Genomic DNA, 112,914 nt, shown 5'->3' on the forward strand with positions numbered 1-112,914 from the left:
GGGGCGCGAAGCCATCCGCAGCTGGTAACCGACCACGGCACGCACGGCCTTGCGCAGCGCGGCCGGGCCGGGGCGCGGGCCGGTACGCAGGTGGTCGAGCCGTTGCCTCAGCGAGGGGCTGGACAGGGTGATCGCTTCCAGGAGGAGCTCGTCCCGGGCGGCCGCGGTGAGGTAGTCGGCCAACTGGTCGCTCTCGTCCGGGGATCCGGGTTCCACGGGCACTCCGTACTGCCGGACCAGGTCGCGTGGGCGTACGGGCAACCGGACCGTCACCGTCTGCGCGCAGGAGAAGATCGGCGGTTCGGCGGCGGGCATGGCTTCTCCTCGGCAAGCGGACGCGTGAATGGGGGAAGGGGGCGCGTCACAGGGCGGGGTGTGTGACGGAAGGGGGTGTGCCACGGCAGGCGGTGGGTGGCGGCAAGGTTGCGTCACATGCAGGGCGCGGGTGCGTCATACGGCCCGCAATGCGCCCCGTGCACGGGGCCACAGCAGAGGTCCCATGGCGACACAGCAGCCCGCCACGCCCACGGCCAGCAGGGTGTCGTCGAGGCCGAGGACGGCCGTCGCGGGTCCGGCCAGGGCCATGCCCAACGGCAGGGAGGCGAAGGAACCCAGGAAGTCCCACGCGCTCACCCGGCCCAGGGTCTGGGCAGGCACCTCGCGCTGCAAGGCGGTGGACCACAGGGTGGCGAACACCGCTTCCGCCGCGCCGAGCAGACCGTAGGCCGCCATCACCAGCCACGACGGGCCGTGTGCGGCCATGCCGAGGAGCGGGAGGCAGAAGGCCGCCGTCGCGGCCGAGCACAGCAGGACCGGGTACCTGGGTGCCCAGCGCAGCATGAGCATGCCGCCCAGGACCGCGCCGATCCCCGCGCTGGTGAGGAACGCGGCGTATCCGCGCGCTCCCGAGTAGTCCGCCTCGGCGGCGAGGGGGGCCAGCACCTGCATGGGCCCGAGGGCCAGCAGATTCAGCACGGCGGCCTGGCCGATGACCAGGAGGAGCCAGCGCCGGCCCACGACTTCGGCGAGGCCTTCGCGCAGTTCGCGCCGGAATCCGCGGACCGGTGTGCCGGGTGGCGCCGCGGCGACCGGCACCGGGAGCCGGTACAGGAGAGCCGCCGCCAGGAGGCAGGACGCGGCGTCGGCGGCGATCGCCTGTGCGGTGCCGAAGACGGCCGCGCACCAGCCCGCCAGTGCCGGGCCGACGATCAGGCTCAGCGACAGCCCGGTGCGCAGTACGGCGTTGGCGCGCCGCAGGCCGTGCGCGGGGACCACGCGCGGCAGCGTCGCCCGCGCCGCGGGACCCATGACCCCGCTCGTCAGACCCCGGGCGAACGACAGCGCGCCGAGCGCCCAGAGCGTGCCGGTGCCCGGCCCCGTCGCCAGCAGCAGGAAGGTGACGGTCTGCACCGCACCGCACGTCAGTTCCGCGGCGACCATCAGCGACCGGGGGTTCCAGCGGTCGGCGAGTCCGCCCCCGGCAAGCACGCTCGTGAGCGTGCCGGCCACGGTGGGGGCCGTGACGGCGGCGACCGCGCCGGCCCCCGCACCGGGCAGACCGGCCACCGCGAGGGCGAGTGCCACCGTGGTGAAGCTGTCGCCCACCGTCGAGATCCAGGTCGCGAGCGCGAGGCGGGCCAGCGGCCCGCGTGCCTCCTCGGGTAGGTCGTCGCGGTCCGCGGACCGGGCCGACGGGTCGAGCGAAACGTCGCTCACGTGGAGCTCAGTTTGCCGCTGAGATACATCAAGTCCAGGAGCGCGGCGTCCACTTCATCGCCGATCCGTGTCTCGGCGAGAGCCGCTTCCGGGGTGAGCCGTACGTCGTAGTCGCAGGCGACCCAGCGCGGAGCTATGACCTCGTCGGCCAGATAGCCGGAGCGGGCGTCGCCGACCTCCCAGCCTTCCTTGCCCGCCGACTCCCAGCAGCTGTAGAGGGTTCCGTCGGCGTTGACGACGGCACCGGTCGCGCCGCCGCGCAGCGCGCAGTAGGGGCAGCGGCTGATGGACTGGGGCAGCGGGACGGAGAACCCGTGCGACAACGCCCTGGCGTTCCATGCCTTGCGCCGCTGGGCCAGCGCGGCGGTGGCCGCGGGGGCGTACGCGTAGCCGACTCCCACGTCGTCCACCGTGGCGAAGCTGATCGCGCACCGCTGGGTGGGCGTGTGGGCCGCGAGGTCGTCGATGAGTGCGTCGATGCCGTCGATCGAGGGAGTGGCCACGTTGATGCGGAAGTGCCAGGCGATGTCGGTCGCCTCGGCGCTGCGCGAGACGTTCCGCACGATCTTGTCGTACGTGCCACGGCCCATCCGGTTCACCCGGCTCCGGTCGTGGTGCTCCTGGGCCCCGTCGAAGGTGATCTGCACCCGGCCGAGCCCGAGCCCTTCGAGGGCGCGCGCGGTGTCGGCGGTCAGCAGGGTGCCGTTGGTGATCATCTCGGCAGAGGCGAGCCCATGGGCTGCGGCCCGTTCCAGGAGCGTGTAGCAGCCCTGGCGGTTGAGCAGCGGTTCACCGCCGAAGAGCAGCAGATGCAGTTTGTCGAGGTCGGCCGCCGCCATCCGTTCCCGGGCGAAGCCCAGGATCTCGTCGATGACCGGAGCGCCGATGTTGATCTGCGGAATGCGCGGCGGACGGTACGTACCCTCCGGAGCGGCCCCGGTGTTCTGGAAACAGTAGGCACAGCCCAGGTTGCAGGCGCTGCTGGTGAGCACGGTGAGATGGAAGCGGTCCACCGGCGGCGCGGCGAAGAAGCCCGTGCCGTCGAGTTCGGCCCGTGCTCCGGCGGTGAGTGTGCCGTCCTCGGTCACGGCCGACGACGGCAGCTTGGCCACCTTCCGGCCGGACAGGCACCACCAGTTCGCCTCTCCTCTGATCAGTCGCATGGTTCCTCGTCTCGGCACGGCTGGGTGGGGAATGCCCGGGAAACGACTGAGCCCGGGCAGGGCCCACCGCAGTGGCGGGCCCTGCCCGGGCCGGTATCAGCGAGCCTTGGTGCCGGTCCGGACGCCACAGCTGTCAGCGGCTTCCTCGGTGTCGAAAACGACGATGGTCTCCTCGGTGTGCTCCATGATCAGTACTTCCTTTCCATGAAGGGAAATGGTGATTGGTGCACCGGCCGTCCGAAGACGACCGGAACTCGTGGGTCAGCCGGTGACCGGCCGACGGGCGATGACGATCGCCTTGTGGTGCCGCTCCTCGTCGAGCGTCTCGTCGACGGCGGCCGTCCCGGGGCGCATGCCGTAGACGGCGAGGACGTCGAGCCCGGCCGAGCGCAGCGTCGAGCGCAGGAGGGGCTCGGGATGGTGGCGCTGCACGTGCGGAGAATCGAAGCGCCGCCACAACGGGCCGGCGCCGTCCCGGGCGAAGACCGTGAGGTCGGCGCGGGCGAGACCGCCCGCCGGATGGTCGCGCGGGCAGTGGCCCTGCCAGACGAAGACCGTGTCCGTTTCCTGTGTCACCTCGTCGCAGGCGTACCAACTCCGGTACGTACGAAGGGTGTTAACGTCGAACACCAGGAGTCCGCCGGGCCGCAGGGCGCGCGCCGTGCCGGCCAGGGCGTCGGCGAGCTCCGCGTCGTCGATGAGGTTGTTCACGGCGTCGTCCATGCACAGCACGACGTCGTGATCCGAACCCGGCCCCGGCAGGCCGCGCATGTCGCCCTGCCGGAAGGAGATGCCCCGGTTCGCCTCCTTGGCGCGCGCCTTGGCGATCATCGCCGCGCTCAGGTCGACGCCGGACACCTCGTAGCCCAGATCGCGGAACGCCGTCGTGCTCTTGCCGGTGCCGCAGGCCACGTCCAAGAGGCGTTTGCCCGGTACCCCATGCCGGTGCAGCAGATCGTCGAGGAGGGCACACCACCGCGGATAGTCGTCGTGCCGGGTGAACAAGTCGTAGAAGCGGGCGAGTGGTTCATAGGTCGCCAGGGCATGCGCGGCGCCGCCCGTCTCCTCAACTGTCATTCGTTCTCCCCGGGTTGGGCTTCAAGGGTCGGAGGTCCTCCGGTGACCGGGTCTGCTTCCCGGGGCCGGCGTGCTGTCCGTGGTCATCACTCTGCTGGGCGCCGGCGGGCCATCGGTATCTGTCATTCGACCGGTCCCCGGACGGCCGGGTGACGGTAAACGGATCGTCAAGTCGGCGCGGAGGCTGACGGGACCGGCACTAACAACCCGCTGGCGTCGACCGCTAGAGCTTCGTTAGCGGACGATGAAAGCCTTTTCTGCGCCGCAGTCCGTAGCGCGTCCCGTGGCCTTTCGGGGCGCGCCACGGATCGGGCGACCGTCAAGTCCGCACGAACGCACAACGGTGTGTCGGGGGACACGCCGACGTCCAGCACGAAGCGACCCGTAGAAGGTGAGCATCGCCATGTTGGCAGGGCGAGACCGAGAGATCCGAGAACTTCTGCGGCTCATCGACGCCGGACCCGGACGGAGTCTACGAAGCAGTGCCGTACTCCTGCGCGGCGGGGCCGGCATCGGCAAGACCGCGCTGTTGAGGAGCGTGGCGCGGCAGGTGGAACCACCCGCCCGGGTCCTGTGGGCGGACGGAACGAAGAGCGAGGTCGAGCTGCCCTACGCGGGATTGCACCAGTTGCTGCATCCCTTGCTCCCGGCGCTGGGGTCGGTGCCCGACCGGCAGGCCGACGCGCTGCTCGGAGCCTTCGGCATGAACGCTTCCCCCGCCGAGCCGCTCCTGGTCGGCCTCGCCGCCCTTGCCCTGCTCACCGAAGCCGCCCGGCAGGCCCCCGTGCTGCTGCTCGTGGACGACGGGCAGTGGCTGGACGCGGCATCAACGGCCGCGCTCACCTTCGCCGCACGCAGACTCGGGTCGGCGCGGGTGGCCATGGTGCTCACGGTCCCCGACGACGAGCAGCCGCGCGTCGGCATCGCGGGAGCGCGCGAGCTGCGGCTGGGGCCGCTGCCCACGGCGACCGCACGGCGCCTCCTCGACGAGTACGCGCCGGGGGCGGCTCCCTCGGTGCACAGGCGTCTCCTCGACGAGGCCCAGGGCAATCCGCTGGCCCTGGCAGAACTCCCGTCCGCGCTCAGCGACGACCAACTGACCGGCGTCCAGGCGCTGCCCGACCAACTGCCGCTCAACGAGCGAGTACGGCAGATCTTCTGCGGCCGTGCCGCCGCATACGGTTTTCCCCTGCTGCTCGCGGCGGCAGAGCGCGACGGGGACCTGCCCACCCTGCTCAGCGCCGCCGACGACGAGGACGCGGCCATGGACGCACTGACCGGTGCCGCCCAGGCGGGACTCATCACCCTGCACGGACAACAGGTCCGGTTCCGCCACCCGTTGATGCGCTCCGCCACCTACCAGGGAGCCCCGCCCAGCCGACGCCGGGCCGCCCATCGCGCCCTGGCCGACGCTCTCGACCGGGGCGACGACCGTCGCGTCTGGCATCTGGCGGCCTACGCCACCCAACCCGACGACTCCGTCGCCCGGCTCCTGGCGAACCTCGCCGACCGTACCCGGCGCACCGGCGGCGTGACGACCGCGGTCCGTGCGCTGCGCCGGGCCGCGACGCTCTCCTCCACTCCGGCCGGCACGGCACGGTGGCTGGTGGAAGCCGCGGAATGCGCCTGGGCGGCGGCCGAACCGACGCAGGCCCGGGCGCTCCTGCGGGACGCCGAATCCCTGGCCAGGGCACCCGAGTTACGGGCCCGGGTAGCCCGCGTGCGCGGGGCCATGCTGCACGCCGGCAGCGCGCTCACCCCCGCGTGCGACATCCTGATGCAGAGTGCCCGGCTCGCCCGGTCCCCGGCGCCCGAACTGGCGGCGGAATCACTGCTGTTGGCGGCCCGGGCCGCTTGGGGAGCCAATGAACCCGCGAAGCTGACGGAGATAGCCGATCTGCTGGCCGGGCTCGCCCTGGAGAAGACAGCGGCCAGAGCCCAACTTCTCTACCAGTTACGTCGGGTGGGAAGTATGCCCACGGACCCGGCACCGGCCGACGGTTCGGCGGTACGGAGTTCTCCTCCCGGCGAGGAATGGCCGACGACCTCCTGTCTCGGGCCACTGGTCTGGCCTCCCCTGTTCGTGCCGTACCTCCTGGGAGACGGCGAGGCCGGCCTTGCGGCGCAGCGGCGCACCCTGGAGTCCCTGCGCGCGGCGGGCGCCGTCGGGGCCATGCCGGTGGCGCTCACCTCGCTCGTGGCCGCGCAGCTGGTGACCGGCCAATGGGCCGACGCCGTGGCGCTCGGCCAACAAGGACTCACCCTCGCCACCGATACCGGCCAGGTCACCGCCCGCTGCCACCTCCAGGCCCTGCTGGCGTGCCTGGCCGCCGCCCAGGGCGACTCCGCCCGCTGCCACGAGCTCACCGAAGCGTCCCTGGCGGAGTCGATCCCGCGCCGAGCCGCCTCCGCCGCCGCCATAGCGCGCTGGGCACAGGGCCTGGACGCCCTCGGCGCCCGCCGGCCGCGGCAGGCCGTCGGTCCGCTCAGCGAAGTCACCACCCCGGGCGGCACCGCCGAACACTTCATGCTGAGCGGACTTGTCCTGCCCGACCTGGTCGAAGCGCTGGTCCGGGTGGGACAGAGCGAACGGGCGGCGGCGGCACTCCGGCAGTTCGAGGAACGGACCGACCCCGACAACGCGCCCTCGCTCCGCTGCGTATGGCACCGATGTCGGGCTCTGCTCGCCCCGGGGGAGGACGCCGATCGCCACTTCTGTGACGCACTGGCCGCTCCCCACGCATCCGGATTCGAGACCGGCCGAACCCATCTGCTGTACGGACAATGGCTGCGCCGCCACCGCCACATCACGCCCGCCCGCCGCCATCTCCACCAGGCCGTAGAGCACTTCCACGCGCTGGGGGCGGCCCCGTGGGCGGAGCAGGCCAACACGGAACTGCGCGCGGCAGGCGTACTCGACACCGAACCGTCCGCCAACGGCCGGGGACTCACCCCGAGAGAACTCCAGATCGCCCGTTACGCGGCCCAGGGCCTGACCAACAAGGACATCGGCTCCCGTCTGTTCCTCAGCCCTCGTACGGTGGGGTACCACCTGTACAAGATCTACCCGAAGCTCAACATCACCTCGCGCCGCCAGCTCCCCCATCTTCAACTGGACTGAGATGGGCGGGAGTTGAGTGACAACGGAGACAATGACAGAAAGCCGTCGGCTTGCCACCATGGCCTCATGGAGACCACGCCCGAGTCCAAGCAGCACCGCTTGCTGATCACTGTCGACGACGATGCCGACGCACTGATGTCGCTGCACGACTGGCTACGGCACGAGGACGAGCTGCGCGGCCGGGTCAGCTGGGAGGCCTCCCGCGAGGGAACCGACGGTGAGATGGGCGGAGTGCTCGACGTGCTCGGCATAGCGCTGGGCTCGGGCGGGGCCGGCGCGGTGCTGGCCCGCTCGCTGTCCACCTGGCTCACCCACCGTCACATCGACGTCAAGATGACCGTCACGGCATCCGACGGCCGCAGCGTCGAGTTGGACGCGCACCTCCTCCAAGGCGATGTGCAGGCGCTGGTCCGTGAGGTGGGGCGGCTCGCCGACGGGCCCGGGGGGCCGGGATGAGCCGGTTCCCCGACCCGGCCCGGTCACGCGCCGTCCTGATCGGGGTCAGCCACTTCCCGGAGTCCTCGCAACTGGCGGACCTTCCGGCCGTGCGGGAGAACGTGGCGACCCTGTGGCGCCGGCTCACCCACGGCGCCACCGGTGTACTGCGGCCAGAACACTGCGAGGTGGTGGACCCGGCCGGGACCACCGCGGACATCGGCCGCGTCATCAGCACCGCTGCCGAACAGGCGACGGACATGCTGTTGGTCTACTACGCCGGCCATGGCCTGGTCGACGAACGGGGCCGGCTGTATCTGGCGACGCACAGCACCCGCTCGCAGGCGCCGAAGTACAGCGCCCTCAGTGTCGACCTCTTGCGTGAGGACCTCGGGGGCAGCGGTGCGGCCGCCCGCGTCCTCATTCTCGACTGCTGTTTCTCCGGCCGGGCCATCGAGGTCATGACGGGTGAGCAGGACCTGGTCGACGGGCAGCTCTCCATCGCGGGCACGTACACGATGAGCTCCACCACGGCCAACGCTCCCTCCTTCGCCCCGGCGGGCGAGCGGTACACGGCGTTCACGGGCGCGTTCCTGACGGCGCTCGACAGCGAGCGGCCGCTGTCCCTCGACGAGGTGTACCGGAGCGTCGCCGCGGAGCTCCAGTCCCGGGGCCTGCCCCGGCCACGGCAGCGGGCCACCGACACCGCTGCGGATCTGGCCCTCACACGTGGTCCGGCCGAGCCGGATCCGGCTTCCGCCGCACCGGTCGCCGGTATTCGTTTCCAGCGCGAGCGCGCGGCAGCGAAGCCTCTAACCGCGGGCCTGGGAAAGGCCGTTGGGGTCATGTCCCTGTTCTCGACCGCTGTTGCCGTGCCCCTAGCGGTGGCGAACCACGATCTGAACTGGCTGATGGCGATTCCCGTGTGGGCCGGGTTCCAGACCTTGTTCGTGGCACTCATCGGAGCTCGGGTTCTCCACTCGACTCCTCGGGACGCGGAGCTGTTGATCGATCCCTCCGGCATCACCGTGACCGTGCGCCTCAGGAAGTCGGCCACCGTCCGCAGCGCGCACACCCCCTGGAGGGACATTTCTCATGTAGGAGTCCTGCCGCCCAGGCGAGGGTCGGTCAACCCGAAGGCGACGAAGGTGTACGAGGGTGCCCATCTCCTGGTGGTCCGTCCGCGGCCGGGCGTCCCCTACGGCACGACCAAGGGGGGCTTCTTCTCCGACCAGTTGCACGGGCTCGGTTACCGCGTGATCGGGACGGTCGGATCCTTCAGCGCTACCGGTGATCAAGTCCTGGCCGCACTGGACCGGTTCGCCGGTGACCGGGTCCTGCGCGGCACGACGGATCTGCTCGCCCGAGACCCCCGCGTCACACCCTCGATGCTCTGACCGTCCCGAACCCTGCGCGCGTCGTCGGCGTGCCGACTGCGACGCCGTGCCGTGCTGCGGCCGACCGGTGGTGCCAGGTGGTGCGGGGAGCTTGCCGGACCCGTGTCCGGAGATGGGTAGCGTTGTGCCGGTCGCGCTGGACGGCCAGTGCCGACGCGAGACGGGCCCCGGACCTCGTGGCCCGATGGAAATGGGAGTGTGGGCGATGAGCAGCAATCTGGAACGGCCTGTTGTTGAGGTTCCCCGTGGCCAGGCGCCGCAGTTCCTGGAGATCAAGGATCTGTGGGTGGGGGAGGGCGACGAGGCCGTGAAGGGGAGCCGCGTCTCCGTGCAGTACGTCGGGGTCGCACACTCGACGGGCCAGGAGTTCGACGCGAGTTGGAACCGGGGCGAGCCCTTCGAGTTCGACCTGCTGGCCGGGCAGGTCATCAAGGGCTGGGACATGGGGGTGAAGGGCATGAAGGTCGGCGGACGGCGCCGGCTGGTCATCCCCGCGCACCTGGGCTACGGCGACCGCGGCGCAGGACCGGCGATCCGCCCCGGCGAGACCCTGGTCTTCGTCGTGGACCTGCTCGCGGTGAAGTAGCCGAGGCAGCGTTCGGCGTGCGGCGGGCCCCTGCCCAGGCAGGGGCCCGCCGGGTTTTTCGGGCGGAACTCCGCGAGGGCCGTCGGCCGGGTGCGGTCAGGAGCGGAGCCGTACCGGAACCGTGCCTGGTGAGGAGCCACAGAGCACCTGTCCGCGTGCTCCGCTTGCGAGGAGAACAAAGGCCCACCTGTACCCGGGAATCCTCCCGTCATGTGAGGCATCAGTCTCCGGATTCGTCTCCCTTCGGCACCGTGTGAAGGTGATGTGGGCGGGCAGTCGGCGTGAGAACCCGGTCCGCGCAGGGACAGCCAATGGTCCGAAACCGCTGATGGTGTCGGAAATGGAAGAATTCCCTGCGCTGCCCGTCCCTGGGTCGTGACAAGGCTCCAGGTATTCAGCTGATGGGCCGCGGCGCATATGAGCTCGACGATTTCCATGCGTTGAAGCGGAATTGCGTCTGGTGGCCGGCGGGGGCATCCGGGTTCTCGGGGTCGGAGTCGGCGTTGGAAGTCGAAACGTCGATATCGGCATTCGTCCGAACAGAACTGAGGTGCATCGCATGAATGACAACGCCAAGATAGGGGTGGCCGTTGCGGGTGGATACCTGCTCGGCCGCACCAAGAAGGCTCGCCTGGCTCTGGGCCTGGGCATGTATCTGGCCGGGAAGAAGCTGAGCCTCGACCCCAAGCAGCTGCGCCAGATGGTCATGGACAATCCGGTGCTGAGCGGTCTCGGCGACCAGGTGCGCACGGAGCTGGTGGGCGCGACCAAGAGCGCCGCGACCGCCGCGCTGACCAAGCGCGCCGGGTCGCTGGCCGACAGTCTGCGCGACCGGACCCAGCTCCTTCAGGGGCAGACCGGCTCCGCCAAGGGCGAAGAGGACGAGCCGGAGACCGAGCGGCCCGAGCCGGAGGACGAGTCCGAGGAGCAGGGCGAGGACGACGAGGCGGAGCAGCACGACCGCGACGACGACTTCGAGGACGCCGACGAGGAGCAGTCCGCGAAGGCGCCCCGCCGCAAGACCGCCGCCCGCGCGGGCGGGAAGTCCACCGGGAAGTCCACCGGTACGTCGCGGACGCAGGCGAAGGCGTCGGGCAAGGCGTCCGATGACGAGGACGCCGAGCGGCCGCGTCGCAAGGCCGCGAACGGCTCGCGCAGCAGCTCCGGAAGCGCCCGCGGTACTGCCCGCAAGGCCTCGGAATCGTCGGGTCGCAAGGCCCCGGCGCGCAAGACGGCCGCCCGTAGGACCTCCACCCGTGGGGGCGACGATGCCTGAGCGGACTCCGGACTCGATCAAGGACCGGATCGCGGGCCACCCCGCGGCCGGCCGCCTCAAGGAAGAGCTGGGGAACTACCTCCAGACGCGCGCGGAGCACGCGGTCAGCGGGCTCGGAGAGAAGCTGGGCAACAGCCTCGCCAAAATGGGTGAGGGCCGCAGCGGTGACGGCGACGGCTCGTCCGGCGGGCTCATGAACGCTCTGGCCAAGGGAGGAAAGGTCCTCGCGGACGGCGGCTCGCCGGCCAAGGCGGCACTCTCCGCGGGCGGCGGCGTGCTCAAGGACAAGGTGACGGGGCTCTTCGGCAAGGGCAGGGGCAAGGGCGGCGGCGGCTCCAAGAGCGTCAACATCGTCGAGGACATCGACGTCGGTGTGCCCGTGCGGGAGGCCTACAACCAGTGGACGCAGTTCCAGGAGTTCAGCACGTTCGCCAAGGGCGTCGTGAGTGTCGAGAAGAGCGACGACACCAGCAGCAACTGGCGGGTCAAGGTCGCCAAGTCGACTCGGAGCTGGAAGGCGAACGTCACTGAGCAGATACCCGACGAGCGCATCGCCTGGACCACCGACGGGGCCAAGGGGACGGTCAAGGGTGTCGTCACCTTCCACCCGATCACGGACAACCTCACCCGGGTACTGCTCAACCTTGAGTACTTCCCGCAGGGGCTGTTCGAGAAGACGGGCAACATCTGGCGTGCTCAGGGCAGGCGGGCGCGGCTCGACCTGAAGCTGTACCGCAAGTTCATCATGATGCGCGGCGAGGCCACGGACGGCTGGCGCGGAGAGATCCGTGACGGCGAGGTCGTGGTCGACCACGACGACGCGGTGGCGCGGGAGGAGAACGGCGACCAGGTCGGCCCGGACGACGACGAGAACGACGGCCACGCCGCCGACTCGAACGAGTACGTCGATGAATACGCCGATGAAGACGCTCCGGACGACGGAACCGAAGGCGATGCAGCGGCCGAGTACGAAGACGAGGACGACGTCGACTACGTCTACGAGGACGCGGACGACGACGAGGACGAGGGCCGCGACGACGATCGGGCGGCGCGTGCCCGGGCCGACGACGACGAGTACGAGCAGGACGAACTCCCCGAGGGCCACGGCGACGGCCGGGCGGACGGCGCCGACACCGAGGAAGACGACGGCGAGGACGACGGCGAGTTCGACGACCTCGATGACGAGGACCTTGAAGACCTTGAGGACGACGACCACCCGGAGGACGACGTCCACGAGGCAGAGCGGCCCGACGAGGACGAGGACCAGCCGCGGAGGCGGCGTACTGCTTCCCGACGCTGACCGCTGACCTTTGACCCCTGACCGCTACACCGGTCATCGGTCGCCGCTGGGTGCGTCCGCGCAGCAGGGGGTCGAGGCGGCAGTACCGCATGACCGCCCCAGTCAGCAGCAGTCCTGGGGACCAGCTCCGGTCCGGCCCCGCGGGGCCCTCGCGCGCTACCCGCGCATCCGTCATGCATGCGTTGACCCAGCCCACATATTCGGCGCCGGGGAAGAGGCATATGACGTCCGAAGGCGGGCAAGCGGCCACGACACGCACATCGGGAAAGCCGTTCCCGTACTGCACCAGCGAAGCCGAAACCACCAGCGAAAGGAGCACCACATGGCCTCCGAAACAGCCTCGGACACGACGGCCGAAAAGACTTCGGAAAGAAGCAGGGCGAGGCCGGCGTCGACGAGCGGGAAGTCGGAGTCGCGCGAGGGCGAAAAGCCCCGGCCGCGGACCAAGCGGGCTCCCGCGAAGCCGTCCATGCGCGTGGTGATGAGCAACGCGGTCGAAGAGCTCTGCGAGCTTCTGCGCTGCCCCTCCGGTTCGGTGTCGGCCATCAAGCCGTCCGATTCCGGATGGACGGCGGACATCGAAGTGATGGAGCTCGAAAGGATTCCAGACACCAGCAGTGTCATGGCTTCCTATCGTGTGCAGCTCGACGAGCGTGGGGAACTCACCGGGTACGAGCGCACCCGGCGCTATCAGCGCGGCGCGGTGGACCGCTGAGTGCATCGGACGCTCGACTGCGCATTCTCCGCGTCCCGCTCCCATGAACCCCGTACCGAATCGTGTGGCGAAACAGCAGCAGCCACCAACAACAGGAAGGCCTCGTCATGACCGTGGTACCGCAGGCAAACGCGCCGACCGGAGGATCCGGCGGCGGATCCTCCGGCCTCTACGACGTCCTCGAACTGGTCCTGGACCGCGGCCTGGTGATCGACGCCTTCGTCCGTGTCTCCCTGGTCGGCATCGAGATCCTCAAGATCGACATCCGGGTCGTGGTGGCCAGCGTGGACACCTATCTGCGCTTCGCCGAGGCGTGTAACCGTCTGGACCTGGAGTCCGGCCAGAAGGCTCCCTCCAAGATCACCGACTTGATCGGCGATGCCACGGAGAGCGGGGCCCACGGCAAGACCAAAGGGGCACTGAGCGGTGCGGTCGAGGCGATATCCGACTCCCTGAAGGGCGGGGGCGACGACGATGACCGTGAGCCCGCTCAGCGCAAGTCGTCCTCCGGTACCCGCCGCACCACCAGCCGTCGTCGAGAGGCCTGATCCGTGTCCACATACATCTACGCCATCCTCCCTGCCGACCGACCCCTCAACCTGGACGGTCTCCAGGGTGTCGGCAAGGAACCGACCGCGCTCCGGACGCTCAGCAGCGACAAGCTGACCGCTGTCGTCAGTGAGGCCCCGGAGGACCTGCGGGCCAAGCGCCGTGACGTCCTGGCCCACCAAGCGGTCCAGGAGCGCCTGCTCGCCGACGGCTCCGTCCTGCCCATGCGCTTCGGGCTCGTCGGACCGAACGACGAGGCCGTGCTCGCCGAGCTCGACGCGCAGGCCGACGCGTACCTCCACCGGCTGGAGGCGATCGGCGACTGCATCGAGTACAACCTCAAAGCCTCGCGGGACGAGAGCGACCTGCTGCGTGAGGTGGTCGCCGAGTCGGACCAGGTGCGCGACCTCAACGAGCGCACCAGGCAGAACCCCCAGGCGCAGGGCGACAAGGTCGCCCTCGGCCAGGCGATCTCCCAAGAGGTCGAGCGACTTGAGAAGCGTGACGCGAGCACGGTCATCAACGGACTCGCGCCCTTGGCGCAGCAGTACGCGACGGCGGACGTGCCGCAGTCGCACTTCCTGAACGTGTCGTTCCTGGTGCCCCGTGCGTCCGCCGCGGCGTTCTGCGACCGCGTCGACGAGATGGCGAAGCACCTGGAACCGGTGTTCCAGCTGAGCCTGCGCGGTCCGCTGCCGCCCTACAGCTTCGTCTGAGGTTCGCCCCCGGAAAGGAGGCCGGACCCAACGCATGGGATTTGTCTCGCAGTTGCTCACCCTGCCCATGGCTCCTCTGCGCGGAACCTTCTGGGTCCTGGAGCAGGTGACCGAGACGGCGGAGCGTGAGTACTACGACCCCGAGAAGGTGCGCCAGGAGCTGGCGGTGTTGGAGGGCGAGCTCCTGGCAGGCCGTATCGACGAGGACGAACACGACCGCCGTGAGGACGAACTCCTGGACCGCATGGAGGAGTTCAAACGAAGACAGCAACAACTCGGCTGAGCGCCAACCGCCTTGAGCGGAACGAAGAGAGGCCACCATATGTCTGAATCCATCTCCGGGCGGCTCGGCGGCTCGACCGGGGTCTCCCCCTACGGACAGCCGCAGGGATCGTCGGCCAACCTGGCGGACATCCTGGAGCGCGTGCTGGACAAGGGCATCGTCATCGCCGGTGACATCAAGATCAACTTGTTGGACATCGAGCTGCTGACCATCAAGCTCCGGCTGCTCGTCGCCTCCGTCGACAAGGCCAAGGAGATGGGCATCGACTGGTGGGAGCACGACCCCTCGCTGTCCTCGCGCGCGCACGCACAGCCCGCCGCTGCCGGGGCGGCCCCCGCACGGGATGGACTCGAAGCCGAAAACGCCCGCCTGCGGGCCGAGTTGGACGAACTGCGTGCCGCCGCCGGGCTCCCGGCCGGCGAGCGGGGCGAGAGGGCGGAGGAGGACCGCAATGCCTGACCACGGGACAGCGTCGCCGGTTTCCCTTCCGGCGAGCGGAATCGACCGGCTCTGGTACGTGTACGCCGTGGGCCGTGCCGAGGAGGAGCTGAGGGCCGTGGCGCGTGAGACGTCCGGCCTCTACGGCGAGCCGTTGCATGCCATCGAGTACGAGGGGCTCGCGGTCCTGGCCTCGCCCGTGCCGGCTGCGGACTTCCACGAGCAGGCGCTCAAGGCCCAGTTGGAACAGCTGGACCGGCTGGAGACACTGGCCCGGATCCATGACGGTGTCGTCGCCCAGGCCGGAACCCGGACCACGGTGCTGCCCATGCGGCTGGCCACCGTGTACGTGGACACCGAGCGGGTCGCGGAGATGCTCAGGCAAGGCTCCGACCAATTCATCTCCCTGCTCGATCATTTGACGGGCCATCAGGAGTGGGGGGTCAAGGTGTATGCGCTGGCTGCCCCGGCAGCCCGGCCTCCCTCGCCGGTGTCGCGGCCGTCGGCCGGGTCCGAAAACCCCGTCAGTCCTGGCCGGGCGTTCCTTCAGGAGCGGCGAGCGCAGCGTCGTAGCCGCCAGGACGCGTTCCGCGCCGCCGGTGCCGTCGCCGCCCGGGTGACAGAGGCAGCGACGGCCTTCGCCCGCGACCGCGTCGCCCACCGGCCGCAGCAGGGCGGCCCGCTGGCGACGAAGACAGGCGAGAACATCAGCAACGAGGCCTATCTCGTACCGGCCGAGCACGCGGCGGCCTTCCGCGACGAGCTGACGGCGCTGGGTGACGCGGCGGCAGGGGTGCACGTGGAGGTGACCGGGCCCTGGGCTCCCTACTCCTTCGCCACTCCGGGGAACGCGGCGGACGCATCGGACGCATCGGACGCATCGGACGCGTCGGATGCCGGCCGGGGCGCAGAGCGCGGCCGAAACGAGGGCGAGGGCCGAGACCGTGTCGAGTGAGCCCGCATGGGCCCGGAACGAGGGGGATGAGGATCTGCTCGGCGGCCGGCAGGTGGCCCTGATCGACCTCCTCGACCGGCTGCTCAACGGCGGCGCCGTCCTGACCGGCGACCTCGTCCTGTCGGTGGCGGACGTCGATCTCGTACGCATCAACCTGCGGGCCGTCATTCACTCGATCACTCCGGACAGCCCCTCTCCCTGGTGAGACGGGCGCCACGCCCAGGGGCCGTCGGCCCACAGGAGGCAGACCCATGACAGACCCGCGCCAGACCGATGACGCGGCGGCGGCCGAGGACGACGACTTCCGGCGTGCGTTCGAGCTCCTGCCGTCCGTGTCCGAGGGCCTCAGGGCCGACCCCGCACCGCCGGGATCCGGTTCCCCCTCCGCGCGTCTGCACACCGATCCCGACACGGTCGAACGCGACCTGATCCGGCTCGTGCTCACCATCGTCGAGCTCCTGCGTCAACTGATGGAGCGCACCGCGCTGCACCGGGTGGACCAGGAGGACCTGACCGAGGATCAGGAGGAGCGCATCGGGCTGACCCTGATGATCCTTCAGGACCGCATGGCAGAACTCTGCGACCGCTACGACTTGACCCCGGAGGACCTCAACCTGGACCTCGGCCCCCTGGGCAGCCTGTTGCCCCGGAACTGAGCGGCCCGGCAGTCCGCGCCAAGAGGCCAAGAGGTCAAGAGGTCAAGAGGTCAAGAGGTCAAGAGGTCAAGGGGGCACTGGACCGGACCCGGAGGGCGTCCCCGCCGGACCCGTCCCGCAGGACTCCGACCGGGTGGCAGCGAGGCGCCGTGGCTGTGGCCGACCGTGCTCGGCCCGCCCCGGCCGTCACACTGTCCCGTGTCCACCGCAATCCCGGATCTCGGAGCCGTGTGATGACCCAGCCCTGCCCCGGACCGGCCGGAGCGACCACGTTCCTGGCCGAATGCGGCACCACGCACCTCTTTCCAGGGGCCCGCTGCCGCGTCCACGGACTACAGGACCCCGCTGCCTTCGCGGCCGACCCGTGGCCGGTCGAACTGGAACTGCGTCTGTCCGACGACGTGGTGACGGAGGCGGAACTGCGCACCACGGATGCGGTGGGCCCTGTACTCACCGTCCCGCCCTACACCACCGGTGCCGGAACCGCCATCGAAGCCCGCACGTGGCTGATCAGGGAGTTCACCCGAAGGGGAGACGACGTCGAGCTGACCGTCGGGAGCCGCGCCTCGACCTGAGGAGTGCCGAGTCGGCGGGGGCCCTCATGGTGTTACGACACCCCGGCCGAGGTCGTGGAGCGCCTCCAGCAGGGCTGGTGAGGGCCGGTTGGGGCAAGAAAGGGGCGTCGACGTGTTCTGGAAACCGCTCAGGGCGCTTGGGTGTTCTGGGGGATCCGCGACGGTTCCCAGACCGAGCAGTCGTGGGCGAAGAGGACGCGTCGCGGGTCGAAGTCGGCGAGCCGTTCCAACCAGGGCTGGTAGGGGGGAAGAGGCTGCTCCACGCCGTGAAGCGCCGCTTGGCGGGCCAGCTGCTCGGACGCGAAATGCGAGGCGAAGTCGTACGCCTGACCGGCGAGGACCACGGTGCCGTCCGGTTGCCGGAGAACCAGCGACTGGTGTCCCGCGGTATGTCCTGGTGTCGGAATGATCCGGACTCCCGGCCAGACCTCGGCCTCACCGGAGAGTTCCTCGTAGCGCGCGGAGGGGAAATCCAGGAGTTCGTCGAAGGTGTAGTCGCCCTTGCGGGCGGTGGCCAGCTCGACATCCTGGACCAGAATGGGCTTGCCGCCCATGAGGGGGTTCCCGCCGCAGTGATCGAAATGAAGGTGGCAGTTCACGACGAGGGAGATGTCCGCAAGGGCAACTCCGGCCGAGGACAGGGCATCCCGCAGGTCCCGGCGTCGGGGACGGTAGTGGGCTTCGGTCTCGGGGTCTGCCGTGCTGATGCCGGTGTCGAAGAGGATCAGGCCCTGCTCGTGCCGCACCAGGTAGGCCAGCACGGGTTCGACCCGCGGTTGCGGGGTCCCCGTCTCCTCCGCGGGCCGTATGAAGTATCCCAAGTCGAGCCGTCGTACGGCCGTGTTCCTACCCATTCGGCCAGCCTGGCACATCCCGGTGTTCTGATCCATCCCTCCGCAGAAGCCGCACACGAGCACCGTCAGTGGCCGCGCCGCTTGCCCGTCACTCGGCGAGGTTCAGCTGCCAGGAGACGCCGAAGCGGTCGTTCACCCAGCCGAACTTCGCGCTGAAACCGTAGGAGCCCAAGGGCATGAGCTCCGTGCCCTGATCAGCGAGCGCGCCGTACAGGCGGTCAAGCTCGGCCTCGGTGTCGCATTCGACGAACAGTGACATCGCCGGCGTGAATCCGAAGCCGTGCTTGACATGGCTGTCGATGCACATGAGCCGCTGCCCGGCGAGCGTGAACGTGGCACGCTCGACCGTGCCTGGCTCACCAGGACCGTCGGCCCCGTAGCGGGAGATCGCGACGACCTCTCCGTCGTCGAACAGCGACGTGTAGAAGGTCAGCGCCTCCTCCGCCCGTCCTTCGAACATGAGGAATGTGGTGATCTTCTGCGGCATCGATGCCATGGCCCTGCCCTCCGGATGCTGAAGTCGGCCCCCGAAGACGAGGCTAGGGCCTGCCTCTGACAACGCCGCGTCCCAACACCGCGAGGTCGCCGTCCGATGGGGGAAACACCGAGGGCTTCGGAGGGATCCGGCTTCGGGCTGCGTGCCCATCCCGCGAGCTCGTGGCAACCCGTTTCCCGCCGCCCCGCGGGGGTGAGCCGGCGCGTCGGCTTCAGGGCCCCCCGAACGCCGTGTGTGTCCCGAAGCGAGCGGTGCGTCGTCAGGGGCCAGACTTGAGGAATCGGGTCCGGCTCAGCCCGGAGCGCCTGCGACGTAAAGGAACGACATGACCTGGGCATCTTGGACCACGGTGGGCATCCACGTCCTCCCCGGCGTAGTACAGGCCGAGGGATTCGGGCAGATGCAGGGCGACCTCACCATCCACACCACCTGGTCGGAGCACGAGGCACACCTGGCCGTGCAGTATTCCGGCGCCTCCGACTGGTACACCCTCGTCGGGAGCCCCGTGCCCTGCCATTCGGAGGAGGACAGCCGCGTCTACCACCAGGCCGTCGTCGACGGTGTGCGTGAGGGAGAGCGGGCGCAGGACGTGCTGAAGAAACTCTCCCGTACGGCCTGACGGAACGGCTCGACGGAACGGCCTGGGGAATCGGCCTGACGGCTGCCCCGTGTGCCCGCAGCTTCTCGATGTCCATCAGCGGCGTGCTGTGCCGGGCAGCGCGCGAGCGCAGGAAGCGAGCGCAGGAAGTGCCCAGTGCGGGCGAGGAAGGCGTCGGCGTCCTGGGTGAGGTGCCAGTCATCCGGAGGCATCGTTCATGCTCCCGGATGACCCGGACTCGGGGCCGGTCCTGCAACACCTCCGGCCACGTCCCGTTGCCTCGAATCTTCCGAACGTCGTTCTCCTGGGCGTGGGTCAGCCGCGCTGCCACAGGGCCGGGACGTTGGGTGGCTCCCACCCGGTGATGGCGGTATGGGCCTGGAGGCAACGGTAGGTGGAACCGCCGTAGGTGACGACGTCGCCGGCGTGATAAGGCGTGCCTGCGGCCCAGGTCCCGGACGGAGGAGGTGTGGTGGGTGGTGTGGTCGGGTCCTGGGGAGCGTCCAGTACGAAGTCGAACGTGGCCGCGCGCGCCGGGCCGACCTGGCGGACGTTCATGAGCAGGCGCGCGTCGAAGATGGAGTCGGTACTGTTGCGCGGCTCTCCGGGGAAGTACAGCTGCGTGGTGACGATCGGCTGTCCGGGGGACTGGAGCTTCACATGGAGGTGCCGCGTGCGGCCCGGGTACAGCCCCGGCACGATCGTGGTCAGGCTGAACGCGCCCTGATTCGTGCTGAATTGGTGGCCGCGGAAGGTGTAGCCGGCGTTGTCGTAGTCGCCGTTGTCGTCGGCCTGCCAGAAGTCGAGGAGCGCGCCGGTGATCGGCCGGCAGGTGCGGCTGAAGACGTACCCGGTGACGGTCAGCCGTGTTCCCGGTGTGCTGTCGGTGACCAGGGAGGTGCGCAGCGGCGAATTGGGTTTGAAGTACGGGCCTTCGATCTGCTCGACGGTCGGCTCGTCCCCGTCGTGGCATTGGGGAGTCGCGTCCAGCGGCCTTGTCGTCGCTTTCCGGTCGCGGGCCAGTGCCACGCCGCCGCGGGCGACCAGGGGAGCCGCGCCGAGCGCGGCCGCGGCGCGCAGGACCGCTTTGCGACTCACCCGGGGGGACGTGGCGCTTGCGGTGGGCACTTCGAGCGGTTCTTCGGGAACGGGCATCGCGGACCTCCTGTGGCGGGGCGGGGGTCGGGTGTGGGGTGTGCTTGCCGGCCGGGCCCGTTGCTGCGGGTCGGCCGCCCCGGCCGGGACCGGTCGGCAAGCTGTGGGGGTGCTGACAGCGGTGTCTGGCGGCTACGGTCAAGCTATGCGCTGTCCGGACAGGCGGCGATGGACTGCACCCGGGGATCGTGGTGATTTCCTGCGGCGTCCGCCCGGAACTCGCCGGGTGACATGCCGGTCTCCCGCCGGAAGAACCGGCAGAAGTAGGCGGGATCCTCCACCCCGACCATGGCTGCGACCTGACGTACCGTCAATTCGGTTCCCACGAGCAGGCGTTTGGCCTCAAGGGTGCGCTGCCGACGGATCAGACCACCTGGTGTCAGGCCGGTGGCCTGCCGGACCAAGGTCTGGAGGTGGCCCGGTGAAATGCCGAGCTCGTGCGCGTACGACTCCACCGACCGGCGGGTGCCGCCCGGCAGGGCGACGAGCCGGGTGAAGTCCGCCGTCGCTTCGGTCGCCCGGTTGCGGGTCGCGAGTCTTTCGGCGGGTGAACAAGTACGCAGCGCTCGGAGAATGAGGAGGTGCAGACTGGCGCGGAGCAGTTGGTGGTAGCCGGGCTGGAGCGCCCGGTACTCGCCCTCCATGTCGGCCAGGAGTGCTTCGATCGGCCCGGACTGGTTCCCTGGGTCGTGGCCCGGTCCGGCGGACAGTGTGCGTAGCGCGGCCGCGTCCTGCGAACGGGAGAGCAGGAAGTCCTCATTGAACAGAACCACGTGTCCGGTGAGCTCCACAGCGCTCTCCCAGTGGTGAACCTGACCTGGCGCGATGACGCACAACTGCGGTGGTTCGAGCGGCCGTTGGGCCGAGTCCAGCACATGGGCGCCATGGCCGCCGGTGACGTAGACGATCTCGTAAAAGGTGTGCCGATGGGGGAAGTTGGCGCGCGAGAGCGCCCCGATCGTGTCGAAGGTGCCGATGGCGAAGGGCAAGAGGTGCGGCAGGGGGACGTCCAAGCGATGCAGTGGGATGTCGAAGCGCCGGGTGTTCCGTGGCTCGTCCATCGTCGCAGTCTGGGACAGTGGGCATTTGCAGGTCCAGACCAATCGCCGCAATCGGGCCATGCTCGCCGTCCCGAGCGTCCCCGGGCCGAGCACACGGACCGGGCTACCCCTGGCGGCCTGCTGTTCTTCGCTGTTCTTCGCGCACGAGCTTGAGCTCCCTGCCTGGTGGCAGCCCCACTCAGAGGAAGACGCGGGCGATCTTCAGCCAGGTCTCCGCGTCCTGGCCGGTCGCCGTTAGTTCGGTCCGGGACAGTGGCCGGCGGTGAGTGACGCGTAGGCAGAAGTCCAACGCGCTGCCGCGCACCTGCTGGGCCGCGTCCCGCGCGCCCCACGTCCAGGTCTGGCCGTCCGGGCCGGTCAGCTCGACGCGGAACTGCTCTGTGGGCGGCGCCAGTTGGGCGGCGGCGAACGACAGGCCCACCCCTTTGACGCCCAGGAGGGCCACTGTCCTCAGCCGCGTCGTCGCGGGATGCGCGACGCCCACGGTGTCGAAGACGTCCTGCCCGTGGGCCCAGGTCTCCATCAGCCGCAGAGGCGCCATCAGCGCGGGGGTCACCGCCGACCCGAACCACGGGAACCCGGCGTCACGCGGTACCGCACGCAGCGCCGCGACCACCTCGGACCGGCCGGAGCGCCACTGTTCAAGCAGCGCGGCACGCGGTTGGGCCGCGGCGTCGGCGGCGACGTCGTCCGCGTACCGGCTGCCTCCGGCCTCGGCCTGCTTGCTCACCGGGCCGAATTGGTCGGGGGTACGCACGGCGATCAGTAGGTTCGCGTCCGCGGCGGCGAGGTGGGCGACCTGGTGCGCGATCGTCCAGCCCGCCGCGGGTGTGGGCCGCGTCCAGTCGTCCTCCGCGGACACCAGGTCGTCGAGGAGATCCCCCTCGGCGGCCAGCTCCGACAGTACGAGGTCGTCGTCCACGTCGGAGACATCGATGTCGTAGTTCAGCACACGTCATTGTATCGCCGATGGTGTGCCAAATCGGCGTCGGCTCAAAGGAGTTGTGCTCTCTGGTGGGAGGGAGCGGGAGTCGCGTGAAGTCGTCGACTTCGCCTTCCGGTACGGCGCTTGGCTTGGGCGGATCGGGCAGTCAGTGGAATGGGGTGGCTGCCCGCCTCTGCTCGTTGCCCCGCTCATCGCCCCCGCTCATCATCCCCGTGCTCATGGCACCTCTCTCTCGGACCATCTCGTCAGCAGCTCCCGCAGAGCCGTACGGGCCTGTGTCTCCTTCCCCTCGTTGCGTGCGGACGGGGAGAGCTCGGCGTGGACGAAGGTCCCCGATCGCCTCTTCGCGTCCTCACCCTGGACATTGGTGGTGCCCTCCAGCGGGCATCGGTCGGACCAGCTCCTGCAGACCCGGAGATCCTGGTTCACCATGAGGCCCGCCAGCTTCGTGGCGCTGTCGGTGCCGCTGCGAGCGGCGCCGCTGGAGAGGATGGCGTCGTAGGGGCGGTCCGGTCCCTTGGCGAACCCGTGCAGCTGGACGCCGGGGATGTCACGCTTGTGCATCTCGGTGACGATGGCGTGGAACACGCTGTCCGTGCGGTGCGCCACGTCCGCCGCATCCCCCCGGCCCGCCGTGCGGTGGGCGCCCGCGAGGACGAGCGCCCCCCGGGGCGTCTCCTCCAGGAGCCGTGCGCCGAGGTGTTCGGTGCCGCTGTCGGAGACCGGGTGGGGCACCTGGACGCTCCAGCGGACGCCGGCGTCGGCGCTGACGTACAGCCGGCCCCAGCGTTCGCGCGGTCCCGGCTTACGCGCGGCGACCTCGTCGTAACGGCGGCCGGTGGCCGCGTCCGTGAGACGGTTCAGGCGGAATCCGACCGCGTCGAAGAGCTCCTCGGCACCGGCGGCGTCGCCGTCCAGCAGATGGCCGACTCCCTGTGCGATCTGCTCCCTCTCCTCGGCGGCGGGCGGCGTGTACGGCTTGCGCTCGGCGGCCTTGCGGGCGTAGCCCACGATCCGGCTGTCCAGGTCGACCAACGCACGCGAAGCGGAACTTCCCTTTTCGTTTTCTTCACGCTTCTCTGCTCTGCATGCGATGAGAATCACACTTGATCCGACGAGGCAAAGAACACAAAGGAAAAGTAATGCCCTCGTAATCCTTCTTGGGGTCCCGGCCGGTTTCGTCATGCGAAGATCAGGTCGTGACATTCTGTGAATCTCTCCCTACAAGTCGTGCGCTGGCTGTCGTCGCCGCACTCGCCGTCCTTGGTACGGCTTGCGCAGCGAACCCGTCGGAGTCGCAGGTCAAGCCCGGCGGACGCTCGTTCACGGTGGCCGCTGCCGGAGATGTTCTCATTCATCCCGAGCTGGTGGAGCAGGCGGCCAAGGACGCGAAGAAGACCGGCAAGGGGATCGCAGGACTTGACTTCGGGCCGCAGCTGGCGGGCATCCGGCCCGTCATCAGCAAGGCGGACTTGGCCATCTGTCACATGGAAACGCCCGTGGGCAACCCCAAAGGACCCTTCGAGGGATATCCCGAATTCCTGGTACCGCCGCAGATCCTCACCTCCCTCAAGGATGTGGGGTACGACACCTGTTCCACCGCCTCGAACCACACCTTCGACCACGGCCTGCCGGCCGTCCGTCGCACCCTGGACGCCATGGACAAGGCGGGGCTCGGGCACACCGGATCGTCACGCACGCCCGCCGAGTCGCAGAAGACCAACATCCGTGAGGTCAACGGGGTCAAGGTGGCCCACCTCGCCTACTCCTGGGAGTCGTTCCTCAACCCGACGCCCGAGAAGGAGAAGTGGGCCTTCAACCGGAGCAACACGGAGGAGATCAAGAAGGCCGAGGCCCGCGCCCGCGAGGCGGGGGCCGAAGTGGTGATCCTCTCGGTCCACTGGGGCCTGGAGCACTACAACGAGCCCAGCGTCCCCCAGCTCGAACTCGCCCAGCGCATCACCAAGGAGACCGGCATCAACCTGATCATCGGTCACCACGCGCACGTAGTGCAGCCGATCGAGAAGGTGAACGGCACCTGGGTCGCGTACAGCCTCGGCAACCAACTGGCCCGCCACTCCACGCCGTCCGGCCTCACGGAGGAAGGAGCGATCGGCTGGTTCGAGTTCCGGGAGACCAAGAAGGGCTGGGATGTGGTTCCCCGGTACCGCACGACGCTGGTCGACATCCCGCCCGAGCCCCAGGACGACGACGAGGAGCTGCCCCGCGACGCCGTGCGGGACGTCCGGCTCGTCGATGTCCGTGCCGCCCTGGAGCACCCGGAGGAGCTCCCGGCGGACCGCCGGGCCCGCTACCGCCTCGCCGCGACCCGGGTCGAGGGATTCCTCTTCAACCGAGGAGCCCCGGGCCGTGACGGCCTGGCCGAGCTCTCCCTCAAGGATTGAGCGGGCCCGGGCCACTCGACAACCAACGCCCCGGCGGTGACGCGCCATTCGCGCGCCGGCCGCCCTTCCGTGTGCCGTGCCACGGGAGCCCGAGCCGCAGGAAACAGGAAAGAACAGACGTGACATCGAAGAAGGTGCCGTACTCCGTGCGAGGGGGACGCCGGCGAAGCCGACGGCGCGCGGACATGCCGCTGCTGGGCGGCATCCGGCCGCCGATCGCGGTCCTGTGCATCCTCATCCTCGCCCTGTCCGGGCTGACCGCCAAGGTGCTCGGGCCCACCAAGGACACCGTCGTACCCAAGGCCGTGCTCTCCTCGCAGCGGTACTTCGCGGAGGACGGCGCGATCGCGCTCCGCTCGTCCATCGACGAACGCGTCGCCGACCTGGAGCGCACGGCAACCGCGGTCAACGGCGGGAACTCCGTCAAACCCGAACGCGTCCTGTCCGACCTGAGCCGCGCTTACCAGAAGTGGACCGGCACCACCGTCCTCGATCTGGAGAGCGGCGAGGTACTCGCTGCCCGGGGGGAGACCATCCCCCTGGCCTGGCTGGACGAGGACACGCTGACCGGTGGCAAAGCCCTCAAGCCGCGCATTGTGCGCCTGGAGACCGGTGACGTTCGCCTGATGACCATGGTCGTCCTGGAACAGGCCGGACAACCTCAGCAACTCCTGGTCGCGGCCAGCAGCCTGACCGTGCCGGCCATCAACCTCGGCCCCTTCCGCAGCATGTCGGTCGTGGCCGAGGACGGCGAAGTGCTCGCCACCGCGGGCTTCGAGCGGGCCGAGTCGCTCAACTCCGACGAGGAGCGCGCGGAACTGTCGTTCCGTCACCAGCAGATGGCCCGGCTGGCCGACCAGGCCGCGACACGGACCGAGCAACACCCCGTCCGCGCCAAGGAGCCGGGCGCCCGCGGCTACCCCGGTGTCAGCGGCACCCTGCTCGGCAGTGAGCACAACGGCCGTGTGGCCACGGCCGGTTACGCCTCCCTCGCCTCCTCCGACCCCGACGACAAGCAGAGCGTGGCGGCCGGACTCGGGCTCAGCGTCGTGTCCCTGCTGCCCGTCGTCCGGCAGGAGGCCGCTCAGTCCGACCGCGCACTGCTCGGTCTGGCCGCGGCCGGAGCCCTGGTACTCCTCGGACTCGTCGCGGTCGCCGTGCTGTGGCGGAACGTACAACGGCCCCTGCTCCACCTGTTCCTGGAGTCCCGCAGGCTCGCGCGGGGCGATCTGCACCGGCCGGTATCCGTGCCCAAACGCGGCGAGGCCGCGCGCATCGGTGTTGCCCTGGAACGTCTGCGCCGACGGCTCACCGGGGACGACTCGGCCGAGGACCTGGCGGCCCCGCGGCGCCGGCTCCGGATGGGTACACGCGGACCGCTCGTCATCACCGGCGTCCTGCTGATCCTGTGGTGCGTTCCGGTCGGGCTGCTGCTCAACCGCACCGACGCGACGGTCAGCGTGCCCACCACCATCGTCAACGACCAGCGCGAACGCACGGACATGATGGCCGACCGACTGCGCCGGGCGCTCAACGAAGCCCAGGCCGACCTCGTGTCCGTCTCCCACCTCATCGAGGAGGAGAACGGACGCCCGGCGGACAGCCTCCTCAAGGAGGCCCTGGCCAAGCACAGCCGCTACCAGTCCCTCTACGTGGTCGACTCCTCCGGCGCCGTCTCCGCCCGCGCGGGCGGCGAGCCGCACGCCTGGAGCAGCGGCGAGGACCAGCCGGAGGTCCAGGTCAGCGGCAAGGGCGGCAAGCTGCCCGTCCTCCAGGCATCCGCCCCGGTCGCCGAGGGCAAGGGCGGCACCCTGGTGGGGGAGATCCGGGTCCAGTTCCTGAACTCGCTGCTCGTGCGGCCGGGCCTCGGCGAGGTCCGGGTGGTGGACGCCGACGGTCTGACCATCGCCTCCAGCGGCGGGTTCACGGCCTTCGAGAAGCTGCCCGGCGAAGCACTCGACAACCTGGTCCGGGCGGCCAACGTCCGCGTCGGCGCGGGCCCGGTCGAGAACGGGCTCCTCATCCGCGGCGGTGGCAAGGTCACCGTGGCCGCGGCGGCCCCCTTCTCCGGCGGCGGAGTCACCGCCGACATCGGCTGGACCCTCGTCAGCCGACAGGACGCGGGACACCTCCAGATCGCCCCGTACGAGCGCGAGGACCGCAGCGTTCTCGCCGGAATGCTCGGACTCGCGGCCGTCATCGTCTGCCTCGGCTGGATCCACCTCGTGGTCGTCCGGCCGCTGCGCGCCCTGGCCACCAGCGCCGAGAAGCTCGCGGACGGAGACCTGAAGACCGTGTTGTACCCCCGCTACCAGGACGAGGTGGGCGCCGTCGTCCGCAGCCTCGAACTCCTGCGTCAGCAGGCGCAGGCCCACCGGCAGAACCCAACGCACCGGACCGCGGACCCCCGCGTCGGGGGAAAGTGACAAGGCCGTGCTCTACCTCTACTTCGTCCTCCTGATCAGCGGGGCGGGACTGCTGATCGCCGGCATCGTCGAACAGCGCCGGCACTACGCCGCCCTGCACGCCATACCCACCCGGGTCCTCGTCAACGGCATCCGCGGCAAGTCGTCCATCACCCGCCTGTGCGCGGGTGCCCTGCGCGGCGGTGACCTCGTCACGGTCGCCAAGACGACCGGAACGGCCGCGCGCTTCATCCACCCCGACGCCACCGAGGAGCCGGTCTACCGCAAGTTCGGCATCGCCAACGTGGTGGAGCAGATCGGGATCGTGCGACGGGCCGCTTCCTACCGGCCGCACGCGCTCGTCATCGAGTGCATGGCCGTCATGCCCGCCCTCCAGGAGGTCAACCAGAGCAAGCTGATCCGCTCGACCATCGGCATCCTGTGCAACGTCCGCGAGGACCACCTGGCCGAGATGGGCCCCACCCTCGACGACGTGGCCCGCTCGCTGTGCCGCTCGATGCCGGAGGACGGCATCTGCGTCACCGCCGAGAAGGACCGCTTCGCGATCCTCCAGGAAGAGGCCGACGCACGGAACTGCCGGCTCATCTACGCCGACCCCGAGACCGTGTCCGACGAGGAACTGCGGGGCTTCAGCTGGTTCACCTTCAAGGAGAACGTCGCGATCGCGCTGACGGTGGCCGAACTCCTGGGCGTGGAGCGGTCCGTGGCCCTCCAGGGCATGTACGACGCACCGCCCGACCCGGGGGTGCTCTCCGTGGAGCGCTATGTGACGCCCGCGGGCAACCGCCTGGCGTTCGCCAACGTCTTCGCCGCCAACGACCCCGAGTCCACCTTGATGAACGTCAACCAGTTGCTCGACCTCGGCGCGATCAACCGTCCCCTGAACGTCGTCATCAACTGCCGTCCCGACCGGGTCGAACGCAACGGCCAGATGGGCGAGATCATCCCCGACCTGAAGCCCGACCACGTGTTCGTCATCGGGCACCCCGCCAAGAGCGCCATCGACGCCGTTCCCGCCGCGTGGCGGGACCGGGCCGTGGACCTGGGGGGCGAGAAGCGCGCCGCCCAGGAGTTCATGCCGGTGATGCTGGACGCGATGCCCGACGGGTCGTCCCTCGTCGCCATCGGCAACATCCACGGCCAGGGCGAGGAACTCCTGGAGTTCCTCGCCGAACTCCCGGCGGACGACACCCCCGCCACGGCCGGACCGCACACCCCGCCCCCGGCAGTCGCCCAGCCGGCCCGCCTGGATCCGTACGCCGCCTACCCCGCGGCCTACGAGGAGCGCTATCAGGCGGCCCAGACGATGGAGTTCCCGGACACGGCGCAGCCCCCCTTCGGCCACGGCGGTAATCCGCCGACGTACGAGGTCGGTCCCGGGGAGCCCGAGTTCGAACACACCGAATGGCCCGGCCGGTTCGGCTCCGTCCCCGCGGCCGACCCGGACGCGCGCCGGCCCCGCCGGCCGTGACCCGCCGCGCCCGCACCACGCGACCGCCCCGCCTCACTCGCCGTTTCCCTGCCCGGAGTTCCCGTTGACCACCGCAGCCCTGACCCCCGAGATGGCCGCCCTCGGCATCGCCATCGGCCTGCTGTTCTCGCTGATGTGCTACCTCACCACCAACCTCTCGCCCGGCGGAATGATCACGCCGGGGTGGCTGGCGCTGACCCTCATCGAGGACCTCCAGCGCGCCGCCATGGTCGTCGGCGTGACCGCTTTGACGTACGCCGGCACCAAGCTCATGCAACGGCTGGTCATCCTCTACGGCAAGCGCTTGTTCGCCGCGGTGGTGCTCCTGGGAGTGACGCTCCAGGCCACCGTGATCATCGTCCTGTCGATCGAGTTCCCGCTCATGTACGGCAACCAGACCCTGGGCTTCATCGTCCCCGGGCTCATCGCCTACCAGCTGGTGCGCCAGCCGAAGGGGCCGACCCTGCTGGCCACGGCCACGGTCTCGCTGCTCGCCTACATCGTCGTCGCCGCCGGGCTGCTGCTCGGCATCATGCCCGGTGCCTGAGAACCGCCCGGCGCCCGAGAATCGAGGAAGAACCATGGCCCGGAAGAAGAAGACCCGTCCCGTGCTCACGGGCGTCACCATTCTCGGACTCGTCGGAGCCTCGGGATACCTCACGCTCGAACTCCGCAAGAAGGACGAGCCGGGAGTCACCCAGGTGCGCAACGTGGGCGTGCTCAACGGGAACCACGACAAGGCAGCCGGCCCGCAGGCCGCAGGCGACCGCTGGTCCCGCCTCGACGGCCCCGCGCGCAGCGTCCTGCGAGGCGCCGACGGCCAGATCAAGGCCGTCCTGAGCGACGGCGCGCGCACCGCCACGCTCAAGGGCCCCGAGCGAACCTTCGCCGAGCCGGCCTCGACCTCGTCCAAGGTCTCCACGACCGACTGGGTGCGGCTCATGCCCAAGCCCTGGACGAAGGGCGCCGAGAGCGAGGAATGGTTCAAGACCTGGTACAAGCAGTACGCCGGCAGCCGTGAGGACGACGTCTTCGCCATCGCGTTCCAGTACGTGGCGGGTGCCCCGGAGCGCAAGGAGAAGGACGGCCGTGTGATCGCGGGCGACGCCAACTTCGGCCCCCTGAACACCACCGGGGCCGAGGGCGGAGACCTGCGCCTCGAACAGTCCGACTTCTACGACTACATGGGCGCGCCCTACCCCTTCCGGGACGGCGTCGTCGGCAAGCCGGAAGCCATCCGGGCCCGGTCCCTGGACTGCTCGGGCTTCATCCGCATGGTGCTCGGCTACCGGTCCCGCTACCCGCTGATGTCCTCGGACAAGTCCGGCAACGGCCTGCCGCGCACGGCGAACGGGATGGCCCGCTCCAAGGAAGGAACGGACGTCCTGCCCCTCAAGGGCATCGCGCCCAAGGACCGGCCCTCCGCCATCGACCAGCTCCAGCCCGGCGACCTCGTCTTCTTCAAGCTCGACACCCGCACCGGCCAGCGGCTCGACCACGTGGGCATGGTCGTGGGCCACGACAAGGAGGGGCACTTGATCTTCGTGTCGAGCCGCGAGGAGGTCAACGGCCCGACGATCGGCGACATCGGCGGCGTCTCGCGCCTGGACGGCAACGGGTACTACGCCAAGACCCTCCGCAGCGCCAAGCGCCTCTGAGGGCCGTCTTCGGGGAAGCCGGCCGCCCGTCTCCGCACGGCCGGCCTGTGGTCAGTGGCTGAGCGACTTGAGTGCCGACGCGTCGTACGCCGTCAGCTCGTCGAAGCGGTTGCCGAGGACCTTCGCCGCCCACTGCGGGTCCTGGAGCAGAGCCCGGCCGATGGCGACCATGTCGAACTCGTCGCGCTCCATGCGGTCGAGAAGGTTGTCGATGGCACCGAGCTCCGCACCCTCACCGGCGAAGGCGCGGATGAAGTCGCCGTCGAGGCCGACCGAGCCGACCGTGATGGTCGGCCGACCGGTGAGCTTCTTGGTCCAGCCCGCCAGGTTCAGGTCCGAGCCCTCGAACTCCGGGAGCCAGTAGCGCCGCGTCGAGGCGTGGAACGCGTCCACGCCCGCGGCCGCCAGCGGGGTCAGGATCGCCTCCAGCTCTTCCGGAGTCTGTGCGAGCCGGGCGTCGTAGGCCTCCTGCTTCCACTGCGAGTAGCGGAAGATCACCGGGAAGTCGGCCGGGACGCGCTCGCGGACCGCGGCCACGATCTCCGCGGCGAACTTCGTACGGGCCACCGCGTCACCCCCGTAGGCGTCGGTGCGGCGGTTGGTGCGCTCCCACAGGAACTGGTCGAGCAAGTAGCCGTGGGCGCCGTGCAGTTCGACACCGTGGAAGCCGATCCGGTGCGCCTCTTGGGCGGCGTCCGCGAACGCGCCGACGACGTCGTCGATGTCGGCGAGGGTCATCGCCTTGCCGGTCCCTTCCGTACCGTCGACGCGGATCCCCGAGGGGCCGACGGCGGGAGCCTCGGGGTAGGGGGCCTCGCCCTGCTTGCGCACCATGCCGATGTGCCAGAGCTGCGGGACGATCGTGCCGCCCGCCTCGTGGACGGCCGCGGCGACCTTCGCCCACCCCGCCAGCTGGTCCTCGCCGTGGAACCGCGGCACCCGGTCGCTCTGCCCGGCGGACTCGTGCCCGACGTAGGTGCCCTCGGTCACGATCAGACCCACGCCCGCGGCGGCACGGCTGGCGTAGTACGCCCGCACGTCCTCGCCGGGAACTCCGTCGGGGGAGAACATCCGCGTCATCGGAGCCATCGCCACGCGGTTGGGGACGGTGAGGCCGTTCAGGGTGACGGGCCGCGACAGGATCTCGGCCGCGCGTGCTGCGGTGGACGGGGTGACGGTCATGCGGGTCCTCCGGGGTGAGGCTGTGGCTCGCTGGGTGACAACGAGAAGTGCATAGTACACACAGTATGTATCATGCATATTGCGGGGACTCGGGTCCGGCCCCGCGCCGTCCACCGCACGCGTGTGGCCCCGATCCGCGGGCCCGAGCGTCCGCGGGCCCGAGCGTCCGCGGGCCCGAGCGTCCGTGGGCCCGAGCGTCCGTGGGTCGGCCATAATGAAGTGCCCTAGGGAGTGGGAGGCGACGTGCTGGAAAAGCTGGAGCGGGAGCTGATGCTGCTCTCACGACACCAGGTGCTCGCCCGGCGCGAACGCGACCCCGAACGTCTGGAGCGGTCGGCCTATCTGCTGCTCAGCCGGATCGACACCCAAGGCCCCATGTCCATCGGTCAGTTGGCGGATGCCTTCGGGCTCGACACCTCGACCGTGAACCGCCAGACGGCCGCACTGCTGCGCTGCGGACTCGCCGAACGCGTCCCCTGCCCGGACGGCGGCATGGCGCGCAAGCTGCGCATCACCACGGAAGGGGCGCGCCGGCTCGAAGCGGACCGCGAGGTCAACCGGGCCTGCCTGGCCCGCGTGGTCGCCGACTGGTCCCCGGAGGAGATAAGGGAGCTGGCGGACGTCCTGGTCCGGCTCAATCGCAGCGCGGAGGCCCTGGAAGGACGGGACTGGCCGCGCGCGGAGGAGGCGCACGGGGGCACGTGCTCCGCGTGACCCACGAGGTGGACCGTCAGGGTCCGGTGCGGGGGCTCGCGGGCGCCCACAGGCGGTTGCCGCCGCGGTCGCGCAGCCGGCGCAGGAAGGTGAGCACGCCGGTGCCGCCGGTCGCCCATGCCAGGTCGGAGCCGATCAGTGAGTTGTCCGGAAACAGGGGCAGGCAGGCGCCGCCGCTACGGGCCAGGATCAGTGCGGCGACGTCCTCGGCCGCGTGCCACATCTCCTCGTCCCCCGTGGCGACCGCAGCATCGACGAGAAGGTCGCCGACGCCGGACAGTCCGCAGCACTGCGACACCAGGCTCATCCGCGGGGCGATCCGGTGGCAGGCGCGGGCGCAGCCCAGGCCGAGTGCGAGCCACTCGCGGTGCTGTTCGCCGCTGCCCGCTTCGACCAGGAGGGCCGCCACGCCCGTGAGCCCCCGGCACCAGGAGCCGTAGCGACGGCTGGCTTCGGGGCGTCCGGCCGTGGCCAGCAGACCCGGCACACGGGCAGCGAGACCGTCGAGGCCGGTGAGGGCGGCCGCGCGGATCACCGGGTCGGCGGTGACGCGCTGATACGCGTACAGGAAATGGATGATGCCCGCCGCGCCGTGGGCGAAGCCGAGTTCGTACGCCGCGTCCGACGAGGCCGCGGGACGCGCGGGTTCCGCGGCCGTGCCGGGCACCTCGGACTGCCGGGCCAGGAGTGCGTAGGCGCAGTCGCCCGCCATCGCGAGATGGTGGGCCGCGTCGATGGGGCGTCCGTCGGCTTCGGCACGGCCCGCCAGGATCAAATGGCCCGTGCCGGTCCCCGCAGTCCCTCCGATCTGGTCGCCGGTGTCGTCGGACGGGGCCGGATCGGAGGGCGGTACCCCGACGGGTCGTGCGGCCGCCGCCAGGAACAGATCGACGCCGGTGCGGCCGATGTACAGGGCCGCGCCCAGCCGGGGCAGTTCGGGATGCCGGGCGGTCCGGTCGGCCAGTTCGGCAACGGCCCGCGGCACGCCGGGCCGGTCCAGGTGATGCAGCAGTTCCAGACCGACGCCTGCCGCGCCCGCGTACAGGGTGAGCGATGAGCCGGGGTGATGGGCGCCGGGCCCGGCACACAGGCGCGGTGCCGCGTCCACGCTCCTTGCGACCGTGTGGCCGATCACCTCGTCCAGGAGCCCGGGGGAGGGACGCGGTACGGACGGCGTGCCACGCCTGCCGGGCAGAGCGGGCAGGCCCGCCGCGAACCGCCTTGCGGCGGTGCTCCGTTCGTCCTGATCGAAGCTCATCAGTCCGCCGACCAGGTCACGCAGCGGCCGCAGGGCGGCGCCGGGCGCGGCGGTGGCCAGGCATGCCAGCGTCCGGTCGCGGTTGATGGTGTGGTCGGGGTCGACGACCACCGGGTCCATGCCGGTGAGCGCGTAATGCAGCGTGGCGCCCAGCGCGTAGAGGTCGTCGGCGGGCTCGGGTCGGGCGCCGGGACGGTATACCGGGAGGGAGTAGCCGGGTGTCCCGCCGGCCGGGCGGTAGCCGTCGAGGGCGCTGATCCCGAAGTCGACGAGCCTCGCGACTCCGCCGGGACCGAGCACCACGTTGCGCGGTTTGAGGTCGCCGACGACCACCCCGCGGTCATGGACGCCATCGAGGATGACCATCAACTGGATTGCCAGCAAAGCGAGTTCTGCGGCCGCCCGGTCACCGCGAGCCGCGTAGGGCCCCTTGTCGAGTACATCGCGGCGCAGGTCCGCCGGCCCGCAGTCGGTCATGACGAGGTACTCGTCGTCACCGTGCCTCACGTGGTCGACGACACCCGGCACGCCGTCCGTACCGTCGAGGGCCAGCAGCACCCGGTGCTCGTGGCGCAGTCGGCCCCGGGCGTCGACCCCCTGCTCGTCCTCCGCCACGTACGGCCTGGCCTGTTTGATGACCACCCGCTCGCCGGTCGTCGTGTCCATGCCCCGGTACACATCCCCACGTGGTGAGCGCACGATGCCCGCCGTGATCCGATGGCGGCCACCGACGAGCCGGGCGACAGGAACCGCCTCGGGGGCGGGACGGCCGAACGGGTCGGTGGCCCAAGGGGGTTGGCGGTAACGGGCACCTCCCTGGGCGGTGAAGGTCCGGCCGGCCGGGCCGACCAGGACGGACGCTCGACCAGTGGGCGCATCGATCCGGAACGGCCCGTACCGGTAGTGCACCGGTGAGCCGGGCCGCACCCGCCGGTCGCTGAGCACGCGGGGGCCGGTGCGACCCTTGAGGACGTCGGCCAGTTCCTCGGCGAGCGTCGCGAAATCCCGGTCGCGCGGATAGACGGTGGCTGCCTTGCCAACGAGGTGGGGGTGCCGCTCGCCGCCGTTGAGGTCCCGCAGCACGGAGGGGCTGACCGCGAACTTCGCGTCGCAGGTGTGACGCAGCAGGACCGGAACGATCAGGGCCACCGTGTCGAGGAGTTCCTCGGCGCGAGTGGAGATGTGGAGCTTCCAGCCGTGCTCGCGCACGGGCATGTCCGGGTCCAGCAGATAGAGCCAGTACTCGTCCGATGCGAGGCGCCGGGGGGCTCCGGCCAGCAGATCTTCGAGGCGTCGCCGCAGGACGGCGGCGTCGGGGGCCAGGTCCTGTACCTCGTCACGGCGGGCCGGTCGCATGTGTGCCCCTTTCCCCTCGTCCCCGTTCCCGTTCCCGGTTCCTGTTTCCCGTTTTCACGCCTCAGCTCTGGTCCTTGTCCGGGTCCTGGTCCCTGCCCCCGCTCGCCACGGTGTCGGGCGGGGGCCCGTTTCTGCTGCTGTGCCAGGGAGTGCCGTGCCGCTGCGGCCGTAAGGGGGCCGCAGCGGGCGGGCCTCAGTCGCAGGCGACCCGGGTGGTGGCCGTGGGCCACGGGTCGGCCAGGCAGGCCTCGATGCGGCGACCGGCGTCCGCGTCGTCCTCGAACTCGATGAGCTGCTCCTCCATGTCGAGCGGTTCCGCTTCGCGAATCTGGAGCTCCAAGGGGCTCATGGCGATCCTTTCTGCTTGTCCCGGTGAGATGCACAGGTGAGCGCGTCCTGCATCCGTACAGGGCGCTGTGCACTGGTCGACGGCATATGCGCCGTCGGCTCGAACAGCACGAGCCACTACAGCCGAACTGGGGCGAGGACCCAAGCCCGTCGAAAAGAAAGCCGACAGGAAATCGGGCCGGAAACAGGCCGGAAAGCAGTCGGAGACCAGGCCGGAGACCAGGGGGACACGGGGCGCGGCCCGGCGGAGTGCGAGGTCGGTCGACGCCGCTCCGGCCGGGGCCGTGTTCCACGTGAAACCGGCTGAAACCGCAGTGAGGCGCCGCTGATAGCCGCGCGGTTCATTCTCCTCACATCCATGCGACCACCGCGTACGGCGACATCACCGCGCGCAGCCTGTGAGCGAGGGCGCGGGGGTCATGACTTGGCGAGGGCAGGGGTGGCGTCGGCCCGCGGGGAGCGGTCCGGTTCGGCGTCGGGCTCGGGGATTCCGGTGCGCAGGACCCGGTTGACGCGTTCGGTGTCCAGAACGCGTTCCCAGCGGGCGACGACGAGAGTGGCGACGCTGTTGCCGGCGAGGTTGGTCAGGGCACGGCATTCGGACATGAACTTGTCGATGCCGAAGACCAGCATGATGCCGGCGGCGGGGACGGTGCCGACGCTGGAGAGCGTGGCGGCCAGGGCGATGAACCCCGCGCCCGTAACGCCTCCGGAGCCTTTGGACGTCAGGATCATGACGGCGAGCAGGCCGAGTTGCTGACCGAGGGTGAGCGGGGTGTCGGTGGCCTGGGCGATGTAGACGGCGGCCAGGGAGAGGTAGATGGAGCTGCCGTCGAGGTTGAAGGAGTATCCGGTCGGCACGGTCAGGCCCACGATGTCGCGCCGGACGCCGAGCCCTTCGAGCTTCACCATGACGCGGGGCAGGACGCTCTCGGACGACGAGGTGCCCAGGACGATCAGGAATTCCTCGCGCAGGTGACGCAGCAGCCTGAACACGCTGATCCTCAGGAGGGCGAGGACACCGCCCAGCACGACGATGACGAAGAACAGGGAGGTGCCGTAGAAAAGGCCGATGAGGCGGCCGAGACTGGTCAGCGTCGAGACGCCGTACTTGCCGATGGTGAAGGCCATGGCGCCGAAAGCGCCGACGGGGGCGGCGAGCATGATGTAGTGCAGGATCTTGAAGACGACCGTGCTCAGCCGGTTGACGCCGTCGACGAGCGTCACTCCGACGGGCCCCACGGCTTTGAGTGCGACGCCGAACAGGACGGCGAAGAAGATGACTTGGAGGATGTTGCCCTCGGCGAACGCTCCGATGGCGCTGGAGGGCACGATGTCGGTGAGGAAGTGCCACCAGCTCTGGTGCTCTCCGCTCTTGACGTACTGAGCGGCGTCGCCGGACAGATGGAGTTCACCAGGGTGCGCGTGTACCCCGGAGCCGGGCTGGAACAGGTTCACCGCGGTCAGGCCCACGGCCAGCGCGACCAGCGTCCCCGCCTGGAAGTAGACCAGGGACTTCATTCCGACCCTGCCGACCCGGCGCAAGCTGTCGACGCCGCCGATGCCGGCGACGATCGTGAGGAAGACGATCGGCGTGATCAGCATCTTGATCGCGGAGACGAACGTGCTCCCGACCGGTTCCAGGGCGACGCCCACGGACGGCCGGAGCCAGCCGGTCAGGACGCCGGCGACGATCGCGATCAGGACCCAGAAGTACAGCTGCCGGAACCAGGGCTTGGACCGTGGTTTCTCCGCCGGTGCGGCGGGAGTGGCAGGTGGTGCGGTTGCTGCCATGGCGTTTCTCCTCGTCGGGGAACGTGGACGCAACCGGGACGCGACCCCGGCCGCGCGTGTGTCAGAGAAGCCCGAGGAGCTTGTCCGTGAATTCGGCGGTGGTGGCGTTGCCGCCCAGGTCGGGGGTGCGAACGTCGGACTTGGCGAGCACGGCGGCGATGGCATCGGTGACGTCCTTGGCCGCTTCACCGTGGCCCAGATGGTCGAGCATCAGCGCTGCCGACCAGATCGCCCCGAGGGGGTTGGCGATGCCGCGCCCGGCGATGTCGGGGGCGGAGCCGTGGACCGGCTCGAACATGGAGGGGAAGGCGCGCTCGGGGTTGAGGTTGGCGGCCGGCGCGATCCCGATGGAACCGGCCACGGCGGCCGCCAGATCACTGAGGATGTCGCCGAAGAGATTGGAGGCCACGACCACGTCGAAACGGGCCGGATCGAGGACGAACTTGGCCGCCAGCGCGTCGATGTGCTCCTGGTCCCACGTCACCTGCGGGTGATCGGTGCCGCGCTCGGCGACCAACTCGTCCCAGAACGGCATGGTGTGCACGATGCCGTTGGACTTGGTGGCCGAGGTGAGTCTTCCGCTCCGGCGGGCGGCCAGTTCAAAGGCGTAGTCGAGGACGCGGGTCACACCCGCGCGTGTGAACACGGCCTCCTGTACGGCCAGTTCTTCCGGAGAGCCCCGGTTGAGCCGACCGCCGATCTCGCTGTACTCGCCCTCGACGTTCTCGCGGACGACGACGAAGTCGACCGCTCCGGGGCCGGCGCCACGCAGCGGACTGTCGACTCCCTCGAAGACGCGGATGGGGCGGAGATTGACGTACTGGCGAAAGCCGCGCCGGATCGGGATCAGCAGTCCCCACAAGGAGACGTGGTCGGGGACTCCCGGGTATCCGACCGCACCGAGCAGGATGGCGTCCTTGTCGCGCAGGTGGTCGAGGCCGTCGTCGGGCATCATCGCGCCCTCGCGGACGTATCGCTCGCACGACCAGTCGTAGGAGGTGTAGGAGAAGCCGAAGCCGTGGCGGTCTCCGACGGCGTCGAGCACCTGCTGTGCAGGCGGCAGGACCTCGACTCCGATGCCGTCGCCGGGGATCAGGGCGATGTGGTGGTTGGTCATGGCCCGATTGCAGCAACCGGGCCACAGGCCCGTCCAAGACGCTCTGCCGATCTGCCTCATAGGGCCTGCTTATGAGCGCTCGGCCGGGGTAAGGGCGCAGGCCAGGAACGCATCGGCGGCCGGTGACCGCTCGGCGCGGCGACCGACCAGGGCGATCCGAAGTGTCGACTTCGGCTCGATGTCCAGGACGAGTGCGCCGGCCCGCTCGGCCATGGTGCGCCAGGACTCGGTGACGACGGCCAGGCCGACGCCCGCGAGGACCAGCGGCAGGATCGCCACCCGGTGTTCGGTCTCCGCCGCGATGGTGAAAACGATCCCGCGCTCGCGCAGCCCGTCGACGTACGCGCGCATCCCGGTGCCGCGTTGGCCGACGATCAGCCGCTGTCCCGCCAGCTCCTCACACTGCACTGAACTGCCCCTGGAAAAAGGGCCGTTGGGCGGAGCGATCAGCACGAAACGCTGCTCACCCGCGGCTTGCGAGATCACCTCCTTGGTGGGCAGGGGACCGGATGTGGCGAGGAGACCCAGCTCGGCGGCGCCGGTGCGCACCATGTCGATCACATCGCGTGAGGTGAAGGCGGCCCGGATGCTGACCGACACGCCGGGGTATCGAGCGCTGAAGCCGCGGATCATGGTCGTGAGTGGTTCGACCGCCTGGGACGGCATGGCGGCGATGTCCAAGCGCCCGTCGCGGAGTTCGTGCACCGCGGCAACCCTGGCGCGGGCCGTCTCCAGACTGCGCACGGCGGCCCGGGCAGGCTCGATCAACGCGGTGCCGGCTTCGGTGAGCACGGCCCGGCGCCCGATCCGGTGGAACAGGCTGCTGCCCAGGTCCCGTTCCAGGGCCCGCACGGCCTGGGACAATGAAGGCTGCGAGAGGTAGAGGGCCGAAGCGGCCCGGCCGAAACCCCCGTGGTCCACGATCGCGAGGAAGTACTCCAGCTGACGAACATCCATAAGCACATCTTGGCGCCAGGGCGCCGTCCCACCACCCGCGGCTCCTGGTGGGGGACGGCGGGCCGGATCCCGGAGTACCGTGCAGGACGACCCCGTGTGAGCATGTCCGCATGGCAGTTGGACGGATCATCTTCCTCAACGGCACGTCCAGTTCGGGGAAGTCGAGCATCGCCCGGTAGTTGCTCGACATCCTGGACGACGGAGTCTTCTTCCACCTCGCGGTCGACGGCTTCAACGCGATGCGCACGAAGCGGAACCTCGCGCAGGGAGACCTCGATGCGGCCCTGCGCCGGACGAGGATGGGATTCCACCGATCGATCGCCGCCATGGCCGGGGTGGGCAATGACGTGGTCGTCGACCACGTTCTCAGCGAACCATGGCGGCTGACCGACTGCCTGAGCGTGCTTCCCCCGCAGGACGTCCTGTTCGTCGGCATCCGCTGCTCCCTGGACGAGCTGACCCGCAGGGAGCAGGCGCGCGGCGATCGGCCCCCGGGTCTGGCGGCGTCGCAGTACGACCTGGTCCATCAGCACGGCGACTACGACATCGAATGCGACACCAGCGCGGCGAGCCCGCGGGCATGCGCGGAGCTGATCAAGGAATTCCTTCCCCGGCGTCCGGCACCCACCGCCTTCGCCCGTCTCCGGCCGCGCTACCTGGAGGCCGACTGCGAACCAACTGCCCTGGGTGACATGCGAACCCGGTAAGGAATGGACCGTGTCGTCGCAGCCGCGTTGCCGAGCGGCTCACTACGGGGCGCCCTCACGGTGACGACGGTTGCGCCGGAGTATTCGTCCGGTTGATATCTCCGATCGCCTGCCACAACTGCCGTGCCCGCTCGTGGTGTTGACGGGCCAGGTGATGATATCCGGCCGCCGCGTCCAGATCGCCGACCAGTTGCCAGCACGTGGCCTCGTCCTGGCGGTCGCCGTGCCGGTGGAAAAGCCCAGCCGCCCGCTCCAACGCCGGGCCCGCCTGGACCCGGTCGTTCCGGCCGGCGTGGACGCGGCCGACTTCGAGCAGCGTGTACCCGGCACACCGCTCATCGGCCAGCTTCTCGAAGGTGGTTAGCGCCTGCCGCAGACACCGCAGCGCCTCGTCCGGATCGCCGCGCCGATCGTGCAGCCTACTGAAGCGCCGCAGCACGACGGCCACCCGATGCTCGTCGTCCAGCGCCCTGGCCAGCCGCAGGGCACCGGTGAACCAGGACTCCGCCTCGTCGAGGTCGCCCTGCATGAGTCGCATCACGCCCATGGAACAGGACAACTGCGCCTCGATGTGCCGGTCACCCTCACCCACCGCGATGGCCAGCGCCTGTTCCACGCGTTCCAGCGCTTCGTCGTCACGGCCCTGCACCCGGCTGACCGTACTGAGCATCGCCACCGACAGCGCCTCGCCGCGCTTGTCCCCGATGTCCCGGCACAGCTCGATGGAGGATTCGAGAGCGTGCGTGGCCCGGTCGAACTCGTCCTGATAGATGTGCAGTTGGCCAAGGCCGCGCAGCAACACCGATGCGCCGGGCGCGTTGCCCGCGGCCTCCGTCGCGTCCAACGCGAGCCGGTGCCCGTGCTGCCAGTCCTGGTACACGCACCGGTGGTCGTAGTAGGTCGCCGTACCGGCCGCGAGTTCCCAGGCCAACTCGTCCAGGCCCCAGTCCACGGCCAGTTTCACCGCGCCGAGCAGGTTGTCGCGTTCCGCGTCGAACCAGCCGAACGCATCGACCATGAGGCGGTCCACCACCGCGTCGGGCAGTGACCGACCCGGGGTCGAACCGCGCGCGGCGGCCAGCAGCCCGCCCGGCAGCCGGTCGGTGCCGCGCCTGACCAGGTCGAGCCAGACGGACAGCACCCGGACGATCGCATCCCGCTTGTCCGCCGTCGCCAGCGGGGCGGCGATCTCCACGGCACAGGTCCTGATCAGGTCATGCAGCCGGTAACGCGGTTCGCCGAGGGCGTCGGTGGCGATCAGCCGCACCAGGCTGGCGTCGACGAGGGTGTCCAACACCTCGTCTCCGTCAGGGCGGTCGAGCAGCGGGCCGACCACCCAGCCGGGCAGCGTGTACGCGCCCAGCAGGCCCAGCAGACCCAGTGCGCGCACCGCGTCGGCCGGCAGCAGGCGCAGGCTCAGCTCGACACTGGCGCGCACACTGAGGTCCCCGATCCGCAGCTCGGCCAGCCGCCGGGATTCATCCTCGATCCGTTCCCGGAGCACCCGCAGGGACCAGGCCGGCCGGCCCGTGAGTTTGCCGCTGGCGATCCGGATGGCGAGTGGCAGGTTGCCGCAGCAGTCGAGGATCGCGTCGGCTTCACCAGGTTCCCGCTCGACCCGCTGCCGCCCGACGATCCCGGTGAACAACTCCCGCGCCTCGGCCGGACTGAGCACGTCCAGGTCGATGTGGCGCGCGCCGGGGAGCTGTGTCAGCAGGGTGCGGCTGGTGATCAGGACGGCGCAGCCGTCGGCCCCGGGCAGCAGCGGCAGTACCTGGTCGGCGCCGCCGGCGTCGTCCAGCACCACCAGCATGCGCCGGTCCACCAATAACGACCGGTAGAGCGCCGCCCGCTCGAAAAGGCTGTTCGGTATCGCGCTGCCGGCGATCGAGAGCGCGCGCAGGGCCTCGGCCAGCATCAGCCCCGGGTCCCGCGGTTCGTCCGACGTCGCCGCGAGGTTGAGGTAGAGCTGGCCGTCGGGGAAGCCGGCGCTCGCCAGCCGGGCGGCGTGCGTCACCAGCGAGGACTTGCCGACACCGGGACCGCCCACGACGACAGCCACCGGCGCCCGGTGCGCCGGGGACCCGTCGAGCAGCCCGGCGAGTTCGGCCAGCGCCTCGTCGCGTCCCACGAAGTCGGTTACGTCGAGCGGTAGTTGACGTACGGGCATCGCCATGGCCGTACCGGCGGTCGCTGCGACAGGGGTCCCCGATGACGTGCCCGAGGCGCGGGTCTCCGGATCCGGAGCGGGGGCGGGAGCTTGAGCCGATGCTGAAGCCGAGGCTGGAACTGGACCCGGGTCCGGGGCCATCAGGGCCGGATCCGCGGTCAGGATGCGCTGATGCAGGGCCTGGAGCGGCGGGGTGGGATCGACGCCGAGCTCGTCCGCCAGCTTCCGGCGCAACCGCTCGTACGCTTGCAGCGCCTCGCCCTGTCGCCGGCACCGGTAGAGAGCGACTATCAGGTGCTGGGCGACTTCCTCGTCGTACGGGTGCTCGCGCAGCAGATCGGTCAGTTCGTCGATGACCTCCCGATGGCGCCCGAGGCCGAGTTCGATGGCCAGACACTGCTTGTGCGTGGCCGCGCGCCTTTCGTTCAACCGCGCCGCCTCGATCTCCAGGACCCCGCCGGAGACGTCGACCAGGGCGTTTCCGCGCCAGCAGGCCAGTGCCCGCCGCAGCGCGCCGGCCCGCTCAAGCGGGGTCGCACTTCGCTGGGCCAGGTTCCGCTCGTGGTCGAACTCCAGCAGGTCGAGCTGAACGCGCGCCACATGGATCTCATAGCCGCCGCGGTGCGTGCTGATCAAAGAACGGGGAGCTCCGCAGGCGACGAGATTGCGGCGCAGCCCGGAAACGGCGTCCTGGACTTGGCGGACCGCGGTGGCGGGCGCGTCGTTGTCCCACATGACGGCGACCAGCCGCTCCATGGAGACGATGGTGTTGGCGTCGATCAGCAGGGCAGCCAGCATCTTGGCCTGCCTCGGTCCGTTCAACGGGACCGTGCGTTCGGCGATCTGGGCATGCAACGGCCCCAGCAGGCCGAATTTCATGTTCCCCCCGGCACGTGACGATGTGGTGCCCAACCCCCGGCTGACCTCGCACTAGGACGAATCTAGGACGGTCGACGGACGCGTGTCCATAGGGTCACCCGAGCACGGTTCACCGACGACGAGCGGACGGGCAGTGAGCCAGGGGAGTGCCTACGCCTGGTACCGGGGCAGCACCCGGGCCGGTATGCGGGGGGCAGAGGCATTCTCCTCGTCCCCTGGGGGCGTCGGTGGCCCCGACGCTCGTCGAAGGCGACGGCAGAAGGCCACTGCCGCCCTTCCCGCCACCGCAGCATCGCGGTGTGGTGGCCTGAGGACGCCGGCATGCACAGGTGGATTCGCGGGCGTCTCTGCCCAGGGTCCCTCTTTCCCGTCCGCGGGCGGCGCGGCCTCCGCGAGGGTGTGGGCCACCAGGGCATTGGCGTGGCCATGCCCCATGCCGTGCTCGGTCTTCAGCCAAGTGACCAGTTCCATGTGCTGGGACAGCGGTGACGTCCGGATGAGGTTCTTCCACGCGGCTGCCGGGCGGCCGTACTTCTTCTCGATCACGGAAAGTAGCTGGCCGGGCCCTTCACGGATTCAGTCATAACCGCAGCATGACACCCAGCACTGACAACGCCGCTGAGGTCCGTCCGCCACGGCATTCGGTGGGTGGCGCCCCAGGCGCTCGGGTCAGTCCTGAGCGCCGGCTCCGTCGCGTCCTGGCAGCATGCGAACCGCGTCGGCGATGGCGGGTCGCAGTTGGTCAAGTGTGTGCTCGGGGCCGAGGATCATGCGGCGGAGCTGCGGCATGGCAAGGGTCCATCCGACCAGGCCGAGAGTGAAGAACAACCGGTCGCGGGCCGCGCTGTCCAAGTCGGCGGACCCGGCCGCACGGACCTTGTCCTCGTAGTGGCGGGTGCGAGCTTCTTCTCCGGGTACGGGCTCGTCGCCGAGTTCGAGTGCCTCCCACATGAGCAGGCGCAAGGCCGCGGGGTGTGCTCGGTGGTAGTCGAAGAGCCGCTCGGCATAGGCGGCCAGGTCCTCGTCACCGGGCGGTACGGCCTCGGCGAGGTCGGCCATGAGGTGCTCCAGGACCGCGGCGAACAGCTTCTTCTTATCACCGAAGTAGTCATAGATCGCGCGCTTGTTGGCCGTGGCCTGGGTGGCGATGCGGTCGACGCGGGCGCCGGCCACGCCGTGCTGGGCGAACTCCGCAGCCGCTGCCGCCAGGATCCGCTCTTTGGTCGCCTTCGAGTCGTACGCCATGCATCGATGGTAACGAACCAGTTCGTTTGACGGCGTGTGGAGAAGTCTGCGACGCTCACCCCAGCTTTCGAACCATCTAGTTCGTTCGTTTGGAGTTGCGATGCCCTGTCCTGATGAGCCCGCAGTGCCGATGTCCACAGCACCGGCACTGCCCCGAAGGCTGCCGCTGGTCATGGCGCTGGCCTGCGGGGTGAGCGTGGCGAACGTCTACTTCCCGCAAGCCCTCACTCCGCTCATCGCCCACGGCCTCGGCGTCACGCCGGGCACGGCCGCGAGCGTGGCGACGATGACGCAACTCGGCTATGCCGTCGGGATCTTCTTCCTGGTCCCGCTCGGAGACAGGCTTCCGTGCCGCCGACTGACAGCCGTGCTGCTCGCCGTGACCGGTCTGGCCCTCCTGGCTGCCGCTCTGGCGCCAACTGCCGGTGCTCTGCTGGCGGCGAGTGCCGTGGTCGGAGTGGCGACCGTGGTGCCCCAGTTGCTGCTGCCGATGGCCGCCGGGCTGGTCTCGGCCGACCGCCGGGGTGCCGTCGTCGGCACCCTGCAAGGCGGCCTGATCGGTGGGATCCTGCTGGCCCGCACCTTCGGTGGCGCGCTCGGAGGCCAACTGGGCTGGCGAGCACCGTACTTGGTGGGAGCCATGCTCACCGTGCTGTTGGCGGTCGTGCTCCACACCGCCCTGCCCGCGGCCGCCCCGCCCACGCGGGAGCGGTACGCCGCGCTGCTCGCCGCCAGTGCGCGAATGCTGCGTACAGAACCGGAGCTGCGCCGCTCGGCGCTCTTCCAGGCGACCCTCTTCGGCGGTTTCAGCGCCGCCTGGACCGCGCTCGCCCTGCTGATCACCGGCCCCCGCTTCGGCTTGGGCACGCAGGCGGTGGGCCTGCTCGCATTGATCGGCGCAGCCAGCATGTTCTGCGCCCCGGCCGCCGGGCGGTGGGTGGACCGGCACGGCGCGGACCGGGTGAATCTGTGGTGCATCCTCGGCACCTTCGCCGCTGCGGCAGTCCTGGCCGCAGGTACGGTCGGCTCCTGGACCGGCCTGGCGGCCCTGCTGGCCGGGCTGCTGCTGCTCGATGTCGCGGTGCAGTGCAACCAGGTCGCGAACCAGGCCCGCATCTTCGCGCTCCGGCCCGAGGCCCGTAGCCGGCTCAACACCGCCTACATGACCTGTTCGTTCCTTGGCGGCAGTGCCGGATCCTGGCTCGGCATCCGTGCCTATGTCCTGCTGAGTTGGCTGGGCGTGTGCGCGCTCATGGGAGCCCTCGCGCTGCTCGCCCTCGCCGTCCATCTGGCTGGGGGGCACCGGCGCCGACCCCGTGCTTCGACAGGGCCTGGCGCGAAGCGCTCTGTGGTGGGTGCCCGGTGAGCGTCGGCCGATGACTGCCTCCGGACCCCCGGGGCGGGCTCCTCCGGCTACCGCGGACGACGGCGCTTCCGTCCGCCGACGCAACCCCAGACGCACGGGCCACACGCAAGGTTCAGACGCGAGGCCCAGGCGCGCAGCCCAGACGCGAGGCCCAGACGTAATGACCCAGAGGCCTGAATGCCCCAAGGCCCGAATTCCGTGGCGACCCAGATAGCCGAAGACGCAGAACCCACGACCATCCGAAGACTCGAAGGATCTCTCATGCTCCCTGCCATGCCCCCGGCCGTACTCCAGTTCTTCCGTGCCTCCCAAGAAGGCGACGCCGATGCTTGGGCCCAGTCGTTCGCCGTGGACGGCGTCTTCCACGACCCGGTCGGCACACCGCCCGTCCTCGGACGCACCGCCATTCGGGACTTCATTGCCTCCGTGCTGCCCAACTTCCAGCCCTTCCTCGGACTGACCCCTCTGGACGCGCACACGGTCGGCAAGTGGGTCGCCGTTTCCTGGCGCGGTGCCGCTGTCGCCCTGGACGGCAGGCCGGTGAACTGGTCCGGCATCAACGTCTACGAGCTGGACGAGGACGGCCTCATCCAGGATGCCAAGGCGTATTTCAACCACTCCGTGTTCCAGGCCCAGCTCGCGGACTAGCAGGAGGAACCGCCGCCACGGCGAAGGAGGAGTCGCGCGGCGCGCCGCTTCCGGTCGGCCGTCGCTCCGGGCCCGCAGAGCCTGCCCGGCGCCGCCGTCCGGTCGCCGGCTACGGCCGCGCCGCGGGCGAGCCGGGGCGAGCGGGGTGAGCTGGCTGAGCTGGAGATGTGCCGCGATGAGCTGGGGATTTGCCGTCGCTTGCGGAGAGGTGCGTAGGCGGCGTACACCTTGGAGTCGCTGGCACCGCGGCCGACCGGCCGTGGGCGTGTGTTGTGACGGAGGCGAATGTGCTGATCACTGTCGCGGATGTGGAAGCCGCGGCCGAGCGGATCGCCGGGCATGTCATCCGGACCCCGACGATGCCGAGCCCCGGGCTGTCCTCGCTTCTGGGTGCGCAGGTCACCGCGAAACTGGAACTGCTACAGCGCACTGGCTCGTTCAAGGTGCGCGGTGCGACGGCGAAGCTGCTCTCGCTCGACGAGGCCGAGCGCGCCGCCGGTGTCGTGGCGGTGAGCGGCGGCAATCACGGCATCGCCGTCGCGGTCATGGCCGGCGCGCTGGACATCAAGGCGACCGTCGTCATGCCCCGGTCCGCCCCGCGCCGAGCCGTGGGCATCGCCGAGGGCGCCGGGGCCAACGTCATCCTCGCCGAGGCCATGGACGGAGCGTTCGCGCTCGCGGAGGAACTCCGTACCGAGGGGCTCACTCTGGTCCACCCCTTCGACGACCCCGTCGTCATCGCGGCCCAGGGCACGGTCGGCCTGGAGTTCGCGGAGGACGCGGGGGACCTCACGGACGTACTCGTCAGCATCGGCGGCGGGGGTCTGATCTCGGGGGTCGCCACCGCACTGCGTGCGCGTCGCCCCGGGGTACGCGTCTGGGGCGTGGAGACCGAGGGCGCGCGAGCCATGTCGGAGGCTCTGGCCGCCGGAGGACCGGTACCGGTCCAACTGGGCTCGATCGTCTCGACGTTGAGCGCTCCCAGCGCCTCACAGCTCACCTATGAACACGTCTCGGCACTGGTCACCGACGTCCTCACCGTGACCGACGCGGAAGCCGTCCAAGGCACCCTCGACCTCGCCGACCACGCGAAGGTCTGGGCCGAGCCCGCCGCCGGCTGCCTGGTGCCCGCGGCACGCAAGGTCCTGGACCACGTCGGCGAGAGCGCCAGGATCGGCCTGGTCGTCTGCGGCGGTAATGCGTCGGCCGCCGATGTGACCACTTGGGCCGAGGAGTTCGGGCTGGGCTGACGCGGTCGCGGGAGGGACGGGGCTGCGGCGCTCTCGTCCTTCCCTGCCTCGGCCCGGCGAGTACGCCGACCTCAGGTCTGCGCCCCTCACGTCAGAGCAACTGGTCCGCTCAGTAAGCCCGGTGGGCCAAGAGCGCAGGCTGGATCCCACAGGAATCATCGTTCTGGGTGGGCGGTGAGCGGAGGGAGGGGTCGTCGGTGGGACGACAGTCACGGTATGCCAGAGTGACCCATATGGTTCTTCTTGGTCAGGCACCTCACTACACCGCCCACAAGGGCCCCTCCCGCAGAAACCTCCTGCTGGCTCTCGCGGTTGGTCTCGCTGTCTGCCTCGGCCTCGGAGCCGTGGCGGTATCGGCCTTCAACGAGAAGCCACTGTTCAACGAGGACGTCGCCTACGAGGGCGGTTACGTGGTCGCCCTCGCGGGAATGAAGGCGGACCCCACCGGAGGCACACAGGGCTTCCTCAAAAACGGTGGCTGCGAGCAGTGGCGCCGCGACCAGGGCGGCCCCAAGGCAGCGGCCTCCCCGGAGCGTTGGCTCCAGGGCTGTCGCGACGCGGCCGACGACGGCGACTGCCGGGACGGGCAGGCCGTGGCCAAGCCCAAGGGATCCACGGGTATCAGGGGGCTCGTCTGCGACAGCGGCAAGGGCGTCAGGAAGCCCGTCTCGGGGTCGGGCTTCTAGGAGTTCAGGCTGGCTGCCGCGCTGCCGGCCGAACATGCTGGGGCGTATGGAGCAGCCGTGCGGGCGGGTTGTGTGGTGGCCTGCCCGCCAGACATGGCGTACCGCGAACTTCGTTGCATCGCCGCCGAGTTGACCACTCCGACCGCGACTGGCTTCAGTGCTACGGGTCTGGTCTCGGGCGAGTTGCCGCGTCCGAGCCTGGCCGGCTGGACGAACGGACGCGTACTCGGCGAGCGACGGTGACTGGCTCGGACGGACGCCGGCACCGGCCGGTGTGGGTGTCGCATGCTTGCGAAAGGTGAGCGCTCGCGTGGAGCGGCGATCACGTCGTAGCTGCGTCGGGCGCCAACTGTGTGAGAATGCGGGCCAGTTCGCGGGGTCGAGAGAATATTGGCCAATGGCCGGTGTCCATCTCGATCAGCCGCCACTGCTCGTTGGTGAGTAGCCTCGTCACGTCGTCGCCCGCCTCGGGGTCACCCAGTGTGCACTTGATGTACGTCGCCGGGAGATCGCCGAGCGGCCGCTCCAGTGTGGCGGGTTCGGTCAGCGTGCGGCCCGGATGCGGCGTCGAGTTGCTGACGATGCGAAGGATCTGCTCATCGGTCAGGCCATGGCCCTGGTAGTGGGTCGCGGCCGCAACCGGCCAGAAGCCTCCGTTCGAGGCGAGCGATGTCCTCATCGCCGCCCCACCGTCCGGCCACTCGGCAACGAACGGTTCTCCCTCAGCCGGAACACTCGCGTCGACGAACACCACGCGGGCCAGCCGGTCACCGATCCGCCCGGCGGCTTGCCCGACCGGGATGCCCGAGTAGCTGTGCCCCACCAGGACGACATCGCGCAGATCCCGACGCTCGACCTCGTCGACGATGTCCTGAACGTGGGTCTGCTGCCCGGCCGGCACCCCGCGCTTCTCGGCCAGACCGGACAGCGTCAGCGGGTGGACGCCATGGCCGTCCGCAGCCAGACGCGGCACCACCTCGTCCCACGCCCACGAGCCGAGACGCGCGCCCGCAACCAGTACGAAGTCCGCCATGTCCGCACCGTAGCAGCCCAACGCGACAACCACGCTGGAAAAATTTTCGATGCACATCGTCCGGAGTGAGGGAGGCCCGCGCACCCGGTCCGCTCACCACAGCTCGGGCCGTTGAGGTGGAGGGCCTTCTGCCGCGAGGCCGAGCTGCGTTGGGCCTATCGGGCGGTAATAGGGTTACGGCATGACGACCGTTGAGGACATGCACGTTGAGGGCATGAACTACGAGTTCCGCACTGCCCGGCCCGAGGACACCGATGCCATCGAGGCACTCGACGGATCGTTCACCACGGATACGGTGTTCCACGTGACCGTCACCGGGGGAGGGTCGACGGGGTCGCCGACCGGGACCACCGGGACCACCGGGTCCACCGCGGCCACCGTGTTCGCCTTGCAGGAGGTTCCGGTGGAACCGCCGATCCGCAAGGTCTTCCCACCGGACGACACCAACGACGAGAGCGACCCCGCGGCCGAGGGAGATCCGAACCTCCGTACCGTCGTCGCCGTCGACGCCGACGGGTGTCTAGCGGGTTACATCGTCGTCTCCTTCGATTCCTGGAACCGGCGACTGACCATCGTGGACGTGGCGGTCGACCCGGCCCACCGTGGCCGGGGCGTCGGCCGGACCTTGATGGGGCACGCCGCCGAGTTCGCGCGTGAGCGCGGTGCCAGGCACATCTGGCTGGAAGTCACCAACATCAACGCTCCGGCGATCCATGCCTACCAGCGCATGGGGTTCACCTTCTGCGGACTGGACATGGCGCTATACGACGGCACCCCGTCATCGGGCGAACAAGCCCTGTACATGAGCATGTCTTGCCTCTGAGCGCTCCGCGAGAACTCTCACCATGACGACGAGGCCTGGAGCGACTTGTGGTCGTGTGAGGGTCCCATCTCCCTCGTACAGGTGGCTACTTATCCGCCGGGGGTTACGACGAGGGGCTGAGGCTACGGCTGCTCGTCGGGGTCCTGGTCGAAGGAACGCGGCGTTTGGGGTGATCCCGTGCCGGGGCCTCCAGCCATCCCGTCTCCCATCAGGAGCGCGAAGACGAGCACGACGACGGAGCCGCAAAGCGCCATGCCCGACCAACCAGCCCGCTGAACCCTCGCAGAGTTGCACGCCAGTGCTTCATTCCTGCTGGGGAAGCTGCCCAGGACGTCATCGCTTGACGGCACCAGAACCGAGCCACAGGTGACTTCTTCGGTGCCATTTGGATCGTCTGAGTCCAGGCCCCTGACCGTCTTCGACACCGGCAGGAGAGCGAGAGCGATCGCTGCCAGTGCTGCGAGCAGGGCAATGGTTGCGCCCGCCCTGACTACGCCGGGCAGCGTGCCCAGTGGCCCGCTCGCTGCCGGAGTCTCGTTCCTCGCGTTGGCCATTGCCGTCCCCCGTGATCTTTGCCGTTGAGGGCGCAACGGTAGCGGGTGCTGCCGAACAGCTGCGCAGGGGGCAAGGCTTGGCCGTCCACCAGGAGTCGTTCGTAGAGGTCTCCTCACTCGCGAACGCTGAGTGGATGATCGAGATTGAGGCCATCGGACTCGTCCGGTGACGCGGGGCACTCGTAGGCCCTTGCCCCCACCCCTCCAATCTCCTCCAATGTTGAACGCGTTCAAGATACTGTATGTGCAGTGAGGCGAGAGGCCGGCAAGCGGGCGGACTCTCGGACGTGCGGCCGAGCTGTTCGGTCGATTCGGGGGTGGGTATGACCGATCGCGGCTGGAACGACGACAGCGACTACCGCGACGCGGTGCAGCGGGCCGAGCGAGCGACACGGCTCGGCTGGGCGGCCATCGCCGGCGTCGCGGGGACGCTCGGCTGCGCGCTCATCGTCATGGCCGGCGCGTGCGCAGTCGCGGTCATCGGGTGCCTGTATGTCGTGATGACGCTGGATTGCTGAGCCGTGTCCGGAGGGGGCAGGTGCGCAGCCAAGCCGTGAGGGCTGCGGTGGTGGCGGTGCCGAGACGGACGAAGCCGTACTTGTCGTACCGGGCCGCTGCCACCGCCCGATGTTGTGTGAGCCGGTTGATTGCCCGTTCGACAGTGTTCCGCCTCTTGTGCCAGGCTGACCGCCTACCTGCGGGGCCGTCCCAGCCGAGCCCGGGGAGACGGAAAGGTGGGCGGACAGATGATGCCTCCGTCAACAGCCGTACAGGGCATGGCACTTGATGTGTGATGTGTCCTGAAGAGCGTGCACCTCTCGGCCCAGTCGCCCTGAAGGAAGTGCGGCGCCATATCGGGATACGGCGAACAAGTGGACCCCGTAGAGGTGACTCCGTAGAGGTGGGAGCATGGCTCCTTCCCGAGACACCATGACCGCCGCGTCGACCACCCATTGCGTGCTGCTTGCGTGCTGCGCGGGCGGATCATGGGTCAGGTCAATCCCCGGCGATCGCGTTGGGGATCGGGCGTGCCGGAACGGCCAATGCGTGGGGCACGGCTACGACTTGGACGTCGTCCTCGTAGATGACCCGACCCGGATCTGTGGACCGCAGGACCACGCATTTGACATCGTGCGCGGCCAGGATCTCCAGGTAACCAGGCACCCGAGCGAGGAGATGGGCTGCCGACGGCTTGAACCAGGCCGCGGCGCCCGGGTTGGTCTCGTCGTCGTAGATGGTGGGGTCAACGGTCGAGGGGTCGGTGTACGCGATGTCGTACCAGCTGTTGTTGCTGCGGCGAAAGGACTCTTGTTCGTCCGAGAGCCTTCCCTCGCGTGCCAGGTTGTTGACGAGCCCAAAGATGCCGGTGAAGTGGCCCCGGGTGTTGCGGTGAGGCGATTGGAACCTCACGTACCGGACGGTCTCGCTGCCACCAGCGTCATCGATCGTTCCCATCCGAACATCCTGCCACCGCAACTGCCGTGCCGCGCGGGCTTCCGCTCGGCGGAACAGCGCCCCGTCCCCGAGACCGTTCGGGAGGGGGACTCGTGATTGCCGAGCCTTCCTGCGGGCATTTGTGGATCATGTCAGAGATCAAGCAGTCAGCCGATGGCACGTCCGGTGAGTGGTTCTACTGCCTGGAGCACAAGACGGTCGAACAGGGCCCGCAGTGCCGCGGCGCCGACCGCATGGGCCCCTACGGAAGCCGAGAGGAGGCCGCCCACGCGATGGAGACAGCCAAGGCGCGCAACGAGGAGTGGGGGACAGACCCCCGCTGGAACGACGACAACGGGGCCGGTAGTTAGATAATTGGCTTGGCCGGGTCCGGGGGCGACGGCCGTAGGGGTCGGACGGGGTCGGACAAGTGTCTGTCGGTGTTCTGCCCCTAGTAGTTGTTCTGGCCTTGGTCGTTCAGGAAGCTGGGGCCGCACGGACATCGTCCGAACGGAAGATCAAGGCCCAGAGCATCGGGTACAGACCCTGATCCGGAGCGCGGGAGCGGAAGTCCACTCCGCGCCGCTGTCGGCCCGAGCTATGACAGCGCCGCTGCCCCCGAGCACCCGCATGTCGATCACCGGTCGAACCTGTCGGCGCCGGCCGCGGCCGACAGGGGAGATTGAGCGCGTATCGCACGGGATCTGCGTGGTGGGGCTGTATTACCTCAGAGGTAATCGTCCCGGCGTGCCCGCATAGGCACGATGGCTGGTCTCGGTGGTCTCTCCTCTACGTCGAAGGGGGAGATCGTGATGGAGAGGGCGGCCATGTCCACAGTCACAACTGTCAACACGCGCGGTGTGGTTGAAGAGCTGTTGCGCAGAATTGGTGAGGGCGACCCTGAGCGCATTGCGGAGCTGTATGCCGAGCAGGGCGATTGGAAGCTCGACTGGCCGGAGGCCGAACACGGCCGCCCTGCCACGCCATGGATCCGGCACCGGTCCACTCGGGCCGACGCGGCCGCCCACTATCGAGAGCTTGCCGAGTACCACGTGCCGGAAGACGTGGCGACCGAGGTCGAACGCATCCTCATCGACGGAGACGACGCGGTCGTGCTCGGCGAGATCCGTCAGACCGCCCGGCCCACTGGACGCGCATATCGCGCGCGGTTCGCTCTGCATCTGACTGTCGAAGACGGCCTCGTCACCCGGCACCATGTCTACGAGGACAGTCTCAGCGTTGCCCAGGCGTTCGATGCCGAGGATCGGTGAACGCCACCTGGCTCCGGCCGGCTCTGGCTGATCGAACGGTCGTTGTTCACAGGGACTGCTCGATCCGGTCGCGGTAGTCGTCTGTGCTGTCGCGGTAGTCGTCTGTGCTGCGGAGGCGGCCCCGTGCGAGCCACCAGTTGAGTACTCCGCCAGGCACGGCGATGGCGGCGAAGGTGAACAGTGAGGTGGGGAGGGCGCTGCTGTCGGAGCGGAGTTGGGTGTGGATCAGCATGCCGAGGAAGAAGATGACGATGGCGGTCAGCATTCCGACGGTCCCTGCCCGCTTCATCTGGCTGCTCCTTCGGGTTACTCGACGCACATCTGCTCCTGGCGCTGGGTGCGCGTGACGTGGGCGCACCGGCCGAAGCTCACCCCGCTTCCGGCACGGGAGCCGTCCGTCGGCGGATGACTGAGGCGCGTCCTGGACGACTTGGACGACATGGACGACTTGGGCGAGGTCGGAGGTCGTGAACGGATCGTCGGCCCTGTCGTAGGCGTATTCCGTCCTGCTTGGTCAGGCTGATCGCCAGCTTGTCGGCGATAGTTGTTGTGGGCATCCCCCCTATAGGTCAGCCGGTTTGGCGACAGCGCATCGGTACGGGTCACTTCATGATCTGGTGAATCGATCTTGAATTTCCAGGGGCCAAAGTCCTTCGACAACCCCGCACACAGCGGAAGAGATGCTCCAGATTCGTATCGTCGAGGCCCGAGGCCGAGCCGTCAGGTTCCGCGGGGAGATCTGAAGAGCAGTGGGCGGTGCTGGCGCTGCCGTTGCCGTTGGAGGGAAACACGAGGTGCCCCCACTCGTGTGGCCTCGTCGGCAGCTGAGCGGTGGCATACGGTTCCGGGCCCGGACCGGAATGCCGTGGTGAGACGTGCCTGTTCGTCCCGATCCGGTACGGGCGGAGCAAGGCGTGGGCCTCCCGCAGAAACCGCGCCTACCTGCCGCGCCGAGGTAGCGCTGACCTGCCGGATCAGGAGATGTGGCGCACCGACCGCGCGGCCGACTACGGCTCCTTCCAGGACGCCGCCCACGGCCGGGTCGACCTCGCGGGGCGTGGGTCCGGTCCTCGATGAACTCATTCTTGTGTCTGCGTGACAGCTTCCTGACCTTCGACGATGGAAGTCAGGCCGTCGAGGAGTGCCTTGAGGCCGAATTCGAAGAGAGCATCGAGACGCAGGTCATAGCCGTCTTCCTCGAAGGCTCCGACCACCTTGGTGAAGGTCGGGAAGCGGCCGGATTCCACCAGTTCCCGGAGAGCGGGGGTGCGACTGTCCATCCACTGGTCCTCCGACTGGCCCGTAGCCGCTTCGGCGTGCGCTTCCATCTCCAGGTGCACGGCCAGGCCCTGGACATGGCTGTAGAGCAGGACGTGGATATCGAACAGCTCGGCGGGATCGAGTCCGTGGCCGTCGAGGGCTCGCAGCACCCACTCGCCGTGGACCATCAGGTTGGGCACAAGCAGAGGGCGGGTGAGGGAGCCGATCTGGGCCAGCCACGGGTGCTTGCGGTAGAGAGTCCAAAGGATCCGAGCACTCAGTTCGATGCGGGAACGCCACTCTTCAGGGGCGTTGGCGGGGTAGGACTCCTCGCCGAATGCGGTGTCGGCCATGAGCAGGATGAGGTCGTCCTTGCTGGGGACGTAGCGGTAGGTCGACATGGCGGCGACGCCGAGCCGTGCCGCAACACCGCGCATGGAGAGAGCCGACAGTCCTTCGGTATCGGCGATGTCGATGGCCGTGCGGACGATCCGGTCGAGGCTCAGCTCCTGCTCGGGGTCCGGGACGGGTGACGGGCGCCTGCGGGCCGGCGCGGCGGGGGCCGTTCCGGCGACGACCGTGCCGATCCGGGGCCGGGCCTCGACAAGTCCCTCCAGACGCAGGGTGGTGAGGGCCTTGGTGGCGGTGGCGAGCGCGACGCCCCATTCCCCGGCGATCTGCCGGGTCGAGGGAACCCGATCCCCGGGGGCGAGTTCACCGTCCGCGATGCGCCGCCGGATCGCGGCGACGATGCGCAGATAGGGCGGATCACCGACTGTGTCTGTGGTCTTCGTCACGTGCTGCCGCTTTCCTGTCCTGTACTAGTGCAGAGGGTAGCAGCGGCAATGCCGAGCATGAGCCGTCTGACCTAGTACAGATACGGTGCTTGGCCAGTTGGATGGCGTGTGCGTACGTCGTACGTTCAGTGCGCGTACATCGTAAGAAGCGCTGGAGGAACTTCTCATGCAGACCGTACTCATTTCCGGCGGCGGAATCGCCGGGCCCGTCCTCGCCTACTGGCTGCGCCGCCACGGCTTCGCGCCCACCGTCGTCGAACGCGCCCCGGGCCAACGCCCCGGCGGCCAGGCGGTGGACATCCGCGGCGTCGCGCTCGAAGTCGTGGAGCGGATGGGCCTGCTGGAGGAGGCAAGCCGCGTAAGGACCCGGATGCGCGGAATGTCGATCCTCGCCCCTGACGGCCACGAGGCCGATCGCTCCACCGAGGCGACCTTCAGCAGCGGCCGGCTCGACAGCGAAGACATCGAGGTGTTGCGCGAGGACCTGGTACGGATGGTGTACGAGCACACGCGCGCAGGCGTCGAGTACCTCTTCGGCGACAGTGTCACCGCCCTCGACGAGGATGAGACCGGCGTGCGCGTCGACTTCACGCACAGACCGTCCCGCACCTTCGACCTCGTGGTCGGGGCGGACGGCCTCCACTCCACCGTACGACGCCTGGTCTTCGGCCCGGAGGAGCGTTTCACCCACCACCTGGGCAGCTATCTCTCCGTGTTCAGTTCGGACAACTTCCTCGCCCTGGACAACTGGCAGATGTGGCTGCGGGACGGCGACAGCGGATTCGGCATTATGCCCGTGCGCGACAACAGCGAACTCAGGATCGCCTTCGGCTTCGAGTCCGCCCCTCTCGCCCACGACCTCCGCGACAGCGGCGCCCTGCGGCAGCTCGTCGTGGACAAGCTCGCGTCGATACGGTGGGAAGGGACCCGCCTGGCAGAGGCCGCCCGGAAGGCACCCGACTTCTACTGCGACGCCATGGCCCAGATCCGCATGGACCAGTGGTCGCGGGGCCGGGTGACTCTGCTCGGAGACGCCGGCTACTGCCCCTCCCCCCTCTCGGGGCAGGGCACCAGCCTGGCCCTCGTTGGCGCCCACGTACTGGCCGACTGCCTTGCCCAAGCCAACGGCGACCACCGCACCGCGTATGCCCGCTACGAGCGGCGGATGCGCCCCTTCGCGACCCTCAACCAGGCACTGGCCACCGAGAATCCCGGCGGACCCGCCTCGGAGGAATCCGCCGCGCACGCCAAAAACGCCCTCTCACTGGACAGCTGATCCCCTGCGCAGAATGGACATCAAAGCAGGAAAGAACAGCACAGAACCGCTTCTGCGTTCAGCGCCTGCTGTCGCCGCGGGCCAGCGGCTGGTGAGCTCCGCGATCGCCTCCGGGGACGGCTAGAAATGGCTGCGGACGTTCTCCGGCTTCTTGTGCCGGCTTTCTGTGCCGGGACTTCGCCATGAGCATCAGCAGCGACGCACCCTGTTCACCGAGGTGAGTCAGGGAGAGTGCTGGCACTCGTACAGGTCCCAGCCCGTTCCGGGCCCGCGCACCGCGGGGTTTTCGTCCAGCAGCGGGCGGGCCTGCCCGTACGAGAGGCGGGTCAGCCCGGTATCTGGGCAGACGTCGCCCGGGCTGACGACCTTGCCAGGCCCCGGGCGGCGGTGGGTGACAAACACCGGCCCGCGGGTACGGCCCTTGCGGAGCCGGGGCAGCAGCCGGGCCAGGCCAGCACTCCCGCCCGACGGGAGTTCCACGTGTTCACCGCCGCGGTGCCCCACAGCAGTTCCAGGGCCTCGCCGATCTCGTCGTCCGCGACCAACGCCAGTGACCGGGCCTCGCCGAGCCGTTCGGCGGTCTTGCCGACCCCGATCCCATGGCTCCGGATCGTGTCCGGGTGGCCGAGCGAGTCGAGAGACACGTCCGCCGCCGCGGACGATCAGCGCCTTCCCGGCCGACAGCTGTACGACGGTGGGGACCGCTTCTCCCATGGCTATGGGCATGGGCAGGGAAACGGCGCTCCGGCCGCAGGGGCGGGCCGCCGGGTGCGGTTGGGCTGGCTCATACGTTGTTCGCGTCAACGTCCGCGCCGATGCGGACGGGTCGGGCGCGGAGCACAAGGGGCCGGGTGAAGACGGTGATGCCGACGGAGACGGCCGCCACGGCCGTGATGGCCACGCCGGGGGTGAGGTACTGGGCGGCGCCGCCGGCGATCGCGGCCCCGAGGCCCTGCCATGTCATCCGGCCGGCCGACTCGACGCCCTGGACCTGGCCGCGTACCGGGTCGGGGGTCAGTGCGAGAAGCTGCTCCTGGAGTGGCAGGGTGGCGGCGAACCCGGCGCCGGCGACGAACACCGCGACCGCCGCCATCAGTAGGGGCGGGTGGACGGTGAACAGCAGGTACGGCACGGCGAGCAGCAGGCGCAGCGCGAACGCGCAGCGGCGCCGCTGCGCGGCGGTGAGCAGTCGTCCGACGGTGAGGTCGCCGAGGAGCATGCCTGCCGATCCAGCGGCCAGCAGAGTGCCGGCGTGATGCGGGGCGTACGAGATGAACAGTGCCTCGCAGCCGACGATCAGGCCGTTCGGGACCCACAGGTTGAGCAGTAGGGCGCGTTGCCCGGAGTGGGAGAAGAGGGCGATGTTGGTGCTCCAGGTCTGACGCGGCCCGGGGCGACGGGTCAGACGGATCGAGTGTTCCCGGACGGTGGCCGCCACGATGAGCAGGGCGACTCCGGTCAGGGCCGTCGCGATGGTGAAGACCTCCTGTGGACTCAGGTACCGCAGTAGCACGGCGCCGATGGCGTAGCCGAGGACGGCCATGCCGCCCGAGGTGATGTTCAGCAGCGAACGTGCCAGTGCGTAGGCGGAGTTGGGCACCACTTCGGCGAGCAGGCCCATCCGGGTTCCGGTCCCGAGCGACTGGAAGAACCCCAGGATGAGGAGCAGGCCGAAGCGGACGGGGAGCGGAAGGCTTGGAATCGCTTGTGCGGCGAGGCCCAGGAGCGAGACGCACTGGAGCGCCACGAGGGTTCGGCGCGGCCGGTTTCCGTCCGCGACCGACATCAGTGTCAAGGCGCCGAGTACCGTCGCGAACGCGGCGCCGTACATGCTCACGGCTGTCAGGAACGGGGACCGGGTCTGGTGGCTGACCAGGGTGCCGAGGGCGAAGCCCGACAGGGTGCTCGCGGCGACCGTCAGGGTGAAGCTGGAGTACAGCCCGGCGAACTCGCGGTTGCGGAGCAGGTCGCGGTAGCCGGTGGTGGGAAGGGAGATAGGGGCAGGTGTGGCAGAAGGCATGAAAAAAGCCTCCGCACGCACCTAGTTGGGGCGCCGAAGGCGAACGAGTGCATTCTAGCAGCTGGCCCGTCCCAGCCGCAGACCTCTCGTCGGATCTTCGGTGCTGGTGATGCGCAGTGGCCTCTCCAGCACATCGCTGATGGGGCGTCACGTTGCTTGAAGGTGTGTGGAGTTGGAAACTCTCACGATCGTCCGTGTGGTGATCGTGCAGAGCGAGCGTGCCACATTCGCGGGTGGGGTCGAGCGGTCCGGGCCGGCTCGACCTTTTCCCCCGGCCGCGGGTCGAGCGCCCGGCGACCCGCCGGACGACGGTCAGGCGCGACGCCCCCCCGCATGCCCCCCTTGCGAGGCCCGTAATGCCGCGCCCCGGCAGACCTGGGGGCGGAGCGGCGGCATCAAGGGGGGCCGCTGGTGCGGCCCGCGGCCGGGGTGTTCGCCGACGTGCTACTGGCGATAGGTGGCGAGGAAACGGCCGATACGGCTGATCGCGGTCTCCAGGTCGCTGGTGCGGGGGAGTGTGACGAAGCGGAAGTGGTCCGGGTGGGGCCAGTTGAAGCCGGTGCCCTGCACGATGTGGATCTTCTCGCGCAGCAACAGGTCCAGGACGAAACGCTCATCGTCGACGATCTTGTGCACCGCGGGGTCGAGCTTGGCGAAGGCGTACAGCGCACCCTTGGGTTTGACGCAGCTCACGCCCGGGATGTCGTTCAGAGCTCGCCAGGCTATGTCGCGCTGCTCGGTGAGTCTGCCCGTGGGCAGGGTGAGGTCGTGGATCGACTGGTGGCCGCCGAGCGCGGCCTGGACCGCGTACTGCGCCGGCACGTTAGGGCACAGCCGCATTCCGGCCAGCATGGACAGGCCTTCGAGGTAGTCCCTGGCCTGCCCCTTGGGGCCGGAGACGACCAGCCAGCCACTGCGGAATCCGGCCACCCGGTACGCCTTGGACAGGCCGTTGAACGTCAGGGTCAGCACGTCGTCGGCGAGCGCGGCCAGGCAGTGGTGCTCGGCGTCGTCGTAGAGGATCTTGTCGTAGATCTCGTCCGCGAGCACCATGAGCCCGTGCCGCCGGGCGAGTTCGAGGATTCCTTCCAGGAGTTCCTTCGAATAGACCGCGCCGGTGGGGTTGTTGGGGTTGATGACGACGATGGCCCTGGTGCGCTCGGTGATCTTCGCGGCGATGTCGTCCAGGTCCGGGTACCAGTCCGCCTCCTCGTCACACATGTAGTGCACGGCACGGCCACCGGCGAGGCGGACCACCGCTGTCCACAGCGGGAAGTCGGGGGCGGGCACCAGCACTTCGTCACCGTCGTCGACCAGCGCCTGAACGGCCATCTGGATCAACTCGGAGGCGCCGTTGCCGAGGTAGACGTCATCGACCGCCACACCCGCGACACCGCGCTGCTGGTAGTACTGCACCACCGCGCGCCGGGCGGGCAGAATGCCCCGCGCGTCGCTGTAGCCGTGGGCCTGGGGCAGGTTGCGGATGATGTCCTGGAGGATCTCCTCCGGCGCCTCGAAGCCGAACGGTGCGGGGTTGCCCGTGTTCAGCCGCAGGACGCTGTGCCCGGCCTCCTCAAGGGCGTTGGCCTGGTCGACCACGGGGCCCCGGATCTCGTAGCACACGTCCTTCAGCTTGCTGGACTGCCGAAACTCCATCAGTGGCCTCCCGACCGTCACTGTCACTGGCTATGTCATCCGCACCCTCGCGATTACTTTGTTCTACCAAGTGCCGACTTGGAAAGTCCAACCCCTCGGTTATGCTGTCCGTCATGCCACACCGGAGCTACGACCAGTACTGCGCGGTCGCCCGTGCCCTGGACGCGGTGGGGGAGCGCTGGAGCCTCCTGATCATCCGTGAGCTGCTGCACGGGCCGCGGCGCTACACCGACCTGCACGCCGACCTGCCGGGCGTCTCCACCGACGTCCTGGCCGCACGCCTCAAGCAACTCCAGGGCGACGGTCTGGTCGAGCGGCGCCAACTGGAGCGTCCTGCCAGCGGGATGGTGTACGCGCTCACCCCGCGCGGGCTGGCGCTGCGCGAGGTCGTCGAAGCCCTGGCGGTCTGGGGCCGCGATTCCCTGGGCGATCCCAGACCGACGGATGCCGTACGACGGCACTGGTTCACCGAGGGGGGACGCCTGCCGGCGTCACCTGGGTCCTGACGTCCCGTCAGTTGGTTGAGGCCGGCGGCCTCCATGTCAAGTCTGAGATGGAGGCCGCCCCGAGTGGGGGCCGTCCCCGGGGGAACGGCGACCGCCCCCGCAGCCGTGCTGTCCGGCATGGCCGCACGACTGCGCACGTGGGCCAGCGTGGGAGTGCCCTCGGTGCCTGTCCGACGCCCCCGGTGCACCCGGCGCGTCGACTCCCGTACTTCATCGCGCCGTGGGGCGAACGGCAAGGTGGGCGGTCGTGAAGACCAGCCTTGTCTCGATGCGCGGAATGAAACCCGGCGGCCGTTCCACTCACCGAAATGACCCACCGGTCTGACGGTCGGGTGGCAAGCGGATGCCGCCGCCAAGAGGTCGGCGGCGGCATCCGGAATCGAGTCCAGCATCGCGAGGCGTGCTGCTCGACCGCGCACGTCCATCGGGCACGACAAGTGCCCCGCGTGCTGGTGCGGCGCTCCCCCGTGTGTCCCCCCGACGCGCCGACAAGAAGTACTTCACCCCGTGGCACGGCTGCACGGCAAGTCGGGACCGCACGGCACAGTCCATATTTCAGGGGGCGAAATCGGCTGAGGCGGCTGTTCCATTGACTGGAACTGGACAGGGGAGCCGGGCGCCCGTCCCCGGCGGGGCGGGCCGGCACGCGCAACGCGGAGTCAGTCGGCCCGGGCCCTGGCGGTGAGCGCGGCTGCCGACGAGGCTTCGGCGCAGGTGGCGCCCCGCCTCTCACGGGAGCTCCGGCTCCAACGGGTGCTCTCCCCTTACCGGACCTCCCCCTTACTGGGACGGCCGCACGCCCGTCAGTTGAGCCAGGTCCCGCGGCAGGCCACACCGAAGAACCCGGGGCCGAACGCCACCATGAGCGCCCCGTCTCCGGAGGCCGGGGGTTCGCGGTGGGTCCGCCGGAGGACATCGAGTACGGCCGCGCCTCCCAGATTTCCGTTCTCCGCAAGGCTGTTGCGTGAATGCCTGGCCGCCTCCGGCTCCAGGCCGAGGCTCGCGGACACCGTGTCGATGATTCCCGGAGCGCCCGGATGGATGACGGGAACGGTGGGGCGCCAGGGTCCGAGCCAGTCGACCAACGGGCCCATGACCTCTCCTGCGGCTTTCGGCGCTTCCTTGGAGCTGTCGAAATGCAGCCCGGTGCTGTCCAAGCGCCCGCTGTAGCGGTCGATGCTGTCGGGCAGCAGGTACTGCCAGGAATCCTCGATGCGCAGGCCCGGGCCCAGGGGAGTGTCCGACACGATGCAGGCGGCGGCGGAATCGCCGAACAGCGCCTTGTAGACCATGGATTCGACGCTGGCGTCCGCGTGGTTGTAGACGCTGCTGATGACTTCTGAGACCACGACGAGGACTTTCGCCCCGCGGGGCAGCGCTGCCGCTGTCTGAGCGGCCCCGATCAACGACTGGGTGCCGCCGGCGCAGGCCAGTGTGGTGTGGGATTGATGGCGCGTCGAAGGCTTCATGCCGAGCGATCCGATGAGGCGGATGTCCAGCTGGGGGACGGCCCACGAGGTGGAGTGGCTGGTCACCACGGCGTCGATGTCCGTGGCTTTGAGCCCGTTGTCGTCGAGTGCCTGGCGTGCCGCGCGTTCGGCCATCGACAGGGCGTCGGTGAAGGCTGCGACGACACGTGCTTCCAGGCCGGCCGTACCCGAGACGACGTCCGAGGCCAAGGGGCGGGTGAAGTGCCGGCTGCTCACGGTCGTGTTCTCGATGGTGCGCCGCAGGGCCCGCAGGCGGGGATGGTCGGGGTGGTGTGCTGCGATGTCGTGAATGATCTCGTCGGTGCTGATCCGGTGTTCGGGGAGGAAGACGGCGGGGCGTGATACGTAGCTGGGGCGCATGTAGTTCCCGAGTGTCGTAGTCCGATTCGGCCGGGCAGCTGCATGGAAATGAGCGTTGTATGCAGCGTTACATGCCAGCTTCTGGCTTGGGCCGTGGTAGCGGATTGCCCAGCCGTGACTCGGACGAGAGACGCAGGATGATCAGTCGCGCCCCTGGGCTGCCCACGGGTTCGGCAGCGCACACCGTGACCCAGGACGGGCCGTGTTCGGGGTGCAGCAGGGGTCGTTCATCGCCGTCGAGCGTCACGAAACGGTCCGGGACCGACTTGTAGAGCGGGCCGACCACGGGATCTGCCAGTACGTCCTTCTCGATCGTCCGGAGGATCTCGTCGTCCGGGCGCGACGCCAGGGCCGCCCGCAACTGGGGGATGACCAGCGGGGCCCAGGCGGTTTCCCAATTGGTGAGGATCCTGTGGGCGTCCGGATGGAGAAGCATCCACCGCATGGTGTTCTGCGGAGGCGCCTGGTCGGGGAACAGCCGCTTCCAGACGTCGTTCCCGCCGAGGACTTCCCAGCTCTCGTTGTTGATGTACGCCATGTCGCTGAAATGGGGCAGGACGTTGAGCCACACGTCGGAGACCGTCTGTCCTGAGGTCGGGTGCAGCGGGTGGGGGGCTTCGGTGCCGGTCGCGTAGCGCCACAGGGCGTCCCACTCGTGCTCGTTCATGCCCAGCAGCCGGGCCACGTCCTGGAGCAGGTCGGCGGGTGGGTTGGCATAGCGGCCGGACTCAAGGCGCTGGTAGACCCCGTCGGCCCGGTTGAGGAGACGCTCGATCTGACTCTGCGTCAGGCCGGGTGCCCGACGGCCCTGGCGGGCGGATGGGCGGGGGAGACCCATGTCCTCCGGGCGGATCTCGGCCCGCCTCTGTTCCAGCAAGTTCTTGAGTGCAGCCTTGTCCACGGGGTGCCTGCCCTCCTAGCAGATCGACGGCAAGTGATCAATACCCTTTAACCGGTGGGTATTTCAGTGGAAAAATCGTCCGACCCTCTTGGCGGCCATTATTCACGGCTCGATCCGGGGTGCGCTGCCCGAGGCGGAACGCAGCCGGGCGGAACATTGCCCAGGGCTCCTCGGCCCTGTCGTCCCTGTGGAGGGTTCCCCTCCGGTCTGGCGGCGGTCCGCTCCCGTCGGGGGCCGCCTGCGACGCGCTGGCCGTGGTCCTGGCGGACAGGCCGAGGGCCACGCTCCCGGCCCGGGCCGTTGATGGGGCAGCGGCCTCAAAGGGGCAGTCTCGGAGGAGCAGTCTCGGAGGGGCAGCGTCGGGGTGCATGGCGACCCGGGTGCGCCGAAGTGGAGCTTCATCGCGGCCACGGAGGCTGCCGTCGGCGATAAGAGCTGAACGGGACGAAAAGCGCGCGCACCAGAGGACGGAAAGTGCGCGCACGAAAGATGGAGAAGCGCGCGCACCAGAGGTGGAGAGGGCGCGCGCCCTCTCCACCTCTGGTGTCGGTACCTCTGGTATCGGTTGAGTCCGCGGCCTGCCTCGCGCCGATCGGGGCCGGATCGCGGTCCGTCAGCCGGCTCGACGGGCTCCCGAGCGGGTCAGGTGGCCGCTCAGCGCGGCAGCGGTGTCCATGGTGGCGGCGACGTACCGGGCGCGGGTGGCTTCCCTTCGCATCTGGGCCTCGACGGTGAGCAGAGCCACCGACCCGGCCACCGCCGAGCCGTACCAGAAGGGGGCTGCGATCATGACGCGGCCCGGCAGCGGAGAAGGCCCCACCGCATGCCCCTCCTGGCGGATCCGTGAAACGTCGCTCCTGGTGCCGGTCGCGGTGCCGAGGCAGGCAAGGATCGCGAGTCCCGCGGCGTCCGCTTCGAGCGGCGCCGACTCAAGGGCCCGCAGCGTCCTCTGCGGTGCCGTCAGCAATTCCTCGCCGTGCGCACCGTATACCCGCTCCACGCAGTTCCTCTGCGGAGTGCCGATCAAATGGGGACGGTAAACGAATACGATCTGACCCGTCCTCGACTGTAGGGTGACCAGTTCAGCCTTCACCGCAGGTGAGGGGGCATCAGCCGACGGATATGGGTCGGCCGCGTGAGTAAAGGGGGCACGGTGCAGGGCGTCGACCAGCGTGTACGCGGCGCGCGGCCCCCGCTGTACGACCGCACCGTCGCGAACCAGGGCCCGAAGATATCGGTGAGCAGTGGCGGCGGGAAGGTCGGCCGCCTCGGCGATCGCGGCCAACGGCTGTTCAGCGGGACCGAGCCGACTCAGCGCACGGAGCACCGCCATGGTGCGGCCCACGGCGCCGACGGTACGGTCGGGTGCTGTGACGGCAGGGTGCAGCAACGCGAACTCCCCCTCGCGGTAAGGGACCAGTGCGTCTCCCACAACGCACGTTCGGTCCAGGGGTCGAGTGTTCCCGGACAAGATCCCGTTCACCAGGCTCTGAATTTTCAGATCCGCGAATTTCAGGAAAGGGAGCTTCCGGTAATTCGCCGCGGCCGACCGCGGCGAGAGCATCGGGGAGGGGATACAGCATGAACAACAGGGGTGCTCTGCAGCAGTTGTTGCAGTGGAAGCGCGCTCAGATAGACCCGTCGGAGCTCGGCATACCCAAGCGGACCGGTCGGGGCCGTCGTTCGCCCGGGCTCTCGCAGGCGCAGGTGGCCCAGGCTCTCTTCGTGACGGAACGCACTTACGGCCTCCTGGAGCGAGGCGAGATGACGGCGCCCAGTCGGGAGTTCCTCGACGCCGTGGCCCGGGTGCTGCGCATGGCGGAGCGCGAGCGTGCCGCGCTCTACATCTATGCGCTGGGTTACGAACCGCCCATTCCCATGGACCCCGCGGCGGGCAAGAACGTGGGGCCGGCGTGGCAGAAGGCCGTCAACCAGGTGTCCGGCCAGCCCTGTTACATCAATGACGTCGCGTGGAACGTCCTGGCGGCCAACCAGGACTTCATCTCGATGTTCCCCCAGGACGAGGGCCAGCCCCCGCGCCTGCCGGAACGGAACCTGATGCGCTGGATGCTGCTCCGCGAGGACGCGCGCGAACACCATCTGGTCGACTGGGAAAAGCAATGGGCCGTGCCGGTGGCGGCGCAACTGCGCACCGCTGTGGCCTCCTATCCCGACAACGAAGACCTCCAGCGGCTCGACCACGAGGTCAACGAAGATCCGGTGGCGGGCCCGATCTATCGCCACAGCGTCGCCTACGTCCATCCCGACGGCGACACCCGCACCATGCGCCACGCGGCCTACGTGGTCCCGCCGAACAGCCCCGACACCAGGGACAGGTGCTGCGACCGGCATGCCCCCTCGCAGCGCGGCAACGTCACCATGTGCGCCGCGCAGCCGCTCCTCAGCCCGGGCGCGCGGTTCTTCTTCCTGGTTTTCGACCCCAAGCCCTGACGGCGGGGCTCCGCGAGGCGGCAACTTTCGCCGGACCCCCCACCGGGACCACAATGCATTCCCATGACACGTGTTTCTGAACTGCACCAGATTGCCCCCGGGACACATGCGTGGCGGCCCGGCCAGGACGGGGGATGGGGCCTCGCCAACTGCGGCCTGATCGCCTCTCAGGGGGAGACGTTGGTGATCGATACGCCTTACACCCCGGCCCTGACCGACGAGTTCCTCGACGCCGCTCGCGCAGCGGTCGGCCACACAGCGCTGAACCGGGTCGCCGTCACCCATGCCAACGGTGACCACACCTGGGGCCTGCAACAACTCCCCGACGCCGAGATCGTCGCCACCCAAGCCGCGCTGGAACACCAGTGCCTTGAGCCGACGCCTCGGCAACTCGCCGCACTGAGCCGTGACAGCGACCCGGAGCAGCCTCTCGGCTGGTACTTCCGGCAGCACTTCGGGCAGTTCGACTTCTCGGGCATACGAGTCATTCCTCCGACCACCACCTTCACCGGTCGGCACGACATCCAGGTCGGCGCCATACCCGTCGAGCTGATCGAGGTGGGGCCCGCCCATACGGTGGGTGACCTGATCGTGCATCTGCCCGAACAGCGCGTGGTGTTCGCGGGTGACATCGTCTTCGCCGGCGACCACCCCTGCCACTGGGCCGGCCCCATCGCGCGGGTCTCGGACGCCTGCGCACGGATCCTGGCACTCGACCCGGAGTGGATCGTTCCGGGCCATGGCCCGCTCATGAACGTCGACGCCCTGCGGACGCACCAGGCATATCTCGACGACCTCGCCGGCCAGGCGCACATGTTGCATGCCCAGGGGCGGACCGCGGTCGACGCCGTACGCATTCTGCTCAAGGAAGGGCGCTATCCGGGGCTGGGGCTTCCCGAGCGGCTCGCGATCACCTTGGGCACGGAATTCCGCCACCTGAGCCGGGACTCCTCGGCTCCCGACCTGGTCGCGCTGGTGGACAAGGCCGCTCGCGTCGCATGGGACCTCGCGTCGGCCGACGCTCCGACGCCGTGAAGCCCCATATCGCGTGCGGCTCGCATGGCGCGAGGCCCCGTAGGGCGTGTGGCGCCACGCGCCTTACGGGCCACACGCAACGGATTGACTCGTCCCGCCGTTCCAGTGAGCGGAACGGCGGAGGTGCCCTCGTTCCAATCATTGAAATATGAACTTGCTTCATCCGGGCGCGTGTTGACCTGCGGTGCGCACCGCGATGAAGTGGCGCGGACGGGCGGTGCCGTTCAGCTACGGGGACGCCGTCCGGGCACCGAGGGCACTCCCACGCCCGATGACGTGCATGGTCGAGCAGTATGCGTTGCGTGCTGGGCTCGATTCCGGATGCCGTCGCCGGCCCCCTGGCGGCGGCATCCGCTCAGCCGGGCGCAGCCCACCGCGGGATCCAGCATGTCGTGGAGACTGCGGCCCGCTTCCTTGGCGGGCTCACTTTGCGCGGGCGTGGCGATGAGTTTCGGAGGCGTCCGGGGTCTATGTGTAGGACGGTCGGGGCCTGTGTGAAGGGCGGTCGGTGAAACGCGCCTGGCTCCGGGCGCCGTCCGCCCGTGTTCATGCCTTCGTGTTCAGGCCACCGCCCAACGATCCGAGGAGTACGCCATGGCCGCCACCTACACCTTCGACGTCTTTTGCAGTCTTGACGGCTTCGGCGCGGCCAGCGCCAACTGGAGCGGATACTGGGGCAAACAGGGCCCCGAGTTGCTGGACCGCCGCGCCGAGCTGTACGGAACGGAGCGTCGGATGGTCTTCGGCGCAAACACGTACCGGGCCTTCGCGGAGATGCTGGCCGAGAGTGACGAACAGTCCGATGTACGTGATGAGTGGGTCACCCGGATGCGGAACATGCCGACGACCGTGGTGTCGACGACGCTGCGAGCCCCCCTCGACTGGCCGGACGCCACCGTCGTGAGCGGGGACGCCGTCGATGTGGTGACCCGGCTCAAGGAGCAATCCGCAGTGCCGTTGCGTTCGCACGGGAGCCTGTCCATGAACCGGGCCCTGATGGCCGCCGGCCTGGTCGACTTCGTGCAGGTGACGCTCTTTCCCGTCATCACCGGTCGGACCGGTCTGGACCCGATCTTCCAGGGCGCGGCCGACTTCGACCTGGAGCTGGTGGAGAACCGGACGCTCGACGGTCACATCCAGGAGCTGATCTACCGGCCCACGCTCCACTGATCCGCCCCATGGGGCGTGCCTGCCCGACACGCCCGGCGGGGTGCCGCAGCCGCCGTTCAGCGGCGGTCGGCGCCGAAGGTCTCGCTCTCGCGCAGCACCACCAGCGCGAAGGCGAGGCGCTTGTCCAAGCGGCTGTCCCGCACGACGAAGTACCACTTCGGGAATTGGGTGGGCCGCGGAAGGGTCAGCACCGCTTCCCCGAGCTCCCCTTCCGAGCCGTCCGTCTCCACTGCCCACACGACCGGCTTGGGGGTGGCGCCGCTGTCGGAGCCCCCGTCGTCCCCGAACGACACCAGGGAGTCCAGAACGCGCTCCGCGGCGTGGCCCATTCCCCGTTCCATGGCGGCCCGTATGCCACCTCTTGCCCAGGTGTGGCGGGCGACTACGGCCGGGTGCCCCGCAGGCTCCAGCCACAAGCCCTGGTGGGTGAGGCGCCTGCTGAGCGACGTACGGCGGACCGAGCCGAGCTCTTGGCCGTCGGTGCCCGTCACTCGGTAGCGATCGGAGCCGTCCGGGAGCACACTGCACAGGAGGTGCCGGCCGCCCTCGTCCTCGAAGAGACGGAAGCCCGCCTTGGAAAGGGAGGCGTCGCCTTCGGCGGGGACGATGTAGAGGCCGGGCACCAAGTACTGGTTGCCGCCGCGGGCCCTGGGGAACCGGATCGCATGCGGGCCGGCGCCCCGCTTCGACTTGCGGAGTGTGTACCGCATGGCCCGGCCGACGGTGAACTGAGTCATCTCGGTCCAGTGCATCGGCTCGAAGGGCTCGACCGTCTTGTCTCTTCCGAATGCCATCCGCTCTACTCCCGGCTCGCCCGGCTCCCCCGCCGGAGGCACCAGCGTACGAGGGCGGCCGGCGGCCGTGGCAGTCGGCCCTCAGCTGCCCCGGGGGCCCGTCCGGCCGGCCCGCGCGAACTGCCCTGAGGCGCGCACGAACCGACCGATGTGACCGGCTCAGTCGGTTTCGGATGCCCTTCGGGGGGCGGTGGAGTAGATCTTGTGCCAGTGCTCGGCCGAGCGGACCAGGTCGTCGACGACGTGGCGGAGGAACTGGCTCGTGCTCTCCAGCCGAGCGCCGGCGGGGGTGGCGGGGCCGAGTCTTTGGGCTCCAGTCATGCACGTCTCGGCGATCTGGGTTTGGTTGCGCACGCTGGCCATGATGGATGTGAACACGACGTCGTCGTCGATGACATAGCGTTCGGCGCGGCTGTGCGGGTCGCGTTCGCGTTTGACGAGCGCCTGGGTTTCCAGGTATCCGATGGCCTTGGAGATGGAGGCGGGGCTGACGTGCAGGCGCTGCACGAGTTCCGCGGAGGTGAGGCTGCCACTGTCGGTGGTGAAGAGTACGGCGAGCACCTTGGCCATCATCGGCGGGAGCCCGGCCTGAACCATCAGTTCAGCGCTCTGCGCACCCACCTCGTCCACGAGCCGTGGATCACGCCCGCCCAGGTCGACGCTTCCCCGTGAGGTTGTCGGCGCGGTGGTCCTGCCCTGTCGCACGTGTCGTGTGCCGGCTTGGTGGGCCGCTTCGGCGTGGTAGCCGCGCGGCCCGCCGTTGCGCACCACCTCGCGGGTGATGGTCGAGGTCGGCCGTCCGATCCGGCGGCCGATGGCGGCGTAGGTCAGCCGCTCGCGCAGTCCTGCGGCGATCTGCCGCCGGTCCTGGAGGGTCAGTCGGTCACCAGGCATCGGGCGTCCTCCGTCATTGGCGTCGGTGCCAGTTTAATGCAACGCAACCCGTTGCATTAGTAGGCACCCCTCATGCAACGATTTATCTCATCTACCTGCGCATACTCCGTCGCTTCGCATGATGCTGATTGACGCTTTGATGTATGCAACGTAAGTTTTTCATTACTGTGAAGGTTCAGAGCTTATCGACGGAAGTGACACCATGCCTACCGATCTCGATCACCCCGCGCTCTTGGCGACCGCGGTACGCAAGGCCTACGGCGACCACGTAGTGCTGAACGGCATCGATCTGGACATCCCCGCAGGTTCGGTCTTCGCGCTCCTTGGTCCGAACGGCGCGGGCAAGACCACGATGGTGCAGATCCTGTCCACGCTCATCCGCGCCGATGCCGGGGAGATGCGGGTCGCCGGCCACGACGTGGTCCGTGATCCGGACGCGGTTCGTGCCGCGATCGGCGTCACCGGCCAGTTCTCCGCGATTGACGGCTTCCTCACCGGCGAGGAGAACCTGCTGCTGATGGCCGATCTGCACCACCTGCCCCGGAGGGAAAGGCGGCAGTGCGTCACCGAACTGCTGGCGCGATTCGATCTGATGGACGCGGCCCGCAAGCCCGCGGTGACGTACTCCGGCGGGATGCGCCGCCGGCTGGACCTCGCGATGACCCTGGTCGGCCGACCGCGAGTGATCTTCCTCGACGAGCCGACCACCGGGCTGGACCCGCGCAGCAGGCGGACCATGTGGGAGATCATTCGCGGGCTGGTGACCGACGAAGGCGTCACGATCTTCCTCACCACGCAGTACCTCGAAGAGGCCGACCAACTCGCCGACAGGATCGCGGTGTTGCACCAGGGAAAGCTCGTCGCCCAGGGCACGGCAGAGGATCTCAAGCAGCAGGTCGGCGGCGGCCACATCACCCTGCGGTTCGCCGACGCACACGGCCACGCACACGCGGCCCGGACCCTGGACGTGGTGTCCCGCAACGATGAAGCACTCACTCTTCAGGTCGCCGGCCGGGGCGACGTGCGGTCGCTGCGCGCACTCCTTGACTGGCTCGACCGCGACTCGCTGACCGTGGATGAACTCCAGATCCACACCCCCGACCTCGACGATGTCTTCTTCGCACTGACGGGCAACCCCGTCACGGAACAGGAGCCCGCCCGATGAGCACCGCCGGCCACGCCCTCACCGACTCGGCGACCATGCTGCGTCGCCAACTGCGGCACATGCTGCGCTACCCGACGCTCACCCTCACCACCGCCGGGGTCCCGGTCGTCTTCCTGCTGTTGTTCGTCTACGTCCTCGGAGGCATTCTCGGCAGCGGCCTCGGCGGGCCGGGCGGCCGGGACACCTACGTGAACTACGTCGTCCCCGGAGTCATCCTGATGACCGCGGCCACCGCTGCCCAGGGCACCGCGATCTCGGTGGCCATCGACATGACCGAGGGCATCGTCGCCCGATTCCGCACCATGGCCATCGCCCGGGTCTCGGTGCTCACCGGCCACGTGCTGGGCAGCCTGACCCAGACCCTGCTGAGCATGACCATCGTCACCGGCATCGCCCTGCTGGTGGGCTTCGAGCCCACCGCGGACTTCGGTGAATGGCTCGGCGCGATCGGCGTGCTCGTGCTGATCATCTTCGCCCTCACCTGGCTGTCGGTCGCGCTGGCCCTCATGGCCAAGAGCGTCGCGGCCGCGAGCAACATGCTGACGCCACTGATGATCCTGCCGATGATGGGCAGCGGATTCGTCCCTACCGACTCGATGCCCGCCGGGCTCAGATGGTTCGCCGACTACCAGCCGTTCACCCCGTTCATCGAGACCCTGCGCGGGCTGCTCATGGGTACCCCGATCGGCAACAACGCGATTCTCGCCGTCGGATGGTGCGCCCTGATCGCCCTCGGCGGCTACCTGTGGGCCAAGAAGCTCTACAACCGCGAACCCACCCGGTGAGCAGAGCAGTTGCCGGGGTTTGGGGTACTCGGTCGGCCGAGGCGAGCGTCGACAACCCGGCTACTCGCTCAACCCCACGACTCCCCACCCACGCTGCGCGGCCGCCGCAAGCACGTGGCTCCATTCCTCCAACAGGCTTACGAACGCGTCGAATCGGCCCACCCAGCCGTCCGCGACCGCGGCATGGCGCTCGAATGCCTCCCGCAACCCGCCCATCGCGGGCCGTGCTTCCTCCCACAACGTGGCCAGGCCGCGAACGCTTTCCGGCGTGCGGGCCACGAGCATGCCGTAGGAGATCCTGGGATCCTCGCTGAAGAAGCCCGGGTCGACGTGCTCGGCCTCACCATCCAGCCCCTGCCAGATCAGCCCGAGCAGCAGGGCGTCAAGACTCGTACGCAGCGACGGGTCGGCACGGTCGCGGACTTGTTCCCACCGCTGTCCGGCCCAGAAGTGTGCTTTGAACGAGCCGAGGGTGTCCCGGAATTCGTACACGGCGAAATGGCCGCCGTCGGGTCCTCGCGGCCACTCCCAGTCGCCATTGACTCCTGGCCGGTCGTGGTTCCACAGGCCCGTCTCGTCCGCGTACCAGGCGTCCCGCAGTCGGGACAGGCGCTCCGGCCGGGGTGCGTCCCTCAACCACTTCCAGTCGACGATCATGACGGTGATGTCCAACCCCATGGGAGCGAAGATTACTGCGCGGACCGGCGGCCGTTGACGCCCGCCCGGGCTTCAGGCCGTCGGGCACGGCTCGGTAATCTCTACAAGTGATCGATCCGAAGCCCCTTGCCAGTACCGCCGGCTACGGCGAAGCCGCCACTGTGCTCGTCGAGCAGTACGAGAGCGTCACCTTCGATGACGTCCACCGCGACGTACTGCACCTGTTCCCCTCGCGACCCGGGAGGATCCTGGACATCGGCGCGGGCAGCGGCCGCGATGCCGCCGCGCTGGCCGGTCAGGGGCACGTGGTCGTCGCCGCCGAGCCCACCGGGGAGCTTCGCACGCTCGGGCAGCGGATCCATGCCGGCCGGGACATCGAGTGGGTCGACGACTCGCTGCCGGAGATAGCTATGTGGGCCTGGAACGGGACACCCCTGTCGACTGATGAGGTCCCGGAAGGACGAGTGCTCACCCCGGGCCGATGACGAGTGCCCGTGCCGATACGAAGGCACGGCTGCAACTCCCTTCATGCGAGCGTCAGTTCAGACACTGCGAACCTGCTCCTCTGACCCACTCCGCGGACCCACTCCTCTGACCCACTCCGCGAACCCGCCCGCGTTGGCAGCGACCACTTGTGCTCACGACTGCGGGGCCGTCACCGGCCGGGGACGGCCACACCTGCCGCGCGCAGCTTCGCCTCGACCAGCGCGTTGATGCGGGCCATGGAGGGTGCCTGCTCCTCCCGATGGTGATCGACCAGCGCGTAACGGGCGGCTGCTTCCGACTGGCTCCGGCCGGCGGTGGGCAGCGTCAGGAGCGTAGGGTCCGCAAGCAGCCTCTCGGCCATCGCGGACGCCAGCTGCTCGATCCGCGGGTCCTGCGGATTCCATGAACCGGCTTCCAGGCAATGCTTCGTCAGCTCGACGAGTTCGGGATCGTCGAGTGAGTGGTCAAGTCGAGTGAGGAAGCCCTCGAAGAACTCCGGAACCAGCGCCCTGGTCAGGATCAGAGCCTCCCGCTGAGCGGCCACGTAATCGGGCTCGAAGCCGAGCCCGGCGAGTCGGCCGAGGACCGCGCAGGCCCGGTCGGGGAGCAGGGCACGGTCGCCCTGCGCCAGTCGGTGCAGTGTGTCGCGCCGGGCGATCAGCTCCTCCACCTGCGCGGTGAGCCGACGGTGGACGTCGTCCAGGGCGGCAGCGAACCGTTCGGGCCCGGCGTCGAGCAACTCACCGACCTCGGCAAGCGGTACGCCCGCCCCCGCCAGGGTCCGCACCTGGACCAGCCGCAGGAGTTCGGCCGAGCCGTAACGGCGGTAGCCGGAACTGTCCCGCTCGGGCTCCGCGACCAGACCGAGTCGGTGATAGTGCCGCACGGTCTTGATGGTGATGCCGACGTATCCCGCCGCCTGCCCGATCGTGAGTCCGCGTGACATCGCCTCAACACACCTTCATTTCCTGGGTGATTACGGACACTCGACCCGTGTTGACACCGGCCCGGAAGCCTTCGGGTGGGCCAGGGGCCGGCATCCCAAGCGCGAGGGTAGCGCGCTGCGGGAGCGGGAGCGGGAGCGGGAGCCGAGGCCGGAGCCGGACCGGAGTCGGACCGGAGCCGATTCTCCGGCTCCCCGACGGCCCCGCGATCGCCCGCGGTTGCCCGCGGCCCCTGACGTCGCTCGGCGGTACTGGACGGTACTCGGCGTCGCTCGGTGACCGAGATGAGATTGACCTTGACCTCGGGGCAGGGTGCACGCTCACCGCATGGCCACCTCGAAGGAGGCCCGGCCGTCTCCTCTCAGCGGAGGCGGCCACGGCATCGCGTGTGAACGCATGCATACGACAGACGAGGGATCAGGACATTCATGATGAGCGAGACCAACAGCGGTTTCTCCGAAGCAGGGCTGCGCAGACTGCGCGAGGTGCTGGAGCGGCACGTCGAGTCCCAGCGGATTCCCGGACTTGTCGCCCTGGTCGGCCGAGGCGACCGGACGCACGTCGAAGCGATCGGGACCATGCGCCACGACAGTGGACCGCCGATGCGCAGGGACACGATCTTCCGGATGGCGTCCACCACGAAGCCGGTCACCACGGCGGCGGCCATGGTCCTGCTCGACGAGTGCAGGCTGCGGCTGGACGAGCCGGTGGACCCGTGGCTGCCCGAACTCGCCGACCGCCGCGTACTCAAGCGACCGGACGGGCCGCTCGACGACACGGTGCCTGCCCGGCGGCCGATCACCGTACGGGACCTGCTGACCTCGGCGTTCGGACTCGGCGTGGATTTCGAGCTGCTGGACTCACCGATCAGGGCCGCGACGTTCGAGCGGACCGACTACAGCGTGGTGTCCGGGCCGGCGCCCGAGCCGGACGAGTGGATGCGCCGCCTCGGCGAACTGCCGCTCTCGTACCAGCCCGGCGAGCGGTGGCAGTACGACCTGAGCAATGAAGTACTCGGAGTCCTCGTGGCCAGGGTCACGGGCCGTCCGTTGGAAGCGTTCCTGCGTGAACGTATCCTGGACCCGCTGGGAATGCGGGACACCGCCTTTCACGTACCCGCTGACAAGATCGATCGGCTGCCGCCCCTGTACGGGCCTGACCCGCAGTCCGGGGAGTTCCTCGTGTGGGACGAGGCGGAGGGCGGAAGGAGCAGCCGGCCGCCGGCGTTCCAGTGTGCCGGCGGTGGACTGGTCTCCACCGTCGACGACTACCACGCCTACTTCCGGATGCTGCTCAACCACGGCATGCACGGCGGCGAACGGATCCTGTCCCGGCCCGCTGTAGAGCTGATGACCACCAACCGCCTCACCCCCGCACAGCAGGCAGCCCGGGACACCATGTACCGCAACATCGCCCACCTCACCGTCGGCCAAGGCCAGCACGGTGGCTGGGGCTTCGGGATGGCGGTACGCACCCGGCGCGGGGACCACGCCCCGATCGGCCAGTTCGGCTGGGACGGCGGAACCGGTACCACGGCCTACGCGGATCCGGGCAATCAGCTCACTGGAGTCCTGCTCACCCAGGTCGGGATGTCCACCCCGGACTCGGCGCGGCTCATCCACGACTTCTGGGCCACGCTCTACCAAGCCATCGACGGATGACGGATGACGGATGACGGATGACGACGGGTGACCGGCATTGCAAGGCCGGCGACCGGCGGCGTACGAGTGGGGGCCGAGGCCGCCGAGTGCGGTGTGGCAGGCCCACACCGGGGCGTGCGTTACGGGTCAGGGCGCGTCCAGGGTGAAGAGGTCGAGGGCCGCACCTTCGAGAGCCAGGGCGGTGAGGCCGGTGGAGGTGCCCGAGGCGTGTTCCTCGCCGGGTTCCCAGCGGACACCGTCGCCGGCTGAGACGTGGATACGGCGCCCGTCCGGGCCGGCCACCCAGCCTTCGCCGGCGATGACCAGGAAGAGCTGGCTCACCGGCGCGGGGTGGCTGCCAATGGTGCCGGCGGGCTCAATGGTCAGGCAGGTCAGGTGGACGGCCCCCGTCCCGGCGGCGACGGAGGACGCGGTGGACCCCACACTGCCGAAGCGATCGATGACCCTTTCCGCACGGTCGAAGCGGAAGATTTCCACGAAGGGCTCCTCACAAGATCCAAAGGCCTAGATCGTACGGGCAGGTATTCGGCCTGCCGCATCGGCCGATAGGTGGAGATGCGACGCCGCTGCCGGAAGCCTATGGACCCCGGCAATGGTGACCTCTGCCGCGCCTGCCGGGGGCGCCCAGCGGGGAGGCTGGGATGGGGCGGCAGAACCGTGCCGCTCACATTCCGTCGCCCTTTGCGGAAGGGCCTGCGTTCCGAGGGAGAGCACCATGCACCAGCGCGTCTGCACCACGGCCGAGGCGCCGGAGACCGCCCGGGCCCGTGCGCAGGTCGTCGACGCCATCCGGCGGACGGCCCCCGCCACCTCCGAGGAACGTGTCGCCGACGCGCTCCTCGTCGTGACCGAGCTGATCACGAACGCGCTGCGGCACGGTGAAGGGTTGTCGGCCTGCAAGCAGGAGGTGCAGAACGGACGCCTGTTTCTCCATGTCGCGGACCGCAGCGACAGTCTCCCCAGGATCCCCAGCCGGTCCGACTGCCAGCCGGTCGAGGGCGGCTATGGCTGGTCCATCGTGCAGACCCTCGCCGACAGGGTCTCTCTCAGGTCTCTGCCCTCTGGCGGCAAAGAGATCTGTGCTGTTCTGAGCCTTGCCTGAACGGCTCTACTCCACGAGTCCACCTCCGGGTGTCACCGTTTCGGTGTCGACGGATGCAGTCGCCTGACGTCTGGCGGAGGGGAGCGGAGGGGAGAAGTAACCGATCGACGTGCGGTCGCGTCGGAATCCGTGGTCGGGGCTGTCGTGCTTTGATGCGCGGATGGAGACGTGGCCTGGTCGTCCTTATCCGCTCGGTGCCGTCCACGACGGCGCCGGAACCAATTTCGCTCTCTTCTCCGAGGTCGCCGAACGGGTGGAACTCTGCCTGTTCGACGAGGCGGGCGAGGAGCGGCGCGTGACACTCACCGACGTGGACGGCGCGGTGTGGCACGCCTATCTGCCGGGGGTGGGTCCCGGGCAGCGGTACGGCTACCGGGTGCACGGCCCGTTCCGGCCCGATGAGGGGCAGCGCTGCGACCCCGCCAAGCTGTTGCTCGACCCGTACGCCACGGCTGTGGACGGGCAGCTCGACGGCGACCCCTCGCTGCTCAGCACCGATCCGGAGAAGCCCGGAACGCTCAACACCCTGGACAGCGCCGGGCACGGGATGTTCGGCGTGGTCACGGACCGGGACTTCGACTGGGAGGGGGACCGGCGGCCGGACCACCCCTACCACCAGTCGGTGATCTACGAGGCACATGTACGTGGTCTGACGATGCGTCACCCCGGGGTCCCGGAGAAGCTGCGCGGCACGTACGCCGGCCTGGCACATCCCGAGGTGATCGACCATCTCAAGGAACTGGGCGTCACCGCGGTCGAGTTGATGCCGGTGCACCAGTTCACCCAGGACGGGTTCCTCGTCGACCGCGGCCTCTCCAACTACTGGGGCTACAACACCATCGGATTCTTCGCGCCGCACAACGGCTACGCGGCCGGCGGCACCCGGGGCCAGCAGGTCGCCGAGTTCAAGGAGATGGTGAAGGCGCTGCACGCCGCCGGGATCGAGGTGATCCTGGACGTGGTGTTCAACCACACGGCGGAGGGCAACGAGCAGGGTCCGACACTGTCGTTCCGGGGCATCGACAACGCCGCGTACTACCGTCTCGTCGACGACGACCCGGCGCACTACTTCGACACCACCGGCACCGGCAACTCCCTGCTGATGCGGCACCCCAACGTGCTGCAACTCATCATGGACTCGCTGCGGTACTGGGTGACCGAGATGCGCGTCGACGGCTTCCGGTTCGACCTGGCGGCCACCCTGGCACGGCAGTTCCACGAGGTGGACCGCCTCTCCGCCTTTTTCGACCTGGTGCAGCAGGACCCCGTGATCAGCCGGGTCAAACTGATCGCAGAACCCTGGGACGTCGGGGACGGCGGCTACCAGGTGGGCAACTTCCCCGCACTCTGGTCGGAGTGGAACGGCCACTACCGGGACACCGTGCGCGGCTTCTGGCGGGGCGAGGACAACACCCTCGCCGACTTCGCGTCCCGCCTCACCGGCTCCTCCGACCTCTACCAGCACGATCGGCGACGGCCCCGCGCAAGCGTCAACTTCGTTGTGGCGCACGACGGTTTCACGCTGCGCGACCTCGTCAGCTACGACGGCAAGCACAACGAGGCCAACGGCGAGGACAACCGGGACGGCGCCGACGACAACCGGTCCTGGAACTGCGGCGTCGAGGGCGAGAGCGATGACCCGGGCGTCCGCGAGCTGCGCCTGCGCCAGCAGCGCAACCTGATCGCGACCCTCCTCCTCTCGCAGGGCGTGCCGATGCTCGCGCACGGCGACGAGCTGGGACGCACCCAGGGCGGCAACAACAACGCCTACTGCCAGGACAACGAAACCTCCTGGGTGGACTGGGAGTTGGACGACGAACGCCGCGAACTGCTCGACTTCGCCCGGCGCGCGGTCGCCCTGCGCCACGCCCACCCGGGGCTGCGCCGCCGGCACTTCCCCGTCGGGCCCACCCCCGACACCCCACCGGAGCAGGCCGAGTTGGTGTGGCTGCGCCCCGACGCGTGCGAGATGGGTGACGCGGACTGGGAGCGCGGCGACGCACACGCCCTCGCGGTGTACCTGTGCGCCGATCGGCCGATGGAACGCGACACGCAGGGCCGACCGCTCCCGGACGACACGTTCCTGCTCCTGTTCAACAGCAGTACGGACCCGGTCGAATTCCGTCTGCCCCCGGCCGCGTACGGCGAGAAGTGGCACGTCGCGCTGGACACCGCCAGGCCGTCGGCGGACGAGGAGGAGACGGTGTTCGGGCCGGACGCCGAATTCCCGTTGGAGGCGCACTCCCTCCGGGTCCTGCGCCGCGACCGCCGGGAGTGAACGGGGCGGCCCTGCGGGCGGGCGACGGTCGCGGATACCTGTGCCCCGCCCGCGGGGCGGCTTTTCCATAGTGGTACGGGAGTGGTACGGGCGGCCTTGACGACCACCAGCTTGCGCCTAGGGCTGCCCGGATTTACCGCCCTGGACGATCCGCGCGGCTGAATCAGCACTCACCCTGCCGTCCGCCCTGAGGTGACCCGTGAGATCGGCTGATCGCTCACGGCGGGAGCAAACCGTGCGTGAAGCGAGCCGTACGCGCCGGGCCGGGCTCACCGTCTTGGTTCAGACCGTGGGCCCACCTCGTCGCTGTGCATCCGCGGAGCCACTTTTTCCGCGCAGGATGCCTGTCCTGAACAGGAGGCCCCTCATCCGCCAGGGAGTCGCGGCGATCGTAGTGATTCCGGTCAGCAGCGCGAGGGCGGCCAGAGCCCAACTGAAGGCATCAGAGGGTGAAGTGGCCGTCCAGTCCCACCAGTTGGAGGGATACCAGACCAGGAGGAGGGCGGAGGCCAGGGGGACGGCCCAGCCGAGTCGTTGTCCCAGCAGCCGGACCGAGAGCAGGGCCAGGCCGAGCCAGATGAGCACCGAGCGTACGAAGACGGCGCCGGCCTCCGGCCCTACGGCCAGCGCCTCCGTGGTGAAGGAGAAGGCGCAGACCACCAGGGACAGTGCGGTGTGGTAGACGGCGCGCACCCGGTGCATGCCGACTGCTCCCATCGCGTCGTGCGCCGACATCGCGCCGTCGAGCGCGGCCGTGAGGAAGACGGCCGAGAGGAGCGGAAGCTCTTGACGGTAGGGCACCCCCGTGGTGACACCGCCACTGCCGAGGGAGGGAAGGGCGATGGGCGTCCCGCCGAAGAGCGCCGACAGGAGGGCGACCACTGCCGTTGCGGCGAGAACCTCCCCGCCCCGGTGGACCCGGGCGTAGCGGAGCAGATCAGCGAGGTTCACGGGGCTCGCACCAGGAAGGGTCGCGAAGAAGCTGGGCGTGCTCCCGCGCGACCCACTTCTCTTGCTCGGCCGATGACATCCGTGCGGCGCCGGTCGCCTCGCGCCGGGCGTCGGAGACCTCTTCGGCGTGAACCCCCTGGTCGGCGCTGGCCGGGTCCTCGCCCATGGACCGGTATTCGAGCCAGAGGTGGATGCTGTCGATCGCCTGCCATGCCCGGGTCTCTCCCTGAGGCGGCCGGCACTTGCCGAACGAGGCAGTGAACACCTCGTGTGCCATGGCGATCGCGGCAGTGCGTACGTGCCCTTCGGTGATGTCGAACCCCCGGTCGCCCAGCAGGGTCCGGTGCAGCCCGAACTCATCGAATCCGGCGGGTGCTTCGACGCTCGGCTGTGCCGTCGCCGTCTGGCCGAGGCGCTGTGCCATACGGGTCAGATCGGGCAGGTACTTTCGGTGTTCGGGCCAGACGCATACGCGCGGGGCGGTCTCGTCGGCGCGGTCGCACAGCGGTGTGACCGCCGACGCCGGACGCTGCACGCTCAGTTCGCCGGCGGCCGAAACCGCGGGGACGGCGATCAGGCAGCACATCGCGGAGACGACAGCGACACCCAGGACGTGCCGAGGCACCCTCCTACCGGGCATGTGGTCCGCCGAACTTCTCCGCCTCGGCGGCGCCGTCACCGCCAGCGCAGCGAACGCGAGGGCCCACAGCAGACGAAGAGCGACCGGCAGCGGGCGAAGATGAGTGTCGGGCGGCCCCACCAGGACGTCGAACTGGAACGGCAGGGCCAGCATGCTGATGAAGCAGCCCAGCGCGCACACGACGGGCGTGAACCCGGCCGAAGGCCACCAGCGCCCGGCCAGATGTCCCACGGACGCGAAGATGATCAGCGTCGATGCCCCGAGCAGCAGGTACGACGGCCACAGGAAGCCCGGACCCGCGTCGCTGAACGAGACCGCTGCGGCGACGAGACATCCGGTGCCGTAGGCGAGGAACCCGAGCGTGAGGGTCGCGGCCAGTCGCACGGCCTCTATCCGCCAGCCGGGCCGGGCCGCGCCCAGCAGGAACTCGGGCATCTTCGCCCGGGAGGACCGGCCCGCCTGCCAGGCGGAGACACCTGCCAGAACCGAGCCCAGGAACATCGTGACGACCTGCGCGGCCACGCTCGCCTCGGGCCACACGCCGATCCAGTACCGCGACCGTCCGAAGAGCACCACCAGATCCACGGCGATCATCACCGGGAAGGCGGTCAGCAGGGGCGAGCGTCTGAGCTCGATGCGGTATGCGTTCAGCATGCGGCTTCCTCGGCCGGACCACGGCTGTTCAGGACGGTCATGTAGCCGCGCTCCAGCGGGCTGTCGCCCGGGGCCGTGGGCGCGGACAGCTGCGCCAACTGCCGCGGCGTACCGCTGTGGACGACGCTGCCCCCGCTCAGCACGAGGACGCTGTCGCAGGCGGCGCCCACGTCCTCGACGAGATGGGTACTGAGCACCACGGCGGCCCCCGCACGGGCGAGGGAGCGGATGAGCTCACGGAAGTCGAGGCGCTGCGCGGGGTCCAGGCCGACCGTGGGCTCGTCGAGCAGCAGCAGCGACGGAGAACCCACGATCGCCGCGGCGATCCCGGCCCGGCGGAGCATGCCACCGGACAGGGACTTCATCCGGTCGCGGGCCCGGTCGGCCAACCCGACCGCCGCCAGCGCCTCTTTGCTGGCGGAGTCGGCCTGCTTCGACGGGACCTCGCGCAACCAGGCGCAGTAGCGGACGAAGTCCGTGAGGGAGAACGCCGGGAAGTAGCCGAAGTCCTGCGGCAGATAGCCGATGCGCCGACGGACCTGCCGGGCGGCCCGTTCGCTGGTGACGGGCCTCCCGAAGAGCTCCACCACCCCGGCCTGGGGTGGTGAGATCGTGGCGAGAGTACGGAACAGGGTGGTCTTGCCCGCTCCGTTGGGGCCGAGCAGACCGGTGACACCCGGCTCTATGGACAGGTCGAGGCCGTCGATGACCTTGCGGCCCCCGTACCCCTGGGTGAGCGCCGTCAGACGAGCGACGGCATGGGTCGTCATAAAGAGGTTCCCCCGAAGTGGCTTGCTGGTCCGCCCTTTATAGCGGGCGCGGGACAGCGCTGGCGAACCATCGGCGTGCGGGGCCACCGTGCCGTCGGCCAACTGGACAGTGCTGCGGCGGGACCAGCAACTGGGTTACTACGGTGGTGTGTTGGGCCGGAGTCGCACGACCCGGAAGGACTCGTGGTGGTCCGATCCGAGCTCTGCGGGGGTGCCGTCGGCGGAAGGCAAACGTGTCGACATGCTCCATCGGCGTCGGGCAGAGTGTCCGCTCATGACGAGCAGTGAGCTGTGGAGTCGTGAGGCAGCCGACCGCTATGACGCCAGCGTGACCGAGATGTCCTCGCCCGCCGTACTCGAACCGACCATCGCCTTCCTCGCCGGGCTCGCCGGAGGCGGCCGGGCTCTGGAGTTCGCCATCGGGACCGGACGCGTGGGCGTCCCGCTCAGGGAACGCGGTGTGCCGGTGGCGGGCATCGAACTGTCCGAGCACATGGCGGCGGTCCTGCGTCGCAAGACCGACGAGGACACCCTCCCGGTAGCCATCGGAGACATGGCCACCACGCTCGTCCCCGGCGAGTTCAGCCTGGTGTATCTCGTCTACAACACCATCTCGAACCTGCTCACGCAGGACGAGCAGGTCGAGTGCTTCCGCAACGCCGCACGTCATCTGGGGCCCGGTGGCCGATTCGTCATCGAGCTGGGCGTGCCGCCGCTTCGCTGCCTCCCTCCCGGGCAGGTCGCGGTGCCCTTCGACGTCTCCGAACGGCACCTGGGCTTCGACACCTTCGACCTGGTCGGACAGATTCTCGTCTCGCACCACTTCACTCGCGACGGCGACGACGGCTCGTACCGGCGCGACAGATCCCAGCACCGATACGCCTGGCCGGCGGAGCTCGACCTGATGGCACGCATCGCGGGTCTTGAACTGGAACGTCGCGTGGCGGACTGGGACGGGACGCCGTTCACGCAGGACTCCGGCAAGCACATCTCCGTATGGCGCAAGCCGCTCTGAGGCCGCGCGATCGGCCGCTCTCGCCGTACTGAACCCGAGCGAGAGTCAGTACAGGCTGGAGAAGAGCACGGCGACGAACCGCGCCGGCTCGTCGCTGTCGTTGCGGAAGCTGTGGGGGTATCCGGCAGACCACTGCGCGCAGTCGCCCGCCCGGAGTTCGTGGTCGCTGCCGTTGTACCGGGCGGTCACGGTGCCTTCGGTCATCACGATGAGGTCGGATCCCTCGTGCCGCAGTTCCTCCAGGAGGCCCGAGTGCGGCTCGAAGTCGGCGGTGAGGACCTGGTAGCCGAACTCCGGCAGGCGCAGAACGCGATAGCGAACGCCCGGCGCCCGGTCGAACGACTCCTGGTCCTCCGCGGGAAACACGGAGGGCGTCGAACGCCCCGGTGAGAAGCCCAGGAACGACCCCACGTCGTGCCCGAACACCTTGGCCAGGCGGCCGAGCCGCTCCAGGGCGATGTCGGTCTCCCCGCGTTCCAGCGCGGCGAGGAAGGACACCGAGAGACCGCACTCGGCCGCGACCTGACGCAAGGACATGTCCTTGTGGGTACGGAGACGGCGGAGCACCTCACCGGGGCGCGGGAAGCCGAGCTCGGGATCGCGGGGCGCCGGGTCGGGGGAGGCTTCCGACGGCGGAGGATTGCTCATGGATGCATCCTAGAGAGGCGTCGGAGGTTGACGCGCCGGAGTGGGCGGCAGCGTCCTGTGCGGGGCACAGCAGGCCACGGCCCGCGACGAGGACGCCGAGCTGGAAGCGGCTTAGGGCGCCGAACTCCTGGTAGATCCGGGCGATGTGACTGCGGCAGGTGCGCACACTCACCCCGATGCGCCGCGCGATCATCGCGTCGGTCTGCCCCTCCGCGAGGAGCAGGACGATGGTCCGGCGCACGCCGGGAAGCAACGCGTCGGCATGGTGTGCCCGGCTTCGGGCGTCGACGGGTGCCGCCGTCACCCAGGTGTGCTCGAACACCTCCGTCATGAAGTGCACGATGCCGGGCTGAGTGACGACCAGCGCGCCGTGCCCGTCGGCGCCGGGGATCAGCGCCGTCTCGCGGTCGACGATGACCATCGGGGAGAGGGGGCCGCTCGTCGTGCGGATCTCCGCGCCTCCGTCGGCAGCGCGGGCCATGTTCCTGCGGGCTGTCGCGTCGTGAGGAGCGGGGTGCTGGTGGACCGTGCGCACCGTGACGCCGCGTGCGTGGAGGGAGGCGAGCGGCTCGGCCATCAGGAGGTGACTGCTGTCGGGCCGTCGGCCGTCGCCGGAGTGCGCGAGGAGCAGCTCATGACGGCATCTGTTGGCGCAGTCCAACAGCCGTTCCCCGGCTGGGAGTTGGGGCGTGCCCTGACCTGTTGCCAGGAGGTGCGGCTGTGGTGGATCAAGGTCTGCGTCCACGGGTCTCCTCGGTCTGTCCGGGCCGGTGTGCAGCAAGCTGCAAACCGGCCGAGAACGCGTGCGGTGAACGATATCTCGCTCTAGCGTACGTTTTACAGCACGCACGCAGCGCCGGGAGATGCCATGCGCGTAAAAGAGACCGTGACGTCGGACGGCACCGGGGTGTCGTACCCGGACCGCTCCGCGGCTCCAGCCGAGGGGAGACTCCGGGGCGGCCGTGGGGGAGGCCGTGATGTGGTGGCCCGGCTGGCCCTGGTGGTGGTGTGGAGCTCCGGCTTCCTTTCGGGAAAGCTGGGCCTGCGCCACTCCTCCCCGTACACCTTCGCCGCGCTCCGGTTCGCGGTGGCGGGTGGGTTACTGCTGGCCATCGGCCTGATGACACGTCAAAAAGTGCCTGAAAGGCGGCAGTTGGGCCATCTCGCAGTGGCCGGCCTGCTCGTCCAGGGGGTGCAGTTCTCCAGCATCTACGTGGGCATGGAGCGCGGTGTGCCCTCCGGCTCGGCCGCCCTCGTCATCGCCCTGTACCCCCTGGTGGCCTCGCTCGTCGCGGTGCCGGTACTCCATGAACGGGTCAGCCGCGGCCAGTACTTCGGCCTGTCCCTCGGTCTCGGCGGGGTGGTGCTCGCCGTCTCGGAGGGCCTCACCCTCGGCGGCGGCCATCTCCTCGGCTTCGCGTTCCTCGTTCTCGGTCTGCTCGGCATCGCGCTCGGCACCGTCTACCAGCGGCGCTTCTGCGTGGGCATGGAGCCGGTCATGGGCAACGCCGTCCAGCTGGTGGCCGCGGCCCTGGCCGCGCTGGTGCCCGCGTTCCTCGTCGAAGGATTCGACGTCACCTTCACCGCCGGGTACTGGCCCGTCCTGCTGTGGGCGGCGCTCGTCAACTCCGTCGTCGGCGTGGGCCTGCTCTACCACCTGCTCCGGCGCCACGGCACGAGCCAGGTGAGCAGCCTCTTCTATCTGGTGCCGATGGTCACCGCCGGCCTGGCCGCGCTCCTGCTCGGACAGCACCTCGGCCCGCTCACCCTCGGCGGACTCGTACTGGCCACCGCCGGCACGCTGCTCGCCAGCCGGGTCCGCGACTGAGCCGCCGGCGTCCTTTCCCCGCCCACCCACCTGTCCCTGCTCCGAACGGGAGAGCAAACCCCAGAAGAACGTCGCCGTCATCAACTACGGACCGAAGCTCGACTACCCGAGCATGCTGCCCGAACTCGTCGACCGGCTCCATGTGTTCAGCCAGCATCCGCTGCGGAACACGAAGGCCTTCGCGCGGTACGAACACGTCGAGAACTGCGAGGCCGTCCCCTACGCGGAACTCATGATCCGGCGCCTGGCCCGCGAGAAGCCGTTCACCCGCATCGTCACGGACAACGAGTACGACTTGGAACGGGCCGCGCGCATGCGGGAAAGCATGGGGATTCCCGGACAGTCGGTGTCGAGCGCACTCTCCTTCCGCGACAGGATGGTGATGAAGCGGATCGCGAGCCGCACCGTGCCCACGGCCCGCTTCGCCCGACTGGATTCCTCCGTGGATCTCGTCGACTTCATCGGCGAGTTCGCCCACCCGGTCGTGGTGAAGCCCGTCAAGCAAGGTGGGTCGCGGGACATCTCGGTGCTGCGGGGTGAGGAGGACCTCCTCGCGTTCAGCAGGACCCCGTGGCGTGAGGACCTCATGGTGGAGGAGTTCGTCGAGGGGCAGATGTACCACGTCGACGCCGTGCTGGGCGAGGGCTACCGCTTCGTGGCGTCCTCCCGCTATCTGCGCAGCTGTCTCGGGGTGTTCTCCGGGCAGAACAACGGCTCGCTGCAACTGCGGCCGGAGGACGCCCTCGCCGGACGCCTGGAGGAGTTCTTCGACCGGACCCTCGCCGCCTTCGACGTCCCGCCGGCGGCGGCGTACCACCTGGAGGTGTTCCATACGCCGGATGACCGACTGGTGTTGTGCGAAATCGCCTCACGCGTCGGAGGCGACCGCATTCCGGTACTGACCCGGGCCACGTACGGCGTGGATCTGCACGCGACCTCGCTGCGGCTCTCCTGCGACCTGCCGGTGGAGCCGCCCCCGACCGGCCCGCCCGCCGAGGTGCACGGATCCGTCTCGCTCCTGCCCCAGGGACGGCCCGTGCGGCTGCCCGGCAGGCCGCCGTTCCCCTGGGTGAGCGAGTACGAGGTGAACGACCGGATCGCGCCGGACGCCGTGACCCTGCACAGCGCGTCCCATCTGTGCTTCGTGGTCGTGCGCGGCGCCGACACGGCGGAGGTCGAGCGGCGTCTCTTCGCGGTCGAGGAATGGCTGATGTCCCAGTTGGACGATCAACAGGCCGTGTAGGTAGGGAAGGTGACGCCGTGGATGCCGGCTCCAGGGAGGGGGTGCGGGTTCGGGGCGTGAATGGGGAGGCGTCCGTGTCTTCTAGACGTCGACCATGACCCAGTCGCTGATCTCTCGCCATTGGGTGATCGCGTCCTGATGGAAGGGGTGGGCGAGATACCTTTCGACCGCGTCCATGTCGTCGAGGAGCCCGTCCACCAGGAAGTCGTAGGCGATGGGGCGCGGCGAGAGGTTGCGCCCGCAGCGCCACTCCTTGAGTTCGGGCACCTCGTCGCCGACCCTGGCCGCGGTGCGTTCCGCTTCCAGGACGCGGGGATCGTTCCAGTCGAATCCCGGCTTGAACTTGAAGAGTACGACGTGGCGTATCACAGTGAATCTCCTGTAGACGCTGCTGTGGTGGGCGGTTCGCGGCGGTCGGTGAGTGACGCGGCCGGGTGCCGAGGGGGACAAGGGGGGCACCCGGCCCTGGCAGTTGACGGACCGGTGGTGCGGGCCGGGCCGTCAGTCGCCGGTTGGGAGGGCGGCATCCGCCGCGGGAACGGTGCCGCGGCAGAACTTCAGGACGTGCAGCGCGATCGGCGTACCCGTAGTGCCGAGCCCCTGCTGGTAATGGCTGAGGACTTCCGCCTCCCGGGCCAGGACCGTGCGCGGGCCCCCGGCGCTGATGCGGCTCCTCTGGATGCGTGCCGACACACGGGCCCGCTGCCCGAGCAACTCGATGATGCGTGCGTCGAGACCGTCGATCTCCCTGCGGTCCCCGTCGATGGTGTCGTCCATGGTGGGAATCCCCTCTTCCGTCTTCTCCGTCACGTGCTTGTGCTGTGTACTGGCGTGCGCGCACCCGGTCCGGACGGCGGCGCGGTGCGCGCCGCCGAGGCCGACGGCCATACGCGTCCGGCGCTGAAATCGACGAGTCGGCCGACCGCTTCCCTGAGCCTGTCCTCGGGGGCCAGGAGGCTCACCCGGACGTATCCCTCGCCGTGCTCCCCGAACCAACGGCCGGGAGCCACCGCCACGTTGGCCCGCTGGAGCAGTTCGCCGGCGAAGTCGACGGAGCTTCCCCCGCCGGGTATCGGCAACCAGGCGAAGATCGACCGGGGCACATCGACGTGCCACCCCGCGTCCCACAGCCCGGCGACGAAACCGTCCCTGCGGCGTCGATAGACGTCCGACAGCTCCCGTACGCAGTCCTGGGGGCCGGTCAACGCCGCGACGGCGGCCCGCTGGATGAACGGGGGGAGCGAGACGTAGTAGTGCTCCTGGATGAGGTTGATCGCGCCGATGACCTCGCGATGGCCCACGACGGCACCGATCCGCCAGCCCGCCATGTTGAAGATCTTGGACAGCGAGATGAACTCCACACCGACGTCCTTGGCGCCCGGCGCCCGCAGGAACGACACAGGTGTCTCGCCCCCCAGGGGCAGCGCCCCGTAGGCGAAGTCCGAGGCCACGATGACGTCGTGTGCCTCGGCGAACCGTACGGTGCGTTCGTAGAACTCCAACGGGGCGGTCACCGACGTCGGGTTGTTGGGGTAGTTCAGGAACATCAGCTTCGCCGAGTCGCTGACGGTCGGGTCCAGGGCGTCGTAGTCCGGAAGGAAACCGTTCTCCCGCAGGAGCGGGAGGGGATGCATGCGCGCCCCGGCCAGCAGCACACCTGCCCAGTAGTCCGGGAATGCCGGATCCGGCATGAGGCACACGTCACCGGGATTCAGGAAGCACTGGCTGATCTCCACCAGACCGGCCTTCGCACCGAACAGGATGGCGACCTCGGTCTCGGGGTCCAGGTCGACCTGGTGCTCCGCCGCGTACCACTCGGCGATGGCCACCTTCAGTTCGAGCATGCCGGAGAAGGCCGGGTAGCGGTGCGTCGCGGGGTCGAGCACCTCCTGGCGCAGGGCTTCGACGATGTGCGGCGGCGTGGGGAGGTCCGGGTTCCCCTGGCACAGATTGACGACGTCCTCGCCTGCTTCGACGAGCTCGGCGATCCTGCCCGCGGTCGTGGCGAACGAACTCCGGGGCAGGCCGAGGAGCCTGCGCGCGATGTCAGTCCTCATGTGCGGCTCCCTCCCTGTGCGCGACTGCCTCCGTACGTGCGGCTCCCTCGGGCGCGGGGACGGGAATCGCGGCGCCCTCGTCGCGCGTTGCCCGCCGGTGGGCCCCCGCGCCGAGCGCGAAGGCGACGAGTGTGATTCCGGCGCAGACCCAGCCGAGCGCGGTGAATCCATACGTGGTGAACAGGGGGCCCAACAGCGCGGCTCCCAGGGCGACCGCGAGGTTTGTCGCCAGGCTGTAGAAGGCGAGGACCGTGCCGCGGTACTGCTGCGAGGATTCGCTGAGGAGCGTGCTGAGCAGGGTGACGACCAGGCTCTGCAGAGACCCCCACAGGAAGAGGCAGATCACCAGCAGTGGCGTCCATGCCGCGACCAGCGGGATGGCCACCAGGACAGGGGCCAGGCCGCCGAGCAGGACGACGAGGACGCGCTCCTTGCCGAGCCGGTCGGCCCACCGGCCGGTGACGAAGCTCGTCGCGAACCCGAGGCCGTACAGCAGAATCATGGTTCCGGTCAGGGAACTTCCCTCGCCGAAGCGGTATTGCAGGGCGCTGCCGAGGAAGGTGTACATGCCGTAGAAGCCCAGCATGTTCAGGAACGTCGCGAGCACGTACAAGCCGACCTTCGGCGCCAGGAGCGCCCGGCCGGCGGACCGGATCCACCCCTCGCGCTCCGAAGCGACCGGGGGCGTGTCCTTGGCGGCCGGGGTGGCCGGCGGGGTGGCCGGTGGAGTGGTCCCGGCACCGGCAGGACGGGCCCCGGTCCGGGCGAGCAGGAGGACGAGCGCGACGAAGACGCCGAGGACCGAGAGCAGGCCGAAGGTCCAACGCCAGTTCGCCCATTGCCCGATGAAGGACCCCATGGGTACCCCGAGCACGAGGGAGATCGACCAGCTGGACACCAGGATGCCCATGGCTTTGGCGCGGTGCTGGTACAGGATGTGGTCGCCGACGAAGGCGTAGGCCGTGGGCACGAAGGCCCCGGTCGCCAATCCGGCCAGTGCCCTGCCCGTGAAGAAGATCCCCGGCCCGGTGGCGAGGGCGCACATCAGGGTGCCCAGGACGAATGCGGCCATCCCGATCGTCAGGCTGAGCCGCCGCGAGAACCGGTCGCCGAGCGGGGCGAAGAGCAGGGCGCCGACCGCGGTGCTGATGCCGTAGACGCTGACCGACAGCGCCATGACGGCCACCGTCGTGTCGAACGACGCGGACATGTCCACGAGCAGCGGAGAGACGACGAGTTCCTCCGAACCGACCGCGAAGATGCCGGCCATCAGTGCCAGAACCGTCAGCACGGGGAACCTGGCCGCACCCTCCTCGCCGCTCCATCGGTCCGGCACTCCAATGTCCGACACTCCGACCAACCTTTCTCTGGGGTGAATCCGAACGGGACGGCTAGATCGCCGTGTAGCCGCCGTCTACGGTGAGCGCTGCGCCGGTGATGAACGACGACTTGTCCGAGGCGAGGAACAGAATCGCGTTCGCCACGTCTTCGGGCGTTCCGAGTCGCCCGAGCGGATTCAGCTTCGCCTTCTCCTCCTTGACCGTTGCGTCATGGCCTATGGACGTGTCGGTCATGGGGGTGTCGATGATGCTGGGGCAGACGCAGTTGGCCCGGATGTTGTACTGCGCGTAGTCCACGGCGAGCGATTTCGTCAGCATCATCACGCCGCCCTTCGTGGCGTTGTACGCGGCGATGCCCGGCCAGGCGACAAGGCCGCTGACCGAGCAGACGTTCACGATGACGCCGTTCGTCGCCTCGATCATTTTCCGCAGGGCGTGCTTCGAGCACAGGAACATGCTCTTCAGGTTGGTGTCGACGAGCTTGTCCCACTCGTGTTCGGACATGTCGTGCAGCGGCGTCGAGATCTCGATTCCGGCGTTGTTCACCAGGACGTCGAGCCGGCCGAAGGTTTCGACCGCGGCGCCGATGAGGTTCTCGCAGTCCGCCTCGCTGGTGAGGTCCGTCCTGACGAAGACCGCTTCGCGCCCCTCGCTCTTCAGGTCGTCGACGACGGCAGCTCCGAGCCGGTCGTCGATGTCGGCGACGACGACCCGCGCCGCCTGGCGGGCGAACTCGATCGCGGTCCGCTTCCCGATACCGGAAGCGGCTCCGGTGACCACGACCACGGAATCCTGGAACATGTGCTCGTCTCCTCCTACAGGCATGTGACGTGTACCGTCACCGGCTATACGCACGTCAGTTGTCCACCGTCGACAGAGATTTGCTGTCCGGTGAGATAGGACGCCTCTTCTGACGCCAGGAACCCGATGAGCGCCGCGACTTCCTCGGAACTCCCCGGTCGGGCCATGGGGATGGCCAGCCTGAGGCGGTCCTCCGCCTCGGACCGCGGCACTCCGACGCTGCGGCTGAGATGCTCCACCGCTCGCTCGTAGCGCTGGGTCCGGATCGTGCCGGGGTGCACGCAGTTCACCGTCACGTTGTGCCGGGCATAGTGCACCGCCAGGTATTTCGCGGCGTTGGAGACAGCCGCATTGACGAGACCCGAAAGGAACATCCCGGAGGCAGGTTCCTTGCCGATGTTCCCGACGATGTTGATGATCCGCCCGAATCCATTGCGCACCATCACCGGGGCCACTGATTTGATCAGGTCCAGGTACGGGACGAGTTTGCGCTCCATCGCGGCGGTCGCGTCGCCCGCATCGATGCTGTCGAAGTGTCCCGGTGCCGGGCCGGGCGCGTTGTTGACGAGTACGTCGATCCTGCCGAACCGCCGCTCGACGTAAGTGACCAGCTCCTGGCGGAAGGCGCCCGACGTGATGTCACCCGGCAATGCGTGGACGTCCCGGCCGCCGACCCCTTCGGCGACTTCGTCAAGCGTGTCCTTGGAGCGCGCCGACAGGACCGTCACATGGCCTGTGGCGTGCAAGCGCAGTGCGGTCGCCCGTCCGATTCCCTGGCTGGCTCCCAGGACCAACGCGACGCGCATCAGGAGGTTTCCCGCTCTTCGCCCGGCTTGGGCACGCGGTGGTAACGCGGCGGAATGAAGATGTTGAGGGAACGCGCCAGGCCGGCATGGGGGTTCTCCGCACTGTGGCCCTCCTGGCCGGCGCAGAAGTAGGTGCCGCCGAACCGGAGCTCGTGGCTGGTCTCTTCGACGGTCATGTCGTAACGGCCGTCGAGGCATGTCCCGATCTGCTCGTGGGAGTGCTTGTGGTACGGCATCCGACCGCCGCCAGGAATATCGGCGACCATCAGCTCGATCCAGTCGGCCAGGAAGAACGTGACGTCCATCTTCACGAACTTGCGGGACTCGATGGGTTCCAGGAAAGACCCGTCCGGCGCGGGGTACTTTTCGCCCGGCTTGCTGCGCGTGATCTCCAGCAGAACGCTCTCCTCGGTCGCGGAGTTCACGGCCGAGAGGACGACGAGGGGCGGGACGACGTACACGTCCTGCTCTGGCCGCATCACCTTCGTCGACTCCCCGACCGTCACGGTGAGTTCACCGCGAACGAGCATGCCGACCCGTGCCCGCTCGGTGTCCTGGCCCGGCAGCACGGCACCCGCGGGGATGAAGGACAGCCGGACCTCGGTGCCGTCACGCCGGTAGGACTCGAAGCGGACGCCGTCGCCGTGGCGCACCACGTCCGGAGCCGGAAAGTACGGGCGCTCGTGTGTCTGCGTGGTCACTTGTTCACCTTTCGCGAGAAAACGGTCCACGTCATGGGGATGTGCGAAAACGTGTGGACGAACGTCAGGTTGTGCTCCGTCATCGCCTTCTCATTCGTAATGGCGATGTTGTACCGACCGTCGGCGACCTCGCGGGCGGCCTGACTCGTCGAGGTCGCGGTGGCAATGTGGACCGGCCGGCCGAAGTGATATTTCAGCAGGGGAACAGGTGCCGGATGGGAGACAATCGTTTCGCTGGAGAGCAACTCCTCCCGGTATTCGAAGTCGCGTCGCGTTGCCAGTCCGTATTCGGGAGTGTTTCCTCGGAATACGATCGCCGGCTCCAGTAGTGGATTCATATAGAAGGCATTGATCTTGGGATACGCGTGAGCCACCAGAGCGAGATCGACCTGCCCGTCCGTGAGGGCGTCCAGACACAACTCGTAAGTGTTCTCCAGGAAGATACGGAAGGCGCTGCGCTCGCCGAGGCTGTGCGCCACTGATTCAGCGATGTACTCGCTGCTCGTGCCTCTGGGGCCCAGCGTGACCAACTTGACCGATCTCATCGATTCGGCGGCCACGAGCGCGTCGAACACCTGCTTCTCGCTGTCGGGTATCCGCAGAATTTCCACGCATTACTCCGCTCCGATATCGCCTGGACGACTGCCTTGTCCGGACGGACTGAAAGGGTAAAAGGTGCGCGGGCGGTATTCGAGGGAAGCCGGTGAAGTCGACTGCCTGCGCCTCATGCACGGACCTGAACGTGAGATGAACATACATGGCTTGATCATCGCCTTCAACGCGTTCCCGGGCTTGGCCGAAAGTTCTGCTCCGTAGGCCTGTACCAATCCGGACCGCTCTTCGCCGGTGAGGTTACGCCCCTGTTTCCGGTCAATGACGATCGATATCTTCGGCCGATGGCGCCCAGCTTTTATCGACTGGCGCGATTCCTGAATTCGGGCAGCCGGCCGCGGCGGGCTCCGGATGCTCGCCGTGGCAGGGGAGTGCCGGAGCGAAGAAAGTGCGGGACGCGGTCCGGCCGGGCCGGGCCGCACGAGGCGTTGGCCGAAACGAAACCCGTTCGACGCCTGCGCGGGGCGTCGGATCGTCGACCGTGACGGCCGTTCCGCGCAGCGTGCCGCGGTGCCGCCCGCTGCGCGATCGGCAGCTCGCGCCCCGGCATTTTGAGCCGAGGGCCCACCGCGGGCCCGGCCGCCTGCGAGAGTTCCGGGCTCTCCCTCAATGCGTGGAAGACACCGTGGAGTCGGGTTGGGCACTCGAACCGGGATGTGCCGGCGCCTCCCGTGGATGCGAGTGAGCAGGCATCAGTTGGGCCTGCTCGTCCGGGGTGAGCGGCGCGAGCAGCTTGGCGTTGGCGGACGCTGCCGGGCTGCCGCAACGGGCGAGGACGGCCGTGCCCTTCGGGGCGACGGTGACGGCGTTCTTGCGCCGTCGGCGGGGTCCGGGGTGTGCAGGACGAGGCCCGCCTGCTGGAGGTGGTTGAGCATGCCGACCATGTCCTTGGGGTCGACCGCGAGCCGCCGGCCCGGGTCGGCCTGGGTCACGGGGCCGTACTCCCGGGGCGGCTCCCGCACTCGTCGGCCCAGGCCCGTCGCAGGTCGGTGCTCCGACGTGGCCCGTTAGGGTCGAAGGCATGACGACATCCCTTGCAGGCAGTGCCTTCGACTCGCTCCTTCTCGACGCCGTGCCCGACCAGGAGTCGCTGCGCCACGTCTACGAGCGACCCGGCGACGCGGCCGTGCGGAAGCAGATGACCGAACTCACCGAGCAGACAACCCGGTTGATCGGCTGCTCCTCGCTGGTCCTGGTCGCCAGCGCGGACGCCGAGGGCAACTGCGATGTGTCCCCGCGCGGCGGACCCGCCGGGTTCGTTGCCGTCTTGGACGCACGCACAGTGGCGATACCGGACGCGACCGGAAACAAGCGTCTGGACACCCTGAACAATGTCATCGCCACGGGCCGGGCCGGGCTCTTGTTCGTCATCCCGGGGCGCACCACGACGCTCAGGGTGAACGGCCGGGCCTGCGTCTCGACTCGGCCCGAGCTGCTGTCGCAGCTGACCGCCGTCGGCAAACCGCCTGCCAGCGCGCTGGTGGTGGGGATCGAGGAGGTCTACCCGCACTGCCCCAAGTCGCTGCTGCGCAGCGGGGCCTGGAAGCCCGAGCAGTGGCTTGCGGCGGATGCCCAGCCGGCGTCGGCCGAGGTGACGCTGGCCCAACTGCGGATGCCGGAGCTGACGATCACCGACGTCGAGCAGGCTGAGGCGGACTCGTTGAAGTACCGCTACGAGTAGGGAGGTTCTGCCCTCACCGCGGTCCTCGGCGCGGTTCGTCCCGCCGTCCGTTCCGGCGCGGGGACCGGTGTCGCCGGAGTGGTCAACAACCGGACCGGAGCGGTAGCAAGGTCATCTTCGAGCCCACCTCGGTTCCGGCGGCCCGCTGGTACACAGCGGAGCTGACCTCGTACCAGACCTGATCCCGCCCGGTGTCCCCGTTCACGTCGTCCAACTGGACGCACCAGCGCTCGGCTTGAGTGACGCGGACGTACGGCTCTGTACCGCGCTGAACCTTGTCGCAGTCCTGATAGGGCTCGGTGGTGTACCAGGTGCGGGTCTTCTTCTTGGCACCGGAACCGCTGGTGGAGGTGTGCTTGACCTGCTTGGTCCGGGCGGTGCACCGGGTCAGGAAGGTGGGGCGGCGGTCGATGACCGTTTGGCGGGGAACATGCCGGACATCATGGCGCGTGCCGGAAACGGTTTCGTCGTCGTCCTTCGTGCCGCAGGCCGATACCGAGACGATGGCCAGCATCAGCATCAGGGCGACGACCAGGGGTCTTCGGGCTGGAGCACAGGACGAGGAGAGTGAACAGGGTGGGGGCATGGAACGCGATGACGGGACGGGTCGGCGTCGGTCCGGGTGGTCCAGGGGACGGCTGGGTAGGTGCATGTGATGCTGCTCTCCTGTCTGTTGACGCCGGATCAACGTCGAGGACGGCCGTCACTCGGGCGCTTGCACGGGATGCAGCAATCTAGCCGAGGCATCCGACCGCCCCTGGTGCGGCCTGGGTTCGTGCCCCGTTTGTCGCGGCGTCCGGGAGGTACTAGGCAACGGGACGGCGCGGTCGCACCTGGTCGCGCGTCGGTTCAGCGTCCCGCATCTTCGCCTTGCCGCACCTCACCGCGCCTTTTCCGGCGGCTGGCCGGGCGGGAGCGGGTGCTGCGCCTTGCGGCCGTGTCGGATGCGGTGGCCCGGGTGTTCTCGCCGACCGTGCTGGACCCTGTCTTCGCCGTGTACGCCGACGTGGGCCGGGCCCTGGCCGCCGGCCGGGACCGGCGTGACATCGTAATGGCCGACACGGGCGGTCCGTGGCAGTCGATGGAGAGGCAGATCATATGAGGCGCGTATCGGGGCGACCTGGCCCCCAGCATGCCGGGACGGCAGGTGCGCGCATCGCTGACGCCACGGACGCCGACCATGACCTTCGGGCGCTGTTCGGAGAGTCCTCTGCCGTCTTCGCCTCCCTCGCCGGGCCCGCGCACATGCTGGAGACGGCGAACGCGGCCTTCTTCGCGACGATCGGTGGCCCTGAGCGCACCCGCACCGGCGTACCGCTGGGGCAGCTGGTGCCCGAGCTGGTGGAGCAGGGATTCATCGAGCTCCTGGACCGGGTGTACCGCACGGGCAAGGCCCACACCGGCCGTGAGGCCCGGGTGCTTCTGGGCGGGGGAGCGAGTGCGCGGGAGGCGTTCTTCGACTTCACCTACGAGCCCCGGACGGACGCGGGCGGCAACGTCATGGGGGTGCGGCTGATCGGCGTGGAGACCACCCAGGTCAAGCACGCCCAGCGGCTGACCGCGGAGCACCGGGTGCTGCTCGAACAGATCGCCCGGCAGGCGCCCCTGCCCGAGGTCCTCGACGGCATGGCCCGCGCCATCGAGGAGCTCGCGCCCGAAGAGGTGCTGGTCTCGGTGCTGCTTGCCGACGCCGACGGACGACACCTGCGCCACGGTGCGGCCCCCAGCCTGCCCGCCTTCTACAACCAGGCCATCGACGGCATCGCCACCGGTGAGGGCGTCGGTTCGTGCGGCACGGCCGCGTACCGACGCCAGCCGGTGATCGTCACCGACATCACCGCCGACCCGTTCTGGGACGACTTCCGCGACCTGGCCGAGAAGGCCGGCGTGGCCGCCTGCTGGTCCACCCCGATCCTGGCCCGCGACGGATCCCTCCTCGGCACCTTCGCGATGTACCACCGCACCCCGCGCACCCCGCAGGAAGCCGACCTCGCGCTGGCCCGGGTCTTCGCCGACACGGCCGCCCTCGGCATCGAACGGCACCAGGCCGAACAAGCGCGGACCGCGGCCGAAGCACGCGAGAAGGCCGCCCGCGACGACCTCGCCTTCCTCCTGAACGCCAGCACCTCCCTGAGTACCAGCCTGGACGCGGCCGAGGCCCTGAAGCGGCTGGCGGAAGCCTGCGCCCCCGCGCTCTCTCCCCTGTGCGCGGTCGACATCGTCGAGGGCGGGCGCGTCGTCCGCGTCGCCGCCGCCGCTCCCACCGAGACCCAGCGGGATCTGCTGGCCGCGCACATTCCGGTCTACGAGGCCGCCGATGACGCGGTCGCCCGCGTCCTGGCCTCCGGTACCAGCGAGGTCGCCCGCCGCACACCCACCGGACCCGGCCCCTGGCACGATCTCGGCGTCACCGGTTACCTGTGCGTTCCCCTCGTCGACCGCGACACCGCGTTCGCCACCCTTACGCTGCTGTCCACCGGCGACCACAGCTTCGACGGGCACACCGTCGCCCTGGCCGAGGAGCTGGCCCGCCGCGCGGCGGCGGCGGCCCACAACGCCCGCCAGTTCACCCAGCGGGCCGCCCTCGCCCGCGACCTCCAGGCCGGTCTGCTCCTTCCCGGTCTGCCCGACGTGCCCGGAGCCGACGTCGCGACGTACTACCACCCCGCGGGCGAGGGGCTCGAAGTCGGCGGCGACTTCTACGACGTCTTCCCCCTCGACGACGGTCGGTGGGCGTTCCTGCTCGGGGACGTGTGCGGCCGTGGCGCCGTGGCCGCGACCACCACCGCCCTGGTCCGGCACACCGCACGAGCGGTCGCCCCTCTCCTCCCCGGTCCCGTCGACGTCGTCCAGGCCGTCAACCGCGCCTTGATCAACCGGCCCGGGAGCCACGGCACCGGCTTCGTCACCCTGGTCTACGGTCAGCTCACGCCCACCTCCACCGGCCTCGACATCGAGCTGGTACGGGCCGGCCACACGCTGCCGCTGCGCCTGGACAGCCGGCACGCCGTGCACCCGGTCGACGCGCCCGGACTCCTGCTCGGCGTCGTTGCCGACCCTCAGCTCACCCCGCACCACCTGTGCCTGCGTCCCCACGAGAGCCTGGTGCTCTACACCGATGGGATCACCGAAGCCCGCCGCGCAGACGAACTGTTCGGCGACCAGCGTCTGAGGGACGCGGTCGCCGACGCCCCGGGCCACCCCGCGGCACAGCACGTCATCGACACGGTCACCCGGGCCGTACACGCCTTCACCGGCGGCCACGACATCGACGACGATCAGGCCATCCTCGTCCTGACCGCCACCGCCACCGCCACTGCCACTGCCACTGCCAGCGCGACCGCGACCGCCAGCGCGACCGCCACCTTCGCCGCAACAGCCACCGCGACGGCCCGTACGCAGGACGCGGAACCTCCACGGGGGTAGCACGGGAGCCCACGGCGTCCCCGTGCCGCATCGCCGCCATACATGAATGCCGTGATCCCGGATATCCGGTCATCCATGGTGCGATTCGGGTCCGTGGCCCTCCTCATTGCGTGTGCCGCAGCAGCGGTGACCTCGGCGTTCGTAGTCTCTCCGTGGTGGTGGTTCGAGGGTGCTCCGCTGCTGGCCATCGCCCTGCTCGGCTGCTACGACCTGGTCCAGCGGCGCCACTCCGTCCTGCGCAACTATCCGGTCCTCGGACACGCCCGTTTCCTCCTGGAAGCGATCCGGCCCGAACTCCAGCAGTACTTCGTGGAGCGCAATTACGACGGCCGCCCCTACGACCGCGACACGCGCAGCATCGTCTACGAGCGGGCCAAGGGCGTCGACGCCGAGGAGCCCTTCGGCAGCGAGCGCGACATGTACAGCCGCGGCTACGAATTCCTGGTGCCCTCGATGCGCCCGGTCGACATGCCCGAGCAGGCTCCCCGCGTGCGGGTCGGCGGCCCCGACTGCACCCGCCCGTACGACATGGCGCTGCTCAACGTCTCCGCGATGAGCTTCGGCTCGCTCTCCGGCAACGCCGTCCTCGCCCTCAACACGGGCGCCGCACGGGGAGGCTTCGCCCACGACACCGGCGAGGGCGGCCTGTCCGAGTACCACTTGCGTCCGGGCGGCGACATCATCTGGGAGATAGGCACCGGCTACTTCGGCTGCCGTACGAAGGACGGCGACTTCGACCCGGACACGTTCCGCGAGAAGGCCGCCCACCCGGCCGTGAAGTGCGTCTCCCTCAAGCTCTCCCAGGGTGCGAAACCCGGCATCGGCGGGGTGCTGCCCGGCGACAAGGTCAACAGCGAGATCGCCCGGGTCCGCGGTGTTCCGGAAGGGAAGACGGTCGTCTCACCGCCGTACCACCGGGTGTTCTCCACGCCGCGCGAGATGGTGCGCTTCCTGGCCCGGATGCGCGAGCTCGCCGACGGAAAGCCGGTCGGCTTCAAACTCTGCCCCGGCTCCCGCGTGCAGTTCCTCGCCGTGTGCAAGGCGATGATCGCCGAGGACATCACCCCCGACTTCATCGTCGTCGACGGCGCGGAAGGCGGTACCGGCGCGGCCCCTCTGGAGTTCGCCGACCACCTGGGCATGCCGCTCACCGAGGGGCTGATCACCGTCCACAACGCCCTGGTCGGCGCCGGGCTGCGCGACCGCATCCGGATCGGCGCGAGCGGCAAGGTGGCCACCGGCTCCGACATGGTCAAATGCCTCGCCCTGGGCGCCGACTGGACCAACGCGGCCCGCGCCATGATGTTCGCCGTCGGCTGCATCCAGGCCCAGCGCTGCCACACCAACCGCTGCCCCACCGGCGTCACCACCCAGGACCCGCGCCGGGCCCGCGCCCTCGATGTCGCGGACAAGTCCGAACGGGTCCGGCGCTTCCAGGAGGCGACCGTCTCCAGCGCCTTGAAGATCATGGCCGCCATGGGCGTCTCCGACCCCGGTGATCTCGGCCCCCATCTGCTGCGCCGCCGCGCCACCGACAGCGACGACTTCCGCTCCTACGCGGAGCTCTACGAATGGCTGAAGCCCGGCGAGCTGACCCTCGACCCGCCCGCGGGATGGGCCGCCGACTGGAAGGCCGCCGACCCCGACAGCTTCACCGGCTGACCACACGGCCGTCCGTCCCCTTGGCCCCCTTCCGTTTGAACGAACCGTGGTGGGCGCACCGGATATGTGGACACGACATCCGGTCCAGCCCATCCCCGCTGGTCACGTCCCGCGGGCCGGCCCCACAGAAAGGACACCCTCCATGTCCCGCACCGTCGCCCGTCTCTTCGTCGATGCCCTCGAAGAACTCGGAGTGCGGCAGGTCTTCGGAGTCGTGGGTGACGCGCTCAACCCGCTCACCGACGCCATCAGGACCTCCGAGTCCCTGTCCTGGGTCGGCTGTCGCCACGAGGAGGCCGCAGCGTTCGCGGCCGGAGCCCAGTCGCAGCTGACCGACACCCTCGGCGTCTGCATGGGCACCGTCGGACCCGGCTCCGTACACCTGCTCAACGGCCTGTACGACGCGGCCAAGAGCGGCACGCCCGTCCTCGCCATCGCCGGGCAGGTCCCGCGCTCCGAGGTCGGCACCGACTACTTCCAGGAGGTCGACAACGACCTCCTGTTCAAGGACGTCGCCGTCTTCCGGGCCACCGTCACCTCGCCCGAACAGCTCCCGGCCCTCCTCGAAGTCGCCGTGCGCACCGCCCTCGGGCGCCGGGGCGTCGCCGTCCTGACCATCCCCGGCGACATCGGCGACCAGGAGCTGCCCAGCGACCGGCCGCTGCGGCTCTCCGTCGCCCGTTCCGAGAACCGGCCCGACGACCCCGCCCTCGACGAGGCCGCCCGTCTCATCGACGAAGGCGGAAACGTCACCCTGCTCGTCGGACGCGGATCCCGCACCTCGCGCGACGACGTCCTCGCCCTCGCCGACCGGCTCGCCGCGCCCATGGTCCTCACCCTCAAGGCCAAGGAAGGCTTCGAGGGTGACAACCCGTTCCAGGTCGGCCAGACCGGACTGATCGGCAATCCGGCCGCCGCCCATGCCATGGACCACGCGGACACCCTGGTCCTGCTCGGCACCGACTTCCCGTACCGGGAGTGGTACCCCGAGGGCAAGAAGGTCGTTCAGGTCGACCGGGTCGCCGAACACATCGGGCGGCGCGTGCCCGTCGACGTGGCGCTCGCCGCCGACGTCGGCCCCACGGTGCGCGGACTCCTGGAGCGGGTCGCAGCCCGCGAGGACCGCAAGCACCTCGACGCCGCACGCGAGAAGTTCACGCACTGGCAGGACGGGCAGCGCCGGCTCGCCGCGCCCGGCCACGACAAGGGCCTGATCGGAAAGGTCCGCTCCGCCTTCGACAACCGCGACCACCTCGTACGCCCCGAGGCGCTCGCCGCCGCGGTGGACGCCGCGGCCGACGACGACGCCGTGTTCACCTCCGACACCGGCATGGCCACCGTCTGGCTCTCCCGCTTCGTCGAGATGCGCGGCAGCCGCCGATTGATCGGCTCTTACAACCTCGGGTCCATGGCCAACGCGATGCCGCAGGCCATCGGCGCACAGTTCCTGGACCGCGACCGCCAGACCATCGCGTTCTGCGGGGACGGCGGCCTGTCGATGCTGCTCGGCGACCTGATGACGATCCGCACCGAACGACTGCCCATCAAGCTCGTCGTCTTCGACAACCGGCGCCTGGGCATGGTGAAGCTCGAACAGGAGCAGGCGGGCCTCCCCGAGTTCGGCACCGTCCTGGACAACCCGGACTTCGCCGCGGTCGCCCAGGCGCTCGGCATCAAGGGAATCCGTGTGGAGCGCGCCGAGGACCTGGCCGAGGCGATCGAGCGTGCCTTCGCCGAACCCGGACCGGTCCTCCTCGACGTGCTCACCAACCCCGACGAGATCGCCGTGCCCGCCAAGCCCACCGTCCAGCAGGGCTGGGGCTTCGCCATCGCCAAGGTGCGCGAGAACCTGCGCAGCACGGGCAGCTGAGGTCTGCGGATACCCACGGGCCCGGGCCGATCGGTCCGGGCCCGCCCCTGGTCCTGATCAACTCGGCACCCGCATGGCCGACTTGATCACGTCGACAGGCAGGATGTCGTCCATGGGACTTCACTCCACCTATGGACTCACTCGGATCATCAACGCGCGGGGTCCGTACACCCCCTTGGGCGTCTCGCGCAGTGAGGACGGCGTGGCCACCGCGGTCGCGGCGGCCCTGGCGGAGTTCTTCGTCATGGAGGAACTCCAGGACGTGGCCGATCAGGCCCTCGCCCGGTTCGCCGGTGCGGAGGCGGGGACAGTGGTGCACTGCACGGCGTCGGCGATCACCCTCGCCGTCGCGGCCACGATGACGGGGGAGGCCGCGGAGCGTGTCGCGGCGTTGCCGGACACCACCGGCATGCCCCGCGCCGTCGTCCTTCCCGCGGGCCACGCGGTCCATTACGGCCACCCCATCACGCAGGCCGTCCGACTGGCGGGCGCGGTTCCGGTCACCGTCGGCACCGACGAGAAGTACGCGCTGGAGGACCTGGAAGCCGGCCTCGCGCGCCCTGATGTCGCGTGCCTGCTCCTGGTGTCCTCGCGTCTCGTACGCGGAGCCGGTGCGGAGCTGTCCGAAGCGGTCGCGGTCGCCCATCGCCGCGGGGTGCCCGTCGTCGTCGACGGTGCCGCGCAGGACTTCCGGGTCGATGAACTGCTGGGTACGGGAGCCGACTTGGTGACCGTCAGCGGGCAGAAGTACCTCGGGTCGCCGACCGCCGGACTCGTGGTGGGCCGTGCAGACCTGGTGGCGGCGGTCCGGGCGCAGGAACGGGGTATCGGCCGTGCGATGAAGGCGAGCAAGGAGGCCGTGATCGGCGTCCTCGCCGCGCTTGAGGCGCGAGCGGAACTCGACATGGCGCAGTGGCAGCGGCAACAGGCGGACAAGGTGGCGGACTTCGTCACACGAGCCGGCGCCTTGCGGGGAATCACCGCGACGCCCGTCCCCGATCCGACCGGGCTGCCCTTCGAGCGCGCCCGCCTCGAAGTGGACCCCGTCGTATCGGGAATGGACGCCGCGGCCCTGGAGAGCGCGCTGTATTCGGGCTCGCCGTCGATCCGGGTCATGCCCGGCGGTCGGCAGGGAGCACAGGAGCTGCTGCTGGAACTCGTGCCCCTGACACCGGCAGAGATCGACACCGTCCTGGCCCGGCTCGGCGAGCTCTTGCCCGGCTGACGGCACTGGTCCGTGGGGGGAGATGCCGTCGTCCCCTACCGGTCGTCGGATCGTGGCCCTGCCATCAACGCGCCCGGCCGTGAGCGAGTTCTGCGGGTGGGAGGCGGAGCTCATCAGCCGTGAGGCGGTGGAAGGGCCGGTCTCGGCGGGATCACGAGCAGGTGCCAGCAGCCGATGGTGTAGGAACGCGGCAGTAGCTCTTGTGCGTCCAGTTCGGTGGACCAGCCCACCCGTGTCACTCGGCCGCCGAGGCCGGGGAGCAGAACCTTGTCGGGGACGGCGGGCCGGAGGGCCCCGTCTGCGGCCGGGTGCGGCCACCCGGTTTCCTCGGCCTGCTCCGCGCACAACAGCCCACCCGGAGAACCACCCGGAGAAGAGGAAAGGAGAGCGCCGCGGCCGCCGAATGATCGGCTCGGTCACCGGTCCGCGAGGAGGCGCGGCGGCCGGACGCCCTCTGCTGCGGCTCTCTGCTCCGCAGCAGCTCAAGGGGGTGGGAGGTCCGGTCGCTCAGCTGCCCAGCAGACGCTCCGTGGTCTCGCGGTACTGCTGAAGAGCCACCCGCAGTTCCTCGGTCCCGACCCGGGTGTCCTGGCTCTGCCAGTTCGCGCGAAGAGTGTTCTGCCGGTCCGCGAGGGCGTTCGTCAGCTGAGTGACCACTTCGGTGAGGGCGCTGTCGGCTTCTTCGACGGCTTGACGCGGACTGTCGAGGAAGCTGGTGACGGCCTGCTGGAGGCGGCCGGCCAGTTGTTCCCTCTCGTCCGCCGGCAGGAGGCGGTGTGCCGACACCTGGGTGCGGGCGGGGTTGGCCGAACCCGTGGATCCTTCGCGTGGCGCCTGGACCGGCTCGGCTCCCGCTGTCCGCGCCGCACGCCGTTTGCCGAGATCCGGCGTCTCGGCCTTGGGCTGACGTGCGCGTTCTGAGTCGTACAGCATGACGTGCCACTTCCCTTTGCGTTGGTGTCGGCCGTCGAGGACGGGATGCGCTGTGCCCGTGGCCGCGATCCGGTTCGTACGGCTCGGCCGATGTGGCGGTGTGTGAGTGCTCCTCACGATGGCGCACAGCGGTATGACGTGGACGTACCTCTCGGCTCGGTACCTCTGAAGGCGCACTGCCGCACCGTTGCCGTGAACTCTGCGCGGGACCTGCCTGCGTCACAGGGCCGCAAGCCCTGTTCTCCGCGGGGTCCAGGCGAAACAGAACGGGAGGCGCGCCACCCGGAGGAACCGGACGGCGTGGCCCAACGCCGTACACGCCAGTCAACTCCCCGTGTTCCGGCCTGTCAACGCGCCCGCGTCCCGGCCGGGTTCAGGGGCCGCCGCATCGCACGCCAGTGCCGCGCACGCGCCCTGACCAGACGCCGGGGACCGTTGCCGGCTCCCCGGTGCACGTCGCCCGGCCTCCATCGCCCCGTGCCTCCAACGTCCATACAGGACTACGCTGTTGAGCAGGACCCCAGCCCCCGGTTGCAGTGATCCGTTCCGCGCCCGGAGGCCCGCCATGATCGTGCTGCTCATTGTTCTCGCCATGACCCTGTTCGGTCTCGGGTTCCTCAACGCCCTGTGGTGGGTGGCCGGTGCCGTGCTGGTCTTCGGCTTCTTCCGCTACGGGCGAGGTGGATATCGCGGATGGGGTCGCGGCGACGACGGCGGATTCCGGAACTACCGCGACTTCCGGGACCGTGAGGCGCGCTGGGGCCGGCGCTACGACCGACAACACCGGAGCCGATGGCTACGCCAGGACCGCCGGGACCGTGAGCATCGGGAGTGAGGTCCCTGGTTCCTTGGTGAGGTCCCTGGTTCCTTTCGGCCAGGCGGTTCACGAAGGACACGATGACCAGCGGTGTGAGGTCGGCGGCGGCAATGAACGCGCTGGGCAAGCCCTGGGAGGTCGAGGCGCCCCCGGCCCGTGCCCCCGGCCCGTGCCCCCGGCCCGTGCCCCCGGCCCGTGCCCGCGTCCGGGCAGGCGCTGAGGAGGTTCAGCTTCGAGGTGCGGCGGCCGCCAGGGCGGCCTTGACCTCTCGTGCCACGCGGGCCGCGTCCTCGGGGTTGTTCACCACATCCGTGTGGTTCATGTCGACGACGAGGACATCGCTCGCCGAGTAGTGCTGGTGCACCCAGTCGTCATAGCCGGCCCACAGGGTGCGGTAGTACTCGACGAGGCTCTCGTCCTGCTCGAAATCGCGGCCCCGCAGCCCGATGCGGTGCAGCACGGTGTCGAAGTCCGCCTTGAGGTAGACCATGAGATCGGGTGCCTTGCGGTACGGCAGGCCGTCGATCTCGCGCATCATCTCGTTCAGCAAGCCCTCGTACACCCGCATCTCAAGCGAGCTGATGCGGCCGAGGTCATGATTGACCTTGGCGAAGTACCAGTCCTCGTAGATGGAACGGTCCAGGACGTTGTCGCCCTGCTTGTACGCCTCCTTGATCGAGGCGAACCGCGTCTGCAGAAAGTAGAGCTGGAGCAGGAAGGGATACCGCTTCGCCTGGATCTCCTCCGGGCCGGCCGTGTAGAAGAGCGGGAGGATCGGGTTGTCTTCCACGCTCTCGTAGAAGACCGCACTGCCCAACTCCTTGGCGAGCAGTTCGGCAACGCTCGTCTTGCCGATTCCGATCATGCCTCCGACGCAGATCACTGGCATTCCTCACTTCTCCCCGGGGGATCTTCTGCTCGCGGGCGGGCCGGCTCGGCGTTCCGCACCGACCGGGACGCCGGTCGGCGGAGAGCCGGCTCTCCGAGAACGTTCAGCTCAGCGTCGTGTGGTCACTGTTCCAACCCGCCACCCCGAGGCCGCCCTGAAGCATAAATGACGAAGTGCCCACCTCCGCCGCTCGGGTTGTGCGTGACCCGGCCTCGGCGCAGCCGCCGCGGGCGCGTGACGGGCCGGACGGCGCGGACCGCCGGTCCCGTCGGAACGGTCCCGTCGGATCCGGTCCCGGACGCAACGCGGTGGTCGAGGACCTGGACGAGAAGCAGCCGCCACTAACCGGACGTGGGCCGGGCGGTGAACCGGCGTACGCCGTGGCCGGTTCCGTACGAATTCGGCGCGCGGCAGGCGCCCGGCGCGCGATGCGCCCGACGTGCGCACGGTCGCGGCGACCTCCCTTCCGGCCCCGCCGACCCAGGAGGCGACCGCATCCACGGCCGGCCATGAGACGTCACGCGCAAGAACAGCGCCCACGGGGAAACCGCCGTTCCCCGCGCGATTTCCTCGGCGCGCGGACCGAGAATCCTCCGGGGCCGGCAGGGACGCCAACGCGCTATCGCGAATTTGTGATGTGAGGAATTCCTGACCGCATCGAAATGGGGAAGGGAAGGGAATCCGTCGCACTCTTCCGCGTCTCCGGGGCGCGACCAGGCCCCCAGGGGTGGCCCCCACGCGCAGCTCCTCGAACGCCGCACCTCAATCACCGGGACCATCCTGCGAAGCGGGCCCCTGAGCTGTTCGAAGATCCTAGTGGGATTGGGGTAATTCATGATGGATCAGATCCGGAAATGAGCCGGACCGGCCGCCCTCGCGTCAATGATGTACACGAATCCACCGATGCGAGTTGACGGTTCAATATCTTTAGGGATGGGTGAAATCAGGCTGGCGTTCATGGTCGCATCGATGGCTTGGATCGCGACCTCGGTGGTGGAAACCATGGCGGGATCGCGCTCTTTACCGGCTGCCGGGCGGGGAGCGAAGCTGTGGGGCGGGCGGGCCGCACCGATGCCCCCGCCGTGGTCGGCCGCTGCCGTTGATCGGTCGGCCGCTTGAACCGAACCGGAACGCGGGACGATGAACGAAGGAACGGTGCTGTGCGCTCGACAGTGAATGGACAGCCGTCTGACCAGTGGGTTCGGCGGCGAAATCCATCGGCCGATGATTCGTTCGGGCCCATGCGATCCCTGGAATCCCTGCGAAGTGGAGAATTGATCCTGGACCGATTGTTTTCTCGGACCGTGAGCGAGTGAGGCCGAGGCGTCGAACACGTGAATTAATTTCACTGATCGGGACCCGTGCGCCTCCATTTGCGCCGGACTGCGCCATCCGTCGCTCAAGTGCCACCGTGCGCCAGCCGGGGCGAGTATCTTCCGGCGGGTTCACGCTCTACCTTTCTTCTTACCGAAGGCATATTCCACCAGCGGTTTTAACCGTTGAGAGGGACGCGCATGACGAGTCACGCAACCGAGGTCGATCTGGAAGTCCTGCTTCACCGGGCCCTACGGGCCACGGGCATGAGCGAGCGTTGGACGGTCGACGTGGACGAGATGTGGTGCCGCCTCGCGCGCCCGTCCGGTATTCGTCGCCGGCAGGGCTGGAAACTGCATGTGTCCGCGACGGCCGCGTCGGCGCCGGACGTTCTCGTGAGAACTCTGGAAGTGCTGCTGCGGGAGGAGTCGATATTCAAGTTCGCCCGCTCACTCGAACAGGTGGGCGCGCTGAACTCCCGTGCCACGCCCCGGGGAAGTTCCGGAAAGTTCATTACCGTTTACCCGCCATCCGACGACGACGCGGCACGTATCGCGCTGGAGCTGCACAAGGCCACCGCGGGGCTGGCCGGTCCGCGCATCCTCTCCGACCAGCCCTACGCTGCGCACAGCCTGGTGCACTACCGCTACGGAGCCTTCGTCGGCCGGCGCAGGCTCTCGGAGCACGGCCTGCTGGTGTGGTTCATGGAGGACCCCGACGGCAACCCGGTGGAGGACAAGCGGACCGGCCAGTACGCGCCGCCGCCCTGGGCCATCAGCCCGTTCCCCGCCTCGGTGCCGCTACCGCCACAGCGGGAGAAGGCGGCCGGCACTCCCGTGCTGCTCGGCGGCCGGTTCTCGGTGAGGGAAGCGATCCGGCACACCAACAAGGGCGGCGTCTACCGGGGCACGGACGTCACCACGGGCAGAGCCGTGGTGCTCAAGGAAGCCCGGCCGCACGTCGATGCCGACGCCTCGGGCTCCGACGTACGGGACTGGTTACGGGCCGAGGCCGGCACGCTGGAGAAACTCAGGGGAACCGGACTGGCCCCCGAACCGCTGGCGATGTTCGAGACGGGCGGGCACCTGTTCCTCGCGCAGGAAGAAGTACCGGGCGTGCCCCTGCACACCTGGGTCGCCGAGCGCTACCGGGACGTCGGGAGCGAGCGCTACCGGGCCGAGGCGCTCGCCCAGGTCGCGCGCCTCGTGGACCTGGTCGCCGCCGCTCACGCGCACGGCTGGATCCTGCGGGACTTCACGCCCGGCAACGTCATGGTCCGTCCCGACGGCGAACTTCGTCTCATCGACCTTGAGCTCGCCGTCCTGGAAGGCGACACAATGCTCCCGACCACGGTGGGGACCCCCTGCTTCAGCGCCCCCGAACGCCTGGTCGGCGCTCCCGTCTCGCGGACGGCCGACTACTACAGCCTCGGCGCCACCATCTGCTTCGTACTCGCCGGGAAGGTCGCGAACCTGCTGACCGAGGAGCCGGCCACCAGGCCCGCGGAAGCGCGCTTCGCCGAGTGGCTGGCCGCGTGTGCCGGAGTGCTGCGGCTGCCTGAGGGCCTGACCGAGGTGATCCTCGGGCTGACGAGGGACGATCCGGCCGAGCGTTGGGACCCGGCCGCGGCACGCGAAGCCCTGCGCGCGGTGAACCCCGTCCGGCAGCGGCATCCCGCCCGGCAGGCGCGCCCCGCCGCCGACACGGGACGTGCCACAGCGCCCCACGATGTGACACAGGCCGCGATCACCGGGATGGTGAACCACCTCGTCGATTCGATGACCCCGGCCGACGACCGACGGCTGTGGCCCGTGTCCACGCAGGCGGGGGAGGCCGGCCCCTGCACCGTGCAGCAAGGTGCGGCAGGGGTGCTGGCCGTTCTGACACGGTACTTCGAGGACACCGGGGACCCGCGCCTGCCGGAGCTCCTCTCCACCGCGGGCCATTGGATCGCGGCGCGCGCCGACACCGCTCCCCTCCGTCCCGGCCTGCACTTCGGCGGTCGCGGAACCGCCTGGGCGCTGTACGACGCCGGACGCGCGATCGGCGACCGTGAACTCACGGACCGGGCCGTGGCCCTGGCCCTCGCCCCGCTGGAGTCGACACCCAGCTACGACATCACCCATGGCTCCGCCGGCAGCGGACTCGCCGCCGCTCACCTGTGGCACCGAACCGGAGACCCGCGCCTGGCCGCACTGGTCGTCGCCGACGCCGACCGGCTGGCTGCCGCCGCGAGCGCGGAGCCCAACGGCGTGAGCTGGCCCGTCCCGGCTGAGGCCGTGTCCCAGGAGGCCGGCAAACGCTACCTGGGCTTCGCGCACGGAACGGCCGGCATCGGCTGCTTCCTGCTGGCCGCCGCCGCCATCTCCAACCGCCCCGAGCACCTGCGACTGGCCCTGGCGGCGGGCGAGTCCCTCGTGGCCAACGCCGTGCTGGTCGGCCAGGCTGCCCAGTGGCCGGCCCAAGGCCAGGACGTGCCCACAGCGCCGTACTGGTGCCATGGTTCGGCGGGCATCGGTTCGTTCCTGATCCGCCTCTGGCAGGCGACGGGGGACAAGCGCTTCGGGGATCTCGCCCGCCACGCCGCACAAGCGGTCGTGGAGCGCGCCTCCCGCGCCGCCCTCACCCAGTGCCACGGGCTGGCGGGGAACGGCGACTTCCTCCTCGACATGGCCGAAGCCACCGGGGACACGGCCTACCGCCTCATGGCCGACGACCTGGCCACCCTCATCGCCTCCGAACGGGCCCACCGCGGCACTCACGTCGTCTTCCCCAACGAGCACGGGAAGGTCTCGACGAGCTGGAGCGACGGAGCCTCGGGAATCCTGGCGTTCCTGCTGCGGACGCGCCTCACAAGCCCCCGGCACTGGATGGTCCAGAAGCCGGGCTGAGCGACAGGGGCTCGCGCCATCGCCGCTGTCGCCACTCACCGAGCACCTCACAGAGAAGGAGAAAGTCATGGAGAACCAAGACCTTGAAGTTCTGGCACACCTGCACGCCCTTCCGGAGACCGACCCGGTTGGCGTCGACGAAGCCCAGTTCGGCGGGACCTGTGCGTGCACCGGCCTGCTGACGCTGCTGAACACCGTCTGCGTCGGAGTGAGCTGTTCCTAGCCCAAGAAACCTCCGGCCGGCGGCTGCCCTCGCAGCCGCCGGCCGGAGCGCGGCCGCTGCGGCCGGCAGGCCTGCGGACGACACCCCGTAGACGAGGAACCGACCATGCGGCCCCATGCCGAAGACGAAGCCCGTACCCGCGCCACCCGCACCGGCGCCGCCCTCCCGGCGGCCGCCTCCACGAGCCCGGAGCCCGCGGGCGCCGGGGCCCCGACGGCCTGCGCCATCAGCACGCGTGGCCTGGTCAAGAGCTACCCGGGCCCGGACGGCACCGCCACCCATGCCGTGCACGGCCTGGACCTCGACGTGTACGAGGGCGAGACCTTCGCCTTCCTGGGCCCCAACGGCGCGGGGAAGTCGACCACCATCTCCCTGCTGTGCGCTCTGGCCCGTCCCACAGCGGGCCGCGCCACCGTGGCGGGCGTCGACGTGATCCAACGGCCGGACGAGGTGCGACGCAGGGTCGGCATGCTCTTCCAACAGAGCGCGCTGGACGCGGATCTGACGGCCGAACAGAATCTGCACATCCACGCACGCCTCTACGGACTCAGCCGACGGCACGCCCGCCTGCGTGCCACCGAGACGCTCGAAAAGGTGGGCCTTGCCGACCGGCGGCGGTCCCGGGTGCGGACCTTGTCCGGCGGCATGCGACGGCGGCTGGAGCTCGCGCGCGGCCTGCTTCACGCACCCCGGGTCCTGTTCCTCGACGAGCCGACCACCGGCCTCGACCCGCACGCCCGCGCCCAGATCTGGGAGTACCTGCGAACCCTGCGCGACCAGCACGGCAACACGCTCTTCATCACGACCCACTACCTGGAGGAGGCCGAGAACTGCGACCGCCTCGGCATCATCGACCACGGCCGACTGGTGGCGCAGGGCACGCCCCTCGCGCTGAAGGCGGCGATCGGGGACGACCGGGTGGCGCTGCGCACCAGCGACGACGCGGCGGCACGGCAGGTGGTCGGCAGGCTCGTGCCGACAGGGCGTGCCCTGTCCCTGGACTCCGAGGGGGTGTCGCTGCGGATCCCGGACGGCAGCACCTGGATTCCCCGTCTGTGCGCGGCACTTGAGGCCCACGGCATCGCGGTGCACGCCGCTTCCGCGACCCCTCCGACACTGGACGACGTGTTCTTCCACCACACCGGCCGCAGTATCAACACCCCGCCGTCCCACGGAAAACCGGCCGTCACGATCCCGGGCGCCCCACCGGCGCCCACGACTGGGGGCCCCATCCCGGCAGCGACCGAGGAGGTCCGGTGACCGCACCCGCTCTTCCGGCATCGGACGCCACGGCCACCCCTGACCGGCCCGGCGTCTCCGGCGGGACCGGCCGTGAGCGGGTGCCCCGGCTGTGGCACGAACTGCGTGCCGTCCACGCGCTGGTCCACCGCGATCTGCTGCGCCTCGCGTCCCAGCCCGTCCACACCGCACTGATGCTGGTCCAGCCGATGCTCTACCTGTTCATCCTGGGCGGCGGTCTGGCCGCTCTGATCCCCAACTCCTCACTGGGGGGCGGCTACCAGGCCTACCTCTTTCCGGGTGTGCTGATGATGACGGTCCAGACGCCCGCCATCATGGTCGGCATCCGTCTGATCACCGACCGGCAGAGCGGCTATGTGCGCGAACTCCTGATGGCGCCGGTCCACCGCCCCACCCTGCTCCTCGGAACCTGCGCCGGTGGCACCCTCGTCGCCACGGTGCAGGGCGCCGTGCTCCTCGGACTGGTCGGCGCGATCGGGCTGCCCTACGACCCGCTCCTGCTGCTCATGCTCTTCGGCGGCATGCTGCTGACCTCCTTCACCCTCACGGCGCTCGCCCTGACCCTGGCCGTCAGCCTGGACCGGCCGGAGGTCTTCAACATGCTGCTCGGCCTGGTGATGATGCCGCTCCTGCTCCTTTCGGGCGGCTTCTTCCCGATCGAGAACCTGCCGGGCTGGGCCCACACCCTGGCCGCGGCCAACCCGCTCGCCTATGGAGTGGATCTGCTCCGCCGCTGCATCGCCGTACGGGTGCCGGACCGGACAGCCCCCATGACGGTCGAGTGGGCCGGGTGGCAGCCTCCCTTGTTCCTGGAGGGCGTCCTCCTGCTGGCCACCGGAATCCTGGCCCTGCTCTGGGCCTCCCACCGGTTCAGCCGCCCCGAGTGAGCGCAGGCACGGACCCGAACCCCGGAGATCCGGGCACGACGCGAACGCGCCCGCGCCGGGGCACCCGGGGGCCTAGGCGGGTGAGCAGCCGCCCGCGCCCTTGAGAAGGTACTTTTCGGCCCACTGGGCCAGTTCCGTGAGAGCTGGCTCCAATGCGGCGCCCGACTCCGTGAGGCGGTAGCAGACGCGAACCGGGGGACCTTCGTCCACCTCGCGCAGGACGAGTCCGGCGGCGACGAGTTCCATCAGTCGATCGGCCAGCATGCGCTCGCTGATGCCCGGGATCGCCTGGCGCAGATCGGTGAAGCGGTCGAGTCCCTGGGTGAGGGCGGAAACGATCAGTCCCGTCCACCGCTTGCCGAGCAGCCCGAAGACCTGCGTGATGCCGTCGCCCACGCGGCCGCAGGCTTCCGGCTCGTGCCGCTGCCCGCTGTCGCGCTTTCGCTGGTCCGCCATGGCCTCAGACTACTACCCTGCCGTGAGGGGGTGAAAAAAAGTAAGTGACTGTGCTATCAATAGTGGCGTACGAAAAGTGCCACCTCCTGGGAGATCCTCATGGCCACCCTTCTGCACATCGACTCGTCCCTGTTCCCCGCCGGAGCGTCCGCGTCCCGCGCGGTGACGGATGCCTTCCGCACGGCATGGGAGGCGCAGCACCCGGACGGCACGGTGGTCTACCGCGACCTGTCCACGGATCCGGTCCCGCACTTGGACGGTCTCGCCGCCTCCGCCGCGTTCGTGGATCCCTCCGCGCACACTCCGGAGCAGGCGGCCGCCTTCGCCGAGCGCATGAAGCTGGTGACGGAACTGGAGCAGGCGGACGCGGTCCTGATAGGCGCGCCGATGTACAACTTCACGATCCCCTCCACCCTGAAGGCGTGGATCGACCAGATCGCCTTGATGGGCCGCACCGCCGGTCCCGATTCCACGGTCAAGGGCCTGCCGGTCACCGTCGTCGCCAGCCGTGGCGGCGCGTACGGCCCGGGCACCCCGCGTGAGCCCTTCGAGTACGTGCAGAACCTCCTGGACGCGATCCTGTCCCAGATCATGGGCGCCGAGGTCGACTTCATCGTCCCCGAGCTGACACTGGCCGCTTCCAATCCCGCGATGGCCGAGTTGATTCCGCTCGCGGAGGCATCCCGCGAGAAGGCCCTCTCGGACGCGGCCGCGAAGGGCAAGTCCCTTGCCGCCAGGGTCGGTTCGTCAGCCTGAGCGTGCTTCGCTGCCCGGCCCCCGGACGGGGTGCCGGGCGACGGCGGCCG

At 69.4% G+C, this 112,914-nt stretch carries 105 protein-coding genes and 5 pseudogenes (1 of these 110 only partly in view); 57 read left to right on the forward strand and 53 right to left on the reverse strand.

The window, feature by feature from the left end; translation table 11 throughout:
* The 4 genes from ACFYNP_RS11635 to ACFYNP_RS11650 all read right to left on the reverse strand — a co-directional run.
* A protein-coding gene (locus tag ACFYNP_RS11635; RefSeq protein WP_388784859.1) for a lantibiotic dehydratase crosses the window boundary here: on the reverse strand, positions 1–315 show its beginning. The gene continues 2,907 nt to the left of window position 1, outside the view; 315 of the gene's 3,222 nt are visible here — the first part of the coding sequence; it begins with the start codon at positions 313–315; the stop codon falls past the left edge of the window.
* Between the two features lie 135 nt (positions 316–450).
* Positions 451–1,716 (reverse strand): MFS transporter, encoded by a 1,266-nt coding sequence (locus ACFYNP_RS11640; protein WP_388410231.1) that lies wholly within the window; start codon positions 1,714–1,716, stop codon positions 451–453.
* Positions 1,713–2,879, reverse strand: a complete 1,167-nt coding sequence (locus ACFYNP_RS11645) for a radical SAM protein (protein ID WP_388784861.1) — start codon at positions 2,877–2,879, stop codon at positions 1,713–1,715. Before ACFYNP_RS11645 ends, ACFYNP_RS11640 begins: the two co-directional genes overlap by 4 nt.
* A 261-nt stretch (positions 2,880–3,140) precedes the next feature.
* On the reverse strand, positions 3,141–3,956 hold the full coding sequence (locus ACFYNP_RS11650; RefSeq protein ID WP_388410226.1) for a class I SAM-dependent DNA methyltransferase: 816 nt from the start codon (positions 3,954–3,956) through the stop codon (positions 3,141–3,143).
* A gap of 403 nt (positions 3,957–4,359) precedes the next feature.
* Between ACFYNP_RS11650 and ACFYNP_RS11655 the strand changes: the two genes are divergently transcribed.
* The 15 genes from ACFYNP_RS11655 to ACFYNP_RS11725 all read left to right on the forward strand — a co-directional run bounded on the left by ACFYNP_RS11655 (position 4,360) and on the right by ACFYNP_RS11725 (position 16,958).
* The gene (locus ACFYNP_RS11655) at positions 4,360–7,077 is read left to right on the forward strand and encodes an AAA family ATPase (protein WP_388784863.1); all 2,718 of its coding nucleotides are present in this window, start codon (positions 4,360–4,362) and stop codon (positions 7,075–7,077) included.
* A 66-nt stretch (positions 7,078–7,143) separates the two neighbouring features.
* A complete protein-coding gene (locus ACFYNP_RS11660) occupies positions 7,144–7,533 on the forward strand; it encodes a hypothetical protein (RefSeq protein ID WP_388784865.1) in 390 nt (129 codons plus the stop codon).
* On the forward strand, positions 7,530–8,909 hold the full coding sequence (locus ACFYNP_RS11665) for a caspase domain-containing protein (protein ID WP_388784867.1): 1,380 nt from the start codon (positions 7,530–7,532) through the stop codon (positions 8,907–8,909). The genes ACFYNP_RS11660 and ACFYNP_RS11665 overlap by 4 nt, the downstream gene beginning before the upstream one ends.
* Positions 8,910–9,114: 205 nt before the next feature.
* Positions 9,115–9,495, forward strand: coding sequence for an FKBP-type peptidyl-prolyl cis-trans isomerase (locus ACFYNP_RS11670; RefSeq protein ID WP_388410222.1), 381 nt, complete (start codon positions 9,115–9,117; stop codon positions 9,493–9,495).
* Between the two features lie 559 nt (positions 9,496–10,054).
* Positions 10,055–10,771 (forward strand): hypothetical protein, encoded by a 717-nt coding sequence (locus tag ACFYNP_RS11675; protein ID WP_388410220.1) that lies wholly within the window; start codon positions 10,055–10,057, stop codon positions 10,769–10,771.
* Complete coding sequence (locus ACFYNP_RS11680) at positions 10,764–12,071, forward strand: SRPBCC family protein (RefSeq protein WP_388784868.1); 1,308 nt, start codon at positions 10,764–10,766, stop codon at positions 12,069–12,071. Before ACFYNP_RS11675 ends, ACFYNP_RS11680 begins: the two co-directional genes overlap by 8 nt.
* 322 nt (positions 12,072–12,393) lie before the next feature.
* Positions 12,394–12,786: a gas vesicle protein gene (locus tag ACFYNP_RS11685; protein WP_388784870.1), complete on the forward strand. Its 393-nt coding sequence runs from the start codon at positions 12,394–12,396 to the stop codon at positions 12,784–12,786.
* Between the two features lie 107 nt (positions 12,787–12,893).
* A complete protein-coding gene (locus ACFYNP_RS11690) occupies positions 12,894–13,334 on the forward strand; it encodes a gas vesicle structural protein GvpA (protein ID WP_388410212.1) in 441 nt (146 codons plus the stop codon).
* A gap of 3 nt (positions 13,335–13,337) precedes the next feature.
* The gene (locus ACFYNP_RS11695) at positions 13,338–14,051 is read left to right on the forward strand and encodes a GvpL/GvpF family gas vesicle protein (protein ID WP_388410209.1); all 714 of its coding nucleotides are present in this window, start codon (positions 13,338–13,340) and stop codon (positions 14,049–14,051) included.
* Positions 14,052–14,085: 34 nt separating this feature from the next.
* On the forward strand, positions 14,086–14,334 hold the full coding sequence (locus ACFYNP_RS11700) for a gas vesicle protein GvpG (RefSeq protein ID WP_388410207.1): 249 nt from the start codon (positions 14,086–14,088) through the stop codon (positions 14,332–14,334).
* A gap of 39 nt (positions 14,335–14,373) precedes the next feature.
* A complete protein-coding gene (locus ACFYNP_RS11705; protein ID WP_388410204.1) occupies positions 14,374–14,793 on the forward strand; it encodes a gas vesicle protein in 420 nt (139 codons plus the stop codon).
* Entirely contained in the window at positions 14,786–15,727 is a 942-nt protein-coding gene (locus ACFYNP_RS11710; protein WP_388784872.1) for a GvpL/GvpF family gas vesicle protein, read from the forward strand. Before ACFYNP_RS11705 ends, ACFYNP_RS11710 begins: the two co-directional genes overlap by 8 nt.
* Positions 15,717–15,932 (forward strand): gas vesicle protein, encoded by a 216-nt coding sequence (locus tag ACFYNP_RS11715; RefSeq protein ID WP_388410199.1) that lies wholly within the window; start codon positions 15,717–15,719, stop codon positions 15,930–15,932. The genes ACFYNP_RS11710 and ACFYNP_RS11715 overlap by 11 nt, the downstream gene beginning before the upstream one ends.
* Positions 15,933–15,978: 46 nt before the next feature.
* Entirely contained in the window at positions 15,979–16,383 is a 405-nt protein-coding gene (locus ACFYNP_RS11720; RefSeq protein ID WP_388784874.1) for a gas vesicle protein K, read from the forward strand.
* A gap of 233 nt (positions 16,384–16,616) precedes the next feature.
* Positions 16,617–16,958, forward strand: coding sequence for a hypothetical protein (locus tag ACFYNP_RS11725; protein ID WP_388784876.1), 342 nt, complete (start codon positions 16,617–16,619; stop codon positions 16,956–16,958).
* Positions 16,959–17,086: 128 nt separating this feature from the next.
* On the opposite strand, the gene ACFYNP_RS11730 is transcribed toward ACFYNP_RS11725, so the two are convergent.
* The gene (locus ACFYNP_RS11730; RefSeq protein WP_388784877.1) at positions 17,087–17,812 is read right to left on the reverse strand and encodes an N-acyl homoserine lactonase family protein; all 726 of its coding nucleotides are present in this window, start codon (positions 17,810–17,812) and stop codon (positions 17,087–17,089) included.
* Positions 17,813–17,900: 88 nt separating this feature from the next.
* Positions 17,901–18,308, reverse strand: coding sequence for a VOC family protein (locus tag ACFYNP_RS11735; protein WP_388410189.1), 408 nt, complete (start codon positions 18,306–18,308; stop codon positions 17,901–17,903).
* A gap of 325 nt (positions 18,309–18,633) precedes the next feature.
* On the opposite strand from ACFYNP_RS11735, the gene ACFYNP_RS11740 reads away from it, so the two are divergent.
* Positions 18,634–18,927: a hypothetical protein gene (locus ACFYNP_RS11740; RefSeq protein WP_100579141.1), complete on the forward strand. Its 294-nt coding sequence runs from the start codon at positions 18,634–18,636 to the stop codon at positions 18,925–18,927.
* A 294-nt stretch (positions 18,928–19,221) separates the two neighbouring features.
* Here ACFYNP_RS11740 and ACFYNP_RS11745 read toward each other — a convergent pair whose 3' ends face one another.
* From ACFYNP_RS11745 to ACFYNP_RS11760, 4 genes are all read right to left on the reverse strand, one after another.
* A complete protein-coding gene (locus ACFYNP_RS11745; RefSeq protein WP_388784879.1) occupies positions 19,222–20,061 on the reverse strand; it encodes a carbohydrate-binding protein in 840 nt (279 codons plus the stop codon).
* 143 nt (positions 20,062–20,204) lie between these two features.
* A complete protein-coding gene (locus tag ACFYNP_RS11750) occupies positions 20,205–21,122 on the reverse strand; it encodes an AraC family transcriptional regulator (RefSeq protein WP_388784881.1) in 918 nt (305 codons plus the stop codon).
* 178 nt (positions 21,123–21,300) lie between these two features.
* Positions 21,301–22,074: a TIGR03084 family metal-binding protein gene (locus ACFYNP_RS11755; protein WP_388784883.1), complete on the reverse strand. Its 774-nt coding sequence runs from the start codon at positions 22,072–22,074 to the stop codon at positions 21,301–21,303.
* A 210-nt stretch (positions 22,075–22,284) separates the two neighbouring features.
* On the reverse strand, positions 22,285–23,103 hold the full coding sequence (locus tag ACFYNP_RS11760) for a hypothetical protein (protein WP_388784884.1): 819 nt from the start codon (positions 23,101–23,103) through the stop codon (positions 22,285–22,287).
* 164 nt (positions 23,104–23,267) lie between these two features.
* Between ACFYNP_RS11760 and ACFYNP_RS11765 the strand changes: the two genes are divergently transcribed.
* The 5 genes from ACFYNP_RS11765 (at position 23,268) to ACFYNP_RS11785 (ending at position 30,028) form a co-directional block, all read left to right on the forward strand.
* Positions 23,268–24,473: a CapA family protein gene (locus tag ACFYNP_RS11765; RefSeq protein ID WP_388410175.1), complete on the forward strand. Its 1,206-nt coding sequence runs from the start codon at positions 23,268–23,270 to the stop codon at positions 24,471–24,473.
* Between the two features lie 185 nt (positions 24,474–24,658).
* Positions 24,659–26,899 carry a HAMP domain-containing protein gene (locus tag ACFYNP_RS11770; RefSeq protein WP_388785280.1) on the forward strand — a complete coding sequence of 747 codons (2,241 nt, stop codon included), beginning with the start codon at positions 24,659–24,661 and terminating at the stop codon, positions 26,897–26,899.
* 7 nt (positions 26,900–26,906) lie between these two features.
* Positions 26,907–28,370 (forward strand): poly-gamma-glutamate synthase PgsB, encoded by a 1,464-nt coding sequence (pgsB, locus tag ACFYNP_RS11775; RefSeq protein WP_388410172.1) that lies wholly within the window; start codon positions 26,907–26,909, stop codon positions 28,368–28,370.
* A gap of 64 nt (positions 28,371–28,434) precedes the next feature.
* Entirely contained in the window at positions 28,435–28,917 is a 483-nt protein-coding gene (locus ACFYNP_RS11780) for a poly-gamma-glutamate biosynthesis protein PgsC/CapC (RefSeq protein ID WP_100579148.1), read from the forward strand.
* A gap of 34 nt (positions 28,918–28,951) precedes the next feature.
* Positions 28,952–30,028 (forward strand): C40 family peptidase, encoded by a 1,077-nt coding sequence (locus ACFYNP_RS11785; RefSeq protein ID WP_388784885.1) that lies wholly within the window; start codon positions 28,952–28,954, stop codon positions 30,026–30,028.
* 51 nt (positions 30,029–30,079) lie between these two features.
* On the opposite strand, the gene ACFYNP_RS11790 is transcribed toward ACFYNP_RS11785, so the two are convergent.
* Positions 30,080–31,210 carry an NADH:flavin oxidoreductase gene (locus ACFYNP_RS11790; RefSeq protein WP_388410167.1) on the reverse strand — a complete coding sequence of 377 codons (1,131 nt, stop codon included), beginning with the start codon at positions 31,208–31,210 and terminating at the stop codon, positions 30,080–30,082.
* Between the two features lie 270 nt (positions 31,211–31,480).
* Here ACFYNP_RS11790 and ACFYNP_RS11795 point away from each other — a divergent pair, with 270 nt between their 5' ends.
* On the forward strand, positions 31,481–31,924 hold the full coding sequence (locus tag ACFYNP_RS11795) for a MarR family winged helix-turn-helix transcriptional regulator (protein WP_388410861.1): 444 nt from the start codon (positions 31,481–31,483) through the stop codon (positions 31,922–31,924).
* A gap of 16 nt (positions 31,925–31,940) precedes the next feature.
* Here the strand turns inward: ACFYNP_RS11795 and lanL (ACFYNP_RS11800) are convergent, their stop codons facing one another.
* The 5 genes from lanL (ACFYNP_RS11800) to ACFYNP_RS11820 form a co-directional block, all read right to left on the reverse strand.
* The gene (lanL, locus tag ACFYNP_RS11800; RefSeq protein ID WP_388784886.1) at positions 31,941–34,538 is read right to left on the reverse strand and encodes a class IV lanthionine synthetase LanL; all 2,598 of its coding nucleotides are present in this window, start codon (positions 34,536–34,538) and stop codon (positions 31,941–31,943) included.
* Between the two features lie 193 nt (positions 34,539–34,731).
* Complete coding sequence (locus ACFYNP_RS11805; RefSeq protein WP_388410161.1) at positions 34,732–34,887, reverse strand: SflA family class IV lanthipeptide; 156 nt, start codon at positions 34,885–34,887, stop codon at positions 34,732–34,734.
* 416 nt (positions 34,888–35,303) lie between these two features.
* Positions 35,304–36,680, reverse strand: a complete 1,377-nt coding sequence (gene dctA / locus ACFYNP_RS11810) for a C4-dicarboxylate transporter DctA (RefSeq protein WP_388784888.1) — start codon at positions 36,678–36,680, stop codon at positions 35,304–35,306.
* A gap of 61 nt (positions 36,681–36,741) precedes the next feature.
* Positions 36,742–37,797: a tartrate dehydrogenase gene (locus ACFYNP_RS11815; protein ID WP_388410156.1), complete on the reverse strand. Its 1,056-nt coding sequence runs from the start codon at positions 37,795–37,797 to the stop codon at positions 36,742–36,744.
* 69 nt (positions 37,798–37,866) lie between these two features.
* The gene (locus ACFYNP_RS11820) at positions 37,867–38,754 is read right to left on the reverse strand and encodes a LysR family transcriptional regulator (protein ID WP_388784889.1); all 888 of its coding nucleotides are present in this window, start codon (positions 38,752–38,754) and stop codon (positions 37,867–37,869) included.
* Between the two features lie 110 nt (positions 38,755–38,864).
* Between ACFYNP_RS11820 and ACFYNP_RS11825 the strand changes: the two are divergent.
* Positions 38,865–39,461 (forward strand): annotated as a pseudogene (locus tag ACFYNP_RS11825) (chloramphenicol phosphotransferase CPT family protein).
* Between the two features lie 55 nt (positions 39,462–39,516).
* On the opposite strand, the gene ACFYNP_RS11830 reads toward ACFYNP_RS11825, so the two are convergent.
* From ACFYNP_RS11830 to ACFYNP_RS11840, 3 genes and pseudogenes are all read right to left on the reverse strand, one after another.
* Positions 39,517–42,510 (reverse strand): BTAD domain-containing putative transcriptional regulator, encoded by a 2,994-nt coding sequence (locus ACFYNP_RS11830; RefSeq protein WP_388784890.1) that lies wholly within the window; start codon positions 42,508–42,510, stop codon positions 39,517–39,519.
* Positions 42,511–42,897: 387 nt separating this feature from the next.
* Positions 42,898–43,094 (reverse strand): annotated as a pseudogene (locus ACFYNP_RS11835) (DUF4287 domain-containing protein); the annotation flags it as partial.
* 85 nt (positions 43,095–43,179) lie between these two features.
* On the reverse strand, positions 43,180–43,755 hold the full coding sequence (locus ACFYNP_RS11840) for a TetR family transcriptional regulator (RefSeq protein WP_388784892.1): 576 nt from the start codon (positions 43,753–43,755) through the stop codon (positions 43,180–43,182).
* 130 nt (positions 43,756–43,885) lie between these two features.
* On the opposite strand from ACFYNP_RS11840, the gene ACFYNP_RS11845 reads away from it, so the two are divergent.
* From ACFYNP_RS11845 to ACFYNP_RS11860, 4 genes are all read left to right on the forward strand, one after another.
* Complete coding sequence (locus ACFYNP_RS11845) at positions 43,886–45,121, forward strand: MFS transporter (protein ID WP_388410144.1); 1,236 nt, start codon at positions 43,886–43,888, stop codon at positions 45,119–45,121.
* Positions 45,122–45,382: 261 nt separating this feature from the next.
* Positions 45,383–45,769: a nuclear transport factor 2 family protein gene (locus ACFYNP_RS11850; protein WP_388784894.1), complete on the forward strand. Its 387-nt coding sequence runs from the start codon at positions 45,383–45,385 to the stop codon at positions 45,767–45,769.
* A gap of 290 nt (positions 45,770–46,059) precedes the next feature.
* Positions 46,060–47,019, forward strand: coding sequence for a threonine/serine dehydratase (locus ACFYNP_RS11855; protein ID WP_388410858.1), 960 nt, complete (start codon positions 46,060–46,062; stop codon positions 47,017–47,019).
* A gap of 233 nt (positions 47,020–47,252) precedes the next feature.
* Complete coding sequence (locus tag ACFYNP_RS11860) at positions 47,253–47,705, forward strand: hypothetical protein (RefSeq protein WP_388784896.1); 453 nt, start codon at positions 47,253–47,255, stop codon at positions 47,703–47,705.
* A 322-nt stretch (positions 47,706–48,027) separates the two neighbouring features.
* Here ACFYNP_RS11860 and ACFYNP_RS11865 read toward each other — a convergent pair whose 3' ends face one another.
* Positions 48,028–48,738: an alpha/beta fold hydrolase gene (locus ACFYNP_RS11865; RefSeq protein ID WP_388784898.1), complete on the reverse strand. Its 711-nt coding sequence runs from the start codon at positions 48,736–48,738 to the stop codon at positions 48,028–48,030.
* Positions 48,739–48,919: 181 nt separating this feature from the next.
* Between ACFYNP_RS11865 and ACFYNP_RS11870 the strand changes: the two genes are divergently transcribed.
* Both ACFYNP_RS11870 and ACFYNP_RS11875 read left to right on the forward strand, forming a co-directional pair.
* Positions 48,920–49,561, forward strand: a complete 642-nt coding sequence (locus ACFYNP_RS11870) for a GNAT family N-acetyltransferase (protein ID WP_388784900.1) — start codon at positions 48,920–48,922, stop codon at positions 49,559–49,561.
* 877 nt (positions 49,562–50,438) lie between these two features.
* On the forward strand, positions 50,439–50,633 hold the full coding sequence (locus ACFYNP_RS11875; RefSeq protein WP_388784901.1) for a hypothetical protein: 195 nt from the start codon (positions 50,439–50,441) through the stop codon (positions 50,631–50,633).
* Between the two features lie 478 nt (positions 50,634–51,111).
* On the opposite strand, the gene ACFYNP_RS11880 is transcribed toward ACFYNP_RS11875, so the two are convergent.
* Positions 51,112–51,570: a hypothetical protein gene (locus tag ACFYNP_RS11880; protein ID WP_388784903.1), complete on the reverse strand. Its 459-nt coding sequence runs from the start codon at positions 51,568–51,570 to the stop codon at positions 51,112–51,114.
* A gap of 128 nt (positions 51,571–51,698) precedes the next feature.
* On the opposite strand from ACFYNP_RS11880, the gene ACFYNP_RS11885 reads away from it, so the two are divergent.
* A complete protein-coding gene (locus ACFYNP_RS11885) occupies positions 51,699–51,920 on the forward strand; it encodes a hypothetical protein (RefSeq protein WP_388784904.1) in 222 nt (73 codons plus the stop codon).
* Positions 51,921–52,376: 456 nt separating this feature from the next.
* Positions 52,377–52,820 (forward strand): nuclear transport factor 2 family protein, encoded by a 444-nt coding sequence (locus ACFYNP_RS11890; protein WP_388784906.1) that lies wholly within the window; start codon positions 52,377–52,379, stop codon positions 52,818–52,820.
* Between the two features lie 46 nt (positions 52,821–52,866).
* Here ACFYNP_RS11890 and ACFYNP_RS11895 read toward each other — a convergent pair whose 3' ends face one another.
* Positions 52,867–53,109 (reverse strand): hypothetical protein, encoded by a 243-nt coding sequence (locus tag ACFYNP_RS11895; RefSeq protein ID WP_388784908.1) that lies wholly within the window; start codon positions 53,107–53,109, stop codon positions 52,867–52,869.
* Between the two features lie 790 nt (positions 53,110–53,899).
* Positions 53,900–54,877 carry a TetR/AcrR family transcriptional regulator C-terminal domain-containing protein gene (locus tag ACFYNP_RS11900; RefSeq protein ID WP_388410118.1) on the reverse strand — a complete coding sequence of 326 codons (978 nt, stop codon included), beginning with the start codon at positions 54,875–54,877 and terminating at the stop codon, positions 53,900–53,902.
* Positions 54,878–55,043: 166 nt separating this feature from the next.
* On the opposite strand from ACFYNP_RS11900, the gene ACFYNP_RS11905 reads away from it, so the two are divergent.
* Positions 55,044–56,153 (forward strand): FAD-dependent monooxygenase, encoded by a 1,110-nt coding sequence (locus ACFYNP_RS11905; RefSeq protein WP_388784910.1) that lies wholly within the window; start codon positions 55,044–55,046, stop codon positions 56,151–56,153.
* Positions 56,154–56,211: 58 nt separating this feature from the next.
* On the opposite strand, the pseudogene ACFYNP_RS11910 reads toward ACFYNP_RS11905, so the two are convergent.
* The 3 genes and pseudogenes from ACFYNP_RS11910 to ACFYNP_RS11920 form a co-directional block, all read right to left on the reverse strand.
* Positions 56,212–56,867 (reverse strand): annotated as a pseudogene (locus ACFYNP_RS11910) (hypothetical protein).
* Positions 56,868–56,937: 70 nt separating this feature from the next.
* Positions 56,938–58,173, reverse strand: a complete 1,236-nt coding sequence (locus tag ACFYNP_RS11915) for an MFS transporter (protein ID WP_388784912.1) — start codon at positions 58,171–58,173, stop codon at positions 56,938–56,940.
* Positions 58,174–58,617: 444 nt separating this feature from the next.
* Positions 58,618–59,829, reverse strand: coding sequence for a pyridoxal phosphate-dependent aminotransferase (locus tag ACFYNP_RS11920; protein WP_388784914.1), 1,212 nt, complete (start codon positions 59,827–59,829; stop codon positions 58,618–58,620).
* Between the two features lie 113 nt (positions 59,830–59,942).
* Between ACFYNP_RS11920 and ACFYNP_RS11925 the strand changes: the two are divergent.
* Positions 59,943–60,296, forward strand: a pseudogene (locus tag ACFYNP_RS11925) (winged helix-turn-helix transcriptional regulator); the annotation flags it as partial.
* A gap of 842 nt (positions 60,297–61,138) precedes the next feature.
* Here ACFYNP_RS11925 and ACFYNP_RS11930 read toward each other — a convergent pair.
* From ACFYNP_RS11930 to ACFYNP_RS11945, 4 genes and pseudogenes are all read right to left on the reverse strand, one after another.
* Positions 61,139–62,185 (reverse strand): PhlD, encoded by a 1,047-nt coding sequence (locus ACFYNP_RS11930; RefSeq protein ID WP_388784916.1) that lies wholly within the window; start codon positions 62,183–62,185, stop codon positions 61,139–61,141.
* A gap of 67 nt (positions 62,186–62,252) precedes the next feature.
* The gene (locus ACFYNP_RS11935; RefSeq protein WP_388410101.1) at positions 62,253–63,086 is read right to left on the reverse strand and encodes a helix-turn-helix domain-containing protein; all 834 of its coding nucleotides are present in this window, start codon (positions 63,084–63,086) and stop codon (positions 62,253–62,255) included.
* Between the two features lie 613 nt (positions 63,087–63,699).
* Positions 63,700–64,086 carry a hypothetical protein gene (locus ACFYNP_RS11940; protein ID WP_388410916.1) on the reverse strand — a complete coding sequence of 129 codons (387 nt, stop codon included), beginning with the start codon at positions 64,084–64,086 and terminating at the stop codon, positions 63,700–63,702.
* Between the two features lie 204 nt (positions 64,087–64,290).
* Positions 64,291–64,650 (reverse strand): annotated as a pseudogene (locus ACFYNP_RS11945) (helix-turn-helix domain-containing protein); the annotation flags it as partial.
* A 17-nt stretch (positions 64,651–64,667) separates the two neighbouring features.
* Between ACFYNP_RS11945 and ACFYNP_RS11950 the strand changes: the two are divergent.
* The 3 genes from ACFYNP_RS11950 (at position 64,668) to ACFYNP_RS11960 (ending at position 67,742) form a co-directional block, all read left to right on the forward strand.
* Positions 64,668–65,537, forward strand: a complete 870-nt coding sequence (locus tag ACFYNP_RS11950; RefSeq protein WP_388410098.1) for a helix-turn-helix transcriptional regulator — start codon at positions 64,668–64,670, stop codon at positions 65,535–65,537.
* A 63-nt stretch (positions 65,538–65,600) separates the two neighbouring features.
* Positions 65,601–66,572, forward strand: coding sequence for an MBL fold metallo-hydrolase (locus ACFYNP_RS11955; protein WP_388784918.1), 972 nt, complete (start codon positions 65,601–65,603; stop codon positions 66,570–66,572).
* A gap of 594 nt (positions 66,573–67,166) precedes the next feature.
* Positions 67,167–67,742 (forward strand): dihydrofolate reductase family protein, encoded by a 576-nt coding sequence (locus tag ACFYNP_RS11960; protein WP_388410093.1) that lies wholly within the window; start codon positions 67,167–67,169, stop codon positions 67,740–67,742.
* Positions 67,743–67,798: 56 nt separating this feature from the next.
* Here the strand turns inward: ACFYNP_RS11960 and ACFYNP_RS11965 are convergent, their stop codons facing one another.
* On the reverse strand, positions 67,799–68,536 hold the full coding sequence (locus tag ACFYNP_RS11965; RefSeq protein WP_388784919.1) for a hypothetical protein: 738 nt from the start codon (positions 68,534–68,536) through the stop codon (positions 67,799–67,801).
* 159 nt (positions 68,537–68,695) lie between these two features.
* Positions 68,696–69,430, reverse strand: coding sequence for a helix-turn-helix domain-containing protein (locus tag ACFYNP_RS11970; protein WP_388784921.1), 735 nt, complete (start codon positions 69,428–69,430; stop codon positions 68,696–68,698).
* A 202-nt stretch (positions 69,431–69,632) separates the two neighbouring features.
* On the opposite strand from ACFYNP_RS11970, the gene ACFYNP_RS11975 reads away from it, so the two are divergent.
* Together ACFYNP_RS11975 and ACFYNP_RS11980 are read left to right on the forward strand one after the other, a co-directional pair.
* Positions 69,633–70,595: an ATP-binding cassette domain-containing protein gene (locus ACFYNP_RS11975; protein ID WP_388784923.1), complete on the forward strand. Its 963-nt coding sequence runs from the start codon at positions 69,633–69,635 to the stop codon at positions 70,593–70,595.
* Positions 70,592–71,380 (forward strand): ABC transporter permease, encoded by a 789-nt coding sequence (locus ACFYNP_RS11980; RefSeq protein WP_388784925.1) that lies wholly within the window; start codon positions 70,592–70,594, stop codon positions 71,378–71,380. The genes ACFYNP_RS11975 and ACFYNP_RS11980 overlap by 4 nt, the downstream gene beginning before the upstream one ends.
* Positions 71,381–71,440: 60 nt before the next feature.
* On the opposite strand, the gene ACFYNP_RS11985 is transcribed toward ACFYNP_RS11980, so the two are convergent.
* Positions 71,441–72,058: a hypothetical protein gene (locus ACFYNP_RS11985; RefSeq protein WP_388410080.1), complete on the reverse strand. Its 618-nt coding sequence runs from the start codon at positions 72,056–72,058 to the stop codon at positions 71,441–71,443.
* 86 nt (positions 72,059–72,144) lie between these two features.
* Between ACFYNP_RS11985 and ACFYNP_RS11990 the strand changes: the two genes are divergently transcribed.
* Entirely contained in the window at positions 72,145–72,522 is a 378-nt protein-coding gene (locus ACFYNP_RS11990; RefSeq protein WP_388410077.1) for a class I SAM-dependent methyltransferase, read from the forward strand.
* A gap of 170 nt (positions 72,523–72,692) precedes the next feature.
* Here the strand turns inward: ACFYNP_RS11990 and ACFYNP_RS11995 are convergent, their stop codons facing one another.
* The gene (locus ACFYNP_RS11995; RefSeq protein WP_388784927.1) at positions 72,693–73,469 is read right to left on the reverse strand and encodes a MerR family transcriptional regulator; all 777 of its coding nucleotides are present in this window, start codon (positions 73,467–73,469) and stop codon (positions 72,693–72,695) included.
* A 429-nt stretch (positions 73,470–73,898) separates the two neighbouring features.
* Between ACFYNP_RS11995 and ACFYNP_RS12000 the strand changes: the two genes are divergently transcribed.
* Complete coding sequence (locus ACFYNP_RS12000; RefSeq protein ID WP_388785281.1) at positions 73,899–75,128, forward strand: serine hydrolase domain-containing protein; 1,230 nt, start codon at positions 73,899–73,901, stop codon at positions 75,126–75,128.
* A 126-nt stretch (positions 75,129–75,254) separates the two neighbouring features.
* Here the strand turns inward: ACFYNP_RS12000 and ACFYNP_RS12005 are convergent, their stop codons facing one another.
* The gene (locus ACFYNP_RS12005) at positions 75,255–75,605 is read right to left on the reverse strand and encodes a cupin domain-containing protein (protein WP_388784928.1); all 351 of its coding nucleotides are present in this window, start codon (positions 75,603–75,605) and stop codon (positions 75,255–75,257) included.
* A 238-nt stretch (positions 75,606–75,843) separates the two neighbouring features.
* Between ACFYNP_RS12005 and ACFYNP_RS12010 the strand changes: the two genes are divergently transcribed.
* The gene (locus tag ACFYNP_RS12010; protein WP_388784930.1) at positions 75,844–76,230 is read left to right on the forward strand and encodes an ATP-binding protein; all 387 of its coding nucleotides are present in this window, start codon (positions 75,844–75,846) and stop codon (positions 76,228–76,230) included.
* 160 nt (positions 76,231–76,390) lie between these two features.
* On the forward strand, positions 76,391–78,508 hold the full coding sequence (glgX, locus tag ACFYNP_RS12015; protein ID WP_388410066.1) for a glycogen debranching protein GlgX: 2,118 nt from the start codon (positions 76,391–76,393) through the stop codon (positions 78,506–78,508).
* Positions 78,509–78,790: 282 nt separating this feature from the next.
* On the opposite strand, the gene ACFYNP_RS12020 is transcribed toward glgX, so the two are convergent.
* Genes ACFYNP_RS12020 through ACFYNP_RS12030 form a run of 3 tightly spaced genes read right to left on the reverse strand, consistent with a single transcriptional unit; the run spans position 78,791 to position 81,523 of the window.
* Positions 78,791–79,459 (reverse strand): hypothetical protein, encoded by a 669-nt coding sequence (locus ACFYNP_RS12020; protein WP_388784932.1) that lies wholly within the window; start codon positions 79,457–79,459, stop codon positions 78,791–78,793.
* Positions 79,446–80,753, reverse strand: coding sequence for an ABC transporter permease (locus ACFYNP_RS12025; RefSeq protein ID WP_388784934.1), 1,308 nt, complete (start codon positions 80,751–80,753; stop codon positions 79,446–79,448). Before ACFYNP_RS12025 ends, ACFYNP_RS12020 begins: the two co-directional genes overlap by 14 nt.
* Complete coding sequence (locus tag ACFYNP_RS12030; protein ID WP_388410059.1) at positions 80,747–81,523, reverse strand: ATP-binding cassette domain-containing protein; 777 nt, start codon at positions 81,521–81,523, stop codon at positions 80,747–80,749. Before ACFYNP_RS12030 ends, ACFYNP_RS12025 begins: the two co-directional genes overlap by 7 nt.
* Before the next feature lie 274 nt (positions 81,524–81,797).
* Between ACFYNP_RS12030 and ACFYNP_RS12035 the strand changes: the two genes are divergently transcribed.
* Positions 81,798–82,538: a class I SAM-dependent DNA methyltransferase gene (locus ACFYNP_RS12035; protein ID WP_388784935.1), complete on the forward strand. Its 741-nt coding sequence runs from the start codon at positions 81,798–81,800 to the stop codon at positions 82,536–82,538.
* Between the two features lie 45 nt (positions 82,539–82,583).
* Here ACFYNP_RS12035 and ACFYNP_RS12040 read toward each other — a convergent pair whose 3' ends face one another.
* Together ACFYNP_RS12040 and ACFYNP_RS12045 are read right to left on the reverse strand one after the other, a co-directional pair.
* Positions 82,584–83,186 (reverse strand): helix-turn-helix domain-containing protein, encoded by a 603-nt coding sequence (locus ACFYNP_RS12040; RefSeq protein ID WP_388784936.1) that lies wholly within the window; start codon positions 83,184–83,186, stop codon positions 82,584–82,586.
* Positions 83,107–83,931, reverse strand: coding sequence for a LuxR C-terminal-related transcriptional regulator (locus ACFYNP_RS12045; RefSeq protein WP_388784938.1), 825 nt, complete (start codon positions 83,929–83,931; stop codon positions 83,107–83,109). Before ACFYNP_RS12045 ends, ACFYNP_RS12040 begins: the two co-directional genes overlap by 80 nt.
* 123 nt (positions 83,932–84,054) lie before the next feature.
* Here ACFYNP_RS12045 and ACFYNP_RS12050 point away from each other — a divergent pair, with 123 nt between their 5' ends.
* Together ACFYNP_RS12050 and ACFYNP_RS12055 are read left to right on the forward strand one after the other, a co-directional pair.
* Complete coding sequence (locus ACFYNP_RS12050; protein WP_388784940.1) at positions 84,055–85,014, forward strand: DMT family transporter; 960 nt, start codon at positions 84,055–84,057, stop codon at positions 85,012–85,014.
* A gap of 112 nt (positions 85,015–85,126) precedes the next feature.
* Complete coding sequence (locus tag ACFYNP_RS12055; RefSeq protein ID WP_388784942.1) at positions 85,127–86,257, forward strand: acetyl-CoA carboxylase biotin carboxylase subunit family protein; 1,131 nt, start codon at positions 85,127–85,129, stop codon at positions 86,255–86,257.
* An 81-nt stretch (positions 86,258–86,338) separates the two neighbouring features.
* Here ACFYNP_RS12055 and ACFYNP_RS12060 read toward each other — a convergent pair whose 3' ends face one another.
* From ACFYNP_RS12060 to ACFYNP_RS12095, 8 genes are all read right to left on the reverse strand, one after another.
* Entirely contained in the window at positions 86,339–86,626 is a 288-nt protein-coding gene (locus ACFYNP_RS12060; RefSeq protein ID WP_388784944.1) for a Dabb family protein, read from the reverse strand.
* A 132-nt stretch (positions 86,627–86,758) separates the two neighbouring features.
* Positions 86,759–87,067: a chorismate mutase gene (locus tag ACFYNP_RS12065; protein ID WP_388784945.1), complete on the reverse strand. Its 309-nt coding sequence runs from the start codon at positions 87,065–87,067 to the stop codon at positions 86,759–86,761.
* On the reverse strand, positions 87,064–88,314 hold the full coding sequence (locus tag ACFYNP_RS12070; protein WP_388784947.1) for an aminotransferase class I/II-fold pyridoxal phosphate-dependent enzyme: 1,251 nt from the start codon (positions 88,312–88,314) through the stop codon (positions 87,064–87,066). Before ACFYNP_RS12070 ends, ACFYNP_RS12065 begins: the two co-directional genes overlap by 4 nt.
* Entirely contained in the window at positions 88,304–89,665 is a 1,362-nt protein-coding gene (locus tag ACFYNP_RS12075) for an MFS transporter (RefSeq protein WP_388784949.1), read from the reverse strand. The genes ACFYNP_RS12070 and ACFYNP_RS12075 overlap by 11 nt, the downstream gene beginning before the upstream one ends.
* 40 nt (positions 89,666–89,705) lie before the next feature.
* Positions 89,706–90,455 carry an SDR family NAD(P)-dependent oxidoreductase gene (locus tag ACFYNP_RS12080; RefSeq protein WP_388784951.1) on the reverse strand — a complete coding sequence of 250 codons (750 nt, stop codon included), beginning with the start codon at positions 90,453–90,455 and terminating at the stop codon, positions 89,706–89,708.
* 44 nt (positions 90,456–90,499) lie between these two features.
* On the reverse strand, positions 90,500–91,261 hold the full coding sequence (locus tag ACFYNP_RS12085) for an SDR family oxidoreductase (RefSeq protein ID WP_388784953.1): 762 nt from the start codon (positions 91,259–91,261) through the stop codon (positions 90,500–90,502).
* Positions 91,261–91,962: a cupin domain-containing protein gene (locus ACFYNP_RS12090; RefSeq protein WP_388784954.1), complete on the reverse strand. Its 702-nt coding sequence runs from the start codon at positions 91,960–91,962 to the stop codon at positions 91,261–91,263. The genes ACFYNP_RS12085 and ACFYNP_RS12090 overlap by 1 nt, the downstream gene beginning before the upstream one ends.
* Complete coding sequence (locus tag ACFYNP_RS12095; RefSeq protein ID WP_388784956.1) at positions 91,959–92,573, reverse strand: hypothetical protein; 615 nt, start codon at positions 92,571–92,573, stop codon at positions 91,959–91,961. Before ACFYNP_RS12095 ends, ACFYNP_RS12090 begins: the two co-directional genes overlap by 4 nt.
* 1,022 nt (positions 92,574–93,595) lie before the next feature.
* Between ACFYNP_RS12095 and ACFYNP_RS12100 the strand changes: the two genes are divergently transcribed.
* Entirely contained in the window at positions 93,596–94,255 is a 660-nt protein-coding gene (locus ACFYNP_RS12100; protein WP_388410032.1) for an MSMEG_1061 family FMN-dependent PPOX-type flavoprotein, read from the forward strand.
* Positions 94,256–94,337: 82 nt separating this feature from the next.
* Here the strand turns inward: ACFYNP_RS12100 and ACFYNP_RS12105 are convergent, their stop codons facing one another.
* Positions 94,338–94,775, reverse strand: coding sequence for a hypothetical protein (locus ACFYNP_RS12105; RefSeq protein WP_388784957.1), 438 nt, complete (start codon positions 94,773–94,775; stop codon positions 94,338–94,340).
* Between the two features lie 399 nt (positions 94,776–95,174).
* Between ACFYNP_RS12105 and ACFYNP_RS12110 the strand changes: the two genes are divergently transcribed.
* From ACFYNP_RS12110 to ACFYNP_RS12130, 5 genes are all read left to right on the forward strand, one after another.
* Positions 95,175–95,357 (forward strand): hypothetical protein, encoded by a 183-nt coding sequence (locus ACFYNP_RS12110; RefSeq protein ID WP_388784958.1) that lies wholly within the window; start codon positions 95,175–95,177, stop codon positions 95,355–95,357.
* Positions 95,354–97,681, forward strand: coding sequence for a SpoIIE family protein phosphatase (locus ACFYNP_RS12115; protein ID WP_388784960.1), 2,328 nt, complete (start codon positions 95,354–95,356; stop codon positions 97,679–97,681). The genes ACFYNP_RS12110 and ACFYNP_RS12115 overlap by 4 nt, the downstream gene beginning before the upstream one ends.
* A gap of 75 nt (positions 97,682–97,756) precedes the next feature.
* Entirely contained in the window at positions 97,757–99,343 is a 1,587-nt protein-coding gene (locus tag ACFYNP_RS12120; protein ID WP_388784961.1) for an FMN-binding glutamate synthase family protein, read from the forward strand.
* A gap of 142 nt (positions 99,344–99,485) precedes the next feature.
* Positions 99,486–101,213 carry a thiamine pyrophosphate-dependent enzyme gene (locus tag ACFYNP_RS12125; protein ID WP_388784963.1) on the forward strand — a complete coding sequence of 576 codons (1,728 nt, stop codon included), beginning with the start codon at positions 99,486–99,488 and terminating at the stop codon, positions 101,211–101,213.
* 112 nt (positions 101,214–101,325) lie between these two features.
* The gene (locus tag ACFYNP_RS12130; RefSeq protein WP_388784965.1) at positions 101,326–102,438 is read left to right on the forward strand and encodes an aminotransferase class V-fold PLP-dependent enzyme; all 1,113 of its coding nucleotides are present in this window, start codon (positions 101,326–101,328) and stop codon (positions 102,436–102,438) included.
* 507 nt (positions 102,439–102,945) lie between these two features.
* Here the strand turns inward: ACFYNP_RS12130 and ACFYNP_RS12135 are convergent.
* Positions 102,946–103,371, reverse strand: coding sequence for a hypothetical protein (locus ACFYNP_RS12135; protein ID WP_388784967.1), 426 nt, complete (start codon positions 103,369–103,371; stop codon positions 102,946–102,948).
* Positions 103,372–103,936: 565 nt separating this feature from the next.
* Here ACFYNP_RS12135 and ACFYNP_RS12140 point away from each other — a divergent pair.
* Positions 103,937–104,206, forward strand: coding sequence for a hypothetical protein (locus ACFYNP_RS12140; protein ID WP_388410013.1), 270 nt, complete (start codon positions 103,937–103,939; stop codon positions 104,204–104,206).
* 208 nt (positions 104,207–104,414) lie between these two features.
* On the opposite strand, the gene ACFYNP_RS12145 is transcribed toward ACFYNP_RS12140, so the two are convergent.
* Positions 104,415–105,077 (reverse strand): deoxynucleoside kinase, encoded by a 663-nt coding sequence (locus tag ACFYNP_RS12145; protein ID WP_388410010.1) that lies wholly within the window; start codon positions 105,075–105,077, stop codon positions 104,415–104,417.
* 842 nt (positions 105,078–105,919) lie between these two features.
* The gene (locus ACFYNP_RS12150) at positions 105,920–106,411 is read right to left on the reverse strand and encodes a hypothetical protein (protein WP_388784969.1); all 492 of its coding nucleotides are present in this window, start codon (positions 106,409–106,411) and stop codon (positions 105,920–105,922) included.
* A 180-nt stretch (positions 106,412–106,591) separates the two neighbouring features.
* Between ACFYNP_RS12150 and lanL (ACFYNP_RS12155) the strand changes: the two genes are divergently transcribed.
* The 4 genes from lanL (ACFYNP_RS12155) to ACFYNP_RS12170 all read left to right on the forward strand — a co-directional run bounded on the left by lanL (ACFYNP_RS12155) (position 106,592) and on the right by ACFYNP_RS12170 (position 111,652).
* Positions 106,592–109,282, forward strand: coding sequence for a class IV lanthionine synthetase LanL (lanL, locus tag ACFYNP_RS12155; RefSeq protein WP_388784970.1), 2,691 nt, complete (start codon positions 106,592–106,594; stop codon positions 109,280–109,282).
* A 67-nt stretch (positions 109,283–109,349) separates the two neighbouring features.
* A complete protein-coding gene (locus ACFYNP_RS12160) occupies positions 109,350–109,505 on the forward strand; it encodes a VenA family class IV lanthipeptide (protein ID WP_189389786.1) in 156 nt (51 codons plus the stop codon).
* A 105-nt stretch (positions 109,506–109,610) separates the two neighbouring features.
* Complete coding sequence (locus tag ACFYNP_RS12165) at positions 109,611–110,765, forward strand: ATP-binding cassette domain-containing protein (protein ID WP_388784972.1); 1,155 nt, start codon at positions 109,611–109,613, stop codon at positions 110,763–110,765.
* Positions 110,762–111,652, forward strand: coding sequence for an ABC transporter permease (locus ACFYNP_RS12170; RefSeq protein WP_388784974.1), 891 nt, complete (start codon positions 110,762–110,764; stop codon positions 111,650–111,652). The genes ACFYNP_RS12165 and ACFYNP_RS12170 overlap by 4 nt, the downstream gene beginning before the upstream one ends.
* Positions 111,653–111,724: 72 nt before the next feature.
* Here ACFYNP_RS12170 and ACFYNP_RS12175 read toward each other — a convergent pair whose 3' ends face one another.
* Positions 111,725–112,108 (reverse strand): helix-turn-helix domain-containing protein, encoded by a 384-nt coding sequence (locus ACFYNP_RS12175; protein WP_100579203.1) that lies wholly within the window; start codon positions 112,106–112,108, stop codon positions 111,725–111,727.
* Positions 112,109–112,207: 99 nt separating this feature from the next.
* Here ACFYNP_RS12175 and ACFYNP_RS12180 point away from each other — a divergent pair, with 99 nt between their 5' ends.
* Positions 112,208–112,864, forward strand: a complete 657-nt coding sequence (locus ACFYNP_RS12180; RefSeq protein WP_388409995.1) for an FMN-dependent NADH-azoreductase — start codon at positions 112,208–112,210, stop codon at positions 112,862–112,864.
* Positions 112,865–112,914: the final 50 nt, after the last annotated feature.

Origin of the sequence: Streptomyces sp. NPDC006691 (assembly GCF_042869955.1) — a bacterium.
Classification (GTDB): Bacteria; Actinomycetota; Actinomycetes; order Streptomycetales; family Streptomycetaceae; genus Streptomyces.

Coding starts and splice junctions, on each gene's coding strand:
- ACFYNP_RS11645 (WP_388784861.1), bottom strand. CDS start 2,879: ATGCGACTGATCAGAGGAGAGGCGAACTGGTGGTGCCTGTCCGGCCGG.
- ACFYNP_RS11650 (WP_388410226.1), bottom strand. CDS start 3,956: ATGACAGTTGAGGAGACGGGCGGCGCCGCGCATGCCCTGGCGACCTAT.
- ACFYNP_RS11655 (WP_388784863.1), top strand. CDS start 4,360: ATGTTGGCAGGGCGAGACCGAGAGATCCGAGAACTTCTGCGGCTCATC.
- ACFYNP_RS11660 (WP_388784865.1), top strand. CDS start 7,144: ATGGAGACCACGCCCGAGTCCAAGCAGCACCGCTTGCTGATCACTGTC.
- ACFYNP_RS11665 (WP_388784867.1), top strand. CDS start 7,530: ATGAGCCGGTTCCCCGACCCGGCCCGGTCACGCGCCGTCCTGATCGGG.
- ACFYNP_RS11670 (WP_388410222.1), top strand. CDS start 9,115: ATGAGCAGCAATCTGGAACGGCCTGTTGTTGAGGTTCCCCGTGGCCAG.
- ACFYNP_RS11675 (WP_388410220.1), top strand. CDS start 10,055: ATGAATGACAACGCCAAGATAGGGGTGGCCGTTGCGGGTGGATACCTG.
- ACFYNP_RS11680 (WP_388784868.1), top strand. CDS start 10,764: ATGCCTGAGCGGACTCCGGACTCGATCAAGGACCGGATCGCGGGCCAC.
- ACFYNP_RS11685 (WP_388784870.1), top strand. CDS start 12,394: ATGGCCTCCGAAACAGCCTCGGACACGACGGCCGAAAAGACTTCGGAA.
- ACFYNP_RS11690 (WP_388410212.1), top strand. CDS start 12,894: ATGACCGTGGTACCGCAGGCAAACGCGCCGACCGGAGGATCCGGCGGC.
- ACFYNP_RS11700 (WP_388410207.1), top strand. CDS start 14,086: ATGGGATTTGTCTCGCAGTTGCTCACCCTGCCCATGGCTCCTCTGCGC.
- ACFYNP_RS11705 (WP_388410204.1), top strand. CDS start 14,374: ATGTCTGAATCCATCTCCGGGCGGCTCGGCGGCTCGACCGGGGTCTCC.
- ACFYNP_RS11710 (WP_388784872.1), top strand. CDS start 14,786: ATGCCTGACCACGGGACAGCGTCGCCGGTTTCCCTTCCGGCGAGCGGA.
- ACFYNP_RS11720 (WP_388784874.1), top strand. CDS start 15,979: ATGACAGACCCGCGCCAGACCGATGACGCGGCGGCGGCCGAGGACGAC.
- ACFYNP_RS11725 (WP_388784876.1), top strand. CDS start 16,617: ATGACCCAGCCCTGCCCCGGACCGGCCGGAGCGACCACGTTCCTGGCC.
- ACFYNP_RS11730 (WP_388784877.1), bottom strand. CDS start 17,812: ATGGGTAGGAACACGGCCGTACGACGGCTCGACTTGGGATACTTCATA.
- ACFYNP_RS11735 (WP_388410189.1), bottom strand. CDS start 18,308: ATGGCATCGATGCCGCAGAAGATCACCACATTCCTCATGTTCGAAGGA.
- ACFYNP_RS11740 (WP_100579141.1), top strand. CDS start 18,634: ATGACCTGGGCATCTTGGACCACGGTGGGCATCCACGTCCTCCCCGGC.
- ACFYNP_RS11745 (WP_388784879.1), bottom strand. CDS start 20,061: ATGCCCGTTCCCGAAGAACCGCTCGAAGTGCCCACCGCAAGCGCCACG.
- ACFYNP_RS11750 (WP_388784881.1), bottom strand. CDS start 21,122: ATGGACGAGCCACGGAACACCCGGCGCTTCGACATCCCACTGCATCGC.
- ACFYNP_RS11770 (WP_388785280.1), top strand. CDS start 24,659: ATGCCGCTGCTGGGCGGCATCCGGCCGCCGATCGCGGTCCTGTGCATC.
- ACFYNP_RS11785 (WP_388784885.1), top strand. CDS start 28,952: ATGGCCCGGAAGAAGAAGACCCGTCCCGTGCTCACGGGCGTCACCATT.
- ACFYNP_RS11790 (WP_388410167.1), bottom strand. CDS start 31,210: ATGACCGTCACCCCGTCCACCGCAGCACGCGCGGCCGAGATCCTGTCG.
- ACFYNP_RS11795 (WP_388410861.1), top strand. CDS start 31,481: ATGCTGCTCTCACGACACCAGGTGCTCGCCCGGCGCGAACGCGACCCC.
- lanL (WP_388784886.1), bottom strand. CDS start 34,538: ATGCGACCGGCCCGCCGTGACGAGGTACAGGACCTGGCCCCCGACGCC.
- ACFYNP_RS11805 (WP_388410161.1), bottom strand. CDS start 34,887: ATGAGCCCCTTGGAGCTCCAGATTCGCGAAGCGGAACCGCTCGACATG.
- dctA (WP_388784888.1), bottom strand. CDS start 36,680: ATGGCAGCAACCGCACCACCTGCCACTCCCGCCGCACCGGCGGAGAAA.
- ACFYNP_RS11815 (WP_388410156.1), bottom strand. CDS start 37,797: ATGACCAACCACCACATCGCCCTGATCCCCGGCGACGGCATCGGAGTC.
- ACFYNP_RS11820 (WP_388784889.1), bottom strand. CDS start 38,754: ATGGATGTTCGTCAGCTGGAGTACTTCCTCGCGATCGTGGACCACGGG.
- ACFYNP_RS11830 (WP_388784890.1), bottom strand. CDS start 42,510: ATGAAATTCGGCCTGCTGGGGCCGTTGCATGCCCAGATCGCCGAACGC.
- ACFYNP_RS11840 (WP_388784892.1), bottom strand. CDS start 43,755: ATGGCGTACGACTCGAAGGCGACCAAAGAGCGGATCCTGGCGGCAGCG.
- ACFYNP_RS11845 (WP_388410144.1), top strand. CDS start 43,886: ATGTCCACAGCACCGGCACTGCCCCGAAGGCTGCCGCTGGTCATGGCG.
- ACFYNP_RS11850 (WP_388784894.1), top strand. CDS start 45,383: ATGCTCCCTGCCATGCCCCCGGCCGTACTCCAGTTCTTCCGTGCCTCC.
- ACFYNP_RS11860 (WP_388784896.1), top strand. CDS start 47,253: ATGGTTCTTCTTGGTCAGGCACCTCACTACACCGCCCACAAGGGCCCC.
- ACFYNP_RS11865 (WP_388784898.1), bottom strand. CDS start 48,738: ATGGCGGACTTCGTACTGGTTGCGGGCGCGCGTCTCGGCTCGTGGGCG.
- ACFYNP_RS11870 (WP_388784900.1), top strand. CDS start 48,920: ATGACGACCGTTGAGGACATGCACGTTGAGGGCATGAACTACGAGTTC.
- ACFYNP_RS11875 (WP_388784901.1), top strand. CDS start 50,439: ATGACCGATCGCGGCTGGAACGACGACAGCGACTACCGCGACGCGGTG.
- ACFYNP_RS11880 (WP_388784903.1), bottom strand. CDS start 51,570: ATGGGAACGATCGATGACGCTGGTGGCAGCGAGACCGTCCGGTACGTG.
- ACFYNP_RS11885 (WP_388784904.1), top strand. CDS start 51,699: ATGTCAGAGATCAAGCAGTCAGCCGATGGCACGTCCGGTGAGTGGTTC.
- ACFYNP_RS11890 (WP_388784906.1), top strand. CDS start 52,377: ATGTCCACAGTCACAACTGTCAACACGCGCGGTGTGGTTGAAGAGCTG.
- ACFYNP_RS11895 (WP_388784908.1), bottom strand. CDS start 53,109: ATGAAGCGGGCAGGGACCGTCGGAATGCTGACCGCCATCGTCATCTTC.
- ACFYNP_RS11905 (WP_388784910.1), top strand. CDS start 55,044: ATGCAGACCGTACTCATTTCCGGCGGCGGAATCGCCGGGCCCGTCCTC.
- ACFYNP_RS11915 (WP_388784912.1), bottom strand. CDS start 58,173: ATGCCTTCTGCCACACCTGCCCCTATCTCCCTTCCCACCACCGGCTAC.
- ACFYNP_RS11920 (WP_388784914.1), bottom strand. CDS start 59,829: ATGGAGTTTCGGCAGTCCAGCAAGCTGAAGGACGTGTGCTACGAGATC.
- ACFYNP_RS11930 (WP_388784916.1), bottom strand. CDS start 62,185: ATGCGCCCCAGCTACGTATCACGCCCCGCCGTCTTCCTCCCCGAACAC.
- ACFYNP_RS11950 (WP_388410098.1), top strand. CDS start 64,668: ATGAACAACAGGGGTGCTCTGCAGCAGTTGTTGCAGTGGAAGCGCGCT.
- ACFYNP_RS11955 (WP_388784918.1), top strand. CDS start 65,601: ATGACACGTGTTTCTGAACTGCACCAGATTGCCCCCGGGACACATGCG.
- ACFYNP_RS11960 (WP_388410093.1), top strand. CDS start 67,167: ATGGCCGCCACCTACACCTTCGACGTCTTTTGCAGTCTTGACGGCTTC.
- ACFYNP_RS11965 (WP_388784919.1), bottom strand. CDS start 68,536: ATGGCATTCGGAAGAGACAAGACGGTCGAGCCCTTCGAGCCGATGCAC.
- ACFYNP_RS11970 (WP_388784921.1), bottom strand. CDS start 69,430: ATGCCTGGTGACCGACTGACCCTCCAGGACCGGCGGCAGATCGCCGCA.
- ACFYNP_RS11975 (WP_388784923.1), top strand. CDS start 69,633: ATGCCTACCGATCTCGATCACCCCGCGCTCTTGGCGACCGCGGTACGC.
- ACFYNP_RS11980 (WP_388784925.1), top strand. CDS start 70,592: ATGAGCACCGCCGGCCACGCCCTCACCGACTCGGCGACCATGCTGCGT.
- ACFYNP_RS11985 (WP_388410080.1), bottom strand. CDS start 72,058: ATGGGGTTGGACATCACCGTCATGATCGTCGACTGGAAGTGGTTGAGG.
- ACFYNP_RS11995 (WP_388784927.1), bottom strand. CDS start 73,469: ATGTCACGCGGACTCACGATCGGGCAGGCGGCGGGATACGTCGGCATC.
- ACFYNP_RS12000 (WP_388785281.1), top strand. CDS start 73,899: ATGAGCGAGACCAACAGCGGTTTCTCCGAAGCAGGGCTGCGCAGACTG.
- ACFYNP_RS12010 (WP_388784930.1), top strand. CDS start 75,844: ATGCACCAGCGCGTCTGCACCACGGCCGAGGCGCCGGAGACCGCCCGG.
- glgX (WP_388410066.1), top strand. CDS start 76,391: ATGGAGACGTGGCCTGGTCGTCCTTATCCGCTCGGTGCCGTCCACGAC.
- ACFYNP_RS12025 (WP_388784934.1), bottom strand. CDS start 80,753: ATGCTGAACGCATACCGCATCGAGCTCAGACGCTCGCCCCTGCTGACC.
- ACFYNP_RS12030 (WP_388410059.1), bottom strand. CDS start 81,523: ATGACGACCCATGCCGTCGCTCGTCTGACGGCGCTCACCCAGGGGTAC.
- ACFYNP_RS12035 (WP_388784935.1), top strand. CDS start 81,798: ATGACGAGCAGTGAGCTGTGGAGTCGTGAGGCAGCCGACCGCTATGAC.
- ACFYNP_RS12040 (WP_388784936.1), bottom strand. CDS start 83,186: ATGAGCAATCCTCCGCCGTCGGAAGCCTCCCCCGACCCGGCGCCCCGC.
- ACFYNP_RS12050 (WP_388784940.1), top strand. CDS start 84,055: ATGCGCGTAAAAGAGACCGTGACGTCGGACGGCACCGGGGTGTCGTAC.
- ACFYNP_RS12055 (WP_388784942.1), top strand. CDS start 85,127: ATGCTGCCCGAACTCGTCGACCGGCTCCATGTGTTCAGCCAGCATCCG.
- ACFYNP_RS12070 (WP_388784947.1), bottom strand. CDS start 88,314: ATGAGGACTGACATCGCGCGCAGGCTCCTCGGCCTGCCCCGGAGTTCG.
- ACFYNP_RS12080 (WP_388784951.1), bottom strand. CDS start 90,455: ATGTTCCAGGATTCCGTGGTCGTGGTCACCGGAGCCGCTTCCGGTATC.
- ACFYNP_RS12085 (WP_388784953.1), bottom strand. CDS start 91,261: ATGCGCGTCGCGTTGGTCCTGGGAGCCAGCCAGGGAATCGGACGGGCG.
- ACFYNP_RS12100 (WP_388410032.1), top strand. CDS start 93,596: ATGACGACATCCCTTGCAGGCAGTGCCTTCGACTCGCTCCTTCTCGAC.
- ACFYNP_RS12105 (WP_388784957.1), bottom strand. CDS start 94,775: ATGCTGATGCTGGCCATCGTCTCGGTATCGGCCTGCGGCACGAAGGAC.
- ACFYNP_RS12115 (WP_388784960.1), top strand. CDS start 95,354: ATGAGGCGCGTATCGGGGCGACCTGGCCCCCAGCATGCCGGGACGGCA.
- ACFYNP_RS12120 (WP_388784961.1), top strand. CDS start 97,757: ATGGTGCGATTCGGGTCCGTGGCCCTCCTCATTGCGTGTGCCGCAGCA.
- ACFYNP_RS12125 (WP_388784963.1), top strand. CDS start 99,486: ATGTCCCGCACCGTCGCCCGTCTCTTCGTCGATGCCCTCGAAGAACTC.
- ACFYNP_RS12130 (WP_388784965.1), top strand. CDS start 101,326: ATGGGACTTCACTCCACCTATGGACTCACTCGGATCATCAACGCGCGG.
- ACFYNP_RS12135 (WP_388784967.1), bottom strand. CDS start 103,371: ATGCTGTACGACTCAGAACGCGCACGTCAGCCCAAGGCCGAGACGCCG.
- ACFYNP_RS12140 (WP_388410013.1), top strand. CDS start 103,937: ATGATCGTGCTGCTCATTGTTCTCGCCATGACCCTGTTCGGTCTCGGG.
- ACFYNP_RS12145 (WP_388410010.1), bottom strand. CDS start 105,077: ATGCCAGTGATCTGCGTCGGAGGCATGATCGGAATCGGCAAGACGAGC.
- lanL (WP_388784970.1), top strand. CDS start 106,592: ATGACGAGTCACGCAACCGAGGTCGATCTGGAAGTCCTGCTTCACCGG.
- ACFYNP_RS12160 (WP_189389786.1), top strand. CDS start 109,350: ATGGAGAACCAAGACCTTGAAGTTCTGGCACACCTGCACGCCCTTCCG.
- ACFYNP_RS12165 (WP_388784972.1), top strand. CDS start 109,611: ATGCGGCCCCATGCCGAAGACGAAGCCCGTACCCGCGCCACCCGCACC.
- ACFYNP_RS12175 (WP_100579203.1), bottom strand. CDS start 112,108: ATGGCGGACCAGCGAAAGCGCGACAGCGGGCAGCGGCACGAGCCGGAA.
- ACFYNP_RS12180 (WP_388409995.1), top strand. CDS start 112,208: ATGGCCACCCTTCTGCACATCGACTCGTCCCTGTTCCCCGCCGGAGCG.